The sequence below is a fragment of the Pseudomonas sp. LBUM1657 genome (assembly GCF_059716075.1).
Genome location: NZ_CP166799.1, coordinates 1 through 113282, shown reverse-complemented (window position 1 = coordinate 113282; position 113282 = coordinate 1). Strand labels below are relative to the sequence as shown.

Annotated in this window: 111 protein-coding genes, 1 tRNA gene and 1 rRNA gene (1 of these 113 running past the window's edge); 61 read left to right on the top strand and 52 right to left on the bottom strand. The window is 58.8% G+C overall.

The window, feature by feature from the left end; translation table 11 throughout:
• From ACA055_RS00565 to ACA055_RS00550, 4 genes are all read right to left on the bottom strand, one after another.
• A tRNA-Ile gene (locus ACA055_RS00565) sits at nt 1-62 on the bottom strand; it reaches 15 nt to the left of the window's first position.
• Between the two features lie 82 nt (nt 63-144).
• Nucleotides 145-1683, bottom strand: a 16S ribosomal RNA gene (locus tag ACA055_RS00560).
• Between the two features lie 632 nt (nt 1684-2315).
• Nucleotides 2316-3536: a CaiB/BaiF CoA transferase family protein gene (locus tag ACA055_RS00555; protein WP_497681894.1), complete on the bottom strand. Its 1221-nt coding sequence runs from the start codon at nt 3534-3536 to the stop codon at nt 2316-2318.
• A 13-nt stretch (nt 3537-3549) separates the two neighbouring features.
• Complete coding sequence (locus tag ACA055_RS00550; protein WP_010465741.1) at nt 3550-4731, bottom strand: acyl-CoA dehydrogenase; 1182 nt, start codon at nt 4729-4731, stop codon at nt 3550-3552.
• A 158-nt stretch (nt 4732-4889) separates the two neighbouring features.
• On the opposite strand from ACA055_RS00550, the gene ACA055_RS00545 reads away from it, so the two are divergent.
• The 11 genes from ACA055_RS00545 to ACA055_RS00495 all read left to right on the top strand — a co-directional run bounded on the left by ACA055_RS00545 (nt 4890) and on the right by ACA055_RS00495 (nt 15000).
• Complete coding sequence (locus ACA055_RS00545) at nt 4890-5789, top strand: LysR family transcriptional regulator (protein ID WP_497681893.1); 900 nt, start codon at nt 4890-4892, stop codon at nt 5787-5789.
• A gap of 436 nt (nt 5790-6225) precedes the next feature.
• Nucleotides 6226-7347, top strand: coding sequence for a Re/Si-specific NAD(P)(+) transhydrogenase subunit alpha (locus ACA055_RS00540; RefSeq protein WP_497681892.1), 1122 nt, complete (start codon nt 6226-6228; stop codon nt 7345-7347).
• 15 nt (nt 7348-7362) lie between these two features.
• Nucleotides 7363-7686, top strand: coding sequence for an NAD(P) transhydrogenase subunit alpha part 2 (locus ACA055_RS00535; RefSeq protein ID WP_017335806.1), 324 nt, complete (start codon nt 7363-7365; stop codon nt 7684-7686).
• Nucleotides 7686-9122, top strand: coding sequence for an NAD(P)(+) transhydrogenase (Re/Si-specific) subunit beta (locus tag ACA055_RS00530; protein ID WP_497681891.1), 1437 nt, complete (start codon nt 7686-7688; stop codon nt 9120-9122). The genes ACA055_RS00535 and ACA055_RS00530 overlap by 1 nt, the downstream gene beginning before the upstream one ends.
• A gap of 189 nt (nt 9123-9311) precedes the next feature.
• On the top strand, nt 9312-10805 hold the full coding sequence (gene scpC, locus ACA055_RS00525) for a succinyl-CoA:acetate CoA-transferase ScpC (RefSeq protein WP_497681890.1): 1494 nt from the start codon (nt 9312-9314) through the stop codon (nt 10803-10805).
• A gap of 319 nt (nt 10806-11124) precedes the next feature.
• Nucleotides 11125-11340, top strand: a complete 216-nt coding sequence (locus ACA055_RS00520) for a DUF1127 domain-containing protein (RefSeq protein ID WP_497681889.1) — start codon at nt 11125-11127, stop codon at nt 11338-11340.
• Nucleotides 11341-11596: 256 nt separating this feature from the next.
• Nucleotides 11597-11806 (top strand): DUF1127 domain-containing protein, encoded by a 210-nt coding sequence (locus tag ACA055_RS00515; RefSeq protein WP_497681888.1) that lies wholly within the window; start codon nt 11597-11599, stop codon nt 11804-11806.
• Nucleotides 11807-11951: 145 nt separating this feature from the next.
• Nucleotides 11952-12269 carry a DUF2388 domain-containing protein gene (locus ACA055_RS00510; RefSeq protein ID WP_462020352.1) on the top strand — a complete coding sequence of 106 codons (318 nt, stop codon included), beginning with the start codon at nt 11952-11954 and terminating at the stop codon, nt 12267-12269.
• 107 nt (nt 12270-12376) lie between these two features.
• Nucleotides 12377-12694, top strand: coding sequence for a DUF2388 domain-containing protein (locus tag ACA055_RS00505; RefSeq protein WP_497681887.1), 318 nt, complete (start codon nt 12377-12379; stop codon nt 12692-12694).
• 27 nt (nt 12695-12721) lie between these two features.
• Nucleotides 12722-13042 (top strand): DUF2388 domain-containing protein, encoded by a 321-nt coding sequence (locus ACA055_RS00500; protein WP_497681886.1) that lies wholly within the window; start codon nt 12722-12724, stop codon nt 13040-13042.
• Nucleotides 13039-15000: a DUF7844 domain-containing protein gene (locus ACA055_RS00495; RefSeq protein WP_497681885.1), complete on the top strand. Its 1962-nt coding sequence runs from the start codon at nt 13039-13041 to the stop codon at nt 14998-15000. The genes ACA055_RS00500 and ACA055_RS00495 overlap by 4 nt, the downstream gene beginning before the upstream one ends.
• 44 nt (nt 15001-15044) lie before the next feature.
• Here ACA055_RS00495 and ACA055_RS00490 read toward each other — a convergent pair whose 3' ends face one another.
• The 3 genes from ACA055_RS00490 to trpB all read right to left on the bottom strand — a co-directional run bounded on the left by ACA055_RS00490 (nt 15045) and on the right by trpB (nt 17657).
• A complete protein-coding gene (locus ACA055_RS00490) occupies nt 15045-15503 on the bottom strand; it encodes an anti-virulence regulator CigR family protein (RefSeq protein ID WP_497681884.1) in 459 nt (152 codons plus the stop codon).
• A 121-nt stretch (nt 15504-15624) separates the two neighbouring features.
• Complete coding sequence (gene trpA, locus ACA055_RS00485; protein WP_497681883.1) at nt 15625-16437, bottom strand: tryptophan synthase subunit alpha; 813 nt, start codon at nt 16435-16437, stop codon at nt 15625-15627.
• Nucleotides 16437-17657 (bottom strand): tryptophan synthase subunit beta, encoded by a 1221-nt coding sequence (gene trpB / locus ACA055_RS00480; RefSeq protein WP_497681882.1) that lies wholly within the window; start codon nt 17655-17657, stop codon nt 16437-16439. Before trpB ends, trpA begins: the two co-directional genes overlap by 1 nt.
• A 112-nt stretch (nt 17658-17769) precedes the next feature.
• Here trpB and ACA055_RS00475 point away from each other — a divergent pair, with 112 nt between their 5' ends.
• Entirely contained in the window at nt 17770-18663 is an 894-nt protein-coding gene (locus ACA055_RS00475) for a LysR family transcriptional regulator (RefSeq protein ID WP_497681881.1), read from the top strand.
• On the opposite strand, the gene ACA055_RS00470 is transcribed toward ACA055_RS00475, so the two are convergent.
• Nucleotides 18660-18986 (bottom strand): ElaB/YgaM/YqjD family protein, encoded by a 327-nt coding sequence (locus tag ACA055_RS00470; RefSeq protein ID WP_497681880.1) that lies wholly within the window; start codon nt 18984-18986, stop codon nt 18660-18662. The two genes, ACA055_RS00475 and ACA055_RS00470, sit on opposite strands and share 4 nt — an antisense overlap.
• Before the next feature lie 158 nt (nt 18987-19144).
• Here ACA055_RS00470 and ACA055_RS00465 point away from each other — a divergent pair, with 158 nt between their 5' ends.
• A complete protein-coding gene (locus tag ACA055_RS00465; protein ID WP_497681879.1) occupies nt 19145-19360 on the top strand; it encodes a dodecin in 216 nt (71 codons plus the stop codon).
• Between the two features lie 123 nt (nt 19361-19483).
• Nucleotides 19484-19708 (top strand): DUF1161 domain-containing protein, encoded by a 225-nt coding sequence (locus ACA055_RS00460; protein WP_497681878.1) that lies wholly within the window; start codon nt 19484-19486, stop codon nt 19706-19708.
• Between the two features lie 64 nt (nt 19709-19772).
• On the opposite strand, the gene ACA055_RS00455 is transcribed toward ACA055_RS00460, so the two are convergent.
• On the bottom strand, nt 19773-20774 hold the full coding sequence (locus ACA055_RS00455; protein ID WP_497681877.1) for an LLM class flavin-dependent oxidoreductase: 1002 nt from the start codon (nt 20772-20774) through the stop codon (nt 19773-19775).
• A 240-nt stretch (nt 20775-21014) separates the two neighbouring features.
• Here ACA055_RS00455 and ACA055_RS00450 point away from each other — a divergent pair, with 240 nt between their 5' ends.
• The gene (locus tag ACA055_RS00450) at nt 21015-21446 is read left to right on the top strand and encodes an OsmC family protein (RefSeq protein ID WP_218441591.1); all 432 of its coding nucleotides are present in this window, start codon (nt 21015-21017) and stop codon (nt 21444-21446) included.
• A 206-nt stretch (nt 21447-21652) separates the two neighbouring features.
• A complete protein-coding gene (locus tag ACA055_RS00445; RefSeq protein ID WP_497681876.1) occupies nt 21653-21886 on the top strand; it encodes a DUF1161 domain-containing protein in 234 nt (77 codons plus the stop codon).
• Between the two features lie 6 nt (nt 21887-21892).
• Here ACA055_RS00445 and ACA055_RS00440 read toward each other — a convergent pair whose 3' ends face one another.
• Nucleotides 21893-22318, bottom strand: a complete 426-nt coding sequence (locus ACA055_RS00440; RefSeq protein ID WP_497684517.1) for a PA0061/PA0062 family lipoprotein — start codon at nt 22316-22318, stop codon at nt 21893-21895.
• Nucleotides 22319-22358: 40 nt separating this feature from the next.
• A complete protein-coding gene (locus ACA055_RS00435; RefSeq protein WP_497681875.1) occupies nt 22359-22781 on the bottom strand; it encodes a PA0061/PA0062 family lipoprotein in 423 nt (140 codons plus the stop codon).
• A gap of 59 nt (nt 22782-22840) precedes the next feature.
• Between ACA055_RS00435 and ACA055_RS00430 the strand changes: the two genes are divergently transcribed.
• A complete protein-coding gene (locus ACA055_RS00430; protein WP_497681874.1) occupies nt 22841-23917 on the top strand; it encodes an aminopeptidase in 1077 nt (358 codons plus the stop codon).
• Between the two features lie 126 nt (nt 23918-24043).
• Here ACA055_RS00430 and ACA055_RS00425 read toward each other — a convergent pair whose 3' ends face one another.
• Nucleotides 24044-24694: an HAD family hydrolase gene (locus tag ACA055_RS00425; protein ID WP_497681873.1), complete on the bottom strand. Its 651-nt coding sequence runs from the start codon at nt 24692-24694 to the stop codon at nt 24044-24046.
• A 26-nt stretch (nt 24695-24720) separates the two neighbouring features.
• Complete coding sequence (locus ACA055_RS00420) at nt 24721-25266, bottom strand: gamma carbonic anhydrase family protein (protein ID WP_497681872.1); 546 nt, start codon at nt 25264-25266, stop codon at nt 24721-24723.
• Between the two features lie 62 nt (nt 25267-25328).
• On the opposite strand from ACA055_RS00420, the gene prlC reads away from it, so the two are divergent.
• Nucleotides 25329-27407, top strand: a complete 2079-nt coding sequence (gene prlC / locus ACA055_RS00415) for an oligopeptidase A (protein WP_497681871.1) — start codon at nt 25329-25331, stop codon at nt 27405-27407.
• Nucleotides 27404-27691, top strand: a complete 288-nt coding sequence (locus ACA055_RS00410; RefSeq protein ID WP_497681870.1) for a YheV family putative zinc ribbon protein — start codon at nt 27404-27406, stop codon at nt 27689-27691. The genes prlC and ACA055_RS00410 overlap by 4 nt, the downstream gene beginning before the upstream one ends.
• 177 nt (nt 27692-27868) lie before the next feature.
• Here the strand turns inward: ACA055_RS00410 and ACA055_RS00405 are convergent, their stop codons facing one another.
• Nucleotides 27869-28174, bottom strand: coding sequence for a hypothetical protein (locus ACA055_RS00405; protein WP_497681869.1), 306 nt, complete (start codon nt 28172-28174; stop codon nt 27869-27871).
• A gap of 231 nt (nt 28175-28405) precedes the next feature.
• Here ACA055_RS00405 and ACA055_RS00400 point away from each other — a divergent pair, with 231 nt between their 5' ends.
• From ACA055_RS00400 to ACA055_RS00390, 3 genes are all read left to right on the top strand, one after another.
• On the top strand, nt 28406-29464 hold the full coding sequence (locus tag ACA055_RS00400; protein ID WP_497681868.1) for a PA0069 family radical SAM protein: 1059 nt from the start codon (nt 28406-28408) through the stop codon (nt 29462-29464).
• 244 nt (nt 29465-29708) lie between these two features.
• Nucleotides 29709-30440 carry a carbonic anhydrase gene (locus tag ACA055_RS00395; protein ID WP_497681867.1) on the top strand — a complete coding sequence of 244 codons (732 nt, stop codon included), beginning with the start codon at nt 29709-29711 and terminating at the stop codon, nt 30438-30440.
• A gap of 89 nt (nt 30441-30529) precedes the next feature.
• Entirely contained in the window at nt 30530-32056 is a 1527-nt protein-coding gene (locus ACA055_RS00390) for a SulP family inorganic anion transporter (RefSeq protein WP_497681866.1), read from the top strand.
• A 122-nt stretch (nt 32057-32178) separates the two neighbouring features.
• Here the strand turns inward: ACA055_RS00390 and ACA055_RS00385 are convergent, their stop codons facing one another.
• Nucleotides 32179-32829 (bottom strand): hypothetical protein, encoded by a 651-nt coding sequence (locus tag ACA055_RS00385; protein ID WP_497681865.1) that lies wholly within the window; start codon nt 32827-32829, stop codon nt 32179-32181.
• A gap of 371 nt (nt 32830-33200) precedes the next feature.
• Here ACA055_RS00385 and coxB point away from each other — a divergent pair, with 371 nt between their 5' ends.
• From coxB to ACA055_RS00365, 4 genes are all read left to right on the top strand, one after another.
• On the top strand, nt 33201-34328 hold the full coding sequence (gene coxB, locus ACA055_RS00380; protein ID WP_497681864.1) for a cytochrome c oxidase subunit II: 1128 nt from the start codon (nt 33201-33203) through the stop codon (nt 34326-34328).
• Between the two features lie 82 nt (nt 34329-34410).
• Nucleotides 34411-36000, top strand: a complete 1590-nt coding sequence (gene ctaD / locus ACA055_RS00375; protein WP_497681863.1) for a cytochrome c oxidase subunit I — start codon at nt 34411-34413, stop codon at nt 35998-36000.
• Nucleotides 36001-36126: 126 nt separating this feature from the next.
• Nucleotides 36127-36678, top strand: a complete 552-nt coding sequence (locus ACA055_RS00370; RefSeq protein ID WP_497681862.1) for a cytochrome c oxidase assembly protein — start codon at nt 36127-36129, stop codon at nt 36676-36678.
• A gap of 25 nt (nt 36679-36703) precedes the next feature.
• Nucleotides 36704-37591, top strand: a complete 888-nt coding sequence (locus ACA055_RS00365; protein ID WP_497681861.1) for a cytochrome c oxidase subunit 3 — start codon at nt 36704-36706, stop codon at nt 37589-37591.
• Between the two features lie 18 nt (nt 37592-37609).
• On the opposite strand, the gene ACA055_RS00360 is transcribed toward ACA055_RS00365, so the two are convergent.
• Complete coding sequence (locus tag ACA055_RS00360) at nt 37610-37813, bottom strand: twin transmembrane helix small protein (RefSeq protein ID WP_497681860.1); 204 nt, start codon at nt 37811-37813, stop codon at nt 37610-37612.
• 70 nt (nt 37814-37883) lie between these two features.
• On the opposite strand from ACA055_RS00360, the gene ACA055_RS00355 reads away from it, so the two are divergent.
• From ACA055_RS00355 to ACA055_RS00335, 5 genes are read left to right on the top strand one after another with little or no spacing between them, the layout of a single operon-like run.
• The gene (locus tag ACA055_RS00355; RefSeq protein WP_497681859.1) at nt 37884-38624 is read left to right on the top strand and encodes an SURF1 family protein; all 741 of its coding nucleotides are present in this window, start codon (nt 37884-37886) and stop codon (nt 38622-38624) included.
• Complete coding sequence (locus tag ACA055_RS00350) at nt 38590-39183, top strand: PA_0111/PP_0108 family redox-active disulfide protein (RefSeq protein WP_497681858.1); 594 nt, start codon at nt 38590-38592, stop codon at nt 39181-39183. The genes ACA055_RS00355 and ACA055_RS00350 overlap by 35 nt, the downstream gene beginning before the upstream one ends.
• Nucleotides 39184-39193: 10 nt before the next feature.
• Nucleotides 39194-40273, top strand: coding sequence for a COX15/CtaA family protein (locus tag ACA055_RS00345; protein WP_497681857.1), 1080 nt, complete (start codon nt 39194-39196; stop codon nt 40271-40273).
• A complete protein-coding gene (gene cyoE / locus ACA055_RS00340) occupies nt 40261-41160 on the top strand; it encodes a heme o synthase (RefSeq protein ID WP_497681856.1) in 900 nt (299 codons plus the stop codon). The genes ACA055_RS00345 and cyoE overlap by 13 nt, the downstream gene beginning before the upstream one ends.
• A complete protein-coding gene (locus ACA055_RS00335) occupies nt 41157-41792 on the top strand; it encodes an SCO family protein (protein WP_497681855.1) in 636 nt (211 codons plus the stop codon). The genes cyoE and ACA055_RS00335 overlap by 4 nt, the downstream gene beginning before the upstream one ends.
• Nucleotides 41793-41966: 174 nt before the next feature.
• On the opposite strand, the gene ACA055_RS00330 is transcribed toward ACA055_RS00335, so the two are convergent.
• The 3 genes from ACA055_RS00330 to ACA055_RS00320 are packed head-to-tail and all read right to left on the bottom strand — an operon-like array spanning nt 41967 to nt 44479.
• Complete coding sequence (locus tag ACA055_RS00330; protein WP_497681854.1) at nt 41967-42737, bottom strand: MetQ/NlpA family ABC transporter substrate-binding protein; 771 nt, start codon at nt 42735-42737, stop codon at nt 41967-41969.
• 60 nt (nt 42738-42797) lie between these two features.
• On the bottom strand, nt 42798-43472 hold the full coding sequence (locus tag ACA055_RS00325; RefSeq protein WP_497681853.1) for a methionine ABC transporter permease: 675 nt from the start codon (nt 43470-43472) through the stop codon (nt 42798-42800).
• Complete coding sequence (locus ACA055_RS00320) at nt 43472-44479, bottom strand: methionine ABC transporter ATP-binding protein (protein ID WP_497681852.1); 1008 nt, start codon at nt 44477-44479, stop codon at nt 43472-43474. The genes ACA055_RS00325 and ACA055_RS00320 overlap by 1 nt, the downstream gene beginning before the upstream one ends.
• 266 nt (nt 44480-44745) lie before the next feature.
• Between ACA055_RS00320 and katE the strand changes: the two genes are divergently transcribed.
• A complete protein-coding gene (katE, locus tag ACA055_RS00315) occupies nt 44746-46884 on the top strand; it encodes a catalase HPII (RefSeq protein ID WP_497681851.1) in 2139 nt (712 codons plus the stop codon).
• Between the two features lie 124 nt (nt 46885-47008).
• Here the strand turns inward: katE and ACA055_RS00310 are convergent, their stop codons facing one another.
• The 4 genes from ACA055_RS00310 to zur are packed head-to-tail and all read right to left on the bottom strand — an operon-like array spanning nt 47009 to nt 49811.
• Complete coding sequence (locus ACA055_RS00310; protein WP_497681850.1) at nt 47009-47725, bottom strand: PA5502 family lipoprotein; 717 nt, start codon at nt 47723-47725, stop codon at nt 47009-47011.
• A 37-nt stretch (nt 47726-47762) separates the two neighbouring features.
• Nucleotides 47763-48551: a zinc ABC transporter permease subunit ZnuB gene (gene znuB / locus ACA055_RS00305; RefSeq protein ID WP_497681849.1), complete on the bottom strand. Its 789-nt coding sequence runs from the start codon at nt 48549-48551 to the stop codon at nt 47763-47765.
• Nucleotides 48544-49329: a zinc ABC transporter ATP-binding protein ZnuC gene (gene znuC / locus ACA055_RS00300; protein WP_162438892.1), complete on the bottom strand. Its 786-nt coding sequence runs from the start codon at nt 49327-49329 to the stop codon at nt 48544-48546. The genes znuB and znuC overlap by 8 nt, the downstream gene beginning before the upstream one ends.
• A complete protein-coding gene (gene zur, locus ACA055_RS00295; RefSeq protein ID WP_497681848.1) occupies nt 49329-49811 on the bottom strand; it encodes a zinc uptake transcriptional repressor Zur in 483 nt (160 codons plus the stop codon). Before zur ends, znuC begins: the two co-directional genes overlap by 1 nt.
• A 66-nt stretch (nt 49812-49877) precedes the next feature.
• Between zur and ACA055_RS00290 the strand changes: the two genes are divergently transcribed.
• The gene (locus ACA055_RS00290) at nt 49878-50798 is read left to right on the top strand and encodes a zinc ABC transporter substrate-binding protein (protein ID WP_497681847.1); all 921 of its coding nucleotides are present in this window, start codon (nt 49878-49880) and stop codon (nt 50796-50798) included.
• Between the two features lie 117 nt (nt 50799-50915).
• On the opposite strand, the gene ACA055_RS00285 is transcribed toward ACA055_RS00290, so the two are convergent.
• Nucleotides 50916-51866 carry a homoserine kinase gene (locus tag ACA055_RS00285; protein WP_497681846.1) on the bottom strand — a complete coding sequence of 317 codons (951 nt, stop codon included), beginning with the start codon at nt 51864-51866 and terminating at the stop codon, nt 50916-50918.
• 58 nt (nt 51867-51924) lie between these two features.
• On the bottom strand, nt 51925-52215 hold the full coding sequence (locus tag ACA055_RS00280; protein ID WP_497681845.1) for a DUF2782 domain-containing protein: 291 nt from the start codon (nt 52213-52215) through the stop codon (nt 51925-51927).
• A 74-nt stretch (nt 52216-52289) separates the two neighbouring features.
• Between ACA055_RS00280 and polA the strand changes: the two genes are divergently transcribed.
• Entirely contained in the window at nt 52290-55061 is a 2772-nt protein-coding gene (polA, locus tag ACA055_RS00275) for a DNA polymerase I (RefSeq protein WP_497681844.1), read from the top strand.
• A 286-nt stretch (nt 55062-55347) separates the two neighbouring features.
• Here the strand turns inward: polA and yihA are convergent, their stop codons facing one another.
• A complete protein-coding gene (yihA, locus tag ACA055_RS00270) occupies nt 55348-55992 on the bottom strand; it encodes a ribosome biogenesis GTP-binding protein YihA/YsxC (protein ID WP_497681843.1) in 645 nt (214 codons plus the stop codon).
• A gap of 191 nt (nt 55993-56183) precedes the next feature.
• Between yihA and ACA055_RS00265 the strand changes: the two genes are divergently transcribed.
• From ACA055_RS00265 to ACA055_RS00235, 7 genes are all read left to right on the top strand, one after another.
• Nucleotides 56184-56474 carry a c-type cytochrome gene (locus tag ACA055_RS00265; protein WP_258618603.1) on the top strand — a complete coding sequence of 97 codons (291 nt, stop codon included), beginning with the start codon at nt 56184-56186 and terminating at the stop codon, nt 56472-56474.
• Between the two features lie 46 nt (nt 56475-56520).
• Nucleotides 56521-57132: a c-type cytochrome gene (locus ACA055_RS00260; protein WP_497681842.1), complete on the top strand. Its 612-nt coding sequence runs from the start codon at nt 56521-56523 to the stop codon at nt 57130-57132.
• 200 nt (nt 57133-57332) lie between these two features.
• Entirely contained in the window at nt 57333-57974 is a 642-nt protein-coding gene (locus tag ACA055_RS00255) for a thiol:disulfide interchange protein DsbA/DsbL (RefSeq protein ID WP_497681841.1), read from the top strand.
• A 14-nt stretch (nt 57975-57988) separates the two neighbouring features.
• The gene (locus ACA055_RS00250; RefSeq protein WP_497681840.1) at nt 57989-58867 is read left to right on the top strand and encodes an endonuclease/exonuclease/phosphatase family protein; all 879 of its coding nucleotides are present in this window, start codon (nt 57989-57991) and stop codon (nt 58865-58867) included.
• The gene (locus ACA055_RS00245; RefSeq protein ID WP_497681839.1) at nt 58864-60870 is read left to right on the top strand and encodes a GGDEF domain-containing protein; all 2007 of its coding nucleotides are present in this window, start codon (nt 58864-58866) and stop codon (nt 60868-60870) included. The genes ACA055_RS00250 and ACA055_RS00245 overlap by 4 nt, the downstream gene beginning before the upstream one ends.
• 104 nt (nt 60871-60974) lie before the next feature.
• A complete protein-coding gene (locus tag ACA055_RS00240; RefSeq protein WP_497681838.1) occupies nt 60975-61754 on the top strand; it encodes an N-acetylmuramoyl-L-alanine amidase in 780 nt (259 codons plus the stop codon).
• A 76-nt stretch (nt 61755-61830) separates the two neighbouring features.
• On the top strand, nt 61831-63441 hold the full coding sequence (locus tag ACA055_RS00235; RefSeq protein ID WP_497684516.1) for an EAL domain-containing protein: 1611 nt from the start codon (nt 61831-61833) through the stop codon (nt 63439-63441).
• A 12-nt stretch (nt 63442-63453) separates the two neighbouring features.
• On the opposite strand, the gene ACA055_RS00230 is transcribed toward ACA055_RS00235, so the two are convergent.
• Together ACA055_RS00230 and algB are read right to left on the bottom strand one after the other, a co-directional pair.
• Nucleotides 63454-65244 carry a KinB sensor domain-containing domain gene (locus tag ACA055_RS00230; protein WP_497681837.1) on the bottom strand — a complete coding sequence of 597 codons (1791 nt, stop codon included), beginning with the start codon at nt 65242-65244 and terminating at the stop codon, nt 63454-63456.
• Nucleotides 65245-65254: 10 nt separating this feature from the next.
• On the bottom strand, nt 65255-66601 hold the full coding sequence (gene algB / locus ACA055_RS00225) for a sigma-54-dependent response regulator transcription factor AlgB (RefSeq protein WP_497681836.1): 1347 nt from the start codon (nt 66599-66601) through the stop codon (nt 65255-65257).
• 434 nt (nt 66602-67035) lie between these two features.
• Here algB and ACA055_RS00220 point away from each other — a divergent pair, with 434 nt between their 5' ends.
• From ACA055_RS00220 to ACA055_RS00200, 5 genes are all read left to right on the top strand, one after another.
• Nucleotides 67036-67323 (top strand): hypothetical protein, encoded by a 288-nt coding sequence (locus tag ACA055_RS00220; RefSeq protein WP_497681835.1) that lies wholly within the window; start codon nt 67036-67038, stop codon nt 67321-67323.
• Between the two features lie 81 nt (nt 67324-67404).
• Complete coding sequence (locus tag ACA055_RS00215; RefSeq protein WP_003177151.1) at nt 67405-67569, top strand: DUF1328 domain-containing protein; 165 nt, start codon at nt 67405-67407, stop codon at nt 67567-67569.
• A gap of 2 nt (nt 67570-67571) precedes the next feature.
• Complete coding sequence (locus ACA055_RS00210; protein WP_497681834.1) at nt 67572-68036, top strand: inhibitor of vertebrate lysozyme family protein; 465 nt, start codon at nt 67572-67574, stop codon at nt 68034-68036.
• Between the two features lie 713 nt (nt 68037-68749).
• Nucleotides 68750-70081 (top strand): glutamate/aspartate:proton symporter GltP, encoded by a 1332-nt coding sequence (gene gltP, locus ACA055_RS00205; RefSeq protein WP_497681833.1) that lies wholly within the window; start codon nt 68750-68752, stop codon nt 70079-70081.
• A 202-nt stretch (nt 70082-70283) separates the two neighbouring features.
• A complete protein-coding gene (locus ACA055_RS00200) occupies nt 70284-71513 on the top strand; it encodes a nucleoside recognition domain-containing protein (RefSeq protein WP_497681832.1) in 1230 nt (409 codons plus the stop codon).
• Between the two features lie 118 nt (nt 71514-71631).
• Here the strand turns inward: ACA055_RS00200 and ACA055_RS00195 are convergent, their stop codons facing one another.
• From ACA055_RS00195 to ACA055_RS00155, 9 genes are all read right to left on the bottom strand, one after another.
• A complete protein-coding gene (locus tag ACA055_RS00195) occupies nt 71632-72258 on the bottom strand; it encodes an ABC-type transport auxiliary lipoprotein family protein (RefSeq protein WP_497681831.1) in 627 nt (208 codons plus the stop codon).
• Complete coding sequence (locus tag ACA055_RS00190; protein ID WP_497681830.1) at nt 72255-73193, bottom strand: MlaD family protein; 939 nt, start codon at nt 73191-73193, stop codon at nt 72255-72257. The genes ACA055_RS00195 and ACA055_RS00190 overlap by 4 nt, the downstream gene beginning before the upstream one ends.
• Before the next feature lies 1 nt (nt 73194).
• Nucleotides 73195-73998, bottom strand: coding sequence for an ABC transporter ATP-binding protein (locus ACA055_RS00185; protein ID WP_497681829.1), 804 nt, complete (start codon nt 73996-73998; stop codon nt 73195-73197).
• On the bottom strand, nt 73995-75143 hold the full coding sequence (locus ACA055_RS00180) for an ABC transporter permease (protein ID WP_497681828.1): 1149 nt from the start codon (nt 75141-75143) through the stop codon (nt 73995-73997). Before ACA055_RS00180 ends, ACA055_RS00185 begins: the two co-directional genes overlap by 4 nt.
• 54 nt (nt 75144-75197) lie before the next feature.
• Nucleotides 75198-76226, bottom strand: a complete 1029-nt coding sequence (locus ACA055_RS00175; RefSeq protein ID WP_497681827.1) for a DUF5924 family protein — start codon at nt 76224-76226, stop codon at nt 75198-75200.
• A gap of 116 nt (nt 76227-76342) precedes the next feature.
• Entirely contained in the window at nt 76343-77731 is a 1389-nt protein-coding gene (locus ACA055_RS00170; protein ID WP_497681826.1) for a M16 family metallopeptidase, read from the bottom strand.
• Nucleotides 77732-77924: 193 nt separating this feature from the next.
• Nucleotides 77925-79583: a Na/Pi cotransporter family protein gene (locus ACA055_RS00165; RefSeq protein ID WP_497681825.1), complete on the bottom strand. Its 1659-nt coding sequence runs from the start codon at nt 79581-79583 to the stop codon at nt 77925-77927.
• 211 nt (nt 79584-79794) lie between these two features.
• Nucleotides 79795-80562 carry a TerC family protein gene (locus ACA055_RS00160; protein ID WP_497681824.1) on the bottom strand — a complete coding sequence of 256 codons (768 nt, stop codon included), beginning with the start codon at nt 80560-80562 and terminating at the stop codon, nt 79795-79797.
• 85 nt (nt 80563-80647) lie between these two features.
• Nucleotides 80648-81955, bottom strand: a complete 1308-nt coding sequence (locus tag ACA055_RS00155; RefSeq protein ID WP_497681823.1) for a CitMHS family transporter — start codon at nt 81953-81955, stop codon at nt 80648-80650.
• A 323-nt stretch (nt 81956-82278) separates the two neighbouring features.
• Here ACA055_RS00155 and ACA055_RS00150 point away from each other — a divergent pair, with 323 nt between their 5' ends.
• Nucleotides 82279-82680, top strand: a complete 402-nt coding sequence (locus ACA055_RS00150) for a GFA family protein (protein ID WP_497681822.1) — start codon at nt 82279-82281, stop codon at nt 82678-82680.
• Here ACA055_RS00150 and ACA055_RS00145 read toward each other — a convergent pair whose 3' ends face one another.
• Nucleotides 82681-83007, bottom strand: a complete 327-nt coding sequence (locus ACA055_RS00145; protein ID WP_497681821.1) for a DOPA 4,5-dioxygenase family protein — start codon at nt 83005-83007, stop codon at nt 82681-82683. It abuts the gene before it with no gap.
• Nucleotides 83008-83091: 84 nt separating this feature from the next.
• On the opposite strand from ACA055_RS00145, the gene ACA055_RS00140 reads away from it, so the two are divergent.
• The gene (locus tag ACA055_RS00140; protein ID WP_497681820.1) at nt 83092-83754 is read left to right on the top strand and encodes an NAD(P)-dependent oxidoreductase; all 663 of its coding nucleotides are present in this window, start codon (nt 83092-83094) and stop codon (nt 83752-83754) included.
• 33 nt (nt 83755-83787) lie between these two features.
• Here ACA055_RS00140 and ACA055_RS00135 read toward each other — a convergent pair whose 3' ends face one another.
• Nucleotides 83788-84738: a choline sulfate utilization transcriptional regulator gene (locus ACA055_RS00135; RefSeq protein ID WP_497681819.1), complete on the bottom strand. Its 951-nt coding sequence runs from the start codon at nt 84736-84738 to the stop codon at nt 83788-83790.
• A gap of 114 nt (nt 84739-84852) precedes the next feature.
• On the opposite strand from ACA055_RS00135, the gene betC reads away from it, so the two are divergent.
• From betC to ACA055_RS00120, 3 genes are all read left to right on the top strand, one after another.
• Complete coding sequence (betC, locus tag ACA055_RS00130) at nt 84853-86367, top strand: choline-sulfatase (protein WP_497681818.1); 1515 nt, start codon at nt 84853-84855, stop codon at nt 86365-86367.
• A gap of 16 nt (nt 86368-86383) precedes the next feature.
• Nucleotides 86384-87304, top strand: coding sequence for a choline ABC transporter substrate-binding protein (gene choX / locus ACA055_RS00125; protein WP_497681817.1), 921 nt, complete (start codon nt 86384-86386; stop codon nt 87302-87304).
• A 147-nt stretch (nt 87305-87451) separates the two neighbouring features.
• Nucleotides 87452-89020 (top strand): SulP family inorganic anion transporter, encoded by a 1569-nt coding sequence (locus ACA055_RS00120; protein ID WP_497681816.1) that lies wholly within the window; start codon nt 87452-87454, stop codon nt 89018-89020.
• Between the two features lie 90 nt (nt 89021-89110).
• On the opposite strand, the gene aroE is transcribed toward ACA055_RS00120, so the two are convergent.
• Entirely contained in the window at nt 89111-89932 is an 822-nt protein-coding gene (gene aroE, locus ACA055_RS00115; RefSeq protein ID WP_497681815.1) for a shikimate dehydrogenase, read from the bottom strand.
• A gap of 13 nt (nt 89933-89945) precedes the next feature.
• The gene (gene hemF / locus ACA055_RS00110; protein ID WP_497681814.1) at nt 89946-90860 is read right to left on the bottom strand and encodes an oxygen-dependent coproporphyrinogen oxidase; all 915 of its coding nucleotides are present in this window, start codon (nt 90858-90860) and stop codon (nt 89946-89948) included.
• Between the two features lie 177 nt (nt 90861-91037).
• Here hemF and ACA055_RS00105 point away from each other — a divergent pair, with 177 nt between their 5' ends.
• Nucleotides 91038-92015, top strand: coding sequence for an NADPH:quinone reductase (locus ACA055_RS00105; protein WP_497681813.1), 978 nt, complete (start codon nt 91038-91040; stop codon nt 92013-92015).
• Between the two features lie 115 nt (nt 92016-92130).
• On the opposite strand, the gene tsaC is transcribed toward ACA055_RS00105, so the two are convergent.
• The 3 genes from tsaC to ACA055_RS00090 all read right to left on the bottom strand — a co-directional run bounded on the left by tsaC (nt 92131) and on the right by ACA055_RS00090 (nt 94955).
• The gene (gene tsaC / locus ACA055_RS00100) at nt 92131-92688 is read right to left on the bottom strand and encodes an L-threonylcarbamoyladenylate synthase type 1 TsaC (protein WP_497681812.1); all 558 of its coding nucleotides are present in this window, start codon (nt 92686-92688) and stop codon (nt 92131-92133) included.
• A gap of 54 nt (nt 92689-92742) precedes the next feature.
• Nucleotides 92743-93849, bottom strand: coding sequence for a DNA-processing protein DprA (dprA, locus tag ACA055_RS00095; protein ID WP_497681811.1), 1107 nt, complete (start codon nt 93847-93849; stop codon nt 92743-92745).
• Nucleotides 93850-93929: 80 nt separating this feature from the next.
• Nucleotides 93930-94955, bottom strand: coding sequence for a LysM peptidoglycan-binding domain-containing protein (locus ACA055_RS00090; protein ID WP_497681810.1), 1026 nt, complete (start codon nt 94953-94955; stop codon nt 93930-93932).
• Between the two features lie 168 nt (nt 94956-95123).
• Here ACA055_RS00090 and def point away from each other — a divergent pair, with 168 nt between their 5' ends.
• The 5 genes from def to ACA055_RS00065 all read left to right on the top strand — a co-directional run bounded on the left by def (nt 95124) and on the right by ACA055_RS00065 (nt 99841).
• Nucleotides 95124-95630, top strand: a complete 507-nt coding sequence (gene def, locus ACA055_RS00085) for a peptide deformylase (RefSeq protein ID WP_046056612.1) — start codon at nt 95124-95126, stop codon at nt 95628-95630.
• 71 nt (nt 95631-95701) lie between these two features.
• The gene (gene fmt / locus ACA055_RS00080) at nt 95702-96661 is read left to right on the top strand and encodes a methionyl-tRNA formyltransferase (protein WP_497681809.1); all 960 of its coding nucleotides are present in this window, start codon (nt 95702-95704) and stop codon (nt 96659-96661) included.
• The gene (gene rsmB, locus ACA055_RS00075) at nt 96658-97968 is read left to right on the top strand and encodes a 16S rRNA (cytosine(967)-C(5))-methyltransferase RsmB (protein WP_497681808.1); all 1311 of its coding nucleotides are present in this window, start codon (nt 96658-96660) and stop codon (nt 97966-97968) included. Before fmt ends, rsmB begins: the two co-directional genes overlap by 4 nt.
• A 22-nt stretch (nt 97969-97990) precedes the next feature.
• Nucleotides 97991-99364 (top strand): Trk system potassium transporter TrkA, encoded by a 1374-nt coding sequence (gene trkA / locus ACA055_RS00070; RefSeq protein WP_497681807.1) that lies wholly within the window; start codon nt 97991-97993, stop codon nt 99362-99364.
• A gap of 162 nt (nt 99365-99526) precedes the next feature.
• Nucleotides 99527-99841 carry a tetratricopeptide repeat protein gene (locus ACA055_RS00065; RefSeq protein WP_497681806.1) on the top strand — a complete coding sequence of 105 codons (315 nt, stop codon included), beginning with the start codon at nt 99527-99529 and terminating at the stop codon, nt 99839-99841.
• Here ACA055_RS00065 and ACA055_RS00060 read toward each other — a convergent pair whose 3' ends face one another.
• From ACA055_RS00060 to tag, 3 genes are all read right to left on the bottom strand, one after another.
• On the bottom strand, nt 99842-100081 hold the full coding sequence (locus ACA055_RS00060) for a PilZ domain-containing protein (RefSeq protein WP_497681805.1): 240 nt from the start codon (nt 100079-100081) through the stop codon (nt 99842-99844). It lies immediately after the preceding gene.
• A 72-nt stretch (nt 100082-100153) separates the two neighbouring features.
• Entirely contained in the window at nt 100154-101041 is an 888-nt protein-coding gene (locus ACA055_RS00055) for a lysophospholipid acyltransferase (protein ID WP_497681804.1), read from the bottom strand.
• Between the two features lie 40 nt (nt 101042-101081).
• Entirely contained in the window at nt 101082-101639 is a 558-nt protein-coding gene (tag, locus tag ACA055_RS00050) for a DNA-3-methyladenine glycosylase I (RefSeq protein ID WP_497681803.1), read from the bottom strand.
• 81 nt (nt 101640-101720) lie between these two features.
• Between tag and glyQ the strand changes: the two genes are divergently transcribed.
• The 4 genes from glyQ to ACA055_RS00030 all read left to right on the top strand — a co-directional run bounded on the left by glyQ (nt 101721) and on the right by ACA055_RS00030 (nt 106131).
• Entirely contained in the window at nt 101721-102674 is a 954-nt protein-coding gene (gene glyQ, locus ACA055_RS00045) for a glycine--tRNA ligase subunit alpha (protein ID WP_003213601.1), read from the top strand.
• On the top strand, nt 102671-104725 hold the full coding sequence (gene glyS / locus ACA055_RS00040; RefSeq protein ID WP_497681802.1) for a glycine--tRNA ligase subunit beta: 2055 nt from the start codon (nt 102671-102673) through the stop codon (nt 104723-104725). Before glyQ ends, glyS begins: the two co-directional genes overlap by 4 nt.
• A 4-nt stretch (nt 104726-104729) precedes the next feature.
• Nucleotides 104730-105269: a D-glycero-beta-D-manno-heptose 1,7-bisphosphate 7-phosphatase gene (gmhB, locus tag ACA055_RS00035; protein WP_497684515.1), complete on the top strand. Its 540-nt coding sequence runs from the start codon at nt 104730-104732 to the stop codon at nt 105267-105269.
• An 82-nt stretch (nt 105270-105351) separates the two neighbouring features.
• Nucleotides 105352-106131, top strand: coding sequence for a lysophospholipid acyltransferase family protein (locus ACA055_RS00030; RefSeq protein WP_497681801.1), 780 nt, complete (start codon nt 105352-105354; stop codon nt 106129-106131).
• A gap of 174 nt (nt 106132-106305) precedes the next feature.
• Here the strand turns inward: ACA055_RS00030 and ACA055_RS00025 are convergent, their stop codons facing one another.
• The 5 genes from ACA055_RS00025 to dnaA all read right to left on the bottom strand — a co-directional run bounded on the left by ACA055_RS00025 (nt 106306) and on the right by dnaA (nt 113282).
• The gene (locus ACA055_RS00025) at nt 106306-106824 is read right to left on the bottom strand and encodes an Hcp family type VI secretion system effector (RefSeq protein ID WP_497681800.1); all 519 of its coding nucleotides are present in this window, start codon (nt 106822-106824) and stop codon (nt 106306-106308) included.
• Between the two features lie 250 nt (nt 106825-107074).
• The gene (gene gyrB, locus ACA055_RS00020) at nt 107075-109492 is read right to left on the bottom strand and encodes a DNA topoisomerase (ATP-hydrolyzing) subunit B (protein WP_497681799.1); all 2418 of its coding nucleotides are present in this window, start codon (nt 109490-109492) and stop codon (nt 107075-107077) included.
• Nucleotides 109493-109497: 5 nt separating this feature from the next.
• On the bottom strand, nt 109498-110601 hold the full coding sequence (recF, locus tag ACA055_RS00015) for a DNA replication/repair protein RecF (RefSeq protein WP_497681798.1): 1104 nt from the start codon (nt 110599-110601) through the stop codon (nt 109498-109500).
• 20 nt (nt 110602-110621) lie between these two features.
• Nucleotides 110622-111725 carry a DNA polymerase III subunit beta gene (dnaN, locus tag ACA055_RS00010; RefSeq protein ID WP_007948106.1) on the bottom strand — a complete coding sequence of 368 codons (1104 nt, stop codon included), beginning with the start codon at nt 111723-111725 and terminating at the stop codon, nt 110622-110624.
• Nucleotides 111726-111764: 39 nt separating this feature from the next.
• Complete coding sequence (gene dnaA, locus ACA055_RS00005) at nt 111765-113282, bottom strand: chromosomal replication initiator protein DnaA (RefSeq protein WP_497681797.1); 1518 nt, start codon at nt 113280-113282, stop codon at nt 111765-111767.

The following is a 113282-nucleotide window of genomic DNA, read 5'->3' as shown; positions in this document are numbered from 1 at the left end:
GATTCGAACTGCCGACCTCACCCTTATCAGGGGTGCGCTCTAACCAACTGAGCTACAGACCCAATTTCGGGCTGCTTCTTATCGTCTTCTTCAATGAATCAAGCAATTCGTGTGGGAACTTATGGAGCAGCTGATGTCGTCGATTAAGGAGGTGATCCAGCCGCAGGTTCCCCTACGGCTACCTTGTTACGACTTCACCCCAGTCATGAATCACACCGTGGTAACCGTCCCCCCGAAGGTTAGACTAGCTACTTCTGGTGCAACCCACTCCCATGGTGTGACGGGCGGTGTGTACAAGGCCCGGGAACGTATTCACCGCGACATTCTGATTCGCGATTACTAGCGATTCCGACTTCACGCAGTCGAGTTGCAGACTGCGATCCGGACTACGATCGGTTTTGTGGGATTAGCTCCACCTCGCGGCTTGGCAACCCTCTGTACCGACCATTGTAGCACGTGTGTAGCCCAGGCCGTAAGGGCCATGATGACTTGACGTCATCCCCACCTTCCTCCGGTTTGTCACCGGCAGTCTCCTTAGAGTGCCCACCATTACGTGCTGGTAACTAAGGACAAGGGTTGCGCTCGTTACGGGACTTAACCCAACATCTCACGACACGAGCTGACGACAGCCATGCAGCACCTGTCTCAATGTTCCCGAAGGCACCAATCCATCTCTGGAAAGTTCATTGGATGTCAAGGCCTGGTAAGGTTCTTCGCGTTGCTTCGAATTAAACCACATGCTCCACCGCTTGTGCGGGCCCCCGTCAATTCATTTGAGTTTTAACCTTGCGGCCGTACTCCCCAGGCGGTCAACTTAATGCGTTAGCTGCGCCACTAAGAGCTCAAGGCTCCCAACGGCTAGTTGACATCGTTTACGGCGTGGACTACCAGGGTATCTAATCCTGTTTGCTCCCCACGCTTTCGCACCTCAGTGTCAGTATCAGTCCAGGTGGTCGCCTTCGCCACTGGTGTTCCTTCCTATATCTACGCATTTCACCGCTACACAGGAAATTCCACCACCCTCTACCATACTCTAGCTCGACAGTTTTGAATGCAGTTCCCAGGTTGAGCCCGGGGATTTCACATCCAACTTAACGAACCACCTACGCGCGCTTTACGCCCAGTAATTCCGATTAACGCTTGCACCCTCTGTATTACCGCGGCTGCTGGCACAGAGTTAGCCGGTGCTTATTCTGTCGGTAACGTCAAAACAGATACGTATTAGGTAACTGCCCTTCCTCCCAACTTAAAGTGCTTTACAATCCGAAGACCTTCTTCACACACGCGGCATGGCTGGATCAGGCTTTCGCCCATTGTCCAATATTCCCCACTGCTGCCTCCCGTAGGAGTCTGGACCGTGTCTCAGTTCCAGTGTGACTGATCATCCTCTCAGACCAGTTACGGATCGTCGCCTTGGTGAGCCATTACCTCACCAACTAGCTAATCCGACCTAGGCTCATCTGATAGCGCAAGGCCCGAAGGTCCCCTGCTTTCTCCCGTAGGACGTATGCGGTATTAGCGTCCGTTTCCGAGCGTTATCCCCCACTACCAGGCAGATTCCTAGGCATTACTCACCCGTCCGCCGCTCGCCACCAGGTACAAGTACCCGTGCTGCCGCTCGACTTGCATGTGTTAGGCCTGCCGCCAGCGTTCAATCTGAGCCATGATCAAACTCTTCAGTTCAAACATCTTTGGGTTTTTAAGAAACCCTAAACTTGGCTCAGCAATCGTTGGTTACATCTTTGATTTCTCGCGGAGTAACTTGTGATGCTGATAATCTTGTTGACTATCAGTCTGACTCCACAAGCACCCACACGAATTGCTTGATTCAGTTGTTAAAGAGCGGTTGGTTAAGATCTTTCGTCTCAACCGAGGCGCGCATTCTACAGCAGCCTCTGTTGCTGTCAAGCGGTTATTTTCCGAAGTTTTCAAAGTTTCCTCTGCAACTTCAACCACTTGCGCTTTCGATCTCTCGTTAGCGGGAGGCGAATTCTACAGCGTTACTCGCTGCTGTCAACACCTCTTTTTCACCGCTGTCGACCGAGAAGATCGAACCGTCAAAAGAGCCACACAACCCTGCTCTTTCAACTCCTTCCAGGCTTCGATGACCTGAAGCAACTCGCTGTCGAAAACTGCGTAACTCTTTGTTTACCAAGGAGTTTTCCGTTTCGACTGCGCCGGAAGTGGGGCGAATTATAGACGTCCAGAATCTGCCGTCAACCGTTAATTACGCTTTTCTATCAATAACTTTCAGGAGGCTTGAAAACCCCTCCATATAGAAGCGACGAACCACGCTCTCTATATAGAAGGAACCTTCAGAGAACCCCGGCTTCCTTGAGAGCAGCCACCGCGCAAGCATCCAGACCCAACACTCGCTGAAGAACGTCCAGCGTATGCTCGCCCAACAAAGGAGGTGCATTACGATATTCCACAGGCGTCTCGGACAGACGAATCGGGCTCGCCACCTGCGGCACCATACCGGCCAGCACATGGGGCAGCTCGATTGCCAGCCCACGCGCCTTGACCTGAGGATCGGCAAACACCTGCGCCAGATCATTGATCGGCCCACATGGCACACCCGCCTGCTCAAGCTGCGCCACCCACTCGGCAGTCGTCTTGAACACCGTTGCCTGGCGGATCAGCGGAATCAACTCCGCACGATTAGCCACCCGCAGCTTGTTAGTGGCAAAACGCGGATCATCCGCCCACTGAGGCTGCCCGGCCACCTCCGCAAATTTGCGAAACTGCCCGTCATTACCCACGGTAAGGATGAAGTCGCCATCCGCCGTAGGAAAGTCCTGATAAGGCACGATGTTCGGGTGAGCATTGCCCAAGCGTTTGGGAGCATTGCCTGTAGTCAGATAGTTCATCGCCTGGTTGGCAAGACAAGCCACCTGAACATCCAGCAGTGCCATATCAATATGTTGCCCGCCACCGTCATGATCCCGATGCGCAAGCGCTGCCAGGATCGCAACAGTGGAATAGAGCCCGGTCAAAATGTCCGTCAGCGCTACACCGACTTTTACCGGTCCAGCCCCCTCATCGCCTTCAGGTCGTCCCGTCAGGCTCATCAGACCGCCCAACCCCTGGATCATGAAGTCATAACCCGCGCGCTTGGCGTAAGGACCGGTCTGACCAAACCCGGTGATCGAGCAATAGATCAGGTTCGGATTGATCGCCTTCAGCGTCTCATAGTCCAGCCCGTAAGCCGCCAGACCACCAACCTTGAAATTCTCGATCAGGATGTCTGATTTTGCCGCCAACTCACGCACCAGCTTCTGACCCTCTGGGCGCGTGAAGTCGATCGTCACCGATTGCTTGTTGCGATTGGCGGACAAGTAATACGCCGCCTCACTGGTGTTCTCGCCATAAGCGTCTTTAAGGAAAGGAGGGCCCCAGGCGCGCGTGTCATCGCCATTCCCCGGGCGCTCGACCTTGATCACTTCGGCGCCGAGGTCAGCAAGAATCTGCCCGGCCCATGGCCCGGCCAGCACCCGCGATAAATCCAGTACCCGTAGATGCGAAAGCGCGCCCATGGCCGTTCTCCTATTAATAGAACGCCTGGATGCCGGTCTGCGCGCGACCCAGGATCAGCGCATGGACGTCATGCGTACCTTCATAGGTATTCACCACTTCCAGGTTGACCAGGTGACGAGCCACACCGAATTCATCAGAGATGCCGTTGCCACCCAGCATGTCCCGCGCCATGCGAGCGATATCCAGGGACTTGCCGCAGGAGTTACGCTTCATCATCGAAGTGATCTCGACCGCCGCAGTGCCTTCATCTTTCATTCGCCCCAGTCGCAGGCAGCCTTGCAGCGCCAGGGTGATTTCAGTCTGCATGTCGGCCAGTTTCTTCTGGATCAGCTGAGTGGCGGCCAACGGACGACCGAACTGCTGACGATCCAGGGTGTACTGGCGAGCGGTGTGCCAGCAGAACTCGGCAGCGCCCAGTGCGCCCCAGGAAATGCCGTAGCGTGCCGAGTTGAGGCAGGTAAAAGGACCTTTCAAACCACGGACGTCGGGGAAGATGTTTTCCTCAGGGACAAACACGTTGTCCATGACGATTTCGCCGGTAATGGAGGCACGCAGACCAACCTTGCCGTGAATCGCCGGAGCGCTCAGGCCTTTCCAGCCTTTTTCCAGAACGAAACCACGGATGTCGCCCGCATCGTCCTTGCCCCACACCACGAACACATCGGCGATCGGGCTGTTAGTGATCCACATCTTGCTGCCGGTAAGGCTGTAGCCGCCTTCCACTTTGCGGGCACGCGTAATCATCGCGCCCGGGTCAGAACCATGGTTAGGCTCTGTAAGACCGAAGCAGCCGATCCATTCGCCCGAGGCCAGTTTCGGCAGGTACTTCTGCTTTTGGGCTTCGGTACCGAATTCGTTGATCGGCACCATGACCAGCGACGACTGCACACTCATCATCGAGCGATAGCCTGAGTCGACACGCTCGACTTCACGGGCGATCAGGCCGTAGCTGACGTAATTCAGGCCGCTGCCACCGTATTGCTCGGGAATGGTCGCGCCCAACAGGCCAACTTCGCCCATCTCGCGGAAGATCGCCGGATCGGTCTTTTCATGGCGGAAAGCTTCGAGAACGCGCGGAGCGAGCTTCTGCTGAGCGAATTGCTCGGCGGTGTCGCGGATCATGCGTTCTTCTTCGGTGAGCTGTTGATCCAGCAGCAGGGGATCGATCCAGTTGAAGCTAGCTTTACCGCCCATGAGTGAGTCCTCTCGAATCGGGTCAAATTAACGTGGGTTGATCCTAGGCCGGGTTCGACCGCACGGCAAACGAGGATTTTGCATACTGTTGTGCTAATTTCTCACTCCGAAACGTCGCGAAACAGCTTTTATGCGATGCATTAGTGAGGTTGACGTACATGCGCAGAAAGATCCCAAGCACAACCGCCCTGATCAGCTTCGAAGCCGCGGCTCGCCACGAGAGCTTCACCAAAGCTGCCCAAGAGCTTTCGCTGACCCAAGGGGCTATTTGCCGACAGATCGCCAGCCTTGAGGAGTTCCTCGGTGTGGAACTGTTCCGACGCTCGCGGCGCGGCGTCAAGCTGACGGAAGCCGGACTTTCCTACAGTCGCCGGGTGGCCACCCAACTCGATGCGGTTGAACGGGACACTTTGTCAGTGATGGGCCAGCAAGGCGCCAACGTAATCGAACTGGCAGTGGTTCCAACCTTCGGCACTCAGTGGCTGCTGCCCCGCCTCAAGGACTTCCAGCAAAAACACCCGGAAGTGACGGTCAACCTGACCAACCGTACGCGCCCCTTCCTGTTTGCCGACACCGACTTCGATGCAGCTATCTACTTCGGCGACGCTGATTGGTCGGGTACCGAATCCCACAGGTTGATGGGTGAAAATCCCATGCCGGTGTGCAGCCCCAACCTACTGGGTAAAAGGACAAACCTGACACCCAATGAAATCGCCGAATTACCGCTACTGCAACAGACCACTCGACCCTATGCCTGGCGCCAATGGTTCAACTCCCAGAACCTAAATATCCCGCGTGACATGACAGGACCGCGCTACGAGCTATTCTCCATGCTTGCCCAAGCGGCCATGCACGACATGGGCATTGCATTGATTCCGCCATTCCTGATTCAGCGCGAACTGGCTGAGAAGCGCCTGGTGATCGCCAACCCTCAGGCACTCTCAAGCATTAAGGCCTATTACCTGATGATTCCTGAGCGAAAGGTTGAATCGGCGTCATTAAGGGCATTTCGCGATTGGCTGGTCACTCAGGCACAAAGCTACAGCCTAGAAGGATAAAGGCCTAGAGCGATTAATTGACCCCGTAGTCAGCAAAATAAAAACCCTACAGATATAAATATTTGTCGCATATCGGCAAACTGTATTCGCAAGCAGTACAAACGTCCCACAAGTGCCTGAGTACGTGGCCTTGAGCCTCTATTTGGAGGCGATAACACTTCATTCACGGTACGGATGTATAAATTGTTTGGATTTCAACAGAAGTCGTTACAAGGCACGGCCTGCAAGGGATTGACCCGGTTAGTTGCGACATTCGGTCACGGGGTGACTTGTAGTTAATTTTCCGTCACCCGTCATAATCCCTTGAAGGGCACAAAGTTCGCCTGCAAAATGCCGCGCCCCGCCCCGATTTGGCGGGATCGTGCTGATCGGCCGCCCCATTCGCACCATCCGAAGTGCATGGGTTTACTCAATAAGATCACGCAGGAGATTTGACGTGCACATTGGTGTTCCTCTCGAAACCCAGACGGGTGAAACACGGGTTGCTGCAACCCCGGAAACCATCAAGAAGCTGATCGGCCAGGGTCATAAGGTCACTGTGCAAAGCGGCGCCGGCATTAACGCCAGCGTTGTCGACAGTGCTTATGAAGCGGCAGGCGCAATTATTGGCAGCGCCAACGATGCGTTTGGTGCCGAGCTGATTCTCAAGGTGGTCGCCCCCAGCGACAGCGAACTGACGCTGATCAAGAGCGGCGCTGTGGTGGTGGGCATGCTCAACCCGTTCAGCAATGAAACCATTGCCAAGCTGGCCGAGTGCGGCATTACCGCGTTTGCGCTGGAAGCCGCACCGCGCACCTCCCGCGCTCAGAGCCTGGATGTGCTGTCCTCCCAAGCGAACATTGCCGGCTATAAAGCCGTGTTGCTGGCCGCTCATTACTATCCACGCTTCATGCCGATGCTGATGACGGCTGCGGGCACCGTGAAAGCGGCGCGCGTGCTGATTCTAGGTGCTGGCGTCGCCGGTTTGCAGGCGATCGCCACAGCGAAACGTCTGGGTGCCGTAATCGAAGCGTCCGACGTACGTCCTGCAGTAAAAGAGCAGATCGAATCCCTCGGCGCCAAGTTCGTCGACGTACCTTACGAAACCGATGAAGAGCGTGAATGCGCCGTCGGTGTCGGCGGTTACGCGCGACCAATGCCTGCCAGTTGGATGCAGCGTCAAGCCCTGGCCGTGCATGAGCGCGCCAAACAAGCTGACATCGTCATCACCACCGCACTGATCCCGGGCCGCAAGGCGCCGACGCTTTTGAGCGCGGAAACCGTGGCGCAGATGAAGCCGGGTTCAGTGGTCATCGACCTCGCCGCAGCCCAGGGCGGCAACTGCCCGCTGACTGTGGCCGATCAGGTGGTCGTCGAGAATGGCGTGACCATTTGCGGCCCGACCAACCTGGCCGGTGCGGTCGCGGCAGACGCTTCGGCACTGTATGCACGCAACCTGCTGGACTTCCTGAAGCTGGTCTTCAACAAAGAAGGCCAGTTCGAAGTGAACCTCGAAGACGACATCGTCGCCGCGTGCCTGATGTGCCGCGACGGCCAAGTCATCCGCAAAAACGCCTAAGCAGGGATTCAGACGATGGAAGAGCTTATCTCCCCCGGTATCTACAACCTGATCATCTTCGTGCTGGCGATTTATGTCGGTTATCACGTGGTCTGGAACGTTACACCTGCGTTGCACACGCCTTTGATGGCGGTTACCAACGCGATCTCGGCGATTGTGATCGTCGGCGCCATGCTGGCCGCGGCGTTGACCGTGACGCCACTGGGCAAGACCATGGGCACCCTGGCGGTGGCTCTGGCGGCGGTGAACGTATTTGGTGGCTTCCTGGTTACTCGCAGGATGCTTGAGATGTTCAAGAAAAAAGCCCCGAAAGCAGTAAAAGAAGAGGCGTCCAAGTAATGAGCATGAATCTCGTCACGACGCTCTACTTGATCGCGTCGATCTGCTTCATCCAGGCCCTCAAAGGCCTGTCACACCCGACGACCTCCCGACGCGGCAATCTGTACGGCATGCTCGGCATGGCGCTGGCAATCATTACGACAGTCGGCCTGGTCTACAAACTCGGCGCCGAACTCGCTACAGCAGGCATTGGCTACGTCATCGTCGGCCTCCTGGTCGGCGGCACCGCCGGCTCGATCATGGCCAAACGCGTTGAAATGACCAAGATGCCGGAACTGGTCGCCTTCATGCACAGCATGATCGGTATGGCCGCGGTGTTCATCGCCATTGCGGCAGTGGTCGAGCCGCAATCGCTGGGCATCGTCAAACTGTTGGGCGATCCGATTCCAGCGGGCAACCGTCTGGAGCTGTTCCTCGGTGCGGCGATCGGTGCAATCACCTTCTCCGGCTCGGTGATCGCGTTCGGCAAGCTTTCAGGCAAGTACAAGTTCCGCCTGTTCCAGGGTGCACCTGTACAGTTCAGCGGTCAGCACAAGCTGAACCTGCTGCTGGGCCTGGCGACACTGGCACTCGGCGTGACCTTCATGCTGACCGGCAACCTCAGCGCCTTCGCCCTGATGCTGGCCCTGTCCTTCGTGCTGGGCGTGCTGATCATCATCCCGATCGGCGGCGCGGACATGCCGGTAGTGGTGTCGATGCTCAACAGCTACTCCGGTTGGGCAGCGGCAGGCATCGGCTTCTCGCTGAACAACTCGATGCTGATCATTGCGGGCTCCCTGGTGGGTTCGTCCGGTGCGATCCTCTCGTACATCATGTGCAAGGCGATGAACCGTTCGTTCTTCAACGTACTGCTCGGCGGTTTCGGCAATACGGCAGATGCGGCTGGCCCTGCTGGCTCGAAAGAAGCCCGTCCGGTGAAATCCGGTTCGGCTGACGACGCGACCTTCCTGCTGACCAACGCCGACACCGTGATCATCGTTCCGGGCTACGGCCTGGCGGTAGCACGGGCGCAACACGCGCTGAAAGAGCTGACCGAGAAGCTGACCCACCGTGGCGTGACCGTGAAGTACGCGATCCACCCGGTCGCCGGTCGTATGCCCGGCCACATGAACGTGTTGCTGGCCGAGGCCGAAGTGCCTTACGACCAGGTGTTCGAGATGGAAGACATCAACTCCGAGTTCGGCCAGGCCGACGTGGTGCTGGTGCTGGGCGCCAACGACGTGGTCAACCCGGCCGCGAAGAACGACCCGAAATCGCCGATTGCCGGCATGCCGATTCTCGAGGCCTTCAAGGCCAAGACCATCATCGTCAACAAACGCTCGATGGCCAGCGGCTATGCCGGTCTGGACAACGAGCTGTTCTACCTCGATAAAACCATGATGGTCTTTGGCGACGCGAAGAAGGTCATCGAAGACATGGTCAAAGCCGTCGAATAACCCTCTGCGGCAATCTGAACGCCCCGACTCGTCGGGGCGTTTTTGTTTTCGGCTGTTACCGATCCTGCAACGGTGTTTTGTCTCAAACCCTCTAAATAGACGCCTCGAATGCGACCTTGGTAGCGGGACGCGTGCCAATCAAATTCACTAGACTGCGTACCTTGCTTTCGTTGCCCGAGATAACAATCCATGTACCGTGATCGTATTCGCTTGCCTTCGTTGTTGGATAAGGTGATGAGCGCCGCTGACGCTGCCGCTCTGATTCAGGACGGCATGACCGTCGGCATGAGTGGTTTCACCCGCGCTGGCGAAGCCAAAGCCGTGCCTCACGCATTGGCCGAACGCGCCAAAGTCTCCCCGCTGAAAATCACCTTGATGACCGGCGCGAGCCTGGGCAACGACCTCGATAAACAGCTGACCGAAGCCGGCGTATTGTCACGACGCATGCCGTTCCAGGTCGACAGCACATTGCGCAAGGCCATCAACGCCGGCGAAGTGATGTTCATCGACCAGCACCTCTCCGAAACGGTTGAGCAACTGCGCAACCAGCAACTCAAGCTGCCGGACATCGCAGTGATCGAAGCCGTGGCGATCACCGAGCAAGGGCACATCGTGCCGACCACCTCGGTCGGCAACTCGGCCAGCTTCGCGATCTTCGCCAAACACGTGATCGTCGAGATCAACCTTGCGCACAACCCGAATCTCGAAGGGCTGCACGACATCTATATTCCGACTTATCGCCCGACTCGCACACCGATCCCGCTGGTGAAGGTCGACGATCGCATTGGCAGCACCGCCATCCCGATTCCACCGGAAAAAATCGTCGCAATCGTGATCACCAATCAGTCCGACTCGCCGTCCACTGTGTTGCCGCCGGACGTCGACACACAGGCCATCGCCGACCATCTGATCGACTTCTTCAAGCAGGAAGTGGCGGCCGGGCGTATGACCAACAAGCTCGGCCCGCTGCAAGCAGGGATCGGCAGCATCGCCAACTCGGTAATGTGCGGACTGATCGATTCGCCCTTCGAAGACCTGACCATGTACTCCGAAGTGCTTCAGGATTCGACCTTCGATCTGATCGACGCCGGCAAGCTGAGCTTTGCTTCGGGCAGCTCGATCACCTTGTCGGCCCGTCGCAACACCGACGTTTTCGGCAATCTGGAGCGCTATAAGGACAAACTGGTCCTGCGTCCGCAGGAAATCTCCAACCACCCCGAAGTCGTGCGTCGACTCGGCATCATTGGCATCAATACGGCGCTGGAGTTCGACCTGTACGGTAACGTCAACTCCACCCACATCTGCGGTACGCGGATGATGAATGGCATTGGCGGCTCGGGCGACTTCGCGCGCAATGCGCATCTGGCGATCTTCGTGACCAAATCGATTGCCAAGGGCGGCGCTATCTCCAGCGTGGTGCCGATGGTCAGCCACGTCGACCACACCGAACATGATGTCGACATTCTCGTCACCGAGATCGGCCTGGCGGACTTGCGAGGCCTGGCACCGCGGGAACGGGCTCGCGTCATCATCGACAACTGCGTGCACCCGGACTATCACCAGGCGCTGGACGATTACTTCACCGCCGCGTGCGCACTGGGCGGACACACGCCACATATCCTGCGTGATGCCCTGAGTTGGCACATGAACCTGGAAGAAACCGGGCGAATGCTGGCGGTGTAATTGATACAGATAGCGGCTGACGCAAACACAATTTCGTCAGCTTGCTATTGCCAAGCGCGATCTTGAATAAAACTGTACTGCTGTACCGGTCTTTTCCTACGGCAATGACCCACCTTTTCGAGTCAAATCGCTAATTACGCACCATATCAGTGCCGACAAGTACAGTTGCCTCAATTTCGACCAGTACACCACCTATAAACAGTTAACTGGTCCCTCACAATACAGGTGAACTGTATCTAGAGAGACTGGCCAAACGAGAGGATCATTGGCATCAGTTAAACCACTACCTAATCCCGCCATAAGCGGAAGGATGTCAACCATGGAACGTACACTCAGTTCCGAGCTGTTTTTCGAAGACAACGCTGTAAAAACCCAGGCTTCCGCGCCTCTTCGCGTTCTCGCCAACCTGATGTTGTGGCAGCGCCGCATCTCCAGCCGCCATCAACTGGCTCGTCTGGATTCGCGTCTGCTGGCTGACGCCGGGATTAGCGAAGCACAACGCTACGAAGAGCTGAGCAAGCCGTTCTGGCGCTAAGTTAGCGTCGCTGGCTCTGACCTGAAGGGTCCACCGCCAGCAACCAAATTGAAAAAACAAAGCCCGTCGTGGGAAACCACGACGGGCTTTGTCGTTTTGGGCACAAAAAACCCGGCGTACAGTAGGATCGTGAAAGACAAGTACAGTTTTATTATTTGCAAAACTGAACCAGTACAATTTTCTCGCAGTGTGTCTGTTTCAGCAGGTTGGACGGAGCCACCATGTAATCCCGACCTGTCAGCAAAAGGACTGCACCATGAATCACTTACTGGATGTTTCCGCTTCGACGCCACAATCGAAGTCCCGTTCGCACTGGCTTGGCAGATTGCTGAGCGGGCTGGCTAACAGCCTGGAAAGGGCCAAAACCCGGCGTTTATTGGGCCAGCTCAACGAACAGCAGCTCTCCGACCTGGGCATAAGCCATTCAGATCGTCTCAACGAATTGGACAAGCCATTCTGGCGTTAACGCCCCGCGAAAACAGACGGGACTATTCGAACCGATACGGGCAGGCCTAATATCAAGGCAGAACGTGGCGAACTCGGCATGACTGGCGTCTGATTCTCCAGACACCGCGCCACCTCTCAATCGATTTATCCAAAGGAGTTACACCATGTCCCGTCTTCGTCTGCTCAGCGCTGCAGCCCTGCTTGCCGTGGCTGCCAATTCCCACGCCACCAGCTTCATTGTGACCACCGATGCCGTCGTCGGCGCACTCAAGGCCACGTCCGATGCGACCTCCGATGTCACTTCTTCCTTTCGCGATGACAAGATCGTGCGCGCTGCCCGTGACGACGCCGCCAGCTTCGTCGCCAGCGAAGGCGCCATTCGTGGTGTGAAACTGGAAAGCGCCCTCGACCACATTCGCCACCAGGCTCCTCAACTGACCGCGACTGACGCTCAGCTGGCGCAGGCCATCCTGACTATTTAAGCGATAGCTCTGAAATGGGACGCGCCTGGCGTGTCCCAATATTTCGGCGCTGGCTCTAGAACGGGCGTTGCGCTAGCCTTGGGACTCGCTTTCAGCTATCGAGTCTCATGCGCAATCTTGCAAATCTGTTGATCATTCCGGTCTACGCGGCAGCCTGCTGGGCGGGTTCGGCCCATGCCTTTGACGCTTTCAACCTTTCTACACAAGGCACTGTGGTCAGCGGTTACGCCACCAGCATGGTGACCTCCGCGCCCTTCGACCGTAAGCTATTGCTCGCTGCACAGGATGATGCTGCAGCGTTCATTGCCAGCGACGGCGCATTGCGAGGAGCACGACTGGAGTCTGCGCTGGTGTACCTGCGCCAAACCCGGCCCAAACTTCATGCGAGCGACCTTGAACTGGCGCAGGCAATTCTCGTCCAATAGATATCCTTGTTCTTCCGGAGTCGTTCCATGCGTAGCCCGCTGATTGTCGCCACCCTAGGCCTGCTGTTGTTGGCCGATGTGACCCAGGCGCATACCCTTGTCGCCACCAGTAACATCATCATCAATGCCTCCCAGCGCACACTGGATTTCACTTCCGATACCACCACGTCGATCCGCGACTCGAAGATCATCCGTGAAGCCCACGACGATGCCGCGAGTTTCGTCGCCAGCGAAGGTGAAATTCGCGGTGCACACCTGGAAGCTGCCTTCGATACGTTGCGCACCCGCGTGCCGGAAGCCCGGGACGCCAGTGATCAGGTTCTCGCCGAAGCCATCCTCGCACTGTGAGGTCGCTAGGTGCCTGGCTGCTGGCCGGGGTTGTGTTGCTGCTCGGCAACACAGCCCAGGCTAGCCTGCAATTAAAGCTCAAGACCGAAGGTCTGAGCCCCGCGCAACAGCAGGCCAGCCAGGCGCTGCTCGATGAAGCCATGCAGGCGCTGCCGCCGAGGTTCATCGAGCAACTCGATCGGCGTATCGACGTCGGCTGGACAGATGACATGCCGAGCAACGCTTACGGTCAGGCGTCGCTGGTATCCGAACTCGACCTGAACCGCAACCTGCTTGCCAGTCTCACGGATGGCAGCGCCGCAACAAAGAAAACCTATCGCCCCCATGACACTGTGCGCCGGGAAATGCTCGCCACGGTGTTGCACGAACTCACCCACATTTATGACCGCTCGCGCCTGTGGCCAGACGCCGAGCGTACGTTGATTCAGCGCTGCGCCCAGCGCAATAGCAGCTCCGGGCTGATTGGCATTCCCGATCAATGCCGCGGCCAGACCGAACGACGTTTTACCCTCAGCGATGACCCGCGCCTGCTCGACCTTGCTGGCTGGCCGCAATACGTTGGCCGCCGTGGCGAGCGTGAGCAGTACAACCGGCAAATCGCTCGTAGCCCGGACATTTACGAGACGAGCAGCCCGAAGGAATTTGTCGCGGTCAACATGGAATATTTCCTCCTCGACCCGAGCTACGCCTGCCGTCGCCCTGCGTTATACCGCTACTACAAGGAACATTTCGGCTGGGCGCCCGCCACCAAAGACACGTGCCGGCAATCGTTCGCCTTCCTCAATGCCGGCAACGACTTCGCCAAAACGCCCTTGGGCCAGGTCGATCCGGAGCGGGTTTACGCCGTCGACTATTTGCTGGCCGAGGCCAACCAGAACTGGGTAAGCCGCTGGGGCCACAGCATGTTGAGGCTGGTGATCTGTGCACCCGGTCGCCCCCGTGGGCCGGATTGTCGACTGGATCTGGATCAGCATCTGGTGTTGTCCTACCGCGCCTTCGTCGGTGACGTCCAGCTGTCGAGTTGGGACGGACTGGTGGGCAAATACCCGTCGCGCCTGTTTGTCCTGCCGCTGGCCCAAGTGATCGACGAATACACCAAGACTGAACTGCGCAGCCTGGCTTCGGTGCCGCTGACCCTGTCGCGCAAAGAGGTCGAAGAGGTGGTGGAACATGCCGCCGAGATGCACTGGAGTTACGACGGTAACTACTTCTTCCTCTCCAATAACTGCGCAGTAGAAGGCCTGAAACTACTGCGCAGCAGCACCAACAACGCGCAACTGGTCGGGCTGGACAGCATCATGCCCAACGGTTTGCTGGAAGTGCTCAAGGGTCGTGGACTGGCGGACACCAGCGTGCTCGACGATCCCCGCGAAGCGCTACGCCTGGGCTATCGCTTCGACTCTTTCCGTGACCGTTATCAAGCGATGTTCGAAGTGCTGAAGAAGCATTTGCCGATCAAACAGGAAAAAGTCGAAGACTGGCTGTCATTGAAAGCTGAAGAACGCCGCCAATGGATAGACCAGGCTGACTTGCGCACTAGCGCGGCGTTGCTGTTGCTGGAGCAGGCAAGCTTCCGCCAACAGCTAGTGCTGGCTCAGGACGAAGTGAAACAACGATATCTGGGCGCTCGGGAATTGCAGAACGGCGGCATGGACAAAGCCAACGCGACCTTGCAGCAGATTCTCGCCAACAGCGGCTTCCTTAGCCGTCCGGCGGAACTGCTCGGGACTGGCGGTTATGGATTGCCGCAGCCAAGTGAGTGGCAGCGTCTGGAATCGGAAAGCAACCTGCGGCAGAAGCAGCTTCAGGCGCTGACGGGAGATCTGGACAAAGAAGTCAGAGCGCTGCTTGAACCAAGTCGCGCAGCCGAGATGGCCGCCAATGAGGCCAACCTGAAGCAGGTTGGCGAACATTTGAGGAAATTGCACAAGGCGTCGGGTGGCTTGGAGTTGCCCTGATTGAAGCGGACCTGAATCAGGTCTACTTGCGCAAATTCGGTGAGTCAGTAAAGCACCCCATCCAGAATTTCATACACGACCCCGGTTCCTACGGCGATCAGCACAATGTCGCCCCCCGCTCGGCGCCATTCATACCCCGGGTAATACGGCAACCGGCCCAGAGCACGGTTATCCAGGCGTTCGCCATAGTAGCCGTGAGGCAACGGTCGGCCACGGACCAGATGAATGCCTGGTGGTGGCGGCGCACCGCGTACGAAATAGCCGTGGTTATCGCGGATCGTCTGGCGCACCGGGCCGAAGTCCCGTGGGGGTGGACCGCCGCGATGGTTGTTCTGCGGGCCACGGTGATCGTCGCCACGATTGTCACCGTGATTATCGTAATGACCCTGTTGCGGGCCGCCGCGGTCGTGATCGTCGCGCTGATCGGCGTTGGCGTGCAGCAACGGCGTGGCACTGAGCATCAGCACACCCAGGCTGGCAATCAGACGTTTCGGCATTTTCATCGGGTATTTCCTCACTGCACATACAGCAAAAAGGGCTTCAGAACGTAGTCCTGAAGCCCTCGGTCTTGCTGTTTAGTCTGTGCCTCGAGGCTCTAATTCCTTTGTAACAGGAACTTTACCTTCAGCTGACGCGGGCTTGACGCACGCCCTCGGCCAACGCCGCGCAAAGACTCAACACGCCATCAACCGCCTGATCCGGCGTCGACGCATTGGCGATGTGATCAATCAACGCCGAACCCACCACGACACCATCGGCCAGACGTGCGATAGCCGCTGCCTGCTCCGGCGTACGAATGCCGAAACCGATGCTGATTGGCAGATCAGTGTGGCGACGCAGGCGGGTCACCGCCTCTTCGACGTGTTCCAGCGTGGCCGCGCCAGCACCGGTTACACCGGCAACAGACACGTAGTAAACAAAACCGGAACTGCCATTCAGGACAGTCGGCAAGCGCACATCGTCGGTAGTCGGTGTGGTCAAACGGATGAAGTCGAGGCCTGCCGCCTGGGCCGGGTCGCACAGTTCGCCGTTATGCTCCGGTGGCAGGTCAACCACGATCAGACCGTCAACACCGGCCTCTTTGGCGTCGGCAATGAAACGCGGCACGCCATACATGTGAATCGGGTTGAAGTAACCCATCAGCACCAGCGGCGTTTCGGTGTTGCCTTCGCGAAACTCGCGAACCATTTGCAGGGTTTTCGCCAGATTCTGTTTGGCACCCAACGCACGGATGTTGGCCAGCTGGATCGCCGGACCGTCAGCCATTGGGTCGGTGAAGGGCATTCCCAGCTCGATAACATCGGCGCCCGCACCCGGCAAGCCTTTAAGGATGGCCAAAGAAGTGTCGTAGCTTGGGTCGCCAGCGGTCACGAAGGTCACCAGGGCGGCGCGATTTTGTTCCTTGAGTTCGGCAAAACGCGTTTGCAGGCGGCTCATCAGTGTTTCTCCTGCTGGGATTGTTCCATGTGGTGCATCACGGTTTGCATGTCTTTGTCGCCACGGCCGGACAGGTTGACCACCATCAAGTGGTCTTTCGGCAGGGTCGGTGCGCGTTTGAACACTTCGGCCAAGGCATGGGCGCTTTCCAGCGCAGGAATAATTCCTTCCAGGCGGCAGCATTTGTGGAACGCGTCGAGGGCTTCGTCGTCGGTCACCGAGGTGTACTGAACGCGGCCGATGTCATGCAACCAGGCGTGTTCCGGGCCAATGCCCGGGTAGTCGAGGCCGGCAGAGATCGAGTGAGCATCGATGATCTGGCCGTCGTCATCCTGCAAGAGGAAAGTGCGGTTGCCGTGCAGCACGCCCGGTACGCCGCCATTCAGGCTGGCGGCATGCTTGCCGGTTTCGATGCCGTAACCGGCCGCTTCAACGCCGATGATCTCGACGCTTTTGTCATCGAGGAACGGGTGAAAAAGGCCCATGGCGTTGGAACCACCACCGATGCACGCCACCAGGCTATCCGGCAGGCGGCCTTCCTGGTCTTGCAGTTGAGTACGGGTTTCTTTGCCGATAACGGCCTGGAAGTCGCGAACCATCGCAGGATAAGGGTGCGGACCGGCCACAGTGCCGATCAGGTAGAACGTGCTGTCGACGTTGGTTACCCAGTCACGCAGAGCTTCGTTCATCGCATCTTTCAGGGTGCCGGTACCGGCCACGACCGGGATCACTTCGGCGCCCAGCAGCTTCATGCGAAATACGTTGGCCTGCTGACGTTCGATGTCGGTGGTGCCCATGTAAATCACGCAGTCGAGGCCAAAGCGCGCGGCGACGGTGGCAGTCGCCACGCCGTGCATACCGGCGCCAGTCTCGGCGATGATGCGTTTTTTGCCCATGCGCCGCGCCAGCAGGATCTGGCCGATGCAGTTGTTGATCTTGTGCGCGCCGGTGTGGTTCAGCTCTTCACGCTTGAGGTAAATCTTCGCACCGCCGCAGAATTCTGTCAGACGTTCGGCGTAGTACAGCGGGCTGGGACGACCGACGTAGTCGCGCTGGAAGTAGGCCAATTCTTCTTTGAACGCCGGATCTTCCTTGGCTGCTTCATATTCGCGGGCCAGGTCGAGGATCAACGGCATCAAGGTTTCGGCGACGTAGCGGCCGCCGAACGCGCCAAACAGGCCGTTGGCGTCGGGGCCGTTGCGCAGATTAGTCTGGGTCATGGGTCGCTCCAGTTGAATGCGTGGGATGACAATGGGCTTAACTCTACCCCTGACGCCTTACGCTGAAAACCGATAAGATCGCCGCAACCTGTCAGGAAAACTCACAGATACCATGAGCCATGACCTTCCTCCACTGAATGCCCTTCGTGCCTTCGAAGCCACTGCCCGCCTGAACAGCGTCAGTCAGGCAGCCGAACAGCTGCACGTCACTCATGGCGCGGTCAGCCGGCAATTGAAGGTGCTTGAAGAACACCTTGGCGTGAGTCTTTTCATCAAGGAGGGTCGCGGCCTTAAACTCACAGATGCCGGCGTTCGTTTGCGTGACGCCAGCGCTGAAGCGTTCGAACGCTTGCGCACGGTATGCGCCGAATTAACCCAAAGCACCGCCGATGCACCGTTCGTACTCGGTTGTTCGGGCAGCCTGTTGGCGCGCTGGTTTATCCCACGACTGGGGCGCTTGAATGCGGACTTGCCGGACCTTCGGCTGCATCTGTCTGCCGGGGAAGGCGATCTGGATCCCCGTCGACCAGGACTGGATGCGCTACTGGTGTTCGCCGAGCCGCCATGGCCGGCCGACATGCAAGTTTACGAATTGGCCAGCGAACGAATCGGCCCGGTCATGAGCCCACGCTTCTTGGGTTACGCAAGGCTGCAGAACGCACCGGCCAACGCGCTGTTGAACGAACCATTACTGCACACCACATCGCGTCCGCAGGCATGGCCAAGTTGGGCGCAGCAAAGCGGGGTCGATGCCAAGGCGTTGAAATACGGTCAGGGTTTCGAGCATTTGTATTATTTGCTGGAGGCCGCAGTGGCGGGCCTGGGGGTGGCGATTGCGCCTGAACCGTTGGTGACTGAAGACTTGAAGGCCGGTCGCCTGGTTGCGCCGTGGGGTTTTAGTGAAACCCCGGCGCAACTGGCGTTGTGGCTACCCAAGCGCGCCGCGGATGGGCGTGCTCGGCAATTGGCGCAATGGCTCAAAAACGAGCTGCGCCAGGCGGATTAGTCGCCACGTTTGAATAGCAGGTAGGCCGCGAGAAGACCCAGCGCGCCAACAGCAACACCGGCTGTAGTCCAAGGGTGTTCCTGGGCGTAGTCCCGAGTCGCGATCCCGGTTTCACGGGTTTTGACTTTGACTTCTTCGTACGCATCGGTGAGCAGATGGCGCGAATGTTTCAGCGCGTTCTCAGCGTTGCTTTTCAACGCTTTAAGGGTTTTACGCGACTCGTCCGAGGCGTCGTCCTTCAGATTTTCCAAAGATTTCAGCAGACTCTCGATCTCGGCTTCCATGCTTTGCAATGAGGCTTTACGTAAAGAGGTGTTGGCCATGGTGGCTCTCCTGCATTGTTGATGAGTGGCGTGTGTTGGTTGGGACTTCAGGGGTTCGAGAAAGTGCAGTAAATCTGAACTTCTGCGTCGGATTGGCCGACAGAAGTAATACGAAAAATCACTGCTAGGCTGTATTTCACACCCTGAGGAGAACGCCCATGTCTGACCACCACACCTATAAGAAAGTCGAGCTGGTCGGCTCGTCCGCCAGCAGCATTGAAGACGCCATCAACAACGCGCTGGCCGAAGCCAGTAAAAGTCTGAAATACATGGAATGGTTCGAAGTGACCGAAACCCGTGGCCATATCAAGGACGGCAAAGCCGCACATTTCCAAGTGACGCTCAAGGTCGGGTTCCGGATTGCCAGTAGCTGAGTTTGAGCTAGTCTCCTGAACTTGCGCGCTGGCCGAGTGCCATAGGGAATGGCAAAGCGCTACATGAGCGCATCCGGCTGACGGCTGGATGCCCCCCTTTGATCCGACCAGGGAATGCGACCGATGAAGAAGTTTATTTTGGCGGTAGGTTTGTTGAGCCTTGCGGGTGCAGCGTTTGCTGATGGCAAAGCGTGCGAAGATCTGAAAGCCGAAATCGCAGCGAAACTGGATGCCAAGGGCATTTCCAATTACTCACTGGAGATCGTCGATAAAGGTGCAGCTGTCGGTGGAAAAGTCGTCGGCACCTGTGAAAAGGGCTCCAAGCAAATCGTCTACAAGCAGGGCTGAGTTCCTTCCAAAATGAAAAAGCCGACACAGCAAGGTCGGCTTTTTTGTGGTCGTCGTTTAAGCGTTAGCCCTTCATCACCTGCGCCAGCAACTCATAGGAGTGCACGCGATCGGCATGTTCGTACAGGTCGCAGGTGAAAATCAGTTCGTCTGCCTGGGTCTGCTCGATCAGCACTTCAAGTTTGGCGCGGATTTTCTGCGGGCTGCCAACCATGGCCAACCCCAGGAAATCGCCAACCGCTTCTTTCTCATGGGGCAGCCAAAGCCCGTCCATGGTTTTTACCGGGGGACGCTGCACCAGGCTCTGGCCCCGCATCAGCGCAAGAATCCGCTGGTAAACCGAAGTCGCCAAGTACTCAGCCTGCTCATCGGTGTCGGCAGCTACCAGCGGCACACCGAGCATCACGTAGGGTTTATCCAATACGGCTGAAGGTTTGAAGTGATTGCGGTAGACGCGAATGGCCTCATGCATGAAGCGCGGTGCGAAATGTGAGGCAAAGGCGTAGGGCAAACCGCGTTCACCGGCCAGCTGCGCACTGAACAGGCTCGAACCCAGTAGCCAGACCGGGACATTGGTGCCGGTACCCGGCATCGCGATGATCCGTTGATCAGGTGTGCGTGGGCCGAGGTAGCGCACCAGTTCGGCCACGTCTTCCGGGAACTCGTCTGCGCTGCCGGAGCGTTCACGGCGCAGCGCGCGGGCGGTCATCTGATCGGAGCCGGGTGCACGACCCAGGCCCAGGTCGATCCGGCCCGGGTACAGACTTTCGAGCGTGCCGAACTGCTCGGCGATCACCAGCGGCGCGTGGTTAGGCAGCATCACCCCGCCCGATCCGACACGAATCGTCGAGGTGCCACCCGCCAGGTAACCGAGCAGTACCGAGGTCGCGGAACTGGCGATCCCGTCCATGTTGTGGTGCTCGGCGACCCAGAAGCGGTTGTAGCCGAATTTCTCGACGTGCTGCGCCAGGTCCAGGGAATTGCGCAGCGACTGGGCCGCGCTGCCGTTCTCCCGCACGGGCACCAGATCGAGGGTCGAGAATTTGATATCGGACAGTCGTTTCATAAACCTGCTTCTCCAATTGAGTTCGCAGGTTTTTTTCGCGAACGAAAACCTGCCGAATCTATAAGCGTGTTTCATGCAATGAGGGCATATACCCGAGTTTCAATAGCAGAGACAAAATTCCTACCGAATTTAAGGACAGATCAGATGAGGTGAACTTTGCACCGCGGTCTATCCTCAGAACCCTAGCAACCGAAAACCACGAAGGCGCGACACTTCGCGCCGGATATTGAGGAGGCAGACATGGCTATCACGAAAAAAGCATCGGCTCATTGGGAAGGTGACCTGAAAACCGGCATCGGCTCGATTTCCACGGAGACCGGCGTACTCAGAGAAGCGCCCTACGGCTTCAAGGCGCGTTTCGAAGGCGGCAAGGGCACCAATCCCGAAGAGCTGATCGGAGCGGCCCACGCGGGTTGTTTCTCCATGGCGTTTTCGATGATTCTCGGCGATGCCGGCCTCAAGGCAGACAGCATCGATACCAATGCCGAAGTTACCTTGGACCAAGTGGAGGGTGGTTTCGCGATCACAGCGGTGAAATTGATCCTCAAGGCGAAAATCCCCGGGGCAAGCCAGGCGCAGTTCGAAGAACTGAGCAACAAGGCCAAAGAAGGCTGCCCGGTTTCCAAAGTGCTGAATGCGAAGATCAGTCTGGATGCGACGTTGGTCAGCTGATCCTCACAAGGGTCTGAACAGGCGCTGATTACGCCGACGCCTTCGCGAGCAAGCTCGCGAAGGCGATCTTACAAACGACACAATCCCAATGGCTAGACATGAGGGTTGTGAGCCAAATCAGAACTCACCTTGCAAAACTGTGGTCGAATAAATGACAGCAGCAAAAAGCGCATTATCGTGCGCGCTGCCTCAAGGGAGCTTCAACCATGAAACGTTTTGCCTTGACGGTAATCTGTTGCGCGCTGGCCACATCGGCCTTGGCGGCACCGAAATCCTGTGAAGAGCTCAAGGCCGAGATCGAAGCCAAGATCCAGGCTAATAATGTCTCGTCCTACACTCTGGAGATCGTCACCAACGAAGAAGTACACGATCAGAACATGGTCGTAGGCTCGTGCGAAGGCGGCACCAAGAAAATCATTTATCAGAAGAACGACCGCTGATTCGCCTCACAGGAGGCAATAAGCCTCCCGATCTTCCGCGACGATTTCACGCTTGGCGTTGTACAACCGGGCCCCGGGAGTGAACGCTATCGAACGGGCTTCCAACACATAACGCTGGCCGGCTTCGAAATGATCATAGTTGATGGTCAGGTAGCACAGCCGTTCCGTAGGGCCGCTCATCATACTTAGCCCCCCGCCCCCTCCGGGCACTTCAAAGTCGAATCGAACGATCAACTCATGGCTACCGGGGGTGACCTGGAAGTAACGTCCGTCGCGCAAACGCTGTTTGTCCAGCCGTTCGGCCATCAGTAATTTATCGTTGGGGAATGGCGTCGAGAATTCGACCCAAGCCATCTGCGGATCGACAGCAGGCAATGGACTCGAGCATCCCGCAACGACGCCTGCAGCGAGTAACAGCATCAACCTGCGCATGACGATTTTCTCGAGGACCGGGCCTTTAGAATAGCGCCGATCAGGTGCGTTGACAGCCTGCCGGTGTACCTTGGCCAATCACTTTCCGCTGTTGATCATAGAGCTTTGCCCACGGCCGAAAACCGATATTCCCCGCTTGCAACTGATACCGCTCGCCGGCGTTGAAATCCTTGAATTTCACGTTCATCTGACAGTCGCGCCACAGTGGTTCGGCGTCGGGGCCGATGTTGGTTGGCTGGACCGGAAACTGGTAACGCACCGTCAGCTCATGGCTTCCGGGCTGAACCTCGAAATAGCGCTTGTCGGTGGCAGCCTTGTCGTCGACCTCCAACGCCAGCAGCGCGGTGTCTTCTTGTTGTGAATCCAGGTCGATCCACGCTTGAGCCGGATCATGGTGGGGTAATCCGAGTCCAGCACAACCGGCCAGCATCAGCAGGCTTCCAGTCAGCATCAACGTGCGCATAGCGGAGCTCCAGTCAGGCGGGATAGTCTTGCGGGCAGACTTTCCAGGGAAGATTCATTTTGATCAGGCCGCTTCCAAGCCTTGGGTTACTTGATCGCGTTTTTCGCGTTTTGTTTCCGGGTGTGTTGTTTTTGTTGCTCAATGGATGCGCCAGCGTCAGCTATTACGGCCAGTTGGCCAGTGGTCAGCTGCAATTGCTGCGGGCACGGGTGCCGGTTTCCAATGTGATTGCCGATCCTGGCCGCGATCCACTGTTGCGTGCGCACCTGACTCAATCGCAAAAGGCCCGGACGTTCGCCAGCCAACAGCTGCATCTGCCGGATAACCAGAGTTACCGTCTATACGCCGACATTGGCCGACCGTTCGTAGTCTGGAATGTCTTTGCCACACCGGAATTTTCCCTGACACCGCAGAACCATTGCTTCCCCATCGCCGGTTGCGTCGCCTATCGCGGTTATTACAGCCAGAGCGCCGCCCGTGGTCAGGCGGCGTTGCAGCGTTTGCAAGGTATGGACGTGTCGATCGGTGGTGTCGAGGCCTATTCGACACTCGGCTGGTTCACCGATCCGATTATCAGTTCGATGATGGGCTGGGGCGACGAGCGACTGGCCACGCTGATCTTCCATGAACTGGCGCATCAGCGCATTTATGTGAAGGACGACACTGAGTTCAACGAGTCTTTCGCCACGTTCGTCGAGCAGGAAGGTACTCGCCAATGGCGCGCCTTCCGTGGATTGCCGCCGGACAACGACACGCAGGTGCAGCGACGGGATCAATTCATTCAGTTGGTGCTGGACACTCGCACGCGACTTGAACGGCTGTATGCCCTACCGCTGCCCGCCGACCAGATGCGTCAGCGCAAAGCCGCTGAGTTCGAGCGATTGCGAGGTGAATACCGGCAGTTGCGCGACAGCCAATGGGCCGGGGATAAACGCTATGACGCGTGGATCAACGCGCCGATGAACAACGCCCGGTTGCTGCCGTTTGGTCTGTACGACCAATGGGTGCCGGCGTTTGCCACGTTATTCAGGCAGGTGGGCGGGGATTGGGTGAGGTTTTATGCGGCGGTCGAGCAGCTTGGTGCGTTACCAGTGGGTGAGCGTAAGGCGGCGTTGAAGGCTTTAGCGAGATCATGAAACTTGGGTGGCTTAACGGGCCTCTTCGCGGGTAAGCCCGCTCCCACATTGAATTTCTGGGTTCACAAACTCTGTGTTCACCACAGATCTAATGTGGGAGCGGGCTGGCCCGCGAAGGCGATTGGTCTAGCGCTGCAAAAACGCCTGATGCAACGCTTGCAGAGTCTCAAAGTGATAAGCCGGCGTTTCCAAGCTCAACTCTTCCCGGCTGCCAAAACCATAGCCGACAGCCGCCGCATCCAGCCCGTTACTGCGGGCACCGATCAGGTCGTGTTTACGGTCGCCGATCATCAGCGTGTTGGTTGGATCAAGGCCTTCTTCGGCCATCAAGTGGGCGATCAGCTCGACTTTGTTGGTCCGGGTCCCGTCCAGTTCGCTGCCGTAAATCACTTTGAAGTGTTTGGCAAAGTCGAAATGCCGGGCGATTTCCCGGGCGAAAACCCATGGCTTCGAGGTCGCGATATACAACTGCCGTCCTTGCCCGCCGAGAGTTTCCAGCAGCGGCGTGACGCCATCGAATACGCGGTTTTCGTACAACCCGGTGACCTTGAAGCGCTCGCGATAGAAGTTGACCGCTTCCCAGGCCTTGGGCTCGTCGAAGTCGTAGAACTGCATGAACGCCTGCAACAATGGCGGGCCGATAAAATGTTCGAGTTTGGTCAGGTCAGGCTCATCGATGCCCAGTTTGCTCAGGGCGAACTGGATCGAACGAGTGATGCCCTCGCGCGGGTCGGTCAGGGTGCCATCGAGGTCGAACAAAACGGTTTGGTAATGCATGTTGAATCCTGAATAAGGGCGCAGGGTCAGAGCTGGTCGTAGCCTTCGGCCAGGTGCAGATTCTTGAGCTTCACGTAATTCGCCGCGCTGTAGGTGAAAAAGGCTTTTTCCTTGTCAGTCAGCGGCCGGACTTGCTTAACCGGGCTGCCCACATAAAGAAAACCGCTTTCCAGTCGCTTGCCCGGCGGCACCAGGCTGCCCGCGCCGATGATCACTTCATCCTCGACCACCGCGCCGTCCATGACGATGCTGCCCATGCCAATCAGAATCCGGTTGCCCACGCTGCAACCGTGGAGCATGACTTTGTGAGCGATCGTCACGTCATCGCCGATCAGCAGCGGGAAGCCATCGGGATTGAACGGCCCGGCATGGGTGATATGCAATACACAGCCGTCCTGCACGCTAGTGCGTGCACCGATTCGGATGCGGTGCATGTCGCCGCGAATCACCGTCAACGGCCAGACCGAGCTGTCTTCGCCGATTTCGACGTCGCCGATCACCACTGCCGAGCCGTCGACAAAAGCGTCTTTGCCAAGCAACGGCGTGTGGTTCTGATACTTGCGAAGGGTCACGATAGGGTATCTCTCTGTTGCCGATAGCTGCGGTGAGCGTCGATTGTAATTAAGATGGCTCCATGTTTCTTCCAGCCAAGGTGCCAACCGTGAGCGTGAACAACCCTCTTTTGCAGTCCTACGACCTGCCACCGTTCTCGGCGATCCGTGCCGAACACGTGCAACCAGCCATTGAACAGATCCTGGCTGACAACCGCGCCGCCATTATCGAGATCCTCAAAACCCAAGGCAAACAACCGACCTGGGCCGGCCTGGTGCTGGCGATGGACGAACTCAACGATCGTCTGGGCGCTGCCTGGAGTCCGGTCAGCCACCTCAATGCCGTGTGCAACAGCGCCGAGCTGCGTGAAGCCTACGAGTCCTGCCTGCCAGCCTTGAGCGCCTACTCCACCGAACTGGGCCAGAACCGCGAGCTGTTCCAGGCTTTCGAAGCCCTGGCCAACAGCCCTGAAGCCGCCGGTTTTGATGTAGCGCAGAAAACTATCCTGGAACACTCCCTGCGTGACTTCCGTCTGTCGGGTATCGACCTGCCAGAAGCGGAGCAAAAGCGTTACGCCGAAGTGCAGAGCAAGTTGTCGGAGTTGGGCAGTCGCTTCTCCAACCAATTGCTCGACGCCACTCAAGCCTGGACCAAACACGTCACCGATGAAGCCACCCTCGCCGGTCTGACCGATTCGGCCAAGGCGCAAATGGCCGCCGCTGCCCAGGCGAAAGACCTGGATGGCTGGCTGATAACCCTGGAATTTCCGAGCTACTACGCGGTGATGACCTACGCCCAGGACCGCGCCCTGCGCGAAGAAGTCTACGCCGCCTATTGCACCCGCGCGTCGGACCAAGGCCCGAACGCCGGTCAAAACGACAACGGCCCGGTCATGGAAGAAATCCTCGACCTGCGCCGGGAGCTTGCAAAACTCTTGGGTTTCGCCAGTTTCTCGGAGCTGAGCCTGGCCACCAAAATGGCTGAATCCAGCGACCAAGTGCTGAGTTTCCTGCGCGATCTGGCCAAGCGCAGCAAGCCGTTCGCCGCCCAGGATCTGGAACAGCTCAAAGCTTACGCCGCCGAACAAGGCTGCCCGGATCTGCAAAGTTGGGACAGCGGTTTCTACGGTGAAAAACTTCGCGAGCAGCGCTACAGCGTCGCCCAGGAAGCTCTTCGCGCTTACTTCCCGATCGACAAAGTATTGAGCGGCCTGTTCGCCATTGTTCAACGCCTGTACGGCATCGAGATCGCCGAGCAGAAAGGCTTCGATACCTGGCACCCGGACGTTCGCCTGTTCGAAATCAAGGAAAACGGCCAGCACGTCGGGCGTTTCTTCTTCGACCTTTACGCTCGCGCCAACAAGCGCGGCGGTGCCTGGATGGACGGCGCCCGTGATCGTCGTCGCACTGCCAAAGATGTGCTGCAGAGCCCGGTGGCCAATCTGGTGTGCAACTTCACCCCGGCCGACAGCGGCAAACCTGCCCTGCTGACCCACGACGAAGTCACCACCCTGTTCCACGAATTCGGCCACGGCCTGCACCACCTGCTGACCCGTGTCGAACACGCCGGTGTATCCGGCATTAACGGCGTGGCCTGGGATGCGGTCGAGTTGCCGAGCCAGTTCATGGAAAACTGGTGCTGGGAGCCGGAAGGCCTTGCGTTGATTTCCGGTCACTATGAAACCGGCGAGCCGCTGCCTCAGGACCTGCTGGAGAAAATGCTCGCGGCGAAGAACTTCCAGTCCGGCCTGATGATGGTGCGCCAGCTGGAATTCTCGCTGTTCGACTTCGAACTGCACGCCACCCACGGCGACGGTCGCAGCGTGCTGCAAGTGCTTGAAGGCGTGCGAGACGAGGTCTCGGTCATGCGTCCGCCGGCCTACAACCGTTTCCCGAACAGTTTCGCTCACATCTTCGCCGGCGGTTACGCGGCGGGTTACTACAGCTATAAATGGGCTGAAGTCCTGTCGGCCGATGCCTTCTCGAAATTCGAAGAAGACGGCGTACTCAACGCCGACACCGGTCGCGCCTTCCGCGAGGCGATCCTGGCACGTGGCGGTTCCCAGGAACCGATGGTGCTGTTCGTCGACTTCCGCGGACGTCCGCCATCGATTGACGCACTCTTGCGTCATAGCGGCCTGACTGAGGTCGTGGCAGCATGAGTGAGGGGCCTGTGATTACCAAAAGACGCTTTATCGCCGGGGCAGTCTGCCCGGCATGCAGCGAGCCGGACAAACTGATGATGTGGAACGAAGACGAGGTCCCGCATCGCGAATGCGTGGCCTGCGGTTATTCCGACACGCTGAATGAACAAGGCCTGTCCGTGCCCAAGGAATTGGGCACGCGGGTCAACATCTCGGCGCTGAAAGCGCCGGATACCAAGGTTCAGGCCGTGCAGTTTTTCCCGAACCCGAAGTTGAAGAAAAAGCCTGACGAACAGCAGTGATTGCCGAAAATCATCTTCCACCGCGCAAGGTGGTGGGAGGTGATTCATTCGACAGGGAGCGACTTTAACTCAGTCTGGGTATTTAACCGACTGCAACTTTCAACTTTCAAACGCCCCATTCGCTGAATGAAATAAGCCAAGCCTGCATAAACTTTCATGCAGGCTCAGTTATATAAGTCAAGGATTTACAATACTGGAATAAGCCTTGGCCAAAGCCAACAGTTTTGCGTGGTCATCACTGTCAATATCGCCGTCACCGTCCACATCGCTGTTGACTGAGTTTATGCTGAAGGACCGCCCACCATCAGCGGATACGGCCTCAACGTAAACCGAATCCACCAGGGCTTCTGTCTGAACTTCGTTTATTGCATCCCATCCCAACTCTTTACGAGCAAGTTGCATCGACACTCGCGCTTCACGCGGACTGATGATGCTAGGTGTCATTAACTGCAAAAAAATACCGCGCTGATTAAAAAACGACATTGGTTAATTCCATTTAATTAGTGATCCACGAAGACTTCGTGTGCGGTCGATAGTACTGAGAGTTATCAACTCCAGGCTATTCGTTATATGTTTCCCGGAATTGCGACAAGTTGCATTTACAAAATGACTAATGAGGCGTGCAAATTTGATCTGGGCCACATCTGCCGAACGGCACTGGCTGCGTTTCCAAACCTCGGATACTGTATGCACATACAGCAAAGAGATTGATCGATGAACACTCCCTTGCCCCCCCGCGGCCGCGGCACCGCGACCAATCTGCACAACCGCTTCGCGCCGAACCGTTCGGTGGCCGAGGACGATGGCTGGTATCAGGAAGCGCCGATCACCCAAGGCACCGAAGTACGCATCGAAACGGCAAAAACCATCATCACCCGCAACAATTCGCCAGACCTGCCCTTCGATCGCTCGATCAATCCCTATCGCGGTTGCGAGCACGGCTGCATCTATTGTTACGCGCGACCCAGCCATGCTTATTGGGACATGTCGCCAGGGTTGGATTTCGAGACCAAATTGATCGCCAAGACCAACGCGGCGGATGTGCTGGAAGAACAGCTGTCCAAACGCGGTTATCAATGCGCGCCGATCAACCTGGGCTCCAACACCGATCCTTATCAGCCGATCGAACGCGAACACAAGATCACCCGCAAAACCCTCGAAGTGCTGCTGCGTTACCGCCATCCGGTAACCATCATTACCAAAGGCTCGCTGATTCTTCGTGATCTGGACCTTCTGGTCGAACTCGCCCAGCAAAGGCTGGTGGCGGTGATGATCAGCCTTACTACGCTGGACGACGAGCTCAAGCGCATCCTCGAACCGCGTGCCGCAGCGCCCAAGGCGCGGTTGCGGGCGATCAGGGTCATGAGTGAAGCCGGGATTCCGGTGGGCGTGCTGTGTTCGCCGATGATTCCGATGATTAACGACAGCGAACTCGAAAGCCTGCTCACCGAAGCCCATGCAGCCGGCGCCCAGAGTGCGGCCTACATGATGCTGCGCCTGCCCCTGGAAGTGGCGCCGCTGTTCGAAGAATGGCTGGCCGCCCACTATCCTCAACGTGCCGCTCACGTATTGAGCCTGATTCGCCAAAGCCGTGGCGGTGAACTCTACGACAGTCGCTTTGGCGCCCGGATGCGCGGCGAAGGTCCGTTTGCAGATCTGCTGGCGCAACGCTTTGCCAAAACCATCAAACGCCTCGGGCTCAATCGCCGGGAAGGTTTTAATCTGGATTGCGAAGCCTTCTGTCCGCCGGGTCGCCAGATGTCGTTGATTTGAGGACAATTGGCCTATGGTTGAGTAGTGGGCAATACGCTTGACCATTAGGCTGGTCACGTTTTTTGTGACCTGGAACATACGTCCTAGAGCGCTTGATTCAGTTTGAGTTAAGTTTCGGCAGCTACCTTGTTCATCGAGTGACTGACGGGTTTCGGATTTTCGACCTGGATGTTTTTTAAACAGCCACTGGCTTCACATCGGACAACACGGGAAAATTCCCTGTCTCCGCCAAAGAGGATGAATCATGAGTGACAAGGATAAACAGCCGTTGGCTGCGTCGGCTTCAGCCCAACCGGAGGCGGAAACCGCCGATGCAGCGCTGCAGCATATCGTTGACGGCTTTTTGCATTTTCATCACGAGATTTTTCCGCAGCAGGAAGAACTCTTCAAAAAACTCGCCACGGCCCAACGGCCACGAGCGATGTTCATCGCATGCGCCGACTCGCGCATCGTTCCTGAATTGATCACCCAAAGCGCCCCCGGCGACCTGTTCGTGACCCGTAACGTTGGCAACGTTGTACCGCCTTACGGGCAAATGAACGGCGGCGTTTCCACGGCCATTGAATATGCGGTACTGGCCCTCGGCGTGCAGCACATCATCATCTGCGGGCACTCCGATTGCGGTGCGATGCGCGCGGTGCTCAACCCACAGAGCCTGGAAAAGATGCCCACGGTCAAAGCCTGGCTGCGACATGCCGAAGTGGCGAAAACCATGGTCCAGGACAACTGCCACTGTGCTGACGAAAACGAAAGCATGCACATCCTCACCGAAGAGAATGTGATCGCCCAGTTGCAGCATCTGCGCACGCATCCGTCGGTGGCCTCGCGCATGGCCAACGGTCAGCTGTTTATCCACGGTTGGGTCTACAACATCGAAACCAGCGAAATCAAGGCTTACGACGCCGACCAGGGTTGTTTCCTGCCGCTCAACGGCAGCCTTCCGATTCCGGTGGCGACGCCCAAAGCGCGCTTCTAAATCCTCCTAAATCCCGTGTGGTTTAGCCGAGGCTGCTGATCAGGCAGCCCGGCTTTGCCACGCCTGAAGAAAACTTCGGGAGAATCATCATGCGTGCTGCGCAATTAAAAGCTGTTTTGCCACGGGAGCTACTGGCTTCGGTGGTTGTATTTCTGGTCGCCCTGCCCTTGTGCATGGGCATTGCCATCGCCTCGGGGCTACCGCCCGCCAAAGGCCTCATCACCGGGATCATCGGTGGTCTGGTCGTAGGTTGGCTTGCCGGTTCGCCCCTGCAAGTCAGCGGCCCGGCAGCGGGTTTGGCCGTTCTGGTGTTCGAACTGGTGCGTCAGCATGGTATCGCCATGCTCGGGCCGATCCTACTGCTGGCGGGGTTTCTGCAATTGGTAGCCGGGCGTTTGAAACTGGGTTGCTGGTTTCGAGTGACGGCGCCAGCGGTGGTCTACGGCATGCTCGCCGGGATTGGCGTGCTGATCGTGCTGTCACAGGTGCATGTGATGCTCGACGCCGTACCCAAGCCTTCGGGACTGGATAACCTGTCAGCCTTCCCGGCCGCTGTAGCTCAGGCGTTGCCGTCGTTTGGCTGGCAGGCAGGTCTGCTCGGCCTATCGACCATTGTCGTGATGTACCTGTGGGAAAAATTCCGCCCGCACTCCCTGCGTTTTGTTCCCGGAGCCTTGCTCGGTGTCGGTCTGGCAACGGTCGCCAGCCTGGTACTCGCGCTGCAAGTCAAACGCGTGGAAGTCCCGGCCAATCTGGCAGAAGCCATCGACTGGCTGAAACCGGCGGACCTGCTCAACCTGGCGGACCCCACGCTGCTGATCGCCGCGTTTGCCGTGGCCTTCATCGCCAGCGCCGAAACCCTACTCTCTGCCGCCGCGGTGGACCGCATGCACAGTGGCCAGCGTTCGGACTTTGACCGGGAATTGTCGGCTCAAGGTGTGGGCAACATGCTCTGCGGTCTGCTCGGCGCGCTGCCGATGACCGGGGTGATCGTGCGCAGTTCGGCCAATGTTCAGGCCGGCGCGACTACACGAATGTCGGCGATTTTCCATGGTTTGTGGCTGCTGGCGTTCGTGCTGCTGTTGTCCAGCGTACTGCAAAGCATTCCAGTGGCGAGTCTGGCGGGCGTTCTGGTGTACACCGGATTCAAACTGGTCGATCTGAAAGCCTTTCGCGGCCTGGGTCGTTATGGCCGGATGCCGATGTTCACCTACGCAGCGACCGCGCTGGCAATCATCTTCACTGACTTGCTGACCGGCGTGTTGATCGGCTTCGGCCTCACCCTGGCCAAGCTTGCCTGGAAGGCGTCGCGGCTGAAGATCAGCCTGATCGATCTGCCCAAGGACGGTGAAATGGAACTGCGATTGACTGGCGCAGCAACCTTTCTCAAAGTGCCGGCGCTGACTCAGGTACTGGGGACCATTCCCGCAGGTGCGACGGTGCATGTGCCGCTCAATAACCTGAGCTACATCGATCACTCGTGTCTGGAGTTGCTGGAGGAATGGGGCCGGGCCAATGCGGCGAAGGGTTCGAAGCTTCTGATTGAGGCGCGTGGGTTGAAGCGCAGGTTGGAAGGACGGTTGCGTACTACATCCGGGGTTGGTTCCGCAGGATAAACAACAGTGTAGGAGCGGGCTTGCTCGCGAAAGCGGTGTGTCAGTCGACATTAATGTTGAATGATTGACCGCATTCGCGAGCAAGCCCGCTACCACAGAGGTGTTTGGTTCTTTCCGTTGGATCAAGCCGCCGGCTGATCCAGCTCCAGGCCCACGCCTAACTGGCGCGACAGGCACGGCCAGCGTTTCCACGCAGCGCCGGTGTCCGGGCTGTTGAGTTTCTCGCGGTAGGCCTCCACCGACTCCAGCGCGAAACTGTCTTCGTTAAGCATCTCCTCAACGGCGTGATGCACCGCTTCATCCAATTGGTTGGCGAACTCCTCGCCGATCAGCTGGTGAGCAATCAGGTTGGCGACAGTCATGTCCAATGGGATCAGTGGCTGGCCAAAATGCTTGATGTACAGATCATTCACCTCTTCGACCAGACGGTGAGCCAGATAGGCTTCGTCCAGCAGGCTGTCCAGACCGACATGACCGGCCATGATCGCCGGCGGTTGAAGGAAGAACTGCTCGGCGATTTTCAGCACCGGCTTGATCTGTGATTCGATACCCGCTTCCCTGGCGACTTCATTGGCTGCGTCCAGCAGGTCCGGCACTTGCTCTATATACGCGGCCACAAAACGCGTCATCACGCCCTTGGCGTCGTGCTCCGGCAATTGGATGGCGGAGTGAAGGTATGGCAGTTGGGTTTCCAGCTGACGAGTCAGCAGGCCGGTGTCGGCCTCGTGTTGTTGGGCTTTTTGGATCTGCTCGCGCAATGCGGCGGTGTTCATGAAAACTCCAGGAAACAAAGGCAATGAAATAGGGAAGACATAACTTAGCTGGCATATGAAAAATGCTAAGACGCATTTGTCATAAATATTTCATCCTTGAGACATCTCCGTTATATCGGTTTGCCACCACTCGTCTGCATCCTTCTCCATTCGTGACCTAGAACGCAAGTCCCAGCTGTTTCAGATGATTTACGCCCTCACGTTGCGAGGTGGCACTCCCTGTCTATACTCGGGTGGGAATGGAGTTAGCTGATGACGCCCGACTGCACACGCAGCAAGGCTCGGCGATTCAAGTTCGTAGTCTGAAAAAGCCGCTCCCTTGCCGCAGGTGAAAGCCGGCGGGATAACAAGAACGATAAGGGGAACCCGCAATGATGCGACATCCACACGTCTGGATGGGCCTCCTGTTGTGGTCGATTTTCAGTCAGGCACAAGCGGCCTGGACTGTGAATATGGCGCCGGGAGCGACTGATATCAGTCACGCAGTATTTGACCTGCACATGACCATTTTCTGGATCTGTGTAGTGATCGGCATCATCGTCTTTGGCGCCATGTTCTGGTCGATGATTCTCCACCGCCGCTCGACCGGGCAGGTGGCCGCAAAATTTCATGAAAGCACCACCGTCGAAATCCTCTGGACCATCGTGCCCTTCCTGATCCTGGTGGCCATGGCGATCCCTGCCACCGCAACCCTGATCAAGATGTACGACTCCAGTGAGTCGGATATTGATATCCAGGTCACCGGCTATCAATGGAAGTGGCACTACAAATACCTGGGCCAGGACGTCGAGTTTTTCAGCAACCTGGCCACCCCCGCCGACCAGATCCACAACAAGGAAACCAAGGGCGAGCATTACCTGCTCGAGGTCGACAAGCCGTTGGTGCTGCCGATCGGCGCCAAAGTGCGCTTTTTGGTGACCTCCGCCGACGTTATTCACTCGTGGTGGGTGCCAGCCTTCGCGGTCAAGCGCGATGCGATCCCGGGGTTCGTCAACGAAGCCTGGACCCGTGTCGAGAAGCCGGGCATCTACCGTGGCCAGTGCGCCGAGTTGTGCGGCAAGGATCACGGCTTCATGCCGATCGTGGTCGAGGTCAAGGAAAAGGCCGATTACGAAAAATGGCTGGGCGAGCGCAAGGCTGAAGCCGCACAGCTCAAGGAACTGACCAGCAAGGAATGGACCCTCGACGAGCTCAAGGAGCGCGGCGACAAGGTTTATCACACCACTTGCGTGGCCTGTCACCAGGCAGAAGGCCAGGGCCTGCCGCCGATGTTCCCGGCACTCAAGGGCTCGAAAATCGCCACCGGACCGATCAAGGATCACCTGAGCATTGTCTTCCACGGCAAACCCGGCACGTCCATGGCGGCGTTCGGCAAGCAGCTGTCGGAAGTCGATATCGCGGCGGTCGTGACCTACGAACGAAACGCCTGGGGCAACAACAAGGGCGACATGGTCACTCCTAAAGAAGTACTGGAGCTGAAACAGGCGGAAAGCAAATGACCCGGTCTATTGCGCACGTAAGGAACCGGTCGGGGCATCGCGCCCCGGCCTGCCCAGCCCAACTGTTTGCAGGAGACAAGCCATGAGCACCGTCATCGATGACCATGGTCATGCTACCGATCACGCCCACGGCCCCGCCAAAGGCCTGATGCGCTGGGTGTTGACCACCAACCACAAGGATATCGGCACGCTGTACCTGTGGTTTGCGTTCTCCATGTTCTTGCTTGGCGGCTCGTTCGCCATGGTGATCCGCGCCGAGCTGTTCCAGCCGGGACTGCAAATCGTCCAGCCGGAATTCTTCAACCAGATGACCACCATGCACGGTCTGGTGATGGTCTTCGGCGCGGTGATGCCGGCCTTCGTCGGCCTCGCCAACTGGATGATCCCGTTGATGGTCGGCGCGCCAGACATGGCCCTGCCACGGATGAACAACTTCAGCTTCTGGCTGTTGCCGGCGGCGTTCATCCTGCTGGTGTCGACCCTGTTCACCCCCGGTGGCGGGCCGAACTTCGGCTGGACGTTCTACGCGCCCTTATCCACGACCTACGCACCGGAGAGCGTGACGTTCTTCATCTTCGCCATCCACTTGATGGGGATCAGTTCGATCATGGGCGCGATCAACGTGATCGCGACCATCCTCAACCTGCGCGCTCCCGGCATGACGTTGATGAAAATGCCATTGTTCGTCTGGACTTGGCTGATCACCGCGTTCCTGCTGATTGCGGTGATGCCGGTGCTGGCCGGTTGCGTGACGATGATGCTGATGGACATCCACTTCGGCACCAGCTTCTTCAGTGCCGCCGGTGGTGGTGACCCGGTGTTGTTCCAGCATGTGTTCTGGTTCTTCGGGCACCCCGAGGTGTACATCATGATCCTGCCGGCCTTCGGTGCCGTCAGCTCGATCATCCCGACGTTCTCGCGCAAACCGCTGTTCGGCTACACCTCGATGGTCTACGCCACGGCGAGCATTGCGTTCTTGTCGTTCATCGTCTGGGCGCACCACATGTTCGTGGTCGGCATTCCGCTGGTGGGCGAGCTGTTCTTCATGTACGCCACGCTGCTGATCGCCGTGCCCACCGGGGTCAAGGTGTTCAACTGGGCCAGCACCATGTGGCAAGGCTCGCTGACTTTCGAGACGCCGATGCTGTTCGCCGTGGCGTTCGTGATCCTGTTCTCCATCGGCGGTTTCTCCGGGTTGATGCTGGCCATCGCCCCGGCGGATTTCCAGTACCAGGACACATACTTCGTGGTCGCGCACTTCCACTACGTGCTGGTGCCGGGGGCAATCTTCGGGATCTTCGCCTCGGCCTACTACTGGATGCCGAAATGGACCGGCCACATGTACGACGAAACCCTCGGCAAGCTGCACTTCTGGCTCTCGTTCATCGGCATGAACATGGCGTTCTTCCCGATGCACTTCGTAGGGCTGGCGGGCATGCCGCGGCGGATTCCGGACTACAACCTGCAATTCGCCGACTTCAACATGGTGTCGTCGATTGGCGCGTTCATGTTCGGTGCCACGCAGATCTTCTTCTTGTTCATCGTGATCAAGACCATTCGTGGCGGCGAGCCGGCACCGGCCAAGCCGTGGGATGGGGCCGAAGGCCTGGAGTGGAGCATTCCGTCACCGGCGCCGTATCACACGTTCACTACTCCGCCGGAAGTGAAATGAACACGCAGCCCTTTGTGGGAGCGGGCTTGCTCGCGAAGAACGATAACGCGGCTTGTCTGACGAACCGCGGCGCCTGCTTCGCGAGCAAGCCCGCTCCCACATCGGTCTGTGTGGAGGACTCATACCATGGCTGATTCGATTTCGATGAAGAAGCTGGTCACCCGCCTGTTGCTGGTGGTGGTGGCGATGTTTGTCTTTGGGTTTGCACTGGTGCCGATCTACGAAGTGATGTGCCTGGCCTTCGGCATCAACGGCAAGACGGGCGGACAGTACGAGGGCGAGCAAACGGTCGACATGTCGCGGCAGGTGCGCGTGCAGTTTCTGTCCACCAACTCCGCTGACATGCCTTGGGAGTTCTATCCCAAGAGCGATGAGCTGACGGCCAATCCGGGGGCGGTGAACGAGATGATTTTCATCGCGCACAACCCCACCGACCGACCGATGAGTGCCCAGGCGGTCCCGAGCATCGCGCCGAGCGCCGCGGCGGCGTACTTCCACAAGACCGAATGTTTCTGCTTTACCCAGCAAGTGCTGCAACCCGGTCAACGGATCGAGATGCCGGTACGTTTCATCGTTGACCGTGACATGCCCAAGGATGTGAAGCACCTGACGCTGTCTTACACGCTGTTCGACATCACCGCCCGACATCCACCGGTGGCCGTAAATACTGGCGGCTGAGCGTGCCCGATAAGGAGAACAATAAATGGCAACTCATGAACACTATTACGTACCGGCCCAGAGCAAGTGGCCGATCATTGCCACGGTCGGCATGCTGGTCACGGTGTTCGGCCTGGCCACCTGGTTCAACGACCTGAAGGTGGCGCGGCCGGAATCCCACGGCCCGCTGATATTTTTTGTCGGTAGCCTGCTGCTGGCCTACATGCTGTTCGGCTGGTTCGGTACGGTGATCAAGGAAAGCCGCGAGGGACTGTACAGCGCTCAGATGGATCGCTCGTTCCGCTGGGGCATGAGCTGGTTCATATTCTCGGAAGTGATGTTCTTCATCGCCTTCTTCGGCGCACTGTTTTATGTGCGCAACATCACGGGGCCGTCGCTCGGTGGTGAAGGCGCCAAAGGCCTCGCCCATATGCTGTGGCCGACGTTCGAATTCACCTGGCCGCTGCTGAACAACCCGGACCCGAAACTCTTTCCCGCACCCAAGGACGTCATCAGTCCGTGGGGGCTGCCGCTGCTCAATACCGTTTTGCTGGTGAGTTCCAGCGTCACCGTCACCATCGCCCACCATGCTCTGAAAAAGGGTCATCGCGGCGCGCTGAAAATCTGGCTGGCGATCACGGTATTGCTGGGCTGTGCGTTCCTGGGTTTCCAGGCCGAAGAATACATCCACGCTTACAAGGAGCTGGGTCTGACCCTGGGTTCCGGGATCTACGGCGCAACCTTCTTCATGCTCACCGGTTTCCACGGCGCCCACGTGACCATCGGCACCATCATTCTGTTTGTGATGCTGATGCGGGTCATGCGTGGGCACTTCGATAACGAGCACCAGTTCGGGTTTGAAGCGGCGAGTTGGTACTGGCACTTCGTGGATGTGGTGTGGATCGGGCTGTTCGTTTTCGTCTACGTGCTCTGAGGCTTTTGACGTAAAGAGCTACCAAGGCACGTGCGACACCAGCTGGCCGCTGAAAAAACCCCAGGCAATCAAGCCGACGGTGATGGCGGCCAGGGCAACACGAACACTCAAGGCCATGACGAGGCGGTTTGAGCTGCTGTCGTCCTTGACCAGAAAAAACAGGCCGCTGAACAGGCTGACAACCGTGGCAATCAGCATCAGGACGATGGCTGCTTTGAGCATGGTGAGACTCCGGGGGTAAGGCGATGCACTTGAGTATAGCTATCGCGACGACCGACTTTCTGGCGATGCCATGAAGCGCTTTCAGCCGGGCATCGTGCCGACGCTGGTGGTGGCGATTTTGCTGCCGCTGCTGGTGTCGCTCGGGTTCTGGCAATTGAGCCGGGGCGCGGAGAAAAGCGCGCTGCTGCAAAGCTACGCCGAGCGCCGGGTAGCCGAACCGATGGCCAGCACCGAGCTGCAACACACCGAAGATCCGGCCTTCCGCCGGGTTCGCCTGCACGGCCAGTTCGATGCCGGGCACAGTCTGCTGCTGGACAACCGTCAGCGTGACGGCAAGGTCGGCGTGGAGCTGCTGCAACCATTTCAGGACCAGGCGACCGGGCTCTGGCTGCTGGTCAATCGCGGCTGGCTGCCGTGGCCGGATCGGCGCACACCGCCGCAGTTCAAAACGCCCACCGAAACCCTGAGCTTCAATGCCTGGGTCTACGTCTCCCCCGGCGCGACCTTCCAGTTGCATGCGGACCCGAGCAGCACAACCTGGCCGCAACTGATCACCGCCGTTGAACCAGCGAAGCTCTGGACGACACTTGATCGTGACGGTTTTGCCTACGAATTACGCGTGGAAAACGGCCCCGCCGCCTATCAGGCCGATTGGCCGGTGGTGGCCATGGGGCCGGAAAAACACCTGGCTTATGCCGTGCAGTGGTTCGCCATGGCGATCGCGCTGTTCGGCCTTTATCTCTATCTCGGCTGGCACAACGCAAAGGAGAAACACCATGGGAGCGGCCATGAATCCACCCAGCATGTCTGAGACAAAAACGCCGGCCAACCGGCGGCGTGGGCGCTTGCAGTTACTGCTGATCGTGCTCGGGGTGATCGGTCCGATGATCCTCGCCACCGGCATGTACAAATTGCAGTTCTGGGTGCCGGAGGGTCGCAGTTATCACGGCGAACTGATCGGCAACGGCCAGACCCGCGCCGACCTCGGCGTACAGGCGCAGGAAGATCGCTGGCAGTTGTTGGTGACGGCGCCCAAGGAATGTTCGGTCGACTGTCAGCAACTGGTGTACCTGGCGCGGCAGATCCAGATCGGCCTCGGCCGCGACGCCGGGCGCGCCAGTCACGCCATCGCTGCCGCGCAACCGTTGAACAGCGATTACGACGCCAAGCTTAAGATCGAGTATCCGCAGCTGCAGCGCTATCCGCTGGACCTGAGCACCTTCAACAAAACCGCTGGCGACAAGGCTGTGCCGCAACTGTGGATCATCGACCCTCACGGCAATCTGGTGCTGCGCTACGACCCGACGGTCAAGGGCAAGGACCTGCTCAACGACCTGCGCCATCTGCTGAAACTGTCGAACATCGGATAAGGGCATCGTCATGGCCAAACCTGGATTTCGCCTCGCGCTGTTTGCCACCTTGCTCGCACTGATTGTGGTGTTGCTCGGCGCCTACACCCGCCTGACCCACGCCGGCCTCGGCTGCCCGGACTGGCCGGGCTGCTACGGCTTTATCAGCGTGCCGAAAAGCGAAGCCCAGCTGGCGCATGCCGAACTGAACTTTCCCGACGCGCCGGTGGAAGCCCACAAGGGCTGGAACGAGATGGTCCACCGCTACTTCGCCGGCACGTTGGGCATGGTGATTGCGGTGCTGGCCGGTCGTGCCTGGGTGCATCGGCGTCATCCGGGGCAACCGGTGAAATTGCCCCTGTTTCTGTTGGTGGTGGTGATTGCCCAAGCCGCGTTCGGCATGTGGACGGTGACGCTCAAGCTCTGGCCGCAGGTGGTCACCGGGCATTTGCTCGGCGGGTTTGCGACCTTGAGTCTGTTATTCCTGCTGACCTTGCGCATGTCCGGCGTGCTGCCGGCGCTGACCGTGCCGCGACGCTTGCAGTACTGGGCGACCGCCGGGTTGCTGCTGGTGATTGGGCAGATCGCACTCGGTGGTTGGGTCAGTTCCAACTACGCGGCGGTGGCTTGCATCGACTTCCCGACCTGCCATGGGCAATGGCTGCCACCGGCTGATTTCGCCAACGGCTTTCACCTGACCCAACACATCGGCCCCAATTACCTCGGCGGGCAACTGGACAGCGACGCGCGCACGGCGATTCACCTGACTCACCGTATTGGCGCGCTGCTGGTCACCCTCGTACTGCTCGGTCTGGCCTGGCAACTGAAAGTCGTCGGCATGACGCGCCTGGCGGGGCTGGTACTGATTGCCCTCGCCGCACAGATAACCCTGGGCATCAGCAACGTGATTTTTCACCTGCCGCTGCCAGTGGCCGTCGCTCACAACGCCGGTGGTGCGGCGTTGTTGCTGACGTTGGTGCTGGTCAATTATCACGCCCGGACCAGCCTGGTCCGGGTCAAGCAGCAAACCCCTGCGCGCTGGCGGTTCAGCCCGCGTAAACACTCTGCCGGGCCCATAACAATAAAAGGAGAGATGCCATGGCGACTCTGATCGGCGCACGTCACAGTCAGGCGATCTGGCGGGACTATCTGGAGCTGACCAAACCGAAAGTGGTGGTGCTGATGCTCATCACTTCGCTGGTCGGCATGTTCCTCGCTACCCGCGCCGGGGTGCCGTGGACGGTGCTGGTGTTCGGTAATCTGGGGATTGCGTTGTGCGCGGGCGGCGCGGCGGCGGTCAACCATGTGGTCGACCGGCGCATCGATGCGGTCATGGCCCGCACTCATAAACGGCCGCTGGCTGAAGGCCGGGTGTCGCCGACCGCCGCGCTGACGTTCGCGCTGGTGCTGGCGGTGCTGGGTCAGGCCTTGCTGCTGGCCTTTACCAATCCGTTGACCGCTTGGCTGACTCTCGCTTCGTTGCTCGGTTATGCAGTGGTCTACACCGGTTTTCTCAAACGCGCGACGCCGCAGAACATCGTCATCGGCGGCCTGGCTGGAGCGGCCCCACCGCTGCTCGGTTGGACCGCCGCCACCGGCCACATCAGCGCCGAACCCTTGCTGCTGGTGCTGATCATCTTCGCCTGGACCCCGCCGCACTTCTGGGCCCTGGCCATTCACCGCAAAGAGGAATATGCCAAGGCCGATATCCCGATGCTGCCGGTGACCCACGGCGAGCACTACACAAAGGTCCACATCCTGCTTTATACCTTTGCGTTGCTGGCGGTCAGCCTGATGCCCTATGTGATCCACATGAGCGGCATGCTCTACCTGATTTGTGCCCTGGGACTCGGCGCAAGGTTTCTGCAATGGGCCGTGGTGCTGTACCGTGGCACTCGGCCGCACGCGGCGATCAACACCTTCAAGTACTCTATTTATTACTTGTTCCTGCTGTTTATCGCGCTGCTCGTAGACCACTACTTACTGTTGAACCTATGACTCGAACCCAGAAAACCGTCTTCATCCTCGTCGCCCTGATCGCGCTGGTCCTGGGCCTGACCATCAACAAAGTGCTGTCCGGCAAAGGCCAGGGCGACCCGACGGCGCTGATCGACGCCGGGATCATCCTGTTGCCCCAAAGCCGTAACCTGCCGGACGTGACAATGACCGATCAGGACGGCAAACCGGTGACGGTCAACGAACTCAAAGGCAAGTGGTCGCTGCTGTTCTTCGGCTATACCTTCTGCCCGGACATTTGCCCGACTACCCTCGCCCAACTGCGGCAGATCAAGAGCGAACTGCCGCCTGAGGCTGTGGACAAGTTGCAGATAATCCTGGTCAGTGTCGACCCGAACCGGGATAACCCCAAGCAGCTCAAACAGTACCTGGGCTACTTCGATCCGCAGTTCATCGGCCTGACACCGGCATCGATCGAAGAGCTGCAAAAAGTCGCCAACGCGGTAAGCATTCCGTTTATTCCGGCGGACACCAGCAAGCCGAACTACACCGTCGACCACAGCGGCAATCTGGCGGTGATCGGGCCGGACGGAACGCAACGTGGGTTTATTCGGGCGCCGTTGAATAACGTGAAACTGGTGGCGCAGTTGCCGGTGATGCTCAAGCGTCAGTAAGGCTGCCAGACATCTAATGTGGGAGTGGGCTTGCTCGCGAAAGCGGTGTTCCAGTCAACATGAATGTTGAATGTACTGGCCCCTTCGCGAGCAAGCCCGCTCCCACAGGGTCGGTGTTTCAGGCAAAAAAAAGGGGCGCATTCAATGCGCCCCTTTTTTCGTTAAAGCTTCAGATCAGAACGCCGGCACTACCGCGCCTTTGTACTTCTCGAGAATGAAGGCTTTCACTTCCGGGCTGTGCAATGCAGCAACCAATTTCTTCATCGCTTCGCTGTCCTTGTCGTCCGGACGAGATACCAGGATGTTCACGTACGGCGAGTCGCTGCCTTCAATGACCAGCGCATCCTTGGACGGATCAAGCTTGGCTTCCAGCGCATAGTTAGTGTTGATCAGCGCCAGGTCGACCTGGGTCAGCACGCGCGGGATGGTCGCGGCTTCCAGTTCACGGAATTTCAGGTCCTTGGGATTCTCGGTAATGTCCTTGACGGTCGCCAGAATGTTGTTCGAATCCTTCAACGTGATCACGCCGGCCTTGGCCAGCAGCAACAGTGCACGACCGCCGTTGGTGGCGTCGTTCGGGATCACCACGTTGGCGCCGCCTGGCAGCTCGGTCAGCGCTTTGTACTTGCTGGAATAAGCGCCCAGCGGTTCCAGGTGCACGCCGGTAACGGCAACCAGATTGGTGGTCTTGGCCTTGTTGAACTCATCAAGGTACGGCTTGTGCTGGAAGAAGTTGGCGTCCAGACGTTTCTCGGCAACCTGCACGTTCGGCTGGATGTAGTCGGTGAAGACTTTGACTCTCAGATCCACGCCTTCTTTGGCCAGGGCCGGTTTGACGAATTCGAGGATTTCCGCGTGCGGGACCGGGGTGGCCGCTACGGTCAGGGTGTCGGCCTGTGCGGAAAAGGCTGCAACGGCAGCGAATGCGACGAGTAGTTTTTTCATTCAGCTAACTCCTTGTGCGGCGCCCGTTTGGCGCCTGCCAGCGAATGGCCGGCTCATGTCTTATTTACGCGAGAAGTGTACGACCAGCTTGTCGCCGACGGTTTGCAACACTTGCACCAGCACCAGCAGCAACATCACCGTCACGACCATCACATCGGGCTGGAAACGCTGATAACCGAAACGGATTGCCAGGTCACCCAGACCACCCGCGCCGACCACACCGGCCATCGCCGTGTAGGAAACAAGCGTAATAGCCGTCACCGTAATCGCTGCGAAGATGCCCGGACGGGCTTCCGGCAGCAAGGCATTGGTGATGATCTGCCGTGTGGTCGCGCCCATCGCCTGGGTCGCCTCGATGATGCCGCGATCCACTTCACGCAGGGCGGTCTCCACCAACCGTGCGAAGAACGGCGTGGCACCCACCACCAGCGGCGGAATCGCACCGGCGACACCGAGGGACGTGCCGGTGATCAGCACCGTGAACGGAATCATCACGATCAGCAGAATGATGAACGGCAGCGAACGCAGGATGTTCACCATCAGCGACAGCATCGCATAGACGCCTTTGGCTTCCAGCAACTGACGCGGGCTGCAGAGGAACAACAGCACGCCCAGCGGCAGGCCCAGCAGCACGGTGAACAGCAGCGAACCGAAGAGCATCAGCAAGGTATCGCCAGTGGCCAGCCAGATTTCGAACCAGTCGATATTAACGAAAAAACTTGTCAGGACTTCCATCAGCGCAGCACCTCCATGTGGACGTCAGCTGCGGTGAAGTGGGCGAACGCCGCTTCCATGTCGCCACCGGTGACGGCAAGGGTCAACTGCCCGTAGGGCACGTCTTTGATGCGGTCGATACGACCGGCCAGGATGCTGTAGTCCACACCCGTTTCGCGGGCGACGGTGCCCAGCAATGGCGCGTAGGTCGCTTCGCCCTGGAACGTCAGACGCACGATGCGGCCTGGTACGTGAGCGAAGTCGTCGCGTTGTTCGCTTTCGTCGATCTGCTCGTCTTCTTGCACGAAGCGCTTGGTGGTCGGGTGCTTCGGATGCAGGAACACCTCGGCCACCGGACCTTGCTCGACGATCACGCCAGCGTCCATCACCGCCACCTGATCGCAAACTCGACGGATCACGTCCATCTCGTGGGTGATCAGAACGATGGTCAACTTCAGCTCGCGGTTGATCTCGGCCAGCAATTGCAGGACCGACGCAGTGGTCTGCGGGTCCAGGGCGCTGGTGGCTTCGTCGCACAGCAGGATTTTCGGCTTGGTCGCCAGGGCGCGGGCGATGCCGACACGCTGTTTCTGACCACCAGACAATTGCGCCGGGTATTTTTTCGCGTGGTCGGACAGGCCCACCCGCGCCAGCAACTCGGCCACGTGCAGGTCGATTTCACTGCGCGACAATTCACCGGCCAGGGTCAACGGCAGCGCAACGTTGTCGGCCACAGTCTTGGATGCGAGCAAGTTGAAGTGCTGGAAAATCATCCCGACCTGCTGACGGAAGCGGCGCAGGCTGTTGGCGTCGAGCGCGGTGACTTCTTCGCCGTCGACGATGATCTTGCCGCCACTGGAGTTCTCCAGGCGATTGATCAGACGCAGCAGGGTACTTTTTCCCGCACCGGAATGACCGATCAGGCCGAAGACCTGACCGTTCTCAATCGTCAGACTGGTCGGATGCAGGGCGGGGATATCCCTACCGGCGACGCGGTAGGTTTTGTGGACGTTTTGAAACTCGATCACGTAGCGAACCTTGTGGGGCGCGTTAGAAAAGGATCAGCGGTTAGCCGGGCGCGCATTTTAGCCTGTCCGTATAGAGGTTCTTAGCATTTATTTCGCATTCAACCTGTGATTTGGCAATAACGCGATCAAAGGTCAGAAAAAAGGAACGGCGCAAAACGTCATCAGTCATTAATTAGGCAACTCGAAAACGCCCCCCGGTGCCGTGCCTGGGGAATTGCACAAGAGTCCTGGCTACGGCGGGAATCGCAATGAGGAGTTAATGCCTGATGAGTACTAAAAAGCCTGCCGCCCCAAAAAGCGCTCTGGCCGGGACCGATACCCTGGACCGTGGCAACACCAATGCCAAGCTCGAGAGCCTGGAAAAATTTCGCTCCGACGCCACCGAACAAGCCCTGCGCACCAATCAGGGCGTAAAGGTTTCGGATAACCAGAATACGTTGAAGGTCGGTGACCGCGGACCGTCGTTACTGGAAGACTTCATCATGCGTGAAAAGATCACGCATTTTGACCATGAACGTATTCCCGAACGCATCGTCCACGCCCGCGGCACCGGTGCCCACGGTTTTTTCCAGACTTATGAAAACCATTCCGTACTGACCAAGGCAGGTTTCCTGCAAGACCCTGGGAAGAAAACCCCGGTGTTCGTACGCTTTTCCACGGTGCAAGGCCCCCGCGGGTCAGGGGATACCGTGCGGGACGTACGAGGTTTCGCGGTGAAGTTCTTCACCGACGAAGGCAACTTCGACCTGGTGGGCAACAACATGCCGGTGTTCTTCATTCAGGACGCCATCAAGTTCCCTGACTTCGTGCATGCGGTTAAACCCGAACCCCACAACGAAATCCCTACCGGCGGCTCAGCCCACGATACGTTTTGGGACTTCGTTTCTCTCGTTCCGGAATCGGCACACATGGTGCTCTGGACCATGTCCGACCGGGCGATCCCGAAAAGCCTGCGCAGCATGCAGGGCTTTGGCGTGCACACTTTCCGCCTGATCAACGCCGAGGGTAAATCGCGCTTCGTCAAATTTCACTGGCGCCCCACCGCCGGGACCTGTTCCCTGGTTTGGGATGAAGCGCAGAAACTCGCCGGTAAAGATACTGACTACCACCGTCGCGATCTCTGGGAGTCGATCGAGATGGGGGACTACCCGGAATGGGAACTGGGCGTACAGGTCGTCGAGGAGGAAAACGAACACGCTTTCGATTTCGACCTGCTCGACCCGACCAAAATCATTCCCGAGGAAATCGTGCCGATCACGCCGCTGGGCAGAATGACGCTCAATCGCAACCCGGACAATTTTTTCGCCGAAACCGAACAGGTCGCCTTCTGCCCCGGGCACATCGTGCCGGGTATCGACTTCTCCAACGATCCATTGCTGCAAGGCCGACTGTTTTCCTACACCGATACGCAGATCAGCCGACTTGGTGGTCCGAACTTTCACGAGATTCCGATCAATCGGCCGGTGGCACCGTTTCACAATGGCCAGCGCGATGCGATGCACCGCACCACCATCGACAAGGGCCGCGCGTCCTACGAACCGAACTCCATCGACAGTGGTTGGCCGAAAGAAACGCCGCCCGCCGCACAAGATGGCGGGTTCGAGACTTATCCGGAGCGCATCGACGCCAACAAGATCCGTCAGCGCAGCGAGTCGTTCAGCGATCACTTTTCCCAGGCGCGATTGTTCTTCAACAGCATGAGCAAGCATGAGCAGGAACACATCATCTCGGCCTACAGCTTTGAACTCGGCAAGGTCGAACGCGAGTTTATCCGGGCGCGGCAGGTGAATGAGATCCTGGCCAATATCGACCTGGAGCTGGCCAGGCGCGTCGCGCAAAACCTTGGCCTGCCGGCACCAAAAGCCGGGACCGTCGATGTACGCAAAACTTCACTCGACCGCTCCCCGGCCCTGAGCCAGGCCAACTTGCTGCCGGCGGATATCAAAACTCGCAAGGTGGCGATACTTGCAGCCAACGGTGTCGATGGCGCCGCAATCGATGCAATGAAGAAAGCGCTGAAGGCCGAAGGCGCGCACGCCAAACTGCTCGGTCCGACTTCTGCACCTGTGACAACGGCCGATGGCAAGGCATTGCCAGTCGATGCGTCGATGGAAGGCTTGCCGTCGGTGGCGTTCGATGCGGTGTTCGTGCCCGGTGGCGCGGCGTCGATCAAGGCGTTGAGCACTGATGGCGTGGCGTTGCATTACCTGTTGGAGGCATACAAGCACCTGAAGGCGATCGCCCTGCATGGCGAGGCGAAGCAGTTGCTGGATGTGTTGAAGCTGGAGGCTGATGCTGGGTTGATCGTGGGGACGGATGCCAAGCTGATCAAGCCGTTTTTTGCCGCGATCGGACAGCATCGGGTGTGGGACAGAGAGCCTAAGGCCAAGGGGATTCCGGCTTAAGGGTTTGTATCGGTAGCGAGGACGCCTTCGCGAGCAAGCCCGCTCCCACATTGAATCTCAGTCGCTCACAGAATCTGTGTACGCCGGAGATCGAATGTGGGAGCGGGCTTGCTCGCGAAGCTTTTTATGGTTTACGCGGACTCAGCACCATCTGCGCCGGAATGTTGCGCAGAATCTGCTTCTCCAGGTTCAGATCAAAACCGGAGTCGAGCTTCTTGACCCGCTTGGTCAACAGCGTGGCCAACCAAGGGTAATCCTGAGTGCGCGGCGCCTGGATGCTCACGTCACACTGATAATTCACAACATCGGCAGCGATAGCATCCAATTGACGGCGTAGCTTGCTGATATCGGTAAGGTTCAGCGCAACCGTGGTGCTCTCAGCCGTCGGGTCGATCACTTTCGCCTGTGGCTTGGCTTCGGCAGCCAAGAGGGCAGCTTCAGCTTTATCCAGTTCAGCTTTGCGGGCATTCACAATGGCGTTGTTGACGCCACCGGTCAGCGCCGGCGCCTTGGGCATCAACACCCGAGCGCGGCTGAGGGCGGTAGCGGCGGCATTCACATCGCCTTTTTGCAGCACGATCCGACTGCGCAGCAGATAAGCTTCGGCCAACTGACGCTGGTATTGCTCAAGGGATTGATCGTTGGGTGATTCAGCCTGCAGGGCCGCCAGTTGACCTTCGGCGGTCGCCAGCTCGCTGCTGGCGAGGCTTTGTTCCAGTTGTGCAATGGCCGTGGCCCGCCCATCGGGGACCTCGGTGGCCGCCGGTGGCGTGCTTTGGCAAGCGCCCAGCAGCAGGGAAAATGCGACAAGGAGCAGATAACGGGAGGCGAACGGCTTCATTCCTGCGACTCTCTATTTGCGCAAAAAACGAGCAAGTCTACACCCCTCGACGGGGCAGGACAAAACTCAGCAGAAACAGCGCGGCGGCCGTCACCACAATCGACGGGCCCGCCGGGGTGTCCTTGAACCACGACAGCGCCAGCCCGCCACACACCGCGAGCATGCCCAGCAGGCTCGCGCCCAGAGCCATCTGTTCCGGCGAGCGGGCGTGACGTTGTGCCGCAGCTGCCGGGATGATCAGCAACGAAGTAATCAGCAAAACGCCGACAATTTTCATCGCCACGGCGATCACGACGGCAATCAGCAGCATCAAGGCCAGGCGCAATGTCGCTACCGGCAAACCTTCCACCTTGGCCAATTCTTCGTGCACGGTGATTGCCAGCAATGGCCGCCACAGCGTGACCAGCAAGGCCAGTACGCCCGCGCTGCCGCCAAGGATCCAGGCCAGATCGGTCGGACTGATCGCCAACAGGTCGCCGAACAGATAAGCCATCAGGTCGATCCGCACTTCGTGCATGAAGCTTAGTACCACCAGGCCTAAAGAGAGCGTGCTCGGTGCGAGAATTCCTAAAAGCGTGTCAGACGCCAGCGGCTGACGCTGTTGTAACGTCACGAGCAGCACCGCCAACAGCAAACAGCCTACGGTAACCGCGACAGCCGGGCTGACATCCAGCAGAAAGCCCAAGGCCACGCCCAACAACGCGGCGTGAGACAGGGTGTCGCCGAAATAGGCCATTCGCCGCCAGACCACAAACGAACCCAACGGGCCCGCGACCAATGCCAGGGCCAGGCCTGCAAGCAGGGCGTAGAGCAGAAAATCAGCCATGCTTGCAGCTATCTCCGTGAACATGGGTATGGGCCGACGGGGCCGCGCTGACCACCGAGCCATGCAGATCATGGGCGTGGTCGTGATGGTGGTGATAAATCGCCAGGCTTTGTGCGTTCTTTCCGAACAGTTCGACGAAAGCAGGATCGCCGCTGACTTGCTCGGGGTGACCGGAGCAGCAGACATGGCGATTCAGGCAGACCACTTGGTCGGTGGTACTCATCACCAAGTGCAAATCGTGAGAGACCATCAACACGCCGCAGCCGTGACGGTCGCGCAATCTTGTGATCAGGCTATAGAGTTCGGCCTGACCGGCCACGTCGACACCTTGAACCGGTTCGTCGAGTACCAGCAATTCCGGCTCGCGCAACAGTGCCCGTGCCAACAGCACTCGCTGCATTTCGCCACCGGAAACACTTTGCACCGGGCTGTCGATCACTTGCTCGGCGCCGACTTCCTTCAGGGCAGCCAAGGCCCGCGCACGATCCACCCCCGGTACCAGACGCAAGAAACGCAGCACCGACAGCGGCAGCGTCGGGTCGACATGAAGTTTTTGCGGCATGTAACCGACCCGCAGTTTCGGCTTGCGCCAGACACTGCCGCTGTCCGGCTTCAACAGGCCGAGCACTGCGCGCACCAACGTGGTTTTGCCGGCGCCGTTGGGGCCGATCAAGGTGACGATCTGCCCCGGCTCGACGCTCAGCTCGATGTTATCCAGCACGTTTTGCCCGGCGAATGTGACGGCAACCTGCTCGAGGCGGATCAGCGCGTTGCTCATCAAGCCTCCTGGCAACCCGAGCAGAGTCCGACCACTTCAACGGTCTGGCCCTCGACGACAAATCCGACGTCCCTGGCACTGCCAATGATCGCGTCGCTGATGGATTTCTGTTCGAGCTCAATGGCGGCGTGGCATTCGCGGCAGATCAGGAACTGACCCTGGTGAGCATGTTCCGGGTGGTTGCAACCGACGAAAGAGTTCAACGAGGAAATGCGGTGGACGAGGCCGTTTTCCAGTAGGAAATCCAGCGCGCGGTACACGGTCGGTGGCGCAGCGCGGCGGCCGTCCTGCTCGCTGAGCACGGCGAGAATATCGTAGGCACCCAGCGGTTTGTGGCTTTGCCAGACCAGTTCCAGCACCCGCCGGCGCAAGGCGGTCAGGCGCAGGCCTTGACGTGCGCACAGGGCATCGGCCTCAGACAATGCGCTATGGACGCAATGAGAGTGGTCGTGGGGACGGCTGGCAATCGGTGTTTTAGGCATGAGCGGCGACGAGTTTTGTGAGAGACGTTATTATGTTACCCGTTCTCGCCTCTTCGAGTGGTCATCGTGTCCCGACTTTTTTCTATCTTTGTCGCATTTGTCGCCAGTTTTCTTCTGATCGGTTCAGCTCAAGCCGAAGTCAAAGTCCTCACCAGCATCAAGCCGCTACAGCTGATTGCCGCTGCGGTGCAGGACGGCGTGGCGATTCCGGAAGTCTTGTTGCCGCCCGGCGCTTCGCCACATAACTACGCATTGCGCCCTTCCGACGTACGGAAGGTTCAATCGGTCGATCTGGTGTACTGGATCGGCCCTGCCATGGAAGGTTTCCTGCCCCGCGTGCTGAATGGTCGTACGCTACCCAGCGTTGCCGTGCAGGATTTGCCTGGCCTGAAACTGCGACATTTTGCCGAAGACAACCACTCCCACGCAGAAGAAGCTGACGAGCATGACCACGATCACCGTCCTGGCAGCCTGGATGCGCATTTGTGGTTATCGCCGGTCAACGCGCGCGTAATCGCCACGAAAATGGCTGCGGACTTGAGTGCGGCCGATCCGGCCAACGCGGCCCGTTATCAAAGCAACCTCAAGGCCTTCGATGAGCGTCTGGACGCGCTGGACTTGCGCCTAAAGGCTCGTCTGGCCGGCATCGCGGGCAAACCGTACTTCGTGTTCCACGAAGCCTTCGACTATTTCGAGGACGCCTACGGCCTCAAGCACACCGGTGTGTTCAGCGTCGCTGCCGAAGTGCAGCCGGGAGCCCAACATGTCGCGGCAATGCGCACGCGCCTGCAGGAAGTCGGCAAGACTTGTGTATTCAGCGAGCCACCGCTACGTCCACGCCTGGCGGAAACGTTGGTCGCCGGCCTGCCGGTGAAACTGGCGGAACTGGATGCGTTGGGCGGATACACGCCAGCGACCGCTCAGGGGTATGAGCAGGTATTGGAAAAACTGGGCAATGATTTGGCGGGGTGCCTGGAGTCGTTGTAATTCGAAATTGCGGCGCCCCATTCGCGAGCAAGCCCGCTCCCACATTAAATCTCTGTCGGGCACGGAATTTGTGCGCACAAGAGATCAAATGTGGGAGCGGGCTTGCTCGCGAAGCTTTTAGAGGGCGAAAGGCAACGGCGTGCTGACCTTCTGCCGCTGCGCCAACCGCTGCTGGAATTCCATCGGATCGTGAATCAACACGTCCTGCCCGGCGAAAGACTCTGCTGCAATCAATCGCGACAACCAGAATCGCACGCACGCCACCCGCAGCATTGTCGGCCACAACTCTGCCTCAGCGGCGGTGAAAGGACGTAAGGCCGCGTAGGCCCCGAGCAATGCCCGCGCCCGGGGCCCGTCGATCAACCCGGCCTCGTCCGAGCACCAGTCATTCAGGGCAATCGCCACGTCGTAGAGCATTGGCCCCGAACAAGCGTTGTAGAAGTCGATCAATCCGGTCAGGTGAGTGCCTTCGAACATCGCATTATCGCGGAACAAGTCAGCGTGGATGTTAGCTCGCGGCAGCGCCAGAATTTTCGTCTTCTGCTGTGTGATCTCGTCCAGCGCTCGTTGCAGCAGATCGCTTTGCTCGGGGTTTAGATGGGAAAGCAGCTGCGTGCCCTCCTCCAGCATCCAGTCCAGGCCGCGATCGGTCTTGCGCTTGATCATGTTGGCCTGAGTCGCCAGATGCAGATGGCCAAGCAACTCGCCCACCTGGGCGCAATGTTGAGCGTTGGCTTCCTTGATGTGCTTGCCGGCCAGGCGCGGCTGCAACAGCGCCGGTTTGCCCGCCAGTTCGCGCAGGGCGACGCCGTCGGTGGTGCGCAGGGCGTAGGGCACCGGCAAGTCGGCGTCGTGCAGCACGTCGAGCAGCTCGATGAAGAACGGCATCTCCTGGACCGGGCCACGCTCAACCAGGGTCAGGACAAACTCGCCCTGCTCCAGGCTGATAAAGAAATTGGTGTTTTCGCTACCGGCGGCAATCCCCTGGAAATCAAGCAGGCGGCCGAGCCCGTAAGGGGCGAGAAAGGTTTCCAGCTCGGGCCGAGCCAGCGGGGTGAACACAGACATGTTTGAACTGCCAGTACGGGCGCCGCTGCTTGAGCCAGCGCCGATTGAAATTAAGAAACTACTTCCACTCAAAGATCTTCCACGACGGAATCAGCATATCCGGCTGATCCGAGCGGATGAAGTTACCGTCCGATCCATCAGCGCGCACCAGGAAGTACGGCTTGCCGACACTCGGCGTGACCTGGATGGCGTACAGGAAACCATTCTGACGGTACTCCTTGATCGTATTGTCGCCCTCGGTGCGGATGGTGACGTCCGGTTCTGGCGATGGCGCATCATCCGCCGCCATGACAGCCAGCGGTGCGATTGCAAACAAGCCAGCCAGCAGCAAGCGATTTAGTGTGCGCATGATAACCTTGTCCCTTTGTCGTCAACGGTCCCGCTATTCTAGCGCCGGACCCGCCGAAAAGGTTGATCCTGCTCATGAGCCAAGCCCCCCTCGTCCTGGTGGACGGTTCTTCATACCTGTACCGCGCCTTTCATGCCCTGCCACCGCTGACCACGTCCAAAGGCCTGCCGACCGGTGCGGTCAAGGGCGTGTTGAACATGCTCAAGAGTCTGCGCAAGCAGTATCCGGCCAGTCCATTCGCCGTGGTGTTCGACGCCAAGGGTGGGACATTTCGCGATGACATGTACGCCGAGTACAAGGCCAATCGTCCGAGCATGCCCGACGACATGCGCGTCCAGATCGAGCCGCTGCACCAAAGCGTGATCGCCCTGGGCTTTCCGCTGTTGTGCGTTGAAGGCGTCGAGGCCGATGACGTGATCGGCACCCTGGCCCGCAGCAGCGCGGCGGCCGACCGCCCGGTGGTGATCTCCACCGGCGACAAGGACATGGCGCAGCTGGTCGACGGCCACATTACCTTGGTCAATACCATGACCGGTAGCGCACTGGACGTGGAGGGCGTGAAGGAGAAATTCGGCGTCGCTCCCGAGCAGATCATCGATTATCTGGCACTGATGGGCGATTCGTCCGACAACATCCCGGGCGTTCCGGGCATCGGCCCGAAGACCGCTTCCGGCCTGCTGGTCGGCGTCAACGGTGGCCTGACCGAGCTCTACGCGCAGCTCGACATCGTCCCGACCCTGCCGATTCGCGGCGCCAAGACGCTGCCGGCCAAGCTCGAAGAGCACAAGGAGATGGCGTTCCTCTCCTATCAACTGGCGACCATCAAGATCGACGTACCGCTGGACATCGGTCTCGACGACCTGCAAATGGGCCAACCGGACCACGACAAACTTGCCGAGCTCTACACCCTGCTGGAATTCAAGAGCTGGTTCGAGGAGAACCAGCGCGATGCCAAGCGCTCCGGCCAGGAAGTTGCGGCGCCGGTGATTGAAGAAGCGGCAGCCGACACCGAACTCAAGTACACCACCCTCCTCACCCAGGCCGATTTCGACCTGTGGCTGAAGAAGCTCAACGACGCCAAGCTGATTGCCTTCGACACCGAAACCACCGGCATCGATGCGCAGCAGGCGCAACTGGTGGGCTTGTCGTTCGCAGTACAGGCCAACGAAGCGGCCTACATCCCGTTGACCCATTCCTACATGGGCGTGCCGGATCAACTGGATCGCGACTCCGTCCTGCGCGCGCTGAAACCGATTCTGGAAGACCCGAACAAGCTCAAGGTCGGTCAGCACGCCAAGTTCGACATGAACATCCTGGCCAACTGCGCCATCGGCGGCGATCAAAGCTGTGGCATCACGGTGCAAGGCATCGCCTTCGACACCATGCTCGAGTCCTATGTACTGGACTCCACCGCGACCCGCCACGACATGGACAGCCTGGCGCTCAAATACCTGAATCACACCACCACCAGCTTCCAGGACATCGCCGGCAAAGGTGCCAAGCAGCTGACGTTCGATCAGATTTCCCTGGAACTGGCCGGACCTTATGCCGCAGAAGACGCCGATGTGACGCTGCGTCTGCATCAAACCTTGCAGGAAAAGCTCAACGCCATTCCGAGCCTGAGCAAGGTTCTGAGCGAAATCGAAATGCCGCTGGTGCCTGTGCTGGCGCGGATCGAACGCCAGGGTGCGTTGGTCGATGCCAACTTGCTGGGAATCCAGAGCGTCGAGCTGGGCGAAAAAATGGTCGCCCTTGAGCGTGAGGCTTTCGCCATCGCCGGGGAAGAATTCAACCTCGGCTCGCCGAAGCAATTGGGCGTGATCCTGTACGAAAAACTTGGCCTGCCGATTCTCAGCAAAACCGCGAAGGGCCAGGCTTCGACCGCCGAAGCGGTGCTGGCGGAACTGGCCGAGCAGGACTTCCCGCTGCCAAAAGTACTGATGCAGTACCGCTCGATGAGCAAGCTGAAAAGCACCTACACCGACCGCCTGCCGGAGCAGATCAACCCACGCACCGGGCGGATTCACACGTCTTATCACCAAGCCGTAGCGGCAACCGGGCGTTTGTCGTCCAGCGACCCGAACCTGCAGAACATTCCGATCCGCACCGCTGAAGGTCGTCGGATTCGTCAGGCGTTCGTCGCGCCAAAAGGCTACAAGCTGCTGGCGGCGGACTACTCGCAAATCGAACTGCGGATCATGGCCCACTTGGCCAAGGACGAAGGTTTGCTGCACGCCTTCCGCAATGATCTGGACGTGCACAAAGCCACCGCCGCCGAAGTCTTTGGCGTTGAACTGGCGGAGGTCACCACCGACCAGCGGCGTAGCGCCAAGGCGATCAACTTTGGCTTGATCTACGGCATGAGCGCGTTTGGCCTGGCCAAGCAGATTGGCGTCGACCGCAAGCAGTCCCAGGCCTACATCGACCGCTATTTCGCCCGTTACCCCGGCGTGTTGCAGTACATGGAGCGCACCCGCGCGCAGGCCGCCGAGCAAGGTTTCGTCGAAACCATCTTCGGTCGTCGCCTGTACTTGCCGGAAATCAACGCGAAAAACCCGGCCCTGCGCAAAGGTGCCGAGCGCACGGCGATCAACGCGCCGATGCAAGGCACCGCGGCGGACATCATCAAGAAAGCCATGGTCGCGGTGGATAACTGGCTGACATCGTCAGGCCTGGACGCCAAAGTCATCCTGCAGGTGCACGATGAATTGGTGCTTGAGGTACGTGAAGATCTGGTCGATCAGGTTCGTGAGGAAATTCGCGTACACATGAGCGACGCAGCGAAACTGGATGTGCCGCTGCTGGTCGAGGTTGGTGTAGGAAATAATTGGGATGAGGCTCACTGAGCCGTCTGAAAAGTCGCTTTCTGCTGCGGCATAGTGCCGCGGCAGAAAGAGCGAAGGGCCCTTAGTTCGGAACGCAATTTGGCTTATTTCGAATGGTTTTTGAACGACCTCGGAACTAAACCCGTGAACTGCCACTCAGAGTTACTGAATGGGTGGTGAAGCCCTTCGATGCTCCTATGTTGTGTTAAGTGTTGGCAGATATCTGGACCCCGCCCTAGCGGTCCGGAACTTGAACCCCGGAACTTCCCCCTCCCCATAGAAGTCCGGGGTTTTTTTTGCCCGCGATTTATTGCTCGACAACCTCGGCGCCCTTGTCCGCCAATTCCATCCAGCCCGCCAGTACAGTGTAGGCGTCTTCCAGACCCATGCGTTTTGGCGCCGAGAACAGCTGGATACTGATCGCATCACCCCAACCCTTGCGGATGTCTGCCTGAACTTTGAGCAGGACATTTTTCGCTGCGCCGTAGGTCAGCTTGTCGGCTTTGGTCAGCAGAATGTGCATCGGCATGCCGCTGGCAACCGCCCAGTCGAGCATCAACAGGTCGAAGTCGGTCATTGGATGACGGATGTCCATCATCAAAATCAGACCTTTCAAACTTTCGCGACCGCCCAGATAAGCTTCCAGGTGACGCTGCCAGTGCAGCTTCAACGGGATAGGCACTTTCGCGTAACCGTAACCCGGCAGGTCGACCAGACGACGATCATCGTCTAGCTTGAAGAAGTTCAAGAGTTGCGTGCGCCCCGGAGTCTTCGAGGTTCGCGCAAGGCTGGCGTGCGTCAGGGTGTTCAGGGCACTGGACTTGCCGGCGTTGGAACGCCCGGCGAAGGCCACTTCAAAGCCTTCGTCGTCGGGACATTGATCGACTTTGGCGGCGCTGAGCATGAAGGTGGACTGTTGGCACAGACCGAGGATGGGGTTCTTGAGTTGCATGGGATTTCCGATGTGGGCGGCGCCGGGAATGGACGCGGCGAGCAGTGTCGTTTCCGTTTCAGTGACGCCAGTATATAATGCCGCAGATTTTGTGTGCGCTTTGTCCCAGCGTAGGATGAAGTTCACGAGAGCGATTGACCTCGACTGCGCATTAGAACGCAGCACGCTCTCAACCCTGAAAAGGTCGTTTTATGACGAAATGGCTGCTAGCTGCCGGTGTCTTGATGCCGCTTTACAGCGCTCAGGCTACACAGGATCCGGAAGCTGTGTACAACCGTGTTTGTGGTGCCTGTCATTCCGGCCAACTACCCATGGCGCCCCGCAAGGGCGATCAGGATGCTTGGACGCCGAGGTTGGCGAAAGGTATGGAGACGCTGGTGCAACACGTGACCCAGGGTTTCAAGGCGATGCCGCCGCGTGGTTTGTGCATGGACTGCAGTGCCGAGGATTACCGAGCCATCATCCAGTGGATGAGCGAGTAAACCCGGCCCATAACTCTTTAACCCTTAGCCGTAGTTGGATTAGCTGATGAACAAATTGATCGTGAGTCTGCTGTTGACCGTGGGGATCTCCGGCATTGCCCATGCTGCAGGTGATGCGACTGCTGGTCAGGCGAAAGCCGCAGTATGTGGCGCCTGTCATGGCCCGGATGGCAATAGCATGGCGCCTAACTTTCCGAAACTGGCGGGTCAGGGCGAGCGTTATCTGAACAAGCAGCTGCACGACATCAAGTCCGGCAAACGCCAGGTACTGGAAATGACCGGCCTGCTGACCAACCTGAGCGATCAGGACCTGGCTGATATTGCAGCCTACTACTCCACCCAGAAGGGCAGCGTTGGCGCCGCCGATCCGAAAATCGTGGCTCGCGGTGAAGCGCTGTTCCGTGGTGGCGACCTGGCCAAGGGCCTGCCGTCCTGCACCGGATGCCACGCTCCAGACGGCAAAGGCAACGCTGCTGCGGGCTTCCCGCATCTGGGCGGGCAACACGCGCAATACATCGCCAAGCAACTCACTGACTTCCGCAAGGAAGAAGGCGGCCGCACCAACGATGGCGACGTCAAAACCATGCAGACCATCGCCAAAAAGCTGAGCGACGAAGATATCGCAGCAGTGTCCAGTTACATTCAAGGCCTGCACTAAGGCCTGCGGATCGAGCGTTACGCGGGGTGTACACCTCCTGCAACGTTAACGCTCGATTAATCCGACGATGCAAGCATAAAAAGGGTGGCCTTGGCCGCCCTTTTTTGTGGCCGCTGCCGTTACACTAGCGAACTCAAGCCCGCCATGATCTGTCTGAAAACAGGTCGCGCGAGGCGACCTAATTTGTCCAGGAGTAAAGCATGCGTAATCTGATCATCAGCGCCGCACTCGTCGCTGCCAGCCTGTTCGGCATGACCGCCCAGGCCGCCGAAGCACCCGCCGCCCCCTATGTAGAACTGACCAACGCTGTTCCGGTTGCTGTGCCTGGCAAGATCGAAGTCGTGGAGCTGTTCTGGTATGGCTGCCCGCATTGCTATTCCTTTGAGCCGGTGATCAATCCTTGGGCTGAAAAGCTGCCATCGGATGTGAACTTCGTGCGTATTCCTGCCCTGTTCGGCGGCCCATGGGATGCCCACGGTCAAATGTTCCTGACTCTGCAAAGCATGGGTGTCGAGCATAACGTGCACGCTGCGGTGTTCAACGCCATCCAGAAAGAACACAAGAAGCTGACCGATCCAGAAGAGATGGCAGAATTCCTGGCCACCCAGGGTGTCGACAAGGACAAGTTCCTCGCCACCTTCAATTCCTTCGCCATCAAGGGTCAGATGGCCAAAGCCAAAGAGCTGGCCAAGAAGTATGAAATCACCGGCGTTCCAACCATGATCGTCAACGGCAAGTATCGTTTTGATGTGGGTTCTGCCGGTGGTGCCGAGCAAGCGCTGCAACTCGCCGACAAGCTGATCGACAAAGAGCGAGCGGCAACCAAGGCTGCTGCCAACTAAGCGCGGGACCTGCCATGCGCCGCTGGGGAACTGAACGTGTCGTTGGCCTGCATGATCCGCGGGTCAACGAGCATCATCTGGAATCAACGGGCCTGCCCGCAGACAGCCGTCTGCGGTTGCTCAGTTTCAATATCCAGGTCGGCATCAGTACCGAGCGCTATCGGCACTACCTGACCCGGGGCTGGCAACACTTGTTGCCGCACACCGGGCGTGCCGACAATCTGCAAAAGATCGGCAATCTATTGGGCGACTTCGATCTGGTCGCCTTGCAGGAAGCCGATGGCGGCAGTATGCGATCAGGCTACGTCAACCAGGTTGAACACCTGGCCCAGCTCGGCGCCTTCCCCTACTGGTATCAACAACTCAATCGCAACCTCGGTCGCCTCGGCCAGCACAGCAATGGCGTGCTCAGCCGCCTACGCCCGTGGGCGATTGAAGATCATCCGCTGCCGGGCCCCAAGGGGCGCGGGGCAATTCTGGTGCGCTTCGGCGAAGGTCCGGAAGCGCTGGTGGTGGTCATGATGCATCTGGCGCTGGGTGCCCGCGCCCGCAGCATGCAGCTGGCTTACATCCGCGAGTTGATCGGCGGTTATAAACACCAGGTGCTGATGGGCGACATGAACACCCATGCCAGCGATCTGCTGCAACATTCGCCATTGCGCGACCTCGGCCTGCTCGCTCCGCAACTGGAAGCGACCTTCCCCAGTTGGCGCCCGCAGCGCTGCCTGGACCATATTCTACTGAGCCCGACCTTGACCCTTGAAAAGGTCGAGGTGCTGGCACACCCCATTTCCGATCACCTGCCGGTCGCGGTAGAGATTCGTCTGCCGGGTTCGCTCACGGCCGATGCATTGCCCGCGTTGAGTCCTGCCCCTCGCGGATCCCATGAATGAGCGACGAAACACAGCGCTGGAAAGAGAAATACCTAAAAAGCATCGAACAACAGGAAAAGCTTGAGCGCCGATGGGATGCCCGGCTCGACCTGCTGCGTCGCGGCCTGGTGCGCAGCACGCTGGCCGCAGAAGGTACTGACCGCGCGGTCGACCAATGCATGAAGGAAATGCGCGAAGTCGTGCGCACCGATGACATGGACGCCGGCCTCGCCGCCCTTCTTCCGCGGCTGGAAAAAGCCGTGCTCGACTCCGAACAGCGCCGTGAAACCCGGATCAATCAGACCAGCGCCGCACTGACCGCGCTGGTCGCTCAGCTGCAAACATTGCCGTTGCCCCGAGAGGTGAGCCGGCCACTCAAGAATTTTGCCAAGACACTGGACGGACGAGTCGGCCAGGCGCGCGAGATTCCGTTGCTGCTCAGCGAACTGAGCGGCCTGCAAGGCAAAGCCTTGAGCCAGTTGGAGAACCCGCCTGAACCTGATCGCCCAGGTTTGCTGCAACGGCTGTTCGGCAGCCGTGAGGCCGATGAAGCGGTATCACAGGTCGCCACTCCGGCGGTGCAGCTACCTCCCTCGCAGCCTGTCGAAGTCGTTACCGCGCCGCACGCCGACACACCGCAGACACCAATAGATATCGCACCAGCAGCCGTTGCCGCACCCACCGTTGCTGCCCCTGAGTCACCAAAAGTCGAGACTCCACCCGCAACACCGCCTTCTGCGACAGTCGTTGCGTTTGTCCCGCCAGTCCTTGAACCGCAACAAACCAGCGCCCAGCCTCCAGAGGCAGAAGAGTCCACTTCCCCCGTCATCGATTCGGCCATCAATCCCGACGAACTGACCCCCGTGGTACATCTCGACATGCCCGTGCCCTCGGCCATGGCACAGGACTTGACCGTCGTCGATCCGGAACAACCCGAGCAGGATCTCCACTACGCCCTGCCGGATTCACCCGAGCCGTCCTACAGCTCGGTGGCCAAGCACATCGAAGACACGCTGCTGGGTCTGCTCGATGATCTGACGCTGCCCGAGCGTCATCGTCCGCAAGCAGAAGCCATGCGGTATCGACTGCAAAACGGCTTGAACTGGTACGAATTGCTACCCATCCTCGACGATCTGGCTACTTTGATGCTGGCGATCAACGACAGCGGCCAGCACGAATTCGAAGCGTATCTGCAACAGCTCAATGAACGTCTCGAATCGTTCCAGAGCAACCTGCAAGCCGCCAGTGTCGGCCATGCCGACAACCACTCTGCCGCGCGTGAGATGGATACGCAGATTCGCGAACAGGTCGATGGTTTGCAGAGCAGCATGCAGGAAGCGGCGGACCTGGACGATCTCAAGCACGTGCTGGAAAACCATCTCGAAGGGCTGCTCGGTACTCTGGACCAACACCAGAAGCAGCGCGACGAGCGAGAGCAAGAAGTCGCATCACGCCTGCAAGGCCTGGCCGAACGCGTTGCCCACATGGAGCAGGAAGCCCTGGGCTACCGCGAGCATCTCGAAGAGCAGCGCCAGAAAGCCTTGATCGACCCGTTGACCGGCCTGCCGAACCGGGCGGCCTGGAGCGAACGTCTGGATCACGAAATCAGCCAATGGCAGCAACACGGCAACACTCTGCTGCTGGCCATGCTCGACCTCGACCATTTCAAACGCATCAATGACAACTATGGTCACCTGGCGGGCGACAAAGTGCTGAAAATCATCGCCAACGTGCTGCGCAAGCGTCTGCGCGGGACGGATTTCATCGCCCGTTTTGGCGGTGAAGAGTTTGTGCTGATGATGACCGCAACAGCGCCGGCAGTCGGCGCGAAACTCCTGGAAAACATGCGCGCCGCGATTGAAGCCTGCCCTTTCCATTTCAAAAGCGAGCCGGTGACCATCACCATTTCCATGGGGCTGACGGCGTTCAGGACCGGCGAACACAGCGATGTTGTTCTCAAAAGAGCCGATCAGGCGCTATATCGTGCGAAACACGCGGGCCGTAATCGGGTGGAACTGGGCTGACGGTCAATTGTGCCATTTTGTTTAATACACCGCCTTTGCCGACTAGGCGCAAGGCAGTTTACGTTACACTGTTGCATTACTGTCTTGCGTGTACTGCCTCTGCCATGAAATACCTTGCTCTCATCGTGTCACTGATTCTGCTGGCAGGCTGTGCCCGCGGCCCTCGGTTCGACACCAGTCACCCTTCCGCCAATCACGACGCCCGCGTGCAGTTCGTGGTGGTGCATTACACCTCCGCATCGCTGGAACGCTCTCTGCAATTGCTGACCCATGGCGAGGTCAGCAGTCATTACCTGATCGGCGACGACAAGGGCGCCACCATTTATAAGTTGATGGATGAAAACCTCAGGTCCTGGCACGCCGGGGAAAGCGAATGGGATGGCCGGACCTGGTTGAACTCAAGCTCCATCGGCATCGAAATCGTCAACCGGGGCTTCAAGGACACCCCGACCGGACGCCTGTGGTATCCGTACACCGAAGATCAGGTTCAGTCCCTGATCGTCCTGCTCAAGGACATCAGCAAGCGCTACGCCATTGCCCCGCGCAACATCATCGGCCATAGCGACATCGCCCCGCTCCGCAAGCTCGATCCGGGGCCGCTGTTTCCCTGGAAGCGTCTGGCGGCCGAAGGCCTGGGAATCTGGCCCGATGAACAAGCAGTGGCGCGTCAGCAAGTCCAGTTCGATGCGCAGCTGCCGAGCATCAGTTGGTTTCAGGGACAGTTGGCCCGCGCGGGTTATTCCACGCCGCAAACCGGCGAACTGGATGTCGCGACGCGCCATGTGATTGCGGCGTTTCAGATGCGTTTCCGACCGTCGCGCTTCGATGGCACCCCGGACGCACAAACCGCAGCGTTGCTACAAGTTTTGAACCAGACAAAATAATGACGCCCGCCCGACGGTAAAGGCTTTTTCTCAATCAGCAGCTATAACTCATTGGTAATTCTTCGGATATTCCATGATGACTGTTGCTCGAGAGACATTTCGTAGCTGGTTCTATCGCCCTTGGTTTTTGGCGACGCTGGCTGCTGCCTTGAGCACAACACTCTTGTTGGCCGGCAGTCTGTTCGTGGCCATGAATCAGGTCGAACAGAACGAAAGCCGGGAAATGAACGCCCAGGGCGAACGCTTCCTTGCCCGTCTGGAGCAACTGTTCGGACAGCTGCGCGAGAGTCTCGACGACTTGGAAGCTCAGCCGCTACGGGGCTGCGATGATGAAATGATCGCGACGTTGCAGCAAGTCGGTTTCAATTACCGCTTCGTGTATGAAGCGGCTTATATGGACGCCTTGCGGGTCTGTTCCAATCGCCCTCGCCAGGAGCTGTCGCTGATACGACCGCCAGACATCAAGGGCCCCACCTACAGCTACTGGCTGAACACCACCACCGAACCTGACGAGAATCGTGCCGCGTTGATGCTCGGGCGCGGCAATTTTCGCGTCGCGACGTCTCGTGGGCATCTGACCGACATGGTCGACTTGTCTCCCGGCAGCAGCGTGCTGGTAGTAGTCGATCGCGGTGCACGGGCGATACCCGTACTGGGTGCCGAGCAGCTCTGGCCACCCACGGAGGCGTGGCCGCCGAAAAGCCTTGATGCGCTGCAAGTCACCCAGACCCGCTTGATTTACCGCATGCCGACCAACAATCCCGCCTACCAATTAGTGCTCATCTCCCCACGGACCGGGATGCACGTCCCTGCGGTGTGGTGGTGGCTACTTCCGGCCAGCCTGGCGCTGGGTGTGTGCGTGGGTTTTCTGGTGTTCCTGCTGGCGCGCCAGCGGCAGTCGCTGGACGCCGAACTCAATGGCGCCATCCGACGAGGCGAGTTGCAGGTGTTGTATCAACCGATCTTCGACCTCGACAGCCGCAACTGTGTGGGCGCCGAAGCGTTGCTGCGCTGGCGCAGACCGGACGGCACGCTGACCAGTCCCGACCTGTTTATTCCCATGGCAGAGAACACCGGGCAGATCCGCCAGATGACCGACTTTGTACTACAGCGCTTGCTCGAGCAGCTCGGTCAACTGCTGCGAGCGAATCCACAGCTGTATATCTCGGTCAACCTGGCAGCCTGCGACGTCATGGTGCCGCGTATCGGCCAGGTGATGGCGCGCCTGCTGACCCTGCACCGGGTTGCGGCGAAGCAAATTGCGTTTGAGGTCACCGAACGAGGGCTGATCGATGTCGTGGTCGCCCGGGAAAACCTGCAAGCCTTGCGGGATGTCGGGCATCAAGTGTTGATCGATGACTTTGGCACCGGCTATTGCAGCCTCGCCTACCTGCAGACCCTGCCGGTGGATTGCCTGAAAATCGACAAGGCCTTTATCGACGCTCTGGGCCATGACGCCGCCAGCAGCGGCGTGGCCCCCCACATCATTCGCATGGCCCAGGCCCTGGAACTCAAGGTGATTGCCGAAGGCATCGAACATGAAGCCCAAGCGACGTTTCTGAGCAGCGAAGGTGTGAAGTTCGGTCAGGGCTGGTTATTCGCCCATGCCTTGAGCGCGGTGCAGTTTATCGAATTGATTACCCGCGGCCGCCGAAGGTCTGCCCGGCGCCTGGATGACGAAGCCTGACGCCGCGACGGCTTAAACCGATAACGCCATATAAAACTGAGTACCCTGCCCCGGCCGCGAATAGACGCCCATCCGGCCGCCGTGCAACTGTACGATTTCCTTGCACAGGGCGAGCCCGAGCCCGGCACCGCCCTTCTTGCGACCGACCTGGACAAAGGGCTCGAAGATCCGCCCCTGCTGGCCGTAAGCAATGCCTTCGCCATTGTCCTCGACACTGATAATCACCCGCTCTCCGTGGCGACGAGCCTGCAAGCGTATGTGCCCGTCGGAAGCGGTATGGCGCAACGCATTGTCGATCAGGTTATCAAGCACTCGGTCGAGTTGTGGTTGATCGGCGTGCAGCCATGGCAACGGCCCCTGCACTTCCACCAGCAGGTCGATGCCCTTCTCCTCTGCCTGCCCGGCAAACCGTACCCTGGCCTGCTCCAGCAACTCCTCGATGGAGCACGGTGCCAGCGTGAGTTTCTGCAATCCGTTCTGATAGCGGGAGAAGTTCAGCAGGTCGTTGATCAACTGCATCAAGCGTTGCATCTCTTCGTTCACGGTATCCAGCAGATCGGCTTCCCGCGAGTCCGCGGCAAAATGAGCGCGTTCGCGGAAAAGGCCGAACGCCATGTGCATTCCGGTGACCGGTGTTCGCAACTCATGGGACGCGCGCAACACGAATTCGCTGCGCACCCGCTCGAATGCGCGCTGTTCGGTGACGTCATGCAGCACCATCACAGCGCCGAGAATGTGACCCTGGGTGTGGCTGACCGGCGTCAGGCTGTAAGTCAGCAACCGCGACTCGCCATCGACCTCGACGCTCAGATCCTCCGGCGCCCGCTCCAAGGTGCCGCCACGCAGCACCAGTTGCAGCTGTTCATCCAGTTCGGGGCGTTCGAGCGCCGTGCCCAGCCCTTGACCTAGACGGTCGGTGTCCCAACCCAACTGTCGCTGCGCCACCGGGTTGAGGTGTTCGAGATGGCCTTGACGATCGATCATCAGTAAGCCGTCGTCGATGCTGTCGAGTACGGCCTGCAAACGCTGTTGACCGGCGAGTAGTTCGTCGATATTGGTGGCCTGATGCTGCCGCAGGGCCTCGGCCATGATCCCGAAACGCTTGGTCAGGAGGTTCATTTCCACCGCCGAGGAAATCGGCAGGGTCACTTCGAAATTGCCCTTACCGATATTGTCCGCCGCCTGGGCCAAGGCCTCGATAGGCGCCCCGAAACGCCGGGCAATAGCGTGGGCGGTCACGAAACCAATGATCAGCACTGCCAGCCCGACCAACCCGAGTAGGCCAGCAATCAACAACGCGCGTTCCCGAGACTGCCGTTCGGTCGAATTGATGTTATCCAGCGCCAACTTTTGTACGGAGATCAAACCGGTGCGCAACGCGTTGAATTTGTTCGTGAGCTCTTCGTTGCCTCGCAATATTGGCCTTGCGTCACGTGACCGGTCGAAAGCGTCGAGGAAAATCAGGTAGTCAGCTTTGGCTTGGTTAAAGCCGCTCCGAACGTCCTCACCGGAACGCTCATGGACGATGCCTTCCTCGAGCAGCCCAAAGTATTGCTGTTTCGAGGCTTCGAACGCTGCGAGATCCGGATGATCACTGAGCATGATCATCAACTGATCACCCAGGGTCTGACGTAATTTCAGCCCCAGGTCCAGGCTGACGAAGTTGTTGCGAACCAGTGATTCCTGGGAACTTGCCATTTGCATCACGCTAACCAGCCCGAGCAGAAGCCCGAGCAGCGCCACGGTGATCAATGCGGAAATACTCAGGAACAGCCGCGTGCGCAACTTCATCGCCAGTTTCATCGGATACGGCTCACAGGTTGTACTGCTTGCGTTTGCGGTACAACGTCGAGGCGTCGATGCCCAGGGTCTTGGCGGCCTGGTCCAGTGTGTCTGCAGTCGCGAGGACCGCACCGATGTGGGCTTTTTCCAACTCATCCAGACTCAACGCAGCGCCGATGCGCGGCGTGTTGTTGACCGGCGTCTCGGCCATGCCGAGATGGCTGATCTCAACCCGTTCCTGTGGACAAATAATGCTCGCCCGCTCCACCACGTTGCGCAGCTCACGAATGTTCCCCGGCCATCGGTAACCCAGTAGCGCTTCGCGGGCCTCATCGCTGAACCCCCGGGCTGGGCGCGCATATTCTTTGACGAAGCGAGCCAGGAAGCGATCAGCCAGGGTCAGAATGTCTTCCCGGCGTTCGCGCAACGGTGGCAGGTGCAACGTGATGACGTTCAGGCGATAGAGCAAGTCTTCACGGAAACGACCGTCGCGCACCATGTCCTCAAGGTTCAGGTTGGTGGCAGCGAGGATTCGCACATCGGCACGCCGTGTTACCGGATCGCCCACACGTTCGTATTCCTTGTCCTGGATGAAACGCAGCAACTTTGGTTGCAACGTCAGTGGAAAATCGCCGATCTCGTCGAGAAACAGCGTTCCGCCGTCCGCTTGATTCACACGCCCCAAGGTGCTTTCACTGGCGCCGGTGAACGCGCCGCGGCTATGGCCGAAAAGCTCGCTTTCCATGAGTTCGGCGGTCAACGACGGGCAGTTGATGGTCACGCAGGATTTTTTCGCGCGTTTGCTCCAGCCGTGAATGGCCTGGGACAGTTCGCCCTTACCGGTGCCGGATTCACCGAGAATCAAAATGTTGGCGTCGGTGCTGGCGACCTGGCGGGCGGTTTCGAGCACCACCTTCATGGCCGGGCTGTGTGAGTCCAGGCCATCCTTGGGTTTGCGCACTTCACCTTCCAACGCTTCCAGGCGTGCCGACAATTGCCGCACTTCCAGTTGCTTGGCGGTGGCGAGGCGCAATTGATCGGGGCTGCAAGGCTTGACCAGGTAGTCGGCGGCACCGGCTTGAATCGCATCCACCGCGGTATCAACGGCCGAGTGAGCGGTGACGATCACCACCCGCATCCAAGGTGCCTGAATGCGCATTTGCGCCAGCACATCGAGGCCGTTGTCCTCCCCCAGACGCAGATCGAGGAAACACAGGTCAAATACCTGGCGTTGCAGCAAGGCATCGGCCTGCGCGGCGCTGTTGGCGGTGGCGACGCTATAGCCTTCATCTTCGAGGCAGTAGCGGAAGGTACGCAGGATGGCGGACTCATCATCCACCAGCAGAATGCGGCCTTGATGCTCAGTGGCTGATTCCATTTTCCTACGCTCCTTTATGACTGATCTTGGTTAGTCCCGGAAAAATCGGGCAAGTTGCATGGTTGATTCTGGTCGATTCCAGCCACAGCAGGGTAGCTGTCTCCTTACCCTACGGCTAATCGCCTGATTTTGTTGTTTTTTTATCGGATAACCGGTTCACAGGCGATTACCGACGTCCCTTTGTGACATCCACGCCCTTCTCTCAATTCAAAAATATTGAAAGTTCCTACAAATCTATCGTGCATTACGCACGACTTCAAAAGGGCCATCGTGCAGGATGCGTCCGACTCGATATCTCATTAGTTCATAACACACTGATTTAATTGATATTTTTTCATTTAAAAAACTGGCATGCGCGCTGCAATAGTCTGGCTAAGAAGGGCATTGATGAACGGCCCTCAACCAGATCACCCCCGTGTGGGAGGAGCTACAGGATGAATCGCCAACGTGCCGCCCAATTCCGCATCTCGCCATTGCATATTCAGCAAGGCCTGTTTGCCGTTCTGGCGCTGTTGATCACCTTGATCGCAGGGCAGCAGTTCGTTCGTTGGGAACAGAGTCAGCAGCCAGAGGCGCCGCTCGTGTCGATTCAACAGGCGACCCAAACCCACTTCAGCGCCGTCAGCAGCAACCAGGCTGACCTCGCCCCGATGCGAATGATGGACGTCGACCAGGCCCAGCCTGTGGATGAGATGCTCCGTCAGGAACGCTGGGTGTTCTAAGCACACAAACTTGGCGCGCTCGTTGCGCCGGGATAAGCACCACAAGCATTACCTCTAAATAGAAGCGTAAGGAGAATCACCATGTTGAGCTGGGCAATCACATTCTTGATCATTGCCATCATCGCTGCAGTTCTGGGCTTCGGTGGTATCGCGGGCACCGCCACGGGTATCGCCAAGATTCTCTTTGTCGTGTTCCTGGTGATGTTCATTGCTTCGTTCTTCTTTGGCCGTCGCGGTCGAGGCTGAACATGAACGTTTTGGTAAAGACACTGGCAGCCGCCCTGCTTCTGGGCGGCAGTGCCATGACAATGGCGGCCAATGATGGCCAGGCGCGGGTCAATGAGTTGTTGAATGCAGACCCGCAGTATCGTGAAACCTGGCAAGGCGTGGTGGAGAAGGAAGAACGCCTGCCGGAATGGGTGATGAACCTGTCCGGCGACGCCGAGCAAATGAATGGTGTCGAAGAGGATGGCGACAAGTATCTGGTCGGGCCACTGTGCGAAACACAGCAAACGTGCCTGAACAAACGCCTGGTCGTAGCGTTCAGCTTCGACAAGAAGGATGCCTACGCCATGCTGGTCGAAGTGCCTGCGGGACTGCCGGCCGACAAGTCGCCCACGCGACATGCCGACTACCGCTTCCTTGGCAAGCCGGACCAAGGCATGCAGGACCTGTTGATGGAACAATTGAAGAAAGATCCAAACTGGTACTGAGTTCGAAACAAGAGAGAAGCCACAGCGCTTCTTTCCGATGCGCTACCCGAGGAAGGTAGACGCATGGCCAAGGGGTCGGGACGTTCTGCCTGTTTCAGGGGCGGAGTGACCTACGGGCACATGGGGTGCCTGCGCAAGGGCCGGGTCAGGCAAGCTGCGACGCAAGTTCGCCGGCCAATCAGGGCTCGACGGACTTGCGAAGAGCTTTTACGCACAACGCGTTGAAATAGAGCGAACCACTCGGTTCGCTTCTCTGATTTCAGATCTGCATTGATTTGCTTAGGAAATACTTTTCCTGGCCTCTCGCATGCAACCGTACATCGAGAAAAATCAGCCTTTTTTTGCAGCGCATTTTCTCCGCGCGTTGTGGGATTTTGCTGAAAAACCCCCCTCTTCCGACTGATCAAAAATCCTTCAATCTGCTCTGTGATGGCCGGTTCGCGGCACTTATGCCTGCCGAAATGTCGTATTCGAACCGGTTGGGACGTGAGTTTCACTTAAAAAAGCTCATGCCGATTCGGCATAGGGTAGGCGTTTACGGCATTAGACGTCGCCTCCTTGCATCGGAATAGTTGCGCCTTTTTTCGCCTGCCAGAGAGCCGTAAATACGCGCTTCGGGGCACCTTATACGGGGGCAGATGCATACGACTTTTTCGCCACGAGCGTTCCAGTTCTTGCATCGGCCTGAGTCAAACGCAAGTAAGGGTAAAGATATGAAGAAGGCAAAGCTTAGCCTCGCCTGGCAGATCCTCATCGGTCTGGTATTGGGGATTGCAATCGGTGCGCTGCTCAACCATTTCAGTGCCGAAAAAGCCTGGTGGATCAGTAACGTCCTGCAACCAGCAGGCGATATCTTTATCCGTCTGATCAAGATGATTGTGATCCCGATCGTGATCTCCTCGTTGATCGTCGGCATCGCCGGTGTCGGTGATGCGAAGAAGCTCGGCAGCATCGGTTTGAAGACCATCATCTACTTCGAGATCGTCACTACGATCGCTATCGTGGTCGGTCTGGTGCTGGCCAATCTGTTCCACCCGGGCGCCGGCATCGACATGAGCACGCTGGGTACGGTGGACATTTCCAAGTACCAGGCGACTGCCGCCGAGGTTCAGCATGAACATGCGTTCATCGAAACCATCCTCAACCTGATCCCGTCGAACATCTTCGCGGCTGTCGCCCGTGGCGAGATGCTGCCGATCATCTTCTTCTCGGTGTTGTTCGGCCTCGGTCTGTCGAGCCTGAAACCCGATTTGCGCGACCCGCTGGTAAAAATGTTCCAGGGCGTCTCGGAAAGCATGTTCAAGGTCACTCACATGATCATGAACTACGCCCCAATCGGCGTTTTCGCACTGATCGCAGTCACCGTGGCCAACTTCGGCTTCGCTTCGCTGCTGCCGCTGGCCAAACTGGTGATCCTGGTTTACGTAGCCATCGCCTTCTTCGCCTTCGTGGTGCTGGGCCTGATCGCTCGCCTGTTCGGCTTCTCGGTGATCAAGCTGATGCGCATCTTCAAGGATGAGCTGGTGCTGGCCTACTCCACCGCCAGTTCCGAAACCGTGCTGCCACGCGTCATCGAAAAAATGGAAGCCTACGGCGCGCCGAAAGCTATCTGCAGCTTCGTGGTGCCGACCGGTTACTCGTTCAACCTCGACGGTTCGACCCTGTATCAAAGCATCGCGGCGATTTTCATTGCCCAGCTGTACGGCATTGACCTGTCCATCAGCCAGCAGTTGCTGCTGGTACTGACCCTGATGGTCACCTCCAAAGGCATCGCCGGTGTACCGGGCGTTTCCTTCGTGGTGCTGCTGGCCACCTTGGGCAGCGTGGGTATTCCGCTGGAAGGCCTGGCATTCATCGCCGGTGTCGACCGCATCATGGACATGGCCCGTACCGCGCTGAACGTGATCGGTAATGCCCTCGCCGTGCTGGTTATCTCACGCTGGGAAGGCATGTACGACGACGCCAAGGGCCAACGCTACTGGAACTCCCTGCCGCACTGGCGCAGCAAGGAAAAACTGCCGGTTGGTGAAACTACCCTTAGTTGATGCAACTCTTGAGGGAGCGGGCTTGCTCGCGAAGGAGGCGGTACATTCAACATCTCAGTTGACTGACACACCGCTTTCGCGAGCAAGCCCGCTCCCACAAAAAGCATGAGCAAGCAGTACAAACAAACCCTGGAGAAATCCGGGGTTTGTCGTTTCTGGCGACCCCGCTATCATTCGCCGCATTCTTTGGGGGATTTGACTGATGCTAAATGGCCTGTGGCTAAGCTTCTTCATCGTGGCAGCCATCTCGGCGCTGGCGCAGTGGCTGATCGGCGGTAACGCCGGGATCTTCGCGGCGATGGTGGAAAGCATTTTCGCCATGGCCAAGTTGTCCGTCGAGGTCATGGTCCTGCTGTTCGGCACCCTCACTCTCTGGCTGGGTTTTCTGCGGATCGCCGAGAAGGCCGGCATCGTGGAGTGGCTGGCCAAGGCGCTGGGGCCGTTGTTTCTACGTCTGATGCCGGGAGTCCCGGCGGGTCACCCGGCTATCGGGCTGATCACGCTCAACTTCGCCGCCAATGGCCTTGGCCTGGACAACGCCGCCACGCCGATCGGCCTCAAAGCCATGAAGGCGCTGCAAGAGCTGAACCCCAGCGACACCATCGCCAGCAACGCGCAGATCCTGTTCCTGGTGCTTAACGCCTCCTCCCTGACACTGCTGCCGGTGACGATCTTCATGTACCGCGCCCAGCAAGGCGCGCCCGATCCGACGCTGGTGTTCCTGCCGATCCTGCTGGCCACCAGTTGCTCGACCCTGGTCGGTCTGTTGTCAGTGGCGGTGATGCAACGTCTGCGTCTGTGGGACCCGGTGGTGCTCGCGTACATGATTCCTGGCGCCCTGTTGCTGGGTGGCTTCATGGCGTTGCTGGCAACGCTCTCGGCGACCGCTCTGGCCGGCCTGTCCTCGATCCTCGGCAACCTGACGCTGTTCGGGTTGATCATGCTGTTCCTGGTGATCGGCGCGCTGCGCAAAGTGAAGGTGTACGAGGCGTTCATCGAAGGCGCCAAAGAAGGCTTCGACGTGGCCAAGAACCTGCTGCCGTATCTGGTGGCGATGCTCTGTGCAGTCGGTGTGCTGCGGGCGTCCGGGGCCCTGGACTTTGGTCTGGACGGGATTCGCCATCTGGTGGAGTGGGCCGGTTGGGACACGCGCTTCGTCGATGCGTTGCCGACGGCGATGGTCAAACCGTTCTCCGGTAGCGCCGCCCGGGCGATGCTGATCGAAACCATGCAGACCTCCGGGGTGGACAGCTTCCCGGCGCTGGTGGCGGCAACCATTCAGGGCAGTACTGAAACGACGTTCTATGTGTTGGCGGTGTATTTCGGCGCGGTGGGCATCCAGCGCGCGCGGCATGCGGTGGGATGTGCGTTGCTGGCAGAATTGGCCGGGGTATTGGGCGCGATCTTTGTTTGCTACTGGTTCTTCGGCTGATCGAGTAACCCTGTGGGAGCGGGCTTGCTCGCGAAAGCGGCGTATCAGTTAGCATTGATGTCGACTGACACACCGCTTTCGCGAGCAAGCCCGCTCCCACATTAGGGCTGCGTTGGCCTCAAGGCCTCACGGGCGGCGCGAATTTCTGACCCTGCTCAACTGCCCAACCCACCAACTGCGCCGTTAACTGATCACTCGCCTGGCCGAACCCGGCGACCACGCCCGGCACCTTCAGATCATTGAGCGGCTGGCGCACTTCAAAGCGACGACTGGCGAGGATTCGCTGGTCATACCCGCGCACCAGCAATGCATCCAGACGCACGACCACGCTCGCATTCGTGCCTTGGTATTCGGTTTGGAACGCCTGGAGATTCCCACCCAGCTCCAGATCCGCCTGGAAATTGCTGTCATCGGTGCTCAGCAACGTCACCCGACCGTCATGCTGGAAACCATCGAGCAGACGATTGCGCAGCAGCACCGGTGCCGGATCACTCCAGCGCGAGGCTTTGTAGCTGCTGATCAGGTCACCCTGAGGAATCACGGCGATTTGCGCACTGTTCAACGCTTCGCTGGCCTGAGGCTTGGTCAGACGCAACGACCATCGCTGCGGCGTGCCCTGACTGGCCGACGCACTGCTTTGCGCCGAAGGCAATCGATAGACATCGGACGGCTCGGACTTGGGTAGGATCGAGCAGGCACTGAGCGACACAAAACTGACGAAAAGGGCGATGTGGCTCAGTTTCATGGCGTGAATTCCTTGTTCTTGTCATTGCCCAGCAAGTAACCACTGGGGTTGGCTTCCAGGCGCTGGGAGATAGCCCGCAGCGATGTCAGGGTTTCGCGCAATTCACGCACCGCCGGCGCCAGGCCATTGAGCCCCTGCATGCCGCTGTTCAGGGAGTCCTGATTGGTGGTGAGCAGGGTGTTGATGGTCGCGCTGCTTTGTTCCAGCGACTTCATCGCCTGCTCGGCACTGCCGAACATCTGCTTGCCCTGATCGTTGAGCAAACCGTTGGCGTTGCGCATCAGTGCCGACGTCTGCTCCAGCATGGCGCTGGCCTGCTTGCCGACCGACGCCAGTTGCTGCATGGCCTGACGGATGTCGCCACGTTGATCGGCGATGGTGCCGGTGGTTTGCTCCAGATGCTCAAGGGTCTTGCTGATGCGTTCGACGTTCTGCGAGGAAAACATCTGGTTGGCGTTATGCATCAGCATGTTTACCCCAGCTATCAGGTCGCCACTGTCGTTCAGCAGGCGGGCGATGGGCGAGGGCGATGCCACGATCACCGGCAGATTGCCGTCCTTGCCCTTGAGCTTGGGACTCTGCGGAGTGCCGCCGCTGAGCTGGATGATCGAGGTGCCGGTGATCCCGGTCAGCGCCAATATGGCCCGGGTGTCTTCCTTGATCGGTGTATCGCCGCCCAGGCGAATCCGCGCCAGTACCCGGCGCGGGTCTTTCGGGTCCAGACGCAGGGCCACCACGTCGCCGACCTTGATCCCGCTGTACTGCACGGCGCTGCCCTTGGACAGGCCACTGACCGCCTCGTTGAAGACGATTTCGTAGTCCTTGAACTCGGTGTCGACGCTGGACTTGGCCAGCCACAGGCAGAAGAGCAGGGCGCCTGCCACCACAATTACGGTGAACAGGCCGATCAATACGTGATGGGCTCGGGTTTCCATGTCAGACCTCGTTGAGCTGTTGAGCGGCCGTCAGCGCCGCGCGGCCGCGAGGGCCATGGAAGTATTCGTGAATCCACGGGTCGTCGGTTTCAGACACCTTGTCGATGGCGTCCGCCACCAGCACTTTCTTCTGCGCCAGCACCGCCACCCGATCAGTGATGGTGTAGAGCGTGTCGAGGTCGTGGGTCACCAGGAAAACGCTCAGGCCGAGGGCGTCGCGCAGGGTCAGGATCAATTGATCGAACGCAGCGGCGCCAATCGGATCGAGGCCGGCAGTGGGTTCGTCGAGAAACAGGATGTCCGGGTCCAGCGCCAGTGCGCGAGCCAGCGCCGCGCGCTTGATCATGCCGCCGGACAGCGAAGCGGGGTACTTGTCCGCCGCCGACAGCGGCAACCCGGCCAACGCTAGCTTCACCGCCGCCAGGTGCTCGGCATCGTTGCGGCTCAAACCGGCGTGCTCGATCAGGGGCAGGGCGACGTTCTCCGTCACGGTCAGCGAAGAGAACAGGGCGCCTTTCTGGAACAGCACGCCGAAGCGCCGTTCAACCATCGAGCGTTCATGCTCGGACAGTGTCGGCAAGTTCTTGCCAAAGACTTTCACCACGCCTTCGCTAGGCTGGCGCAAGCCGACAATGCTGCGCAGCAGCACCGATTTGCCGCTACCGGAGCCACCGACTACGGCGAGGATTTCGCCCTTGTACAAATCCAGGTCGAGATTTTCATGCACGCTCTGGCGGCCAAAGCGGTTGCACAGCCCACGGACTTCGATCACCGCCTCGGTGGGCGCTCGGGGTACACGACTCACCAGCCCATCTCCATGAAAAACAGTGCGGCCACGGCGTCGAGCACGATCACCACAAAAATCGACTGGACCACGCTCGACGTGGTGTGAGCACCGACAGACTCGGCGCTGCCGCTGACCTTGAAACCTTCAAGGCAGCCGATCGCGGCGATCAGGAACGCGAAGATCGGCGCTTTGACGATCCCCACCAGAAAGTGTTGAACGCCGATGTCCGATTGCAGCAGCGACAGGAACATCGCCGGCGAGATGTCCAGCGATACGGCGCACACCACGCCGCCACCGATGATCCCCGAGAGCATCGCCAGGAAGGTCAGCATCGGCAACGCGACCAGCAGCGCCAGGACGCGCGGCACCACCAGCAGCTCCATCGGGTCGAGGCCTAACGTGCGGATCGCGTCGATTTCTTCGTTGGCCTTCATCGAGCCGATTTGCGCGGTGAACGCACTGGCCGTGCGCCCGGCCATCAGGATAGCGGTCAGCAACACGCCGAATTCCCGCAGGAAGGAGAACGCCACCAGGTCCACGGTGAAAATACTCGCGCCGAAACTCGCCAGCACCGTAGCCCCGAGGAAGGCCACCACGGCCCCCACCAGAAAGGTCAACAGGGCAACGATGGGCGCGGCGTCGAGGCCGGTCTGTTCGATGTGCGCCACCATCGGCGTGAGGCGCCAGCGCTTGGGACGGAACAGCCCGCGGGCGATGGTTTCCAGGATCAGGCCGACAAAACCCAGCAGTTGCAGGGTGTCTTGCCAGACCGTGTCGACCGCGCGGCCAATGCGCGTCAGCAATTGAATGCCGACGCTGATTTCCGGTTCCTTGATCGGCACGCAGAAATCGGTGAGCGAGCAATAGACAGTCTGTAACAAGGCGCGGTCAGCGGAGGAGAGGGTGCAATCGGGATGTTCGGCGGACTTGCCCAGACGCTCGGAACCCAGCAGCTCCACCAGCAACGACGCACCTGCGGTGTCGAGCGTGCCGAGGCCATTGAGATCGATGTGGGTCGTGTCGTCGTACTGGCCCTGAAGCTTTTCGCTCAGGCGCTTGAGATCGGCGTAATGGGCAAGCGTCCAGTCACCCGTAACCCGCAGCTGAGCCGGGGAGTGAGAGGTGTCCAGTTGGGCACTGCCGGCCATTGTGCTGCTGGTCATAAGCTCCATGCTTGTTCGACTGTTAGGCAGCTGTACGTAATAGCACGATCCGCATTACTTTTCTTTGATCGGTGTGCTGTCCGTGATCTCGAAACGCAGCACCCCGATCAGTTGGCCATCTTCGGTCAGCACCCGAACCTGCCATTTGCCTGCGGGGTTGCCGGGGAAGTTCTGTTTGTGGGTCCAGGCGCGGTAGCCTTCCTTGCGTCCGCCGTGGATATCCAGCGGGATGCGATCCACCTCTTTGCCGTTGAACTGCCACACGTGATAGATCCGCTCATCCAGACCGCGCGGGGCATTGATTGCGGTGTAGGCGTACAGTCCGCCGCCGCGAATCTGCTCGGCGCTGACTTCATCAAGGCTGGCGCCGGGGGTGCGGTCCTGCATTTGGGTACTGATGGCCACATCGGTCATCCACAACGTTGCCGGCGGCACCCACGAACGCAGCACCCAACCCACGCCGCCGATGCCCACGGTGATACTCATGATCGCCAACGCGTTGCGCACGGTGCGGATCGGGAAAATCGACGCCAGGCTCGGGAAAGACAGCACGACTGCGGTGCCCAAGGCGAGTTTGAAACTCTGGGACGTGGTCAGGTGCAGGATGACGGGCAGGGCGGTCAGCAGTGCCGCGAACAACGTTAGCGTGTGCAGCGCCAGGAACGCCCACCGTCGAGGCGCCAGCCATTTGTAGTAAAGGGGGTCGATGATGGAAATCAATGCGGCGATGCACAGCAGTCCGGTAAAGAACAACTGCCCGCTGTTCCAGGTGGTGGTGATGAAAAAGAACGGCAGGACAAAAAACAGGCTTTCCTGGTGGATCATCTGCGTTGCGTAACGCAGCAATGGCTTGGGTATTTCGCGCTTGAAGATCCTGGCGAACAGTTTGGTAAGGCTGTTTTCCAGCATTAGCCAGATCCAGCTGATCAGCATGATGATGGTGATCCACGTCGCCAGGCCTTGCTGACGATCCACCAGCATGAAGCTGCCGACCCCCGAAATGAAACCACCGAGCGCAATGACGCCTGGATAACGCTTCATCAATTCCAGGATGCGCTGGAAGTACAGGGTCAGAGTAGGCATTCGGCGGTTCGCAATAGTCGTGGGAAATATCCTCGACAGGGTAACCGCCGGGGGTCGGCGTGGCGAGAGGCTGCGGTCCGATCACAAACCCGTGTAGCCGCTTGCGCAGCCTGCTGCTACACGGTTTGCGCTGCCCTTCGGCGCAAGCGCCAACCCACCAGCATCAACACAATGAGCCCCAGCACGCCGGCACCCCACCACATCAATTGGTCATAGCTCATCAACGGCTTCTCGATCCGCAGATAGCCCGGTTGCAGCAGCAACTCACGCATCGCCTTGTTCGCTTCCTTCAGCGTCACCCTTTGCAGTTCCTTTGTCGGGTTGGCGAAACGACCGTCCTCGTAGTCACCCAGGGCGCTCCAGTAGTAGTCGGCCAGCGCGCTGTTGCCTTGCACGGCCCATGCCTGGCGGGCGATAGCGGCCTGTTTGAGGCGGTTGAAGGTGTCGGCATTGAGGCCGTCCTTGAGCAACCCGGCCTTCAACTCATCCAGCACCTGTTCGGCCTCGGGCACGTCATCGCGGTCCAGGTCCGCGTTCAGGCTCATGAAGCCCACCCCGCCAAACACCTCGCGCTCGGCCGAGGGGCCGTAGGACAAACCATGGGCCAGGCGCAATTGGCGATAGAGCGCCCAGTCCAGATAATCCTTGAGCAAGTCGAAAGTTTGGTCGTGCTGATCTTCTTGTACCGGCTCCGGCACCAGCCAGTGCAATTTGGCACCACCGCCCACCAGACCGCGCCTGAGGGTGCGTTCATGGACAGCACTGGTCTGGATTTCCGGCAAGGGCGGGTGATCGGTGGGGTCGACCGCTTCAAGTGCGCCATAGGACCGTTCCAGATAGGCCGGCAGCAGACGGTCGAGTTCGCCGACCACAATCAGGGTCATGTTGTTGGGCGCGTACCAGGCTTTACGCGTGCCCTCCAGTTGTTCGCGGGTCAGGTGATCGACTTCGGCACGCTCGGGACATTTGAGGCCCAGCTCCACCGCCAGTTGGTTGCTGGCCGAGTGGCCCACATCCTGGCGATCCAGCCAGCGTTGCAGGTGCGTGTAATGACCGCCGTCTTCGCGCTCGACCACCTGTTTGGCGGCGTTGATGGCGTCTTCGTCGATTCGGGTCTGGGTCAGGAGTGCCAGCAGCAGGTCGAGCACCTTGCGCTGGTTTTTTGCCGGAGCTTCGATGACGAATGTCGTGTCGGCGTTGCTGGTGTAGGCGTTCCACTCGCCACCGAGCGCCTGCATGCGCTCTTCCAACCCCCCTTCACCGGTCGCGTCGATGCCACTGAACAGCAAGTGTTCGAGCAGGTGCGGCAGTTCCTTTTCGGCGCATTTGAAATCATCAATGCCGACGCCCACCACCAGCCGAATCGCCACATGCCCACGCTCGGTGCCGGGCTTGAGCAGCAATTGCAGGCCGTTGCGCAGCGTATAGCCCTCAACCTGGAAGCGGTCCAGGGCAAACGAAGGGAGTGAACCGAGTAACAGACAGGCGAACAACAGACAACGCATATCAAGTTTCCATACGGCTGATTGGAGATCCGTTTCGTCAGTCAGGCCGTCTTCGCGAGCAAGCCCGTTCCCACAGAAGTCTTCGGTGTAATCGGAAACGGTGTCCGACTCAAATCACCTGTGGGAGCGGGCTTGCTCGCGAATGGCCATCAAGCTGAATCAGTAGTACTGACTGACCACACTGCCAGAACGTTCAAGGCGAATGCGTGATGTCAGCCAAATCGTCGACCACCAGTGCTCCGGTGTCAGCCGTTTCCAGAACCACATAGGCGCTGCTGCAGAACAGCGAATTCAAGCGCTTCATGTCGGCGATCAGCTCCAGGTGCAATGAACTGGTCTCGATACTCTGCACGATCTTACGTTGCAATCGGCTGACATGAGCATGGGCCAGGCGGCGTTCCTGTGCGCGAAAGCGACGTTTCTCACGCACCAACTGGCGGGCGCTTTCCGGATCGGCGCTGAGGAACACCGACAACCCCAGGCGCAGGTTGGAAATCAGCTGGCTGTGCAGTCCCGCCAACTCTTCCAGGCCGACTTCGGAAAAGGACCGGCGCTGTGAGGTTTTCTGCTGCTGAACCTTGCGCAGCATGCGTTCGATCAGGTCACTGGCAAGTTTGAGGTTGATCGCCAGCTCGATGATTTCCGCCCAGCGCCGGCTGTCCTGCTCGCTGAGATCCTCCCGGGGCATTTGCGCCAGGTAGAGCTTGATCGCGTTGTAGAGCGATTCCACATCATCGGTCAGGCGTCGCATTTCCTGGGTCACGGCGGTTTGCTTGCCGTGCAACACGTCGAGCATGGCTTCGAGCATGTTGTCGATCAGGTCGCCGATGCGCAGGGTTTCCCGAGCGGCATTGGCCAGCGCCAAGCTGGGCGTGACCAACGCCGTTAGGTCGAGATGCCGGGGTTTGGCGGTGCCGTTGATTTCCGGGCGCTCCGGCAACAACCACGCACAGAGCTTCGCCATCGGCCCGACACTGGGCAGCAGGATCAGGCAGCGCGCAGTGTTGTAGAGCAGGTGAAAGCCGATGACCATTTCCTGAGGACTGAAGTCGAGGCTGTCGATCCAGTGCACCAGCGGGTCAAGCACCGGAATGATCAGCAGCAGGCCGATCAGCTTGTACAGCAGGCTGCCCAACGCCACCTGGCGGCCAGCGGCGTTCTGCATGCTGGTGCTGAGGAAGGCGAGGACGCCGCTGCCGATGTTGGCACCAATCACCAAGCCGATGGCCACGGGCAGGCTGATCACACCCGCACCGGCCAGGGTCGCGGTCAACAGGACGGCGGCCAGGCTGGAATAGGAAATCATGGCGAACAGCGCGCCGACCAGGGCGTCGAGCAGGATGTCGCCGGTCAGTGAGGCGAAGATCACCTTCACCCCTTGGGCCTGGGTGATCGGCGCGGCAGCCTCGACGATCAATTGCAGCGCCAGGATGATCAGCCCCAGGCCGATACTGACGCGGCCCATCTGCCCCAGTCGGGTCTGCTTGCGGGACAGAAAGAAAATCACCCCGAGAAAGATCAGCAGCGGCGACAGCCACGACAGGTCGAAGGTCAGCACCCGCGCCATCAGCGCCGTACCGACGTCGGCCCCGAGCATCGTCGCCAGGGCCGGGGTCAGTGCCATCAGGCCCTGACCGACAAAGGAAGTGACGAGCATGGCGGTAGCGTTGCTGCTCTGGACCATGGCCGTCACCATGATCCCCGAGATGAACGCCAACCATCGCCTGGACATGTTCTGGCCAATCAAGTGGCGCAAGTTGGAGCCGTAAACCCGCAGGATGCCGGTTCGGACGATGTGCGTGCCCCAGATCAACAAGGCCACGGCCGATAACAAATTGAGCAGGGTGAGCATACTGGCCCCCTGTGGTGGTAGCGCCCCAAAGGAGCAAATTGACGGTGCCGCGACTTTCTACGTTGTGTACTTAAGCTGTAGTTGGCTAACGGTCTGCGCGCCAGCATCGCATAGCTAAAGAAGTGATTGAAACAAAACTGTCATAAAAACAGTTTGATGCAGATGTGACAAAGGGGCCCGAAGGCCCCTTTGTCATTGCGCGGTGTTCGGGTTATTGACCCGGAACGTCCTTGCGCAGTTTCACTGGATCCTGCTGCTTCTTCTTTCTCATCATCGCTGTGCGCAGCTTGATGTTGACCGTTTCCACCGCCAGCGAGAACGCCATGGCGAAGTAGACGTAGCCTTTCGGCAAGTGCACGTCGAGAGATTCGGCAATCAGCACGGTACCGACCAGCAGCAAGAACGACAGCGCCAGCATCTTCAGCGAAGGGTGCTTGTCGATGAACTCGCTGATGGTGCGCGAGGCGACCATCATCACCAGCACCGCAACGATGATCGCTGCAACCATGACCGGCACGTGGGAAACCATGCCCACTGCGGTGATCACGGAGTCCAGCGAGAACACGATGTCGATGATCGCGATCTGGATGATGGTGTAGAGGAAGTTGCCGCCCTTGCCCGAAGGTTCGTCGCCGGTTTCGTCTTCGCCTTCCAGTGCGTGGTACATCTCTTGGGAGCTCTTCCACAGCAGGAACAGACCACCGAAGAACAGGATCAGGTCACGTCCGGAAATGCCCTGGCCGAACATTTCGAACAGGTCGGCGGTGAGGCGCATGACCCAGGTGATCGACAGCAACAACAGAATCCGCGTGACCATGGCCAGGGCCAGGCCGAAAATCCGGGTGCGCTGCTGCATGTGCTTGGGCATGCGGCTGACCAGGATCGAGATCATGATGATGTTATCGATACCCAGGACGATTTCCAGGGCGGTCAGGGTTAAGAAGGCAACCCAGATTTCAGGGTTGGTCAGCCATTCCATGTGTATTCCTTTGAGGATGTGTTAAACCACGAAGGGTCCAGGCTTCAAACAGCAAAGCCTGGACCCGTCATGGTGAGTCTTGGGCTTATAGAGTGCTGAACAGCGGAAAAATCCCCATCAGCAATGCGGCGACCAGTATGCACAGGCAAACCAATACTGCCCACTTCAGGGTGAAACGCTGATGATCACCGAACTCGATACCGGCCAGGGCCACCAACAAGTACGTCGATGGTACCAGCGGGCTCAGCAAGTGGACGGGCTGACCGACGATCGAGGCACGTGCCATTTCAACGGCGGTTATACCGTAATGACTGGCGGCTTCGGCAAGTACCGGTAACACGCCGTAATAAAATGCGTCGTTCGACATGAAGAAGGTGAACGGCATGCTCACCAGCGCCGTGATCACCGCCAGGTACGGGCCGAGGAAATCAGGGATCACCGCCAGCAGGCTTTTCGACATCGCGTCGACCATGCCGGTGCCCGACAGAATACCGGTGAAAATACCCGCGGCAAAGATCAGTCCGACCACTGCCAGCACGCTACCGGAGTGGGCCGCGATGCGATCCTTCTGCTGTTGCAGGCACGGGTAGTTGACGATCATCGCGATACTGAACGCCACCATGAACAGCACCGGCAGCGGCAACAGCCCGGCGATCAGGGTGCACATCAACACCAGGGTGAGGGCGCCGTTGAACCAGATCAGCTTCGGACGGCGGGCGTCAGGAAATTGGGAAACGCTGATTTCGCTGTGGTCGACTTCATCGCCTACCAGGTGCAATTCGCCCAGACGAGCACGTTCACGTTTACCGTAGAAGTAGGCAATCGCCAGGATCGCTACGACACCGGCCAACATCGCGGGCACCATCGGAACAAAAATGTCGGACGGGTCCACATGCAGCGCACTGGCCGCACGCGCGGTTGGGCCACCCCATGGGGTCATGTTCATGATGCCACCGGCGAGGATGATCAGGCCCGCCATGATTCGCGGGCTCATGCCGATGCGGCTGTAGAGCGGCAGCATGGCGGCCACGCAGATCATGTAAGTGGTCGCGCCGTCACCATCGAGGGAAACGACGAGCGCCAGTACGGCGGTGCCGACCGAAACTTTCAGCGGATCGCCCTTGACCAGCTTGAGGATCTTGCGCACGGCCGGGTCGAACAGGCCGGAGTCGATCATCAGGGCAAAGTAGAGAATCGCGAACATGAGCATCACGCCAGTCGGCGCGAGCTTGGTGATGCCTTCGAGCATCATCGGGCCGATCTTCGGCGCAAAACCACCGAACAGGGCGAACACAATCGGGATGACGATCAGAGCGATCAGCGCGGACAGGCGCTTGGTCATGATCAGGAACATGAACGTGATGACCATGGCGAAGCCAAGGAAAGTCAGCATGGGAATACTCCAGGCGTAGCGCGTCTAGGGGAAATGAGCGAACCGGTCGGGTCAGCGCAGAACGGGAAGCACGAGACGTAGGGGCGGAGTGACAGCGAAGAGGCGAGTAGCAGAGGACATCAGGATCACCATTGTTGTTGTTAAATGGACCGTGCGAGCAATCGAACACTCGCGTTGGCCAACCGGTCTGTTGCCGGCAGTGAGGGCGATCCTAATAGGGGAAGCTTTCACCCAGCTTTCGCGAGTGAAAGCATTGACCGGATGCGCAACCGGTCGTCGGACGGGTTTAGCGTCGGTTGATACAGAATCAGGAGGTAAATGGTATGGACCCGCTTCACACCGGCGGTTGCCACTGCGGGCAACTGCGCTATCAATTCAGCGGGCTGCTGCACGATATCGCCCACTGCCACTGTTCGATTTGTCGACGGGTCAGCGGCGGGATCGTGACCACCTGGATCACCGTGCCCGCCTCATCGTTTGAATGGCAGGCCGGCACACCGGCGCGGTACGACTCTTCTGCAACCTGTGCGCGATATTTCTGTTCGAACTGTGGGGCGCAGGTAGCACTGACGACGCATCTGAGTCCAGACAGCATCGACGTGACCATCGCCACCCTCGATCATCCCGAGCATGCTCCAGCCGAGCGACACATCTGGACCGACAGCCGTCTGCCGTGGCTGCATCTGGACGAGCATTTGCCCGGCGAGCCCGAAGAAACACTCTGATCAAAAAATAGACAGATCCAGCGGCCTGATCGCGCCCATCCAGATCGCATGCTCGGTGTGGTCGAGCAGATCGTCGCCCGTGTCCGGGTGCAGAAACACCACCAGCCCATGGCGGTTCAGCGCCAGCCACGGCAGTACGTCGCCAATGTATTGCGGTTCGAACGCCAACTGACAGCTCCAGTCCGGGTGCGGACCAACCGGGCGCTCATGAACGCGGCCCATCTTCAGGGGAAACAATTGTGCCGCTTGCTCACACAAGGCCCGCGCCTGATCGATGGTGCTGGCGTTAAAATAGACATGGGCGTGGTAGCCCTTGATCCGTTGCATCTGAATCCCTCGAAAACCTGGTCGAACCCTCACCGTTTCCTACAGGTCACACACCATATACGAAGGAAAGATCGGAGCTCAGCCATGAAAAATGCCGAAACCCCTGTGGTGAAAGTGGTGCTTTATGGTGCCATGAGTAGCCTGGGCAGTGCGCTGATGGCTGAAATGCTACGGCGCCAACATGAAGTGATCGCGATACTCGATGACCTGACGGCGCTCGCGCCGCGCCCGGGGTTGCGAGCCAAGACCGGCGACTTGTTCGATGCCGAACGCGTGAAGCAGAGCGTGGCGGGCAGTTCGGCGGTTATCTGTCTGTTGGATGCACCGGGTCTGCCGTTCAGCAGCGAACACGTGGAAAAAACCATTTTGCTCGGCCCGGTCGAACAAGTTCTGGCCGTGGACGCATTGATTGAGGGGATACAGGCTGCGGGTATTGCACGGCTGTTTCTGGTGGGCGATTTCGAACTGCTGGACGATCCTGAAATAGAGGATCACCTGCAACGCCATGCTGCCGAAGAAATCCGTGAAGCCCTGCAAAGCAGCGACTTGCACTGGACGCTGGTGAATGCGCCGCGCGGAGTGCCAGGGCTGACGATCGAGCATTTCAGCCAGGTCAGCAGCAGCCTCGAACCAGGCCTGGCCGAACCGCTGGAGCGGTTGAACCGTGTAGCGGTAGGGATTGCCGATGAGCTGCACCTGAACCTGCATGTTGGCGAGCATGTGAGTTTTATTGCCGCTTCAGAGTAGAAAAGTCGCTGTCTTCGTACGATCTTTGCGCTTTCACACGGCGATAGACGGCAGCGGCAGGCCATTGAGCGATTGCGCACTGCTGGCCTGCTCGGCCATCAGCCAGTCCACAAACTGTTGAATCAAAACCCCACGCCGTTTGCGCTGGGGCAGGACCACGTAATAACCCAGTCTGGAAATCACCGTGTCTGCAATGGGTCGACACAACAAACCCTGCGCCAGCAAGTTATCCACAAGGTGCCGCCACCCTATCGCCACGCCCTGGCCGCCAATCGCCGCTTGAATAAGCAAGGTGTAATTGTCGAAGCGCAATTGCCCCGGCGCTGGCGCCGAAGTAATCCCCAGCTCACGAAACACGCCGCTCCAATCAAACCAGTTGCTGCTGTTTTCGCCTCGCAGGTGGAGCAGCGGAAATTCGAGCAATGACTGGGCCGGCAAGGGCAGGGGACGGTCCTTCAATAGCAGCGGGCTGCAGACTGGAAACACTTCTTCGCTGAACAACCAATGGCTTTCGCCCTGCTTGAATCGACCATCGCCAAACAACACCGCCACATCGATATCGGTGCGGAGCATGTTGAGGCTACGTTCACTGGTGACCAGGCTGACATCCACTTGAGGATTGGCCGCATGAAAGCGGTGCAACCGCGGCATCAACCAATACGCGGCGAAGGCAAAATCGGTAGCGACCTGCAAAACTTCATGTTGATGCTGTGCGCTGATTGCGCTCAATCCTGCATCGATATTCTGCAAACCAACTTGAACTTGCTCAAAAAGAATCGTCCCGGCCTCGGTCAGTTCGATTCCGCGGTAGATGCGGTCGAACAGCCGTGTGCCGAGTTGTTCCTCCAACCGTTTGATCTGCTGGCTGATGGCCGGTTGCGTGGTGCCAAGTTCCACCGCCGCGGCAGTGAAGCTGCGTTGACGAGCCGCCGCTTCGAAAGCGCGCAGCAAATCCAGAGACAAATCACCAAGGGCGTCATACATAAGCTGTGCTTATCCTAGTCATTGCCGGGCGTGGGCTTTACCACAAAGTGTACGGACTCCATGCTCGATCGCAGCACTCTCGCATAAATATTCACTATGGAATGCCGCGATCACATGAAGCGCAAAAATATTCTTTTCATCATGGCCGATCAAATGGCCGCGCCAATGTTGCCGTTCTACGGCCCTTCGCCCATCAAATTGCCAAATCTGAGCCGCCTCGCCGCCGAAGGTGTGGTGTTCGACGCTGCTTACTGCAACAGCCCGCTGTGTGCGCCGTCGCGTTTTACCCTGGTCAGCGGTCAGTTGCCGAGCAAGATTGGCGCCTACGACAACGCAGCCGATTTCCCCGCCGATGTGCCCACCTATGCCCACTACCTGCGTCGCCTTGGTTACCGCACTGCGCTGTCGGGCAAGATGCATTTCTGCGGCCCTGATCAGCTTCACGGCTATGAAGAACGCCTGACCAGCGACATCTACCCGGCCGACTATGGTTGGTCGGTGAACTGGGATGAACCGGATGTACGTCCGACCTGGTACCACAACATGTCGTCGGTGTTGCAAGCCGGGCCGTGCGTGCGCACCAATCAGCTGGATTTCGACGAAGAGGTGGTGTTTAAGGCCCAGCAGTACCTGTTCGACCACATTCGTGAAGATGGCGATCAGCCTTTCTGCCTGACCGTTTCGATGACTCACCCACACGACCCGTACACCATTCCCAAGACTTTTTGGGATATGTATGACGACGCCGACATCCCTCTACCGGAAACCCCGGCCCAGACCGAACTGGACCCGCATTCCCAACGGCTGCTCAAGGTCTACGACCTGTGGGACAAACCGCTGCCTGTGGATAAGATTCGCGATGCGCGCCGTGCGTATTTCGGAGCTTGCAGCTATATAGACAGTAACGTCGGCAAACTTCTGCAAACCCTCGAGGATACCGGCCTGATCGATGACACCATCATTGTGTTTTCCGGCGACCACGGCGACATGCTCGGCGAGCGTGGGCTTTGGTACAAAATGCATTGGTACGAAATGGCTGCGCGAGTGCCTTTGTTGATCAGCGCACCAGGACAGTTCGGCGCCGGTCGGGTCAGTGCGGCCGTTTCCACCGCCGACCTGCTGCCAACCTTCGTGGAACTGGCCGGTGGCTCCCTGGAACCGGGCTTGCCGCTTGACGGTCGTTCGCTGGTTTCGCACCTGCAAGGGCAGGGCGGTCACGATGAAGTCTTCGGCGAATACATGGCAGAAGGCACCATCAGCCCGTTGATGATGATTCGCCGCGGCCCCTACAAATTTATCTACAGTGAAGACGACCCTTGTCTGCTCTTCGATGTTCACAACGACCCTCGCGAACGGGAAGAACTCAGCCAATCGCCGCAATTTCGGCCACTGTTCGAAGAATTTCTCGCCGAAGCCCGAGCTAAATGGGATATCCCGGCGATTCACCAACAAGTGCTCGCCAGCCAGCGACGCCGCCGATTTGTCGCCGATGCATTAACCGTCGGCAAGCTGAAGAGCTGGGATCACCAGCCACTGGTGGACGCCAGTCAGCAGTACATGCGCAACCACATCGACCTCGACGATCTGGAGCGTAAAGCACGTTATCCACAACCCTGCCAAAACCAATAATGTTAAGGGGAAGTCCATGCAAAGGTTATCCACAGTACTGACGGTCGGGCTTTTGGCTCTGGGCAGTGCACCGGCGTATGCCGATCAGAGCTGCGAAACGGTGAAGATGGCCGACCCTGGCTGGAGCGACATCGCCGCGACCAACGCCATCACCGGGTTTCTGCTGGACGGCATGGGCTACAAGGCCAAAGTCGACACTCTGGCGGTGCCGATCACGTTTGGCGGGCTCAAGGATGGCCAAGTGGACGTGTTCCTGGGTAACTGGATGCCGGCGCAACAGGGCTTCTACGACAAGTTCGTGGCCACGGGCGACGTCACTCAACTGGCGAAGAACCTCGACGGCACCGAATTCACCCTGGCCGTTCCGGATTACGTTTGGGATGCGGGTGTGCATAACTTTTCCGACCTGAACAAGTTCGCCGACAAGTTCGACAAGAAGATCTACGGCATCGGCTCCGGCGCCCCGGCGAATATCTCGCTGCAAGAGATCATCAAGAAGAACGACTTCGACATGGGTCAGTGGAAACTGGTCGAGTCCAGTGAGCAGGCCATGCTCGCCGAAGTGTCCCGTGCGGTGAAAAAACAGAAGTTCGTAACCTTCCTCGGCTGGACCCCGCACCCGATGAACGTGCAGTTGAAAATGCATTATCTGAAGGGCGGCGAGAAATACTTTGGCGACACCGGCAGTGTCCACACCCTGACCCGCAAAGGTTATGCACAGGCCTGTCCGAACGTCGGCAAGCTGCTCACCAACCTGAGTTTTACCCAGGAAATGGAGAACAGCATCATGGCTGAGGTGGTGAACAAGAAGATAAGCAATGCCGATGCGGCCAAGGCGTGGATCAAGGCCAACCCGGCAGTACTGGATAAATGGCTCGATGGCGTGAAGACCGTGGATGGCAAAGATGCGTTGCCGGCGGTGAAAGCCAAGCTGTAGAGCCAATGTGATGTGGGAGCGGGCTTGCTCGCGAAGAGGGCATCACGTCCGACATTTATGTCGACTGACACTCCGCTTTCGCGAGCAAGCCCGCTCCCACAGGTCTGGTGCTGATACCCTTGCGCAAAACCCCACCCGAGAGGACCCATGGCCTTTCCCAGCCGCCATTCACTCTTCCCATTCCTGACCTGGTTACCGCGGCAGACCCGCGCCAGTGTCGGACGTGACCTGATCGTCGGCCTGAGCGGTGCAATTCTCGCGTTGCCACAATCCATTGCCTACGCCCTGATCGCCGGCCTCCCACCTGAATACGGCTTGTACGCGGCAATCATCCCGGTGCTGATCGCCTGTCTCTGGGGTTCGTCGTGGCATTTGATCTGCGGTCCTACCGCAGCCATTTCCATTGTCCTGTACGCCAGCGTCAGTCCTCTGGCCGTACCCGCGTCAGAGGACTACGTCACCCTGATCCTGTTGCTGACACTGCTGGCCGGCATTTTCCAGTGGCTGTTGGGATTGCTGCGGTTCGGCGCCTTGGTGAATTTCGTCTCCCACTCGGTGGTGCTGGGGTTCACCCTCGGCGCAGCGGTGGTGATCGCCATCGGGCAACTGCCGAACCTGCTTGGGCTGGACTTGCCCAACCAGGCGACGGCGCTGGACAGTTTTCTGATGTTGTTCCGACATCTCGGCGAGGTGGATAAACCCTCGTTGGCGCTGGGGCTGGTGACGGTCGTGGTGGGCGTGATCCTGAAGTTGCTGATGCCCCGTTGGCCGACGCTGTTGATCACCCTGGTCCTGGCCGGATTGCTGGTCTGGCTCTGGCCATCGATGTTTGGCCATGTGGAATTAGTCAGCGCGTTTGTCGGGCGGCTGCCGCCGTTTAGTCCGCTGCCGCTGGATCTAGACCTGATCCTGCGCCTGCTGCCCAGTGCGGTGGCGGTGGGCATGCTCGGGCTGGTCACCAGTCTGTCGATCGCCCGTTCCTTGTCGGCACGTTCGCAACAACTGCTCGACGCGAATCAGGAAGTCCGCGCCCAGGGTTTATCCAACATTGTCGGTGCGTTTTTTTCCGGTTCACTGTCAGCCGGTTCCTTCACCCGTTCGGGTCTGAGCTACGAAGCAGGCGCCTGCTCACCGATGGCCGGCGTTTTTTCGGCGTTGTGGGTAGGACTGTTCGCTATCTTCGGCGCGAAATTGATTTCGCATATCCCAATCCCGGCCATGGCCGGCAGCATTCTGTTGATCGCCTGGGGATTGGTGGACCATCGCGGCATTCGCGCGTTGTTGCGGGTCAGCCGCGCCGAGTTCCTGGTCATGGCGCTGACCTGCGTCGCCACGTTGCTGCTGGAGTTGCAGACCGCGATCTACGCCGGCGTGCTGGCTTCGCTGTTTTTCTACCTCAAGCGCACCTCGCAACCGCGGGTGCAGCATTGGCGCGACGGCGATGAAGATATTCTGCGGGTCGGCGGATCGATCTTTTTCGGCGCCAGCCACTACCTGCAAGTGCGCCTGCAACGGATGCACGGCGTGCGGGTAGTGATCGAGGCGCAGCAGATCAATTTCATCGACTATTCAGGTGTGGAAATGCTGCACCAGGAAGCGCGACGGCTACTGCGCCAGGATCGCAGCCTGACCCTTCGGCGGGCGCGGCCGCAGGTGGTGGAAGAATTGAGGAAGCTGGAAGGGGCGGAGAAATGCCCGATTCGGTTTGAGGATTGATCCGACATCGGTGTCGTTTGCCATCGCGGGCAAGCCCGCTCCCACAGGGATCACCGAAAACCTGTGGGAGCGGGCTTGCCCGCGATGCTTTTAAAGGGCTAGCTGCCGACGCAATTCAGCCAGCACCGGCGCCGTATCCGGACGCACACCGCGCCACAAATAGAAGGCCTCCGCCGCCTGCTCGGCCAACATCCCCAGACCATCCATCGTCACCGCCGCGCCATGTTCACTGGCCCAGCGGCAAAACGAAGTCGGTTCCTTGCCATACATCATGTCGTAACACACCGTCTTGCCCGGTTCGATCAGGCTGCCGGCAATCGGCGGCACTTCCCCGGACAAGCTTGCGGATGTCGCGTTGATAATCAGGTCCACCGGCTCCCGTAGCCAGTCGAAACTGCTGGCCGATACCGGCCCCAGATCAGCGAACAATTCTGCCAGCAGCTCAGCTTTTTCTACCGTGCGGTTGGCGATGATCACCGAAGCCGGTTGCTCGGCCAGCAGAGGCTCCAGCGCACCGCGCACCGCGCCGCCGGCACCCAACAGGAGGATGCGTTTGCCCTTGAGGCTGAACCCGGCGTTGACCGTCAGGTCCCGCACGAGACCGGCGCCATCGGTGTTATCGCCCAGCAACGTGCCATCGGCCAGTTTGCTCAGGGTGTTTACCGCACCAGCCCGCTTCGCCCGCGCTGTCAGACTGTTCGCCAGGCGATAGGCCTCTTCCTTGAACGGCACCGTCACATTCGCCCCAAGACCTTCGCGGAAAAACGCCTGGGCGCAGCCGGAAAAGTCGTCGAGTGGCGCCAGCGAAGTGCTGTATTCCAGTTTTTCAGCGGTCTGCTCGGCGAACAAACGGTGGATCAGCGGCGACTTGCTGTGGCCAATCGGGTTACCGAATACGACATAACGGTCCATCAGAATTCCTCGTTCAGGCCTCGGCCAACCAATCGCGATCTTGCAGGAAATACTCGGTCAGGCGCGCTTCTTCGCTGCCAGGCTCGGCTTTCCAGTCGTAAGCCCAGCGTACTTGCGGCGGCAACGACATCAGAATCGACTCAGTACGCCCGCCCGATTGCAGGCCGAACAGCGTGCCGCGATCGTAGACCAGGTTGAATTCAACGTAACGGCCACGGCGGAATTCCTGGAACTCACGCTGTTTGGCGGTGAAGGCATCATTTTTGCGGCGTTGGACGATCGGCAGATACGCATCGATATATGCGTCACCAATTGCGCGCATGAAGGCGAAACTGGTGTCGAAGTCCCATTCGTTCAGGTCATCGAAAAACAGACCGCCGATGCCCCGTGGCTCGTGGCGATGCTTGATGTGGAAGTAGCTGTCGCACCAGTCCTTATAGCGCGAATAGACATCCGGACCGAACGGCGCGCAGGCCTGCTCGGCGATGCGGTGCCAGTGCACGCAGTCTTCTTCATTGCCGTAATAAGGCGTGAGGTCGAAGCCACCGCCGAACCACCAGACCGGCTCTTCGCCTTCTTTTTCAGCAATGAAAAAGCGCACGTTGGCGTGGGACGTCGGCACATGCGGGTTGTGCGGGTGAATCACCAGCGACACGCCCAGGGCTTCGAAGCCACGCCCGGCCAGTTCCGGCCGATGAGCGCTGGCGGACGGTGGGAGACCGCTGCCGAAGACGTGGGAAAAGTTGACGCCGCCCTTTTCGATGACCGTGCCGTTCTCGATCACCCGAGTGCGACCGCCACCGCCCGCAGGCCGGGTCCAGGCGTCTTCGACGAAGCGCGTGCCGCCATCTTCAGCTTCGAGGGCAGCGCAAATGCGGTCTTGCAGGTCGAGCAGGTAGGCTTTTACGGCCTCGGTGCGGGTAGTCATGGCATCACCTTGAATCGGGCAAAGCTACGCGGCTCCATTGGAGCAGGGGCCGGCGCAAATGGGCGCGTAGCATAACATTGCAGATGCACCCGTCGCAGTTGACGAAGATCAAGCTTAGGAGTCCGATAGGGAGCTTCGCACTTATGTCCCAAGAAACATGACCCAAGGAGTAGGCAGATGGCAAAGCGAATTCAGTTCCGCGCCCATGGCGGCCCCGAAGTGCTCGAGTATGTGGATTACCAACCCGCCGAGCCCGGCCCACAACAGGTTCGCGTGGCCAACAAGGCCATCGGCCTGAACTTCATCGACACCTATTACCGTAACGGCCTCTATCCACCACCAGCCTTGCCATCGGGTCTGGGCTCGGAAGGCGCGGGTGTGGTCGAGGCGGTGGGCAGCGAAGTCACCCGGTTCAAAGTGGGCGATCGCGTGGCATACGGCAGCGGCCCGTTGGGCGCCTACAGTGACATTCACGTATTGCCCGAGGCCAATCTGGTGCTTTTACCGGACGCCATCAGTTTCGAAACGGCCGCCGGTGTAATGCTCAAAGGCCTGACCGTGCAGTACCTGCTGCGTCAGACTTATGAACTCAAGGGTGGCGAAACCATTCTGTTCCACGCTGCGGCTGGCGGCGTCGGTTCCCTGGCCTGCCAATGGGCCAATGCCTTGGGCGTGAAGCTGATCGGCACGGTCAGCTCCCCGGAGAAAGCTGCACTGGCCAAAGCCAACGGCGCCTGGGCAACCATCGACTACAGCCATGAAAACGTCGCACAACGTGTACTGGAATTGACCGACGGGAAAAAAGTCCCGGTGGTGTACGACGGCGTGGGCAAGGATACCTGGCTGACTTCGCTCGACAGCGCGGCGCCGCGCGGATTGGTGGTGAGCTTTGGTAATGCGTCCGGCGCGGTGGATGGCGTGAACCTGGGGATTCTCTCGGCGAAGGGTTCGCTGTACGTGACCCGACCGACGCTCGCGACCTACGCCAACAACGCGCAAAACCTGCAACGCATGGCGGATGAGCTGTTCGAGATGATCATCAGCGGCAAGCTGAAGGTAGACATCAGCCAGAAGTATTCATTGGCCGAGGCGGCGAAGGCGCAGACTGAGTTGTCGGCGCGGCGTACCACCGGCTCAACGGTTCTGTTGCCTTAAGGGCCTCTTCGCGAGCAAGCCCGCTCCCACATTGGATCGTTGTCGTACACAAAATCTGTGTTCGCTGAGATCTGATGTGAGAGCGGGCTTGCTCGCGAATGCGGATACCTCGGTCTCAATCCGGACGCAAAACCTTGCCGGTCGCCAAATCGCGAATCACGCTCGGATTCTTGCGCCCACCGAGGTTTCCACCCAGCACCAAATCAACCTGCCCCCGAAAATACTGCTCGACACGAATCCGCGTCCGCGCCGCCGGCCGGCCCTGTGGGTTGGCGGAAGTCGACACCAGCGGCCCGACCAATGCACACAAATCCCGCACCTGCGGATGATCACTGACCCGCAGAGCCACCGTTTCATGCACACCGGTAATCCACTGGGGCAACAGGTTCTGATGCGGCACCAGCCAGGTGTTCGGTCCCGGCCAGGTGCTGGCCATGCGATCCATCCACAGTTCCGGGAAATCTTCGAAGAGAAAGTCGAACTGGCGAATGTTGTCGGCGACCAGAATCAGGCCCTTATCCACAGATCGGCCCTTGATCAGCAACAGACGATCCACCGCTTCTTCGTCCCACGGGTCGCAACCCAGACCCCAGACAGCTTCGGTTGGGTAGGCAATCACCGCCCCTGCGCGAATTGCTCGTGCGGCTTGTTGCACACGCCAACTGTTGACCATGAAAAACTCTCCGGAATAAGGCTCTGCGCAGTTTACCGTTCTTCCTTATAAAACCTAGCTCACGCGCGCAAACCAGCGCCCGCTTTCGCAGACTGCCCGGCCCTCCATTTCCAGTTCCGTCAGCGCCGCCAGCACTTTCGGCAACGCCCAGCCGCTGGTGTCTGCCAGCGCTTCACTGGTGTGAGGCGCCGCATGCAGCAACATCAATAGAGGATGGGTCACGGCCGTCGACGGCGTCTCTGTGGATAACGGCAGCTGTTGCCAGCCACGCAACGCTTCAAGGATATGCTCGATGGTTTCCACCAGCACAGCGCCGTCGCGGATCAGTTGATGGCAACCGCGGGCGCCGGGATGATGGATCGATCCGGGAATTGCATACACCTCGCGACCTTGCTCCGCCGCGAGCCTCGCGGTGATCAACGAACCGCTCGCAACACTGGCCTCGACCACCAGCACGCCAAGGGACAACCCGCTGATGATCCGGTTGCGTCGAGGGAAGTTGCTGGCAGTAGGACCGGCGTCCAGCGGGAACTCCGAAAGCACTGCGCTGCCCGAGGCAATCATGGCGTCTGCCAGCCGTCGATTGCGCTGTGGATAAAACTTTTCAAGACCCGTGCCAAGTACCCCCACCGTTCGCCCGCCAACGTCCAGAGCCGCTTGGTGCGCGGCAGCATCGATACCCAGCGCCAGACCGCTGGTGATGACAAAACCGGCAGCGGCCAGGCTGCGGGAAAACGCGGCGGCGGTGTCCATGCCAGGACGCGAAGCGCGACGACTGCCGACCATCGCCAACTGCGGTTTTTCCAGAATGCCCGGATCACCCGCAACGAATAACAACGGCGGCGCATCACCGATTTCCGCCAGTAGCGCCGGATACTCGGGTTGGTCCCACATCAGTAAATGCTGGCCCGGACGCTCTAGCCAGGCCAATGCGTGACTGGCGCCATCACGAATTTCAGTGCAGCGCCTGGCTTCCGAGCACGCCAGCGGCAAGCCCAGCGCTCGCCAGGCGGTGGCCGGTGCGCTGATGGCGCTGGACGCAGAGCCGAAGGCATCAAGCAATTTTTTAAAACGCGCCGGGCCGAGTTCCGGCAAGCGATGCAGACGTAAACGGGCTTCCAGCTCCGCAGGGGAAACCGGTGTAACAGCAGACAGCGACATGGATCATCCTTGATCGTAATGAGCCCCGTTGAAACGGGAATAAGCTGTGGATAACTCTGTTGGTAACTTGTGGAGCCTGCTTACGGATTTCGCACCTTGTCCATCACCGCCAGAGAGCGCGATGCGTTGAGCACGAGCCCGTAGCTGAGTTTGTCGTACGTGCGGAAAACCATCAGCAATCCGGCGCGCTCATCGGGAATCTTCAGCGGTTGGCCGGTGATTCGATCGCGCACCGTTTCGCCGGTTTTCATCACCACCAGCACATTGCCTTCGGCCAGGCCGTCGCGTTGCCCCTTGTTCAAGGTGACCACATCCAGCGCGCCGATCTGCGTAACCCCGCGTGGAACATCGATGATCAGGCCGTTGATCTCGCTTTTCGGTGCGCTGGGCATGAAGGTCGAGTTGATCGATCGCTCTTCACCGCTAAACAGCCGGTCGCCGAGGCGGACTTCCTGGGTAGTGCGTTGTAGCGCCAGGGTCGCGACGTCGCCTTCGGTGGCCACAATTTCGCCGCCGCCGATATCGTCGGCATTGATCCCCAGAAACTCCTTGCTCTGCGGATCGGTGTAGACCTTGCCCTGGCGGAAAATGCCGTAGACCGGTTGGTTAGGGTCGAACTGGCCGCGGGCGAAAATCCGGTCACCGGTACCGCTGAGCACCCTTTCCGCGTCGCCAGCGACGATGTAAGGCGCCTTGTCGAAATCCTCGACCTTGTCGACGATGCGGTTGCTCAGCAGAAAGCTGTTGATCGATTGCAGCGGAATGCTCGGGATGGCGTCGGCCACCGGGCTGCTGCGCACCCGTGGCGAGAGCTTGATAGTGCCTCGGGAAGCCCCGCGATTGAGGGTCAGCCGTGGTTGGCCGTTGACGTAGACCAGCGAGAGCAAATCGCCGGGGTAGATGAGATTGGGGTTCTCGATCTGTGGATTGGCTTGCCAGAGCTCGGGCCATTTCCACGGTTCACGCAGGTATTTTCCCGATATGTCCCAGAGTGTGTCCCCCGCTACGACGGTATATTGCTGTGGAAAACCTTCCTTGAGTTGCACTTGCCCGTGCGCCAAACCAGCCGAGGCCAGAAGGAGCAAGGCGAGTAGTGATTTCCTCATGCGGTGAATCCCTTTATTATGTACGTTCGCGTGAAACGCCAGAGCCCTCGTGGCTCGCTCCCGGCTAGCTTATGAAGAAGGGAGCTACGTTTTACAACGGTAGCCGGCATCTACTGACCCGCCAGGCCATCGACCCGACTTTACCTCACACGTGCAGCAATTAAGCTTATGGCCATTTTAGACATCCTCGAATTTCCCGACTCGCGCCTGCGCACTATCGCCAAACCTGTGGCCGTAGTGGACGACGAAGTGCGTCAGTTGGTCGATGACATGTTTGAAACAATGTATGAAGCGCCAGGCATCGGCCTCGCCGCGACCCAGGTCAACGTGCACAAACGTATCGTCGTGATGGACCTCTCCGAAGACCGCAGCGAACCCCGGGTGTTCATCAACCCCGAGTTCGAAACCCTGACCGACGAGATGGAGCAATATCAGGAAGGTTGCCTCTCGGTGCCCGGCTTCTACGAAAACGTCGATCGGCCGCAAAAGGTCAAGATCAAGGCTCTGGACCGCGACGGCCAGCCTTACGAACTGATCGCCGAAGGCCTGCTCGCGGTGTGCATCCAGCATGAATGCGACCACCTCAACGGCAAATTGTTCGTCGACTACCTGTCCAACCTCAAACGCGACCGAATCAAGAAGAAACTGGAAAAGCTCCATCGCCAGAACGCTTGATGCCCTTCTTTCAAAGGCTTGCTGCGGCAAGCCTTTTTCTTTTGCGATTGCTTTGTAAATGAGAGTTTCCCATGACTGAGCCACTGCGCATTGTCTTTGCCGGCACCCCGGAATTCGCCGCCGAACACCTCAAGGCCTTGCTCGACAGCCCTTATGAGATCGTAGCGGTCTACACCCAACCGGACCGTCCGGCCGGCCGCGGGCAAAAACTGATGCCGAGCCCGGTCAAGCAGTTGGCCCTGGAAAACAACATCCCGGTGCTGCAACCGCCGACTTTGCGCAACGCAGACGCTCAAGCTGAAATGGCCGCGCTGAAACCAGACTTGTTGGTGGTGGTCGCCTACGGCCTGATCCTGCCGCAAGTGGTGCTGGATATTCCGCGCCTGGGTTGCATCAACAGTCACGCATCCTTGCTGCCACGCTGGCGTGGTGCGGCGCCGATCCAACGCGCCGTGGAAGCGGGCGACGCGGAAAGCGGCGTAACCGTGATGCGCATGGAACTGGGTCTGGACACCGGGCCGATGCTGCTGAAAGTCACCACTCCGATCACCGCAGAAGACACCGGCGGTAGCCTCCACGACCGTCTGGCGGAAATGGGCCCGCCGGCCGTGGTTCAGGCAATTGCCGGTCTCGCCGCAGGCACGCTGGAAGGCGAAGTGCAGGACGACAGCCTCGCCACTTACGCTCACAAGCTGAATAAAGACGAAGCGCGCATCGACTGGAGTCGCCCGGCGGTAGAGCTCGAACGCCTGGTCCGCGCCTTCAATCCGTGGCCGATCTGCCATAGCACACTGAATGGCGAAGCACTGAAAGTGCTGGCTGCGAGCCTCGCCGAAGGGCAGGGCGCTCCCGGTGCAATCCTTAGCGCCAGCAAGGACGGCCTGATCGTCGCCTGTGGAGAACAAGCGCTGTGTCTGACTCGTCTGCAATTGCCCGGTGGCAAAGCGCTGAACTTCAGCGACTTGTTCAACAGCCGTCGTGAGAAATTCGCTGTCGGCACCGTTCTCGGTCAAACGGCGGACGCTCAATGAACCCACGTCTGGCCGCCGCCAAGGCGCTTGCTGCAGTTCTAAACGGAAAAGCCTCACTCAACAGTTCTCTGCCAACGCAAATGGACAAGGTCGAAGACCGCGATCGCGGCTTCACCCAAGACCTGGCGTTCGGCACTGCTCGCTGGCAGCCGCGTTTGTCGGCGCTGGCGGCCAAGTTGTTGCAGAAACCGTTCAAGGCGGCCGACGCCGATGTCGAGGCGCTGCTGCTGGTCGGTCTCTACCAATTGCTCTACACCCGCGTTCCGGCCCACGCCGCCATCGGCGAAACCGTCGGTTGCGCGGATAAGCTGAAAAAGCCTTGGGCCAAGGCCTTGCTCAACGCTGTGCTGCGCCGTGCCCAGCGGGAAAGCGAAGCGCTGTTGGCCGAACTGGAACACGACCCGGTGGTGCGCACCGCCCATCCGCGCTGGCTGCAAAAGTCCCTGAAGGCATTCTGGCCTGAGCAATGGGAAGCCATTTGCGCGGCGAACAACGCGCATCCGCCGATGATTCTGCGGGTCAACCGTCGCCACCACACTCGCGATGCCTACCTCGGTTTGCTGAGCGAAGCCGGCATCGCCGCCACGCCATGCGTTTACAGTCGGGACGGCATCGTCCTCGACGCCGCGGCCGACGTGCGCAGCCTGCCGGGCTTTGCTGAAGGCTGGATCAGCGTGCAGGACGAAGCCGCGCAACTGGCTGCCGATCTGCTCGACCTGGCGCCCGGCCAACGGGTGCTGGACGCCTGCTGCGCACCGGGCGGCAAGACCTGCCACATTCTTGAAGCCGAGCCACAACTGGCCGGCGTAGTGGCCGTGGACCTGGAAGCCAAGCGGCTGGTGCGGGTGCGAGAAAACCTTGCACGCCTGGGCCTGAGCGCCGAATTGATCGCCGCCGACGGCCGCGACACCGCGACCTGGTGGGACGGCAAGCCGTTCCAGCGCATTCTGCTGGACGCACCGTGTTCAGCCACCGGCGTCATTCGTCGTCACCCGGATATCAAACTGACGCGCCAGCCCGATGACATCGCTGCGCTGGCAGTCCTTCAGGGCGAACTGCTGGACGCCATGTGGATAACTCTGGAAGTAGGCGGCATTTTGCTTTACGCCACGTGCTCCACGTTGCCAACCGAGAACACCGAAGTGATCGAGGCGTTCCTCGTTCGCACGCCGGGCGCCCGGGAACTGGACATCGCCAGTCAGGCCGGCATCAAGCAGCCCCATGGTCGCCAATTACTGGCCCAGGAAGGCGGCCACGACGGGTTCTACTACGCCAAGCTGATCAAAATCGCCGCCGCGCGCGGCTAACTGGTTTTAAAGGAGTGACTGGATGAAAATCATCATCCTCGGCGCAGGCCAGGTCGGCGGTTCGCTGGCAGAACACTTGGCCAGCGAGGCCAATGACATCACGGTGGTCGACACCGACGGCGACCGCCTGCGCGACCTCGGCGATCGGCTGGACATCCGCACCGTACAGGGCCGCGGCTCGCTCCCGACCGTACTGCGTCAAGCCGGCGCGGACGACGCTGACATGCTGGTGGCTGTAACCAGCAGCGACGAAACCAACATGGTGGCCTGCCAGGTCGCCCACACGCTGTTTCACACGCCGACCAAGATCGCCAGGGTCCGCGAAGCAGCGTACCTGACCCGCACCGACCTGTTCGACAACGAAGCGATTCCGGTGGACGTGCTGATCAGCCCGGAGCAAGTCGTCACCAATTACATCAAGCGCCTGATCGAACACCCGGGCGCATTGCAGGTGATCGACTTTGCCGAAGGTAAGGCGCAATTGGTGGCCGTGAAGGCGTACTACGGTGGGCCGCTGGTGGGTCAGCAACTGCGGCAGTTGCGCGAACACATGCCCAATGTCGAAACCCGCGTCGCGGCGATTTTCCGTCGTGACCGGCCGATCCTGCCCCAGGGCGATACGGTAATCGAAGCAGACGATGAGGTATTTTTCATCGCGGCCAAGGCGAATATTCGTGCAGTGATGAGCGAAATGCGCCGCCTCGATGAGAGCTACAAGCGCATCGTTATCGCGGGCGGCGGGCAGATTGGTGAGCGCCTGGCCGAAGCCATCGAAAGCCGGTATCAGGTGAAAATCATCGAGATGAACCCGGCGCGCTGCCGTCATCTCTCGGACACCCTCGACAGCACCGTGGTGCTGCAAGGCAGTGCATCCGACCGCGATCTGCTGATGGAAGAGAACATCGCCGACGCCGACCTTTTCCTGGCCCTGACCAACGATGACGAAGCCAACATCATGTCGTCGTTGCTGGCCAAGCGCCTGGGCGCAAAGAAGGTGATGACCATCATCAACAACCCGGCCTACGTCGACTTGATCCAGGGCGGCGACATCGACATCGCCATCAGCCCGCAACTGGCAACCATCGGCACCTTGCTCGCCCACGTGCGCCGCGGCGATATCGTCAGCGTGCATTCATTGCGTCGCGGTGCGGCGGAAGCCATCGAGGCGATTGCCCATGGCGATGGGAAATCGAGCAAAGTCATCGGCAAGTCCATCGAAAACATCGGCCTGCCGCCGGGCACCACCATCGGCGCGATCATTCGCGACGAAGAAGTAATCATCGCCCACGATGACACGGTGATCGCGGCGGGCGACCATGTGATTCTGTTCCTTGTGGATAAAAAGCATATTCGGGATGTGGAAAAGCTGTTTCATGTTGGGTTGAGCTTCTTCTGATCCGGATTTTGCGGTGACCCGGTCCGGCCTCTTCGCGAGCAAGCCCGCTCCCACAGGGTATTTGTGTGCGCCACAGATTCAATGTGGGAGGCGGGCTTGCTCGCGAAAGCGGTCTCATTGGGACATATTGATCCCTGACTCCGCTCAACAAGGAATTTACCCATGATCGAATCCCTGGAAAAAATGCTCGCCAAGGGTGTGGATAACTCATTGCTGCGCTTCGGCTTGGGCAAGGGTTATCTCGATCTCGGGGAAAACGCCAAGGCTGCCGAGCATTTCCACCGCTGCGTCGAATTCGATCCGAAGTATTCGGCGGCCTGGAAGCTATTGGGCAAGGCGCATCTGGCTCTGGCGGACTATCCGGCCGCGCGTCAGGCCTGGGAGCAAGGCCTGGAAGCCGCCCGCGCCCACGGCGACAAGCAGGCGGAGAAAGAAATGACGGTGTTTCTGAAGAAGCTTGAACGTCAGGCGCACTGATCAGAGAAAGCGCAGGCCGACACCTTCGGCATCCACCAGCACCACTTCCATCCGCACCCGCGGCGCACCTGTGGGTAAGTCCTGCACCTGACCGTAAACCACCGCACCTTCAGGCAACGTCGCCAAGCCAGGATGTTTGACGTAGACGCCCGTGGTCGAAAGATTTCGGGTCTGGCCCAGGCATTCGCCGAGGCTTTCGTGACTGATCTTGATCCGGAATGACTTGCGGTGTTCGGACATCTTTCGCGCCCTTCAATGAACGGTTGTGGATAACCTCGTTGCCAAGGTTATCCACAGATCATGCCAATCGACTCAATACCAGCGCTCTTCACCGGGCGGACGCTTCTTGAAACGCTTCATGCTCCACATGTACTGGCTCGGATATGCCCGCACATAGCGCTCGACCACCTGGCTCATGGCGGCGCAGGACGTCTCGGTATCGGTGCTGTACATGGCCTCCGGCGCGGCTTCAAGGATCACCTTGTAACCCGAGCCGTCCGGTAGCCGCAGGGCGTGCAGGAACACGCCAACCGCTTTGCCGCCGGCAAGCATGTTCGGCACGAATTTGCTGGTCAGGGCCTGAGTGGCAAAGAACGGCACAAAGATCCCGGCGGATTCGGCCGGTTCCGGGTCAGCAGGAATGCCCACTGCACCACCTTTGCGCACTTCCTTGATGACGCTGAGGATGCCTTCCTTGGTGGACGCGGCGACCTTGTTACCCAGTTGTACTCGCTGCTTGCGCAGCAGGTCATCCACCGCCTTCAACTTCGGCGGACGATAGAAAATGATCGGTTTGCACTGGCTGCAATAGAAGTGGTTCAGCACTTCCCAGTTGCCCAAATGACTGGTGATACCCACCACACCTTTGCCGGAGGCGAGGGCGTCCTTCAAAACGTCCAGGCCTTCGACTTCACGCACCAGATCAATGGAACGCTGAGCCGGCCAGATCCAGGCGCAGGCGCTTTCGGTGAGGGACTTGCCGATGTCTCTCAGGCTCTGACCGACCAGACGTTCCCGCTCAGCCGGGTCCATTTCCGGGAAGCACTTGGCGAGGTTGATCCTCACTACATCGCGAGAGCGATTCGGGGTTTTCCACATCATCCAGCCGATGACCGAGCCCACGGCTTGTACGGCCCGCCACGGAAGCAGGGCAAACAACCGCAGAGCGCCTACCAGCAAGGCGCCTTTCAACTTATCCACAGGTCACTCCTGATCTTGTGCTGTGCGCGAGGCGGCTATTCTAACCGCCGTTCGCCAGGGTCGCGTAGCGATCGCAATCCCGGGTGTGGTCCATGACCATACCCGAGGCCTGCATCAGCGCGTAGCAAATGGTCGGACCGACGAAGGTGAAACCGGCTTTTTTCAAGCCTTTGCTCATCTCCACGGCGACGGGCGTGACCGCCGGCACTTCGGTGCGATCCTTGAAATGATTGATCTTCGGAACGCCTCCGACGAAGGACCAGAGAAACGCCACCGGATCCTCCAGCGCCAGCCAGGCCTGGGCATTGCGCCGCGCCGCGTTGAGTTTGAGGCGATTGCGGATGATCCCCAGATCGAGCATCAATTCATCGATTTCGGCGTCGCTCATTTGCGCCACGCGCTGTACGTCGAAGCCGAACAATACCTCGCGATAACGCTCGCGTTTACGCAGGACGGTGATCCAGGAAAGGCCGGCTTGGAACCCTTCAAGCAAAAGCAACTCGAACAATCCCTGCGCATCGCGTAGCGGCGTACCCCACTCCTGATCGTGATAAGCCATGTACAGCGGATCTTCGGAACACCAAAAGCAGCGTGGCATAAGGCTCCAGGGGGCGTGCGCAGGACCGAATCGGGTATACTCCCGCTCTTTAAATCGCAGCCCAAGAAACAGGTGAATTTCGTGAGCCAGCCTACGCCAGCCGTGCGTACCTTCCAAGACTTGATCCTCGCCCTCCAGCAATACTGGGCCGAGCAAGGTTGCGTGGTACTTCAGCCCTACGATATGGAAGTAGGCGCCGGCACTTTCCACACTGCCACGTTCCTGCGCGCCATCGGCCCGGAAACCTGGAACGCCGCTTATGTGCAGCCCAGTCGTCGCCCGACTGACGGCCGCTACGGCGAAAACCCGAACCGTCTGCAGCACTACTATCAATTCCAGGTAGTCCTGAAGCCGAACCCGGACAACTTCCAGGAACTGTACCTGGGCTCCCTCAAGCACGTCGGCCTGGACCCGTTGGTCCACGACATCCGCTTCGTTGAAGACAACTGGGAATCGCCGACACTAGGCGCCTGGGGTCTGGGCTGGGAAGTCTGGCTCAACGGCATGGAAGTGACGCAGTTCACTTACTTCCAGCAAGCGGGCGGCATCGAGTGCTACCCGGTGACCGGCGAGATCACTTACGGTCTTGAGCGTCTGGCCATGTACCTGCAAGGCGTGGACTCGGTCTATGACCTGGTCTGGGCTGACGGCCCGTTCGGCAAAGTGACCTACGGCGATGTGTTCCACCAGAACGAAGTGGAGCAGTCGACCTACAACTTCGAACACGCCAACGTCGAGAAACTGTTCGAGCTGTTCGACTTCTACGAAAGCGAAGCCAAGCGCCTGATCGAACTCGACCAGCCGCTGCCGTTGCCGAGCTACGAAATGGTGTTGAAGGCGTCCCATACCTTCAACCTGCTGGATGCGCGCCGGGCGATCTCGGTGACCGCGCGTCAGCAATACATTCTGCGAGTACGCACCCTGGCGCGTTCCGTTGCGCAAGCCTACCTGCTGGCTCGCGCCAAGCTGGGCTTCCCGATGGCAACCCCGGACCTGCGTGACGAAGTGTTGGCTAAGCTGGAGGCTGCACAATGAGTGCTCTGGATTTTCTGGTTGAACTGGGCACCGAAGAACTGCCACCCAAAGCCCTGAACACCCTGGCCGAGGCGTTTCTGGCCGGTATCGACAAGGGCCTGCAAGCCGCTGGCCTGAACTACGAGACCAAAACTGTTTACGCCGCACCGCGTCGTCTGGCTGTGTTGATCACCGATCTGGCCACTCAGCAGCCGGATCGCAGCATCAACCTCGACGGCCCGCCCCGTCAGGCGGCATTCGATGCCGAAGGCAATCCGACTCAAGCGGCTTTGGGCTTCGCCAAGAAGTGCGGCGTCGACCTGAGCGAAATCGATCAGAGCGGCCCGAAACTGCGCTACAGCCAAAGCATCGCTGGCAAGCCAACTGCGAGCCTGCTGCCGACCATCGTCGAAGATTCCCTGAACGACCTGCCGATCCCCAAGCGCATGCGCTGGGGTGCTCGCAAGGAAGAATTCGTTCGCCCGACTCAGTGGCTGGTGATGTTGCTCGGTGACCAGGTCATCGACTGCACTCTCCTTGCCCAGAAGTCTGGTCGTGACTCCCGTGGTCACCGCTTCCATCACCCGGAAAGCGTGCGCATCACTTCGCCGGCCAATTACCTGGCCGACCTGCGGGCTGCTTACGTACTGGCCGACGCGAACGAGCGTCGCGAACTGATCAGCAAGCGCGTCGAAGAGCTCGCGACGATGCAGGAAGGGACGGCGATCGTGCCGCCAAGCCTGCTCGACGAAGTGACCGCGCTGGTGGAATGGCCGGTGCCGCTGGTGTGCTCGTTCGAGGAGCGTTTCCTCGATGTGCCGCAAGAAGCACTGATCACCACCATGCAGGACAACCAGAAGTACTTCTGCCTGCTGGATGCCGACGGCAAGTTGCTGCCACGTTTCATTACCGTGGCCAACATCGAAAGCAAAGACCCGCAGCAAATCATCGCCGGTAACGAGAAAGTGGTTCGCCCACGCCTGACCGACGCCGAGTTCTTCTTCAAGCAAGACAAGAAGCAGAAACTTGAAGACTTCAACCTGCGTCTGCAGAACGTGGTGTTCCAGGAAAAACTCGGCAGCGTCTACGACAAGGCCGAGCGCGTTTCCAAACTCGCGGCGTTCATCGCTCAGCGCATCGGCGGCAACGCTGCATGGGCTTCCCGTGCGGGCCTGCTGTCCAAGTGCGACCTGGCGACCGAGATGGTCGGTGAGTTCCCGGAGATGCAAGGTGTCGCCGGTTACTACTACGCCCTCAACGACGGCGAGCCGCAAGACGTCGCCCTGGCCCTGAACGAGCAGTACATGCCGCGCGGCGCCGGCGCTGAACTGCCGACCACCCTGACCGGTGCGGCCGTGGCGATCGCCGACAAACTCGACACCCTGGTCGGCATCTTCGGTATCGGCATGCTGCCTACCGGTAGCAAAGACCCGTACGCCCTGCGCCGTGCAGCGCTGGGTGTGTTGCGTATTCTGATCGACAAGCAGCTCGACCTCGACCTGAACGACGCCGTGGCGTTTGCCGTGAATGCGTTCGGTACCAAAGTGAAGGCTGCCGGCCTGAACGACTCGGTGCTGGAGTTCATCTTCGACCGTCTGCGTGCCCGTTACGAAGACGAAGGTGTCGACGTCGGGACTTATCTCTCTGTTCGTGCCCTGAAGCCGGGTTCGGCCCTGGACTTCGACCAGCGCGTACAAGCGGTAGAGGCCTTCCGCAAACTACCGGAAGCCGCTGCCCTGGCCGCGGTGAACAAGCGCGTTTCGAACTTGCTGAGCAAGGTTGAAGGCTCCGTTCCTTCGGTCGTTGAAGCCAAGTACTTCGACAACGCCAACGAATTCTCCCTGTACTCGGCGATCCAGCAGGCTGACCAGGCTGTCCAGCCAATGGCTGCTGCGCGTCAGTACAGCGAATCGCTGGCGCGCCTGGCTGCCTTGCGCGAGCCGGTGGATGCGTTCTTCGAAGCGGTGATGGTCAACGCGGAAGACGCCAAGGTTCGCGCCAACCGTTATGCGTTGCTGGCGCGTCTGCGTGGGCTGTTCCTCGGCGTCGCCGACATTTCACTGCTGGGCTGAGGGGCTGCTGTTGAAACTGCTGATTCTTGATCGGGACGGGGTGATCAATTACGACTCCGACGCTTACATCAAATCGGTGGAGGAGTGGATTCCGCTCCCCGGCTCGATCGAAGCCATCGCGCAGTTGAGCAAGGCCGGCTGGACGGTAGCGGTCGCTACCAACCAGTCGGGCATTGCTCGCGGTTACTACGACATCGCCACCCTGGATGCCATGCATGAGCGCTTGCGCTCGCTGGTGGCGGAGCAGGGCGGTGCGGTCGGCCTGATCGTCTACTGCCCGCACGGGCCGGACGATGGCTGCGATTGCCGCAAGCCAAAACCGGGGATGTTGAAAACCATCGCCACGCATTACAACGTATCGCTGACTGATCTATGGTTCGTCGGCGACACTCTCGGTGACCTGGAAGCCGCCAAAGCCGTCGATTCTCAGCCAGTTTTAGTAAAGACCGGGAAAGGCGAAAAGACTTTGGGCAAGACCCTACCGGTGGGCACCTTGATTTTTGACGATCTGGCGGCGATTGCCGCAGAACTTATCCACAATTAGAGTGCTTCTGAGTTTCCTGTCAAAGGATTGATCGGGAGTGCGCTTTATATAGACGGGCAGAGCCCGCACGGTAAACGTCGCCATGTCGATACTGCAGGCCATCAGAACCTTCCTCTTTTACCTGCTACTGGGCACCACTTCCTTGCTTTGGTGCAGCCTGAGCTTTTTTATCGCGCCTTTTCTGCCGTTCAAGGCCCGCTATCGCTTCATCAATGTGTACTGGTGCCGGTGCGCCTTGTGGCTGAGCAAAGTCTTTCTGGGCATCAGCTATGACATCAAAGGCGCCGAGAATGTGCCGGACCAACCCTGTGTGATTCAGTCGAACCACCAGAGCACTTGGGAAACGTTCTTCCTCTCCGCCTACTTCGAGCCGTTGAGCCAAGTGCTCAAGCGCGAACTGCTCTACGTTCCGTTCTTCGGTTGGGCCATGGCCATGCTCCGGCCGATCGCCATCGACCGAGGAAATCCAAAAGCCGCCCTCAAGCATGTAGCAAAGAAGGGCGATGAGCTGCTCAAGGATGGCGTCTGGGTGCTGATCTTTCCGGAGGGGACGCGGGTTCCTTACGGCACCATCGGAAAGTTCTCACGAGGTGGTACCGCGTTGGCGGTCAATGCCGCACTTCCCGTGCTGCCGATTGCGCACAATGCTGGCAAGTTCTGGCCGAAAACCGGTTGGGCGAAAAAGCAGGGCGTCATCACCGTGATCATCGGCGAGCCTATGTACGCCGAAGGTAACGGGCCGCGAGCCATTGCCGAACTCAATGACCGAGTTCAAGCCTGGAACGAGCAGATGCAACGAGAAATGGGCTCGCTTCCAGCCGCTCCGGCTGCGCCGTCCTCTACTGATCAAGTCGCTGTCTGAGATTCTGTGGATAACCTGTGTACCGTTTCGTTGAAAAACGTCGAATTTAGTTTGTAGGTTTATGATTTATATACATATTTCGTAAACTCATAAAACTCGGGAAAAGGTGCATAAGTTTTTTTTGGGCGCAAAAAAACCGGCTGATATAGCCGGTTTTTTTATGCGTGCACTAACCTAGCGAGTATTCCGAGAACGCAAATCATCTTCACCAGAAGTTTGGGAAGCCACATGATCCCATATTATTTTCTGATAACTGAAATACACATCTTCCAGGTTTGTCAGGTGAGCCGTATCGGGGTCCAGGTAATGAGGCATTCGCGACTGCACATCAACAATCACAGCGTCTTCTAACCGTATGCTGTAGTAAAGTTCTTGGTGCCCTTCTTTGGAAGTACGGTACCACTCCAACTGACAGAACTCCAATCGCTCCCTGTTTGTTAATGCCTCAAATATCAAGGGCGATGATTTATCAAATACCTTTGTGATCATCAACGGTTTGTGGACCGGTTGACCCGTTGGTTGCCCTGTTTGAGGATCTCGAGGAATGATAATTTGATGGCTAAATGCCTGAATCAGGATTTCATCCTCGTGCTCATTTTCATAGGCGTTTCCAACAGACGGCTCAGTGAGCGCACCAGCACTGATAAGTCCCTGCTTTGTGCCTTTGATTGTTAAATAGGCGGGTGTTGGCATAACTGCATTCCCTGTTCGATATCCCAATGATTGATAGCTCCCGCAAGTCATGCACTTGGCGAGGAGGCGGTAGGATAAAGAGCACCGGAGGATGCCGTATGTAGGGCTTTTCTTTGAATTGCCGAGGTATTACGCCTGCGCTCTATATGAGAATTTGAGAAAGTCGTTGTTGAAGAGCGAACTGGACCCTCGGTTCAAAAAAAAGGCCAGCGCGATGCGCTGGCCTTTTTTATTTGGCAAATCCGCTGGATCAGAAGTCCAAGTTGGAAACCGCCAGAGCATTACTTTCAATAAAGTCACGACGAGGCTCGACCGCATCACCCATCAGGGTGTTGAAGATCTGGTCCGCGCCAATGGCGTCTTCGATGGTCACTTTGAGCATCCGGCGCTGGCTTGGGTCCATGGTGGTTTCCCATAGCTGATCCGGGTTCATTTCACCCAGACCTTTGTATCGCTGGATGGTGTGACGCTTCGTACTTTCAGCCATCAGCCACTCAAGTGCTTCCTTGAACTCGGTAACCGGCTTCTTGCGCTCGCCACGCTGGATGTACGCGCCGTCGTCCAGCAAGGTGCTCAGTTGAGCGCCCAGGGAGACAACAGTCTTGTAGTCGTTGCTGCCGAAGAAGTCGCGGTTGAACGTGACGTAGTTCGACAGGCCATGGGAGATCAGTTCGACCTCTGGCAGCCAGACGTTACGTTCACGGTCTTCACGCAGGCTGGCTTTGTAGACCAGGCCGGACTTCTCGACGGTGCGCAGGCGAACTTCGTACTGAGCCATCCAATCCTGCATCGCTGCGTGATCGGACAGTTGCTCCAGGCTTACCGCAGGCAGGTAGATGAAGTGCTCGGTCAGCTCCTGCGGGTACAGGCGCGACAGACGCTTGAGGGTCTTCATCACCAGACGGAAGTCGTTCACCAGGCGCTCAAGGGCTTCGCCAGAGATACCAGGTGCTTCTTCGTTCAGGTGCAGGCTCGCGTCTTCCAGGGCCGACTGCGTCATGTACTCTTCCATGGCGTCGTCGTCTTTGATGTATTGCTCTTGCTTGCCTTTCTTGACCTTGTACAACGGAGGTTGAGCGATGTAGATGTAGCCGCGCTCGATCAGCTCCGGCAACTGACGGAAGAAGAAGGTCAGCAGCAAGGTGCGGATGTGCGAACCGTCGACGTCAGCATCGGTCATGATGATGATGTTGTGGTAGCGCAGCTTCTCGATGTTGTACTCGTCGCGGCCAATGCCGCAGCCCAGTGCGGTGATCAAGGTGCCCACTTCTTGCGAAGAGATCATCTTGTCGAAACGCGCCTTCTCGACGTTCAGGATCTTACCCTTCAACGGCAGGATGGCCTGGGTCCTACGATTGCGTCCCTGCTTGGCGGAGCCGCCAGCAGAGTCACCTTCCACGAGGTAGAGTTCGGAGAGGGCAGGGTCTTTTTCCTGGCAGTCGGCCAGTTTGCCCGGCAGACCGGCAATATCCAGCGCGCCTTTACGACGGGTCATCTCACGGGCTTTACGCGCCGCTTCACGAGCACGAGCCGCGTCGATCATCTTGCCGACGACCAGTTTGGCTTCGTTAGGGTTTTCCAATAGGAAGTCGGAGAAGTACTTGCCCATTTCCTGTTCGACCGCAGTCTTCACTTCGGAAGACACCAGCTTGTCTTTGGTCTGGGAGCTGAACTTAGGATCCGGCACTTTCACCGAGATGATCGCGGTCAGGCCTTCACGGGCGTCATCACCGGTGGTGGCGACTTTGTGCTTTTTGGCCAGACCTTCGGCTTCGATGTAGGTGTTCAGGTTACGCGTCAGCGCGGAACGGAAACCCACCAGGTGAGTACCGCCATCGCGCTGCGGAATATTGTTGGTGAAGCACAGCAGGTTCTCGTTGAAGCTGTCGTTCCACTGCAGAGCGATTTCCACGCCAATGCCGTCTTCGCGCTGAATGTTGAAGTGGAACACCTCGTTGACCGGAGTCTTGTTGGTGTTCAGATATTCAACGAATGCACGCAGGCCGCCTTCGTACTTGAACAGCTCTTCCTTGCCGCTGCGCTCATCCTTGAGGACGATGCCGACACCGGAGTTGAGGAAGGACAGTTCACGAATCCGCTTGGCCAAGATGTCCCAGCTGAAGTGGATATTCTTGAAAGTCAGATCGGAAGGCTTGAAGTGGATCTGGGTACCGGTGGTTTCGCTTTCACCGACGATTTTCATCGGCTCTTTTGGAACACCGTGAATGTAAGTCTGTTCCCAGATCTTGCCGCTGCGGCGAACAGTCAGAACCAACTCTTCGGACAGGGCGTTCACAACCGAGACGCCTACGCCGTGCAGGCCGCCGGATACTTTGTAGGAGTTGTCGTCGAACTTACCGCCGGCGTGCAGCACGGTCATGATGACCTCGGCTGCCGAGACGCCTTCTTCTTTGTGCACGTCTACCGGGATGCCACGACCGTTGTCGCGAACGGTGATGGATTCGTCCGGGTGGATGATGATGCTGATGTCGTCGCAGTGGCCAGCGAGAGCTTCGTCGATCGAGTTATCGACCACTTCGAACACCATGTGGTGCAGACCGCTGCCATCGTCGGTGTCACCAATGTACATACCGGGACGTTTGCGTACGGCATCCAGGCCTTTCAGCACTTTAATGCTCGTTGAGTCGTACGTATTTTCTTCGCTCAATGCCTTCACTCCCGATGGTCGTGGGTCTGGGTGATACGGCCCTGTTCCACGTGGAACAGAGCGACTGGCGTTTCCGTCTGCCAGCCTTCCCTCAATAATTCGTGATCTACACAGGTAATAAACACCTGGCAGCGTAAGTCTTCCAGCAAGCGGCAAAGCGCGCGGCGGTGGTGCTCGTCCAGTTCGGACGGCAGGTCATCCACCAGATAAATACACTGGCCGCGTCGGGCTTGGCTGACCAAGTGCCCTTGGGCAATCCGCAATGCACAGACCACCAACTTTTGCTGACCGCGGGACAAGATGTCCGCGGCGTTATGTGCGCCCAATCGAAGACGCAAATCAGCGCGTTGTGGTCCGGCCTGGGTATGACCCATTTGCTGGTCCCGCTGAAGGGACCCTGCGAGCACTGCACTCAGCTCCCGGTCTTTGTCCCAACCTCGGTAATAGCTGAGCGTTAAGCCCTCAAGCTCAACCAGTTCGCTCAAGGTCTGTTCAAAGACTGGTTTCAAGGCTTTGATATAAGCGCGGCGGTATTCATCGATTTCAGCGCTGGCCTGGCACAGTTCCCTGTCCCAAACCGCTTGCGAAACGGCGTCAAGTGTACCATGCCGCAGCCAAGAGTTTCTCTGGCGCAAGGCCTTCTGCAAGCGCTGCCAGGTGGACATGAACTGCGGTTCCACGTGGAACACACCCCAGTCGAGAAACTGTCGGCGAATCTTCGGTGCGCCTTCCAACAAGCGGAAGCTGTCCGGGTTGATCAACTGCAGCGGCAGGATCTCCGCCAGTTGTGCCGCGCTACGGGCATTCTGTCCGTCGATGCGGATCTGGAACTCCCCTTGGCGATCCCGGGAGATACCCAAAGCGCTGTGCCCGCCCTCGGCCAACTCCACCTGCCCAAACACGGTACAGGCAAGCTGCTCATACTGAATGACCGGTAACAAGCGGGTGCTGCGAAACGAACGGGCCAGCCCCAGCAGATGAATGGCTTCCAGAACACTGGTTTTGCCGCTGCCGTTGGCGCCGTAAAGAATGTTGATTCGGGGGGAGGGGGAGAAGGTCACCGGGTGCAGATTGCGCACCGCGGTGACCGAGACGCGACTTAAGGACATCTAGCTTCTGCTGAGCATGATTACAGACGCATCGGCATGACAACGTAGGCCGAGTCGTCGTTGTCGGACTCTTGCACCAGCGCGCTGCTGTTGGAGTCGGACAAGATCAGGCGAACCTGCTCAGTGGTCATCACGCCCAGCACGTCGAGCAGATAGCTGACGTTGAAGCCGATTTCCAGGGAGCCACCGTTGTATTCAACGCCCACTTCTTCTTCCGCTTCTTCCTGTTCCGGGTTGTTTGCCTGAATCTTCAGTTGACCATTGGCCAGTTGCAAACGGATACCGCGGTACTTCTCGTTGGACAAAATAGCGGTACGGCTGAACGCTTCACGCAAGGCCTGACGATCACCCAGTACCAACTTGTCACCGCCTTTTGGCAGAACGCGCTCGTAGTCCGGGAATTTGCCGTCGACCAGTTTCGAGGTGAACGTGAACTCGCCGGTGGTGGCGCGGATGTGGTGCTGACCCAACACGATGCTGACGATGCCGTCTGGCTCAGTCAGCAGACGCGCCAGCTCAAGGATGCCTTTGCGCGGCACGATGACCTGGTGGCGATCCGGCTGACCAATATCGGCCTGCATCGAGCACATCGCCAGGCGGTGACCATCGGTGGCTACAGCACGGATGATCCCGGCCGAAACTTCCAGCAGCATGCCGTTCAGGTAATAACGCACGTCCTGTTGAGCCATGGCGAAGCTGGTGCGCTCGATCAGGCGACGAAGTTTGCTTTGCTCGAGGCTGCACGTCAGCGATCCCGGGCCTTCTTCCACCGTCGGGAAATCGTTGGCTGGCAGGGTCGACAGTGTGAAGCGGCTACGGCCGGCTTTCACCACGAGCTTCTGCTCATCGACCTTGATATCGATCAGCGCGTCGTTCGGCAAACTCTTGCAGATGTCCATCAGCTTGCGTGCAGGCACGGTGATGGAACCCGGATCCGCAGGCTCTTCGAGTTGTACACGACCAACCAGCTCGACTTCCAGGTCGGTTCCCGTCAGCGACAGTTGCTGGCCTTCGACAACCAGCAGCACGTTGGAGAGCACCGGCAAGGTCTGTCGGCGCTCGACGACGCCTGCGACCAGTTGCAGGGGTTTCAACAGGGCTTCGCGTTGAATGGTGAAATGCATGGTCTAGTCCCTTGCCTTAATAAGCTGCGCTGGTGTTCATCAAGTGGTCAGTGTACGCAGCAGGTTCTTGTAGTCCTCGCGGATGTCCGCGTCGGATTCCTTAAGTTCGTTGATCTTACGGCAGGCGTGCAAAACGGTTGTGTGGTCGCGGCCGCCAAACACATCGCCGATTTCCGGCAGGCTGTGGTTAGTCAACTCCTTGGACAACGCCATTGCAACCTGACGCGGACGAGCCACCGAGCGTGAACGACGCTTGGACAGCAGGTCGGAGATCTTGATTTTGTAGTACTCGGCGACGGTGCGCTGAATGTTATCCACAGAGACCAATTTGTCTTGCAGTGCCAACAGGTCTTTCAAGGATTCGCGAATCAGCTCGATAGTGATGTCGCGGCCCATGAAGTGCGAGTGGGCGATCACGCGTTTGAGCGCGCCTTCCAGCTCACGGACGTTGGAACGAATACGCTGGGCAATGAAGAACGCCGCATCGTGGGGCAGATCGACTTTGGCCTGGTCGGCCTTTTTCATCAGGATCGCCACGCGGGTTTCCAGCTCTGGCGGCTCGACGGCCACCGTCAAGCCCCAGCCAAAGCGGGATTTGAGCCGTTCTTCGAGGCCTTCGATTTCTTTCGGGTAGCGGTCACTCGTGAGAATGACCTGCTGTCCACCTTCAAGCAGGGCGTTAAAGGTGTGGAAAAACTCTTCCTGGGAACGCTCCTTGCGGGCGAAAAACTGAATGTCATCGATCAGCAATGCATCCACCGAACGGTAGAAACGCTTGAACTCGTTGATCGCGTTCAGCTGCAAGGCCTTGACCATATCCGCCACGAAGCGCTCGGAATGCAGGTAAACAACCTTGGCATTCGGATTCTTCTTTAACAGGTGGTTACCCACGGCATGCATCAAGTGGGTTTTACCCAGGCCCACGCCACCATAAAGGAAGAGCGGGTTGTAACCGTGCTTCGGGTTGTCCGCCACTTGCCAGGCCGCGGCCCGTGCCAGTTGGTTGGACTTGCCCTCAACGAAGTTTTCGAAGGTGAAGGTACGGTTCAGGTAGCTGGTGTGCTTTAGCGCGCCTTCAACCTGCACCGTGCGCTGTTCGGCGCGAACCGGGGCTTGTTGCGAACTGGCGCCGGCCATTGGGTCGAAGCTGTCACGCGACGGCTCTTCACTGACCTCGGCGACTTTTTGCGTCGAGCGCTTGGTCGGGGCAGTAGCCGTAGGCGCCGGAGCGCTGACTGGCGCTTGAGCGGCCTGAGCCTGGGAGACCGCGGCGGCCAACGGAGCATTTGGGGCTGCACGTGGTGCCGAACTGCGTTTGCTGCCTATTAATAAGGAAAGCGCAGGCGCCATGCCATTGCCATGCTCATCCAGCAGTTCAAGGACACGGCCCAGGTACTTTTCGTTGACCCAGTCGAGAACAAACCGATTCGGTGCGTAGACACGCAACTCGTCGCCTTCGGCTTCGACCTGTAGTGGACGGATCCAAGTGTTGAATTGTTGGGCAGGCAGCTCATCGCGCAAAAGCTCCACGCACTGCTGCCAAAGTTCCACTGACAC

What these genes read in the sequence shown, in the direction of transcription:
- ACA055_RS00500 (WP_497681886.1), top strand. Translation starts at nt 12,722, where the DNA reads ATGCGTAGCCCGCTGATTGTCGCCACCCTAGGCCTGCTGTTGTTGGCC.
- ACA055_RS00520 (WP_497681889.1), top strand. Translation starts at nt 11,125, where the DNA reads ATGGAACGTACACTCAGTTCCGAGCTGTTTTTCGAAGACAACGCTGTA.
- ACA055_RS00255 (WP_497681841.1), top strand. Translation starts at nt 57,333, where the DNA reads ATGCGTAATCTGATCATCAGCGCCGCACTCGTCGCTGCCAGCCTGTTC.
- ACA055_RS00510 (WP_462020352.1), top strand. Translation starts at nt 11,952, where the DNA reads ATGTCCCGTCTTCGTCTGCTCAGCGCTGCAGCCCTGCTTGCCGTGGCT.
- coxB (WP_497681864.1), top strand. Translation starts at nt 33,201, where the DNA reads ATGATGCGACATCCACACGTCTGGATGGGCCTCCTGTTGTGGTCGATT.
- ACA055_RS00245 (WP_497681839.1), top strand. Translation starts at nt 58,864, where the DNA reads ATGAGCGACGAAACACAGCGCTGGAAAGAGAAATACCTAAAAAGCATC.
- ACA055_RS00170 (WP_497681826.1), bottom strand. Translation starts at nt 77,731, where the DNA reads ATGCGTTGTCTGTTGTTCGCCTGTCTGTTACTCGGTTCACTCCCTTCG.
- trpB (WP_497681882.1), bottom strand. Translation starts at nt 17,657, where the DNA reads ATGACCCAGACTAATCTGCGCAACGGCCCCGACGCCAACGGCCTGTTT.
- ACA055_RS00165 (WP_497681825.1), bottom strand. Translation starts at nt 79,583, where the DNA reads ATGCTCACCCTGCTCAATTTGTTATCGGCCGTGGCCTTGTTGATCTGG.
- recF (WP_497681798.1), bottom strand. Translation starts at nt 110,601, where the DNA reads ATGTCCTTAAGTCGCGTCTCGGTCACCGCGGTGCGCAATCTGCACCCG.
- ACA055_RS00230 (WP_497681837.1), bottom strand. Translation starts at nt 65,244, where the DNA reads ATGAAACTGGCGATGAAGTTGCGCACGCGGCTGTTCCTGAGTATTTCC.
- znuC (WP_162438892.1), bottom strand. Translation starts at nt 49,329, where the DNA reads ATGAGCAACGCGCTGATCCGCCTCGAGCAGGTTGCCGTCACATTCGCC.
- trpA (WP_497681883.1), bottom strand. Translation starts at nt 16,437, where the DNA reads ATGAGCCGCCTGCAAACGCGTTTTGCCGAACTCAAGGAACAAAATCGC.
- znuB (WP_497681849.1), bottom strand. Translation starts at nt 48,551, where the DNA reads ATGGCTGATTTTCTGCTCTACGCCCTGCTTGCAGGCCTGGCCCTGGCA.
- ACA055_RS00160 (WP_497681824.1), bottom strand. Translation starts at nt 80,562, where the DNA reads ATGGAATGGCTGACCAACCCTGAAATCTGGGTTGCCTTCTTAACCCTG.
- ACA055_RS00175 (WP_497681827.1), bottom strand. Translation starts at nt 76,226, where the DNA reads ATGCCTACTCTGACCCTGTACTTCCAGCGCATCCTGGAATTGATGAAG.
- cyoE (WP_497681856.1), top strand. Translation starts at nt 40,261, where the DNA reads ATGGCGACTCTGATCGGCGCACGTCACAGTCAGGCGATCTGGCGGGAC.
- ACA055_RS00145 (WP_497681821.1), bottom strand. Translation starts at nt 83,007, where the DNA reads ATGCAACGGATCAAGGGCTACCACGCCCATGTCTATTTTAACGCCAGC.
- ACA055_RS00335 (WP_497681855.1), top strand. Translation starts at nt 41,157, where the DNA reads ATGACTCGAACCCAGAAAACCGTCTTCATCCTCGTCGCCCTGATCGCG.
- ACA055_RS00210 (WP_497681834.1), top strand. Translation starts at nt 67,572, where the DNA reads ATGAACGTTTTGGTAAAGACACTGGCAGCCGCCCTGCTTCTGGGCGGC.
- ACA055_RS00260 (WP_497681842.1), top strand. Translation starts at nt 56,521, where the DNA reads ATGAACAAATTGATCGTGAGTCTGCTGTTGACCGTGGGGATCTCCGGC.
- ACA055_RS00330 (WP_497681854.1), bottom strand. Translation starts at nt 42,737, where the DNA reads ATGAAAAAACTACTCGTCGCATTCGCTGCCGTTGCAGCCTTTTCCGCA.
- ACA055_RS00545 (WP_497681893.1), top strand. Translation starts at nt 4,890, where the DNA reads ATGCGCAGAAAGATCCCAAGCACAACCGCCCTGATCAGCTTCGAAGCC.
- ACA055_RS00250 (WP_497681840.1), top strand. Translation starts at nt 57,989, where the DNA reads ATGCGCCGCTGGGGAACTGAACGTGTCGTTGGCCTGCATGATCCGCGG.
- ACA055_RS00195 (WP_497681831.1), bottom strand. Translation starts at nt 72,258, where the DNA reads ATGAAACTGAGCCACATCGCCCTTTTCGTCAGTTTTGTGTCGCTCAGT.
- polA (WP_497681844.1), top strand. Translation starts at nt 52,290, where the DNA reads ATGAGCCAAGCCCCCCTCGTCCTGGTGGACGGTTCTTCATACCTGTAC.
- ACA055_RS00180 (WP_497681828.1), bottom strand. Translation starts at nt 75,143, where the DNA reads ATGACCAGCAGCACAATGGCCGGCAGTGCCCAACTGGACACCTCTCAC.
- ACA055_RS00460 (WP_497681878.1), top strand. Translation starts at nt 19,484, where the DNA reads ATGAAGAAGTTTATTTTGGCGGTAGGTTTGTTGAGCCTTGCGGGTGCA.
- dprA (WP_497681811.1), bottom strand. Translation starts at nt 93,849, where the DNA reads ATGTCGCTGTCTGCTGTTACACCGGTTTCCCCTGCGGAGCTGGAAGCC.
- tsaC (WP_497681812.1), bottom strand. Translation starts at nt 92,688, where the DNA reads ATGGTCAACAGTTGGCGTGTGCAACAAGCCGCACGAGCAATTCGCGCA.
- ACA055_RS00385 (WP_497681865.1), bottom strand. Translation starts at nt 32,829, where the DNA reads ATGAACACCGCCGCATTGCGCGAGCAGATCCAAAAAGCCCAACAACAC.
- betC (WP_497681818.1), top strand. Translation starts at nt 84,853, where the DNA reads ATGAAGCGCAAAAATATTCTTTTCATCATGGCCGATCAAATGGCCGCG.
- katE (WP_497681851.1), top strand. Translation starts at nt 44,746, where the DNA reads ATGAGTACTAAAAAGCCTGCCGCCCCAAAAAGCGCTCTGGCCGGGACC.
- ACA055_RS00490 (WP_497681884.1), bottom strand. Translation starts at nt 15,503, where the DNA reads ATGAAAATGCCGAAACGTCTGATTGCCAGCCTGGGTGTGCTGATGCTC.
- hemF (WP_497681814.1), bottom strand. Translation starts at nt 90,860, where the DNA reads ATGACTACCCGCACCGAGGCCGTAAAAGCCTACCTGCTCGACCTGCAA.
- prlC (WP_497681871.1), top strand. Translation starts at nt 25,329, where the DNA reads ATGTTTCTTCCAGCCAAGGTGCCAACCGTGAGCGTGAACAACCCTCTT.
- scpC (WP_497681890.1), top strand. Translation starts at nt 9,312, where the DNA reads ATGTACCGTGATCGTATTCGCTTGCCTTCGTTGTTGGATAAGGTGATG.
- ACA055_RS00325 (WP_497681853.1), bottom strand. Translation starts at nt 43,472, where the DNA reads ATGGAAGTCCTGACAAGTTTTTTCGTTAATATCGACTGGTTCGAAATC.
- ACA055_RS00155 (WP_497681823.1), bottom strand. Translation starts at nt 81,955, where the DNA reads ATGCTGACTTTCCTTGGCTTCGCCATGGTCATCACGTTCATGTTCCTG.
- ACA055_RS00390 (WP_497681866.1), top strand. Translation starts at nt 30,530, where the DNA reads ATGCGTGCTGCGCAATTAAAAGCTGTTTTGCCACGGGAGCTACTGGCT.
- aroE (WP_497681815.1), bottom strand. Translation starts at nt 89,932, where the DNA reads ATGGACCGTTATGTCGTATTCGGTAACCCGATTGGCCACAGCAAGTCG.
- ACA055_RS00400 (WP_497681868.1), top strand. Translation starts at nt 28,406, where the DNA reads ATGAACACTCCCTTGCCCCCCCGCGGCCGCGGCACCGCGACCAATCTG.
- ACA055_RS00435 (WP_497681875.1), bottom strand. Translation starts at nt 22,781, where the DNA reads ATGCGCACGTTGATGCTGACTGGAAGCCTGCTGATGCTGGCCGGTTGT.
- yihA (WP_497681843.1), bottom strand. Translation starts at nt 55,992, where the DNA reads ATGCAACTCAAGAACCCCATCCTCGGTCTGTGCCAACAGTCCACCTTC.
- ACA055_RS00240 (WP_497681838.1), top strand. Translation starts at nt 60,975, where the DNA reads ATGAAATACCTTGCTCTCATCGTGTCACTGATTCTGCTGGCAGGCTGT.
- ACA055_RS00030 (WP_497681801.1), top strand. Translation starts at nt 105,352, where the DNA reads ATGTCGATACTGCAGGCCATCAGAACCTTCCTCTTTTACCTGCTACTG.
- ACA055_RS00355 (WP_497681859.1), top strand. Translation starts at nt 37,884, where the DNA reads ATGAAGCGCTTTCAGCCGGGCATCGTGCCGACGCTGGTGGTGGCGATT.
- ACA055_RS00150 (WP_497681822.1), top strand. Translation starts at nt 82,279, where the DNA reads ATGGACCCGCTTCACACCGGCGGTTGCCACTGCGGGCAACTGCGCTAT.
- ACA055_RS00090 (WP_497681810.1), bottom strand. Translation starts at nt 94,955, where the DNA reads ATGAGGAAATCACTACTCGCCTTGCTCCTTCTGGCCTCGGCTGGTTTG.
- ACA055_RS00350 (WP_497681858.1), top strand. Translation starts at nt 38,590, where the DNA reads ATGGGAGCGGCCATGAATCCACCCAGCATGTCTGAGACAAAAACGCCG.
- ACA055_RS00215 (WP_003177151.1), top strand. Translation starts at nt 67,405, where the DNA reads ATGTTGAGCTGGGCAATCACATTCTTGATCATTGCCATCATCGCTGCA.
- ACA055_RS00395 (WP_497681867.1), top strand. Translation starts at nt 29,709, where the DNA reads ATGAGTGACAAGGATAAACAGCCGTTGGCTGCGTCGGCTTCAGCCCAA.
- algB (WP_497681836.1), bottom strand. Translation starts at nt 66,601, where the DNA reads ATGGAATCAGCCACTGAGCATCAAGGCCGCATTCTGCTGGTGGATGAT.
- ACA055_RS00065 (WP_497681806.1), top strand. Translation starts at nt 99,527, where the DNA reads ATGATCGAATCCCTGGAAAAAATGCTCGCCAAGGGTGTGGATAACTCA.
- ACA055_RS00555 (WP_497681894.1), bottom strand. Translation starts at nt 3,536, where the DNA reads ATGGGCGCGCTTTCGCATCTACGGGTACTGGATTTATCGCGGGTGCTG.
- ACA055_RS00450 (WP_218441591.1), top strand. Translation starts at nt 21,015, where the DNA reads ATGGCTATCACGAAAAAAGCATCGGCTCATTGGGAAGGTGACCTGAAA.
- ctaD (WP_497681863.1), top strand. Translation starts at nt 34,411, where the DNA reads ATGAGCACCGTCATCGATGACCATGGTCATGCTACCGATCACGCCCAC.
- fmt (WP_497681809.1), top strand. Translation starts at nt 95,702, where the DNA reads ATGACTGAGCCACTGCGCATTGTCTTTGCCGGCACCCCGGAATTCGCC.
- glyS (WP_497681802.1), top strand. Translation starts at nt 102,671, where the DNA reads ATGAGTGCTCTGGATTTTCTGGTTGAACTGGGCACCGAAGAACTGCCA.
- trkA (WP_497681807.1), top strand. Translation starts at nt 97,991, where the DNA reads ATGAAAATCATCATCCTCGGCGCAGGCCAGGTCGGCGGTTCGCTGGCA.
- ACA055_RS00105 (WP_497681813.1), top strand. Translation starts at nt 91,038, where the DNA reads ATGGCAAAGCGAATTCAGTTCCGCGCCCATGGCGGCCCCGAAGTGCTC.
- ACA055_RS00200 (WP_497681832.1), top strand. Translation starts at nt 70,284, where the DNA reads ATGCTAAATGGCCTGTGGCTAAGCTTCTTCATCGTGGCAGCCATCTCG.
- rsmB (WP_497681808.1), top strand. Translation starts at nt 96,658, where the DNA reads ATGAACCCACGTCTGGCCGCCGCCAAGGCGCTTGCTGCAGTTCTAAAC.
- ACA055_RS00370 (WP_497681862.1), top strand. Translation starts at nt 36,127, where the DNA reads ATGGCTGATTCGATTTCGATGAAGAAGCTGGTCACCCGCCTGTTGCTG.
- ACA055_RS00405 (WP_497681869.1), bottom strand. Translation starts at nt 28,174, where the DNA reads ATGTCGTTTTTTAATCAGCGCGGTATTTTTTTGCAGTTAATGACACCT.
- gltP (WP_497681833.1), top strand. Translation starts at nt 68,750, where the DNA reads ATGAAGAAGGCAAAGCTTAGCCTCGCCTGGCAGATCCTCATCGGTCTG.
- def (WP_046056612.1), top strand. Translation starts at nt 95,124, where the DNA reads ATGGCCATTTTAGACATCCTCGAATTTCCCGACTCGCGCCTGCGCACT.
- ACA055_RS00025 (WP_497681800.1), bottom strand. Translation starts at nt 106,824, where the DNA reads ATGCCAACACCCGCCTATTTAACAATCAAAGGCACAAAGCAGGGACTT.
- ACA055_RS00475 (WP_497681881.1), top strand. Translation starts at nt 17,770, where the DNA reads ATGAGCCATGACCTTCCTCCACTGAATGCCCTTCGTGCCTTCGAAGCC.
- zur (WP_497681848.1), bottom strand. Translation starts at nt 49,811, where the DNA reads ATGCCTAAAACACCGATTGCCAGCCGTCCCCACGACCACTCTCATTGC.
- ACA055_RS00310 (WP_497681850.1), bottom strand. Translation starts at nt 47,725, where the DNA reads ATGAAGCCGTTCGCCTCCCGTTATCTGCTCCTTGTCGCATTTTCCCTG.
- ACA055_RS00515 (WP_497681888.1), top strand. Translation starts at nt 11,597, where the DNA reads ATGAATCACTTACTGGATGTTTCCGCTTCGACGCCACAATCGAAGTCC.
- ACA055_RS00410 (WP_497681870.1), top strand. Translation starts at nt 27,404, where the DNA reads ATGAGTGAGGGGCCTGTGATTACCAAAAGACGCTTTATCGCCGGGGCA.
- ACA055_RS00345 (WP_497681857.1), top strand. Translation starts at nt 39,194, where the DNA reads ATGGCCAAACCTGGATTTCGCCTCGCGCTGTTTGCCACCTTGCTCGCA.
- ACA055_RS00120 (WP_497681816.1), top strand. Translation starts at nt 87,452, where the DNA reads ATGGCCTTTCCCAGCCGCCATTCACTCTTCCCATTCCTGACCTGGTTA.
- ACA055_RS00470 (WP_497681880.1), bottom strand. Translation starts at nt 18,986, where the DNA reads ATGGCCAACACCTCTTTACGTAAAGCCTCATTGCAAAGCATGGAAGCC.
- ACA055_RS00455 (WP_497681877.1), bottom strand. Translation starts at nt 20,774, where the DNA reads ATGAAACGACTGTCCGATATCAAATTCTCGACCCTCGATCTGGTGCCC.
- ACA055_RS00190 (WP_497681830.1), bottom strand. Translation starts at nt 73,193, where the DNA reads ATGGAAACCCGAGCCCATCACGTATTGATCGGCCTGTTCACCGTAATT.
- ACA055_RS00140 (WP_497681820.1), top strand. Translation starts at nt 83,092, where the DNA reads ATGAAAAATGCCGAAACCCCTGTGGTGAAAGTGGTGCTTTATGGTGCC.
- ACA055_RS00285 (WP_497681846.1), bottom strand. Translation starts at nt 51,866, where the DNA reads ATGTCTGTGTTCACCCCGCTGGCTCGGCCCGAGCTGGAAACCTTTCTC.
- ACA055_RS00440 (WP_497684517.1), bottom strand. Translation starts at nt 22,318, where the DNA reads ATGCGCAGGTTGATGCTGTTACTCGCTGCAGGCGTCGTTGCGGGATGC.
- tag (WP_497681803.1), bottom strand. Translation starts at nt 101,639, where the DNA reads ATGCCACGCTGCTTTTGGTGTTCCGAAGATCCGCTGTACATGGCTTAT.
- ACA055_RS00360 (WP_497681860.1), bottom strand. Translation starts at nt 37,813, where the DNA reads ATGCTCAAAGCAGCCATCGTCCTGATGCTGATTGCCACGGTTGTCAGC.
- ACA055_RS00265 (WP_258618603.1), top strand. Translation starts at nt 56,184, where the DNA reads ATGACGAAATGGCTGCTAGCTGCCGGTGTCTTGATGCCGCTTTACAGC.
- ACA055_RS00425 (WP_497681873.1), bottom strand. Translation starts at nt 24,694, where the DNA reads ATGCATTACCAAACCGTTTTGTTCGACCTCGATGGCACCCTGACCGAC.
- ACA055_RS00535 (WP_017335806.1), top strand. Translation starts at nt 7,363, where the DNA reads ATGGAAGAGCTTATCTCCCCCGGTATCTACAACCTGATCATCTTCGTG.
- choX (WP_497681817.1), top strand. Translation starts at nt 86,384, where the DNA reads ATGCAAAGGTTATCCACAGTACTGACGGTCGGGCTTTTGGCTCTGGGC.
- ACA055_RS00135 (WP_497681819.1), bottom strand. Translation starts at nt 84,738, where the DNA reads ATGTATGACGCCCTTGGTGATTTGTCTCTGGATTTGCTGCGCGCTTTC.
- ACA055_RS00530 (WP_497681891.1), top strand. Translation starts at nt 7,686, where the DNA reads ATGAGCATGAATCTCGTCACGACGCTCTACTTGATCGCGTCGATCTGC.
- ACA055_RS00060 (WP_497681805.1), bottom strand. Translation starts at nt 100,081, where the DNA reads ATGTCCGAACACCGCAAGTCATTCCGGATCAAGATCAGTCACGAAAGC.
- ACA055_RS00505 (WP_497681887.1), top strand. Translation starts at nt 12,377, where the DNA reads ATGCGCAATCTTGCAAATCTGTTGATCATTCCGGTCTACGCGGCAGCC.
- ACA055_RS00365 (WP_497681861.1), top strand. Translation starts at nt 36,704, where the DNA reads ATGGCAACTCATGAACACTATTACGTACCGGCCCAGAGCAAGTGGCCG.
- ACA055_RS00235 (WP_497684516.1), top strand. Translation starts at nt 61,831, where the DNA reads ATGACTGTTGCTCGAGAGACATTTCGTAGCTGGTTCTATCGCCCTTGG.
- ACA055_RS00445 (WP_497681876.1), top strand. Translation starts at nt 21,653, where the DNA reads ATGAAACGTTTTGCCTTGACGGTAATCTGTTGCGCGCTGGCCACATCG.
- ACA055_RS00280 (WP_497681845.1), bottom strand. Translation starts at nt 52,215, where the DNA reads ATGCGCACACTAAATCGCTTGCTGCTGGCTGGCTTGTTTGCAATCGCA.
- ACA055_RS00465 (WP_497681879.1), top strand. Translation starts at nt 19,145, where the DNA reads ATGTCTGACCACCACACCTATAAGAAAGTCGAGCTGGTCGGCTCGTCC.
- ACA055_RS00550 (WP_010465741.1), bottom strand. Translation starts at nt 4,731, where the DNA reads ATGGGCGGTAAAGCTAGCTTCAACTGGATCGATCCCCTGCTGCTGGAT.
- dnaN (WP_007948106.1), bottom strand. Translation starts at nt 111,725, where the DNA reads ATGCATTTCACCATTCAACGCGAAGCCCTGTTGAAACCCCTGCAACTG.
- ACA055_RS00220 (WP_497681835.1), top strand. Translation starts at nt 67,036, where the DNA reads ATGAATCGCCAACGTGCCGCCCAATTCCGCATCTCGCCATTGCATATT.